This window comes from Streptomyces sp. AK010 (assembly GCF_014207295.1).
Classification (GTDB): domain Bacteria; phylum Actinomycetota; class Actinomycetes; order Streptomycetales; family Streptomycetaceae; genus Streptomyces; species Streptomyces massasporeus.
Genome location: NZ_JACHCX010000012.1, coordinates 54,974 through 167,391 on the forward strand (window position 1 = coordinate 54,974; position 112,418 = coordinate 167,391).

Genomic DNA, 112,418 nt, shown 5'->3' on the forward strand with positions numbered 1-112,418 from the left:
CGGAGAGGGTGTCGTCGCCGCGCAGCAGCGTCCCGTCCAGGTCGGTGGCGATGAGTGAATATGCGATGGGTGCGGCCATGATCAGAGAATACGGACAGTGCGGCCTTTCGTTTCATCGCACGGTGGACGCCGATTGCCCGGTTGAAGGCCTCTGCACCAGTTGGCGACAACATGCTCCGCTACCTACCCGTGGGGCCGCGCAGAGCGGTACCTTCCAAGTGTCCAGGGGGGACTTGATCGGGGGGTCAGGTTGAGCAGTGGGCGCATTCGCGTGGCTGGGCCCGGGGAGCTCGGCGAAGGGGAGAGGGAGCGCTGGCGTGCGCTGCGCGCCGCCTCGGAGGCACCGCGCAACCCTTTCATGGAGCCGGAGTTCACCGAAGCCGTCGGCCGGGTCAGACCCGGGGCCCGGGTGGCCGTGGTGTACGACGGGCCGGAGCCGGCCGGTTTCCTGCCCTACGAGCGGGGCCGGTTGGGCCAGGGCCGGGCGATCGGGCTCGGCGTCTCGGACGCGCAGGGCGCGATCCTGCGGCCCGGCCTCGGCCTGGAGACGGACGAACTGCTGAGGGCCTGCTCGCTGTCGAGCTTCGCCTTCGACAATCTGGAGGCCGAGCAGCGGCTGTTCGTCCGGTACGCGGCCGAGGAGTACGCCACCTACGTCATCGACGTGGAGAAGGGCTACGAGACGTACGAGTCGGTGCTGCGCGCGCAGTCGCCGAAGTTCCTGAAGACCACGCTGGCCAAAGAGCGCAAGCTGGGACGGCAGGCGGGCGAGGTGCGGTTCGTGTTCGACGAACGCGATCCGGCCGCGCTGCGCACGCTCATGGAGTGGAAGTCCGCGCAGTACCGCAGGACCGGCCGCCGGGACCGGTTCGCCCAGGAGTGGATCACCCGGCTCGTCGGGCGGCTGGCCGGGACCCGGGCGCCGGAGTGCAGCGGCACGCTGTCCGTGCTGTACGCCGGTGAGCGGCCCGTCGCCGCGCACTTCGGGCTGCGTTCGGCCTCGGTGCTGGCCTGCTGGTTCCCGGCCTACGACCCGGAGTTCGCGAGGTTCTCGCCGGGTCTGGTGCTGCACCTGCGGATGGCCGAGGCGGCGGCCGCCGAAGGGATCGGCACGCTCGACCTGGGGAGGGGCGCGGCCGAGTACAAGGACGCGCTGAAGACGGGCGAACTGCCCGTGTACGAGGGTGCGGTGACCCGTCCGGGGGCGGGCGCGGCACTGCACTGGCTGAGCCGCGAACCGGCACGCCGCGCGCACAGCTTCGTCCGCGGCAGGCCCCGGCTCGCGTCGCTGGCCTCGCGGACGCTGAAGGGCGCGGCCCGGCTGCGCCGTACCTGACTTCACGAGGGGGGTGGGCGCATGGCCCGTTCGGCGCGTGCGCAGGAGGAGATACGGCGGTTCCTGGACATCGGGGCGGTGCAGGTCGCCGAGCTGGACCTCGATGGTGACGAGGCGGTGCTCAGACCCGGTCCGGGGAGTCCGCCCGTGACGCACGGAGAGGTGTTCGTCCTGGTCAGGAGGGGCGGCCGACCCGTGGGCACGCTGCTCGGGCGGGTAGCGGAGGGGGCGGATGCGAAGGCCGTGCTGGCGGAGCGGGCGCGGGCGGAGTGCGGGGCGGCCGTCTTCAGCGGAGCCGGTCAGGCGCCGTTCACGACCGTCGTCGTCGCGACCCGGGAGCGGGCCGGGCAGCTGGCCCGGGCGCTGGACTCGCTGCTGGCGCAGGACCATCCGCGGTTCGAGATCGTCGTCGTCGACAACGCGCCGGTCACGGACGAGACGCGGGAACTGGTCGAGCGGAAGTACGCCGAGCGCGTGCGGTACGTCTGTGAGCCCGTTCCGGGGCTCGCAGCCGCGCACAACGCCGGGCTGGACGCCGTGCGCGGCGAGGTCGTCGCCTTCACCGACGACGACGTGGTCGCCGACCCGCGCTGGCTGACCGAGCTGACCGCGCCCTTCGCAGCCGACGCCGGACTCGGGTGCAGCACCGGGCTGATCCTGCCGGCGCGGCTGACGACCCCGGCCCAGGTGCTGCTGGAGAGTCACGGCGGCTTCGCGAAGGGTTTCACTCCAAGGACGTACGACCCGGCGCACCCGCCGGGCGACGAGCCGCTGTTCCCGTTCACGGCCGGGCGGTTCGGATCGGGCGCGAACATGGCGTTCCGCACGGCCGTGCTGCGTTCCGTCGGCGGTTTCGACCCGGCCACCGGGGCCGGCACGGCGGCCCGGGGCGGCGACGACCTCTACGGCTTCGTCCGCGTCCTGGCCCAGGGCCACCGGCTGCACTACACGCCGTACGCCCTGGTGTGGCACCACCACCGGGAGACCTGGCGGGATCTGGAGACCCAGGCGTACGGCTACGGCGCCGGGCTCACGGCGTACCTCACCGCGGTGCTCGTGAACCGGCCCGCGCTGCTGCCGGCGTTCCTCGCGAGGCTGCCCCGCGGCCTCGCCCGCGCCCGCACCCTGACGGCCGTGCGCGACACGGACCAGGCGGACGGCACCGGCGCACCGGGCGACCACGACGAGCGGACGCACCCCTGGCCGCGGCGGCTGTCGCGGTTGCAGCGCCGGGGGATGGTCTACGGGCCCGTCGGCTATCTGCGGGCGCGGTACGCGCTGCGCGCGGCGGTTCGGGAGCAGACGGCTCAGCGGGCGAAGACCCCTCAGGGGGCGAGATGACGACGTCGGCACGAACCCGTGATGAGGGGCCCATATCGCCCTCGGGCACCCCGGCCATCCCCGTTTTCCTCTACCACGCGGTGATGGACGACCCGCCCGATTGGATCGCCGAGTTCACGGTCACACCACGGCAGTTCGCGGCGCATCTCGACGTCATCACCGGCAGTGGGCGTACGCCCGTCACGATCACTACGGTCGCCGATCATCTGGCCGGCCGGGCGCCCCTGCCGCCCCGGCCGGTGCTGCTCACCTTCGACGACGGGTTCGCCGATCTGCCCGGCCCCACCGCTGAGGTCCTGGCCGCACGCGGGCTGCCCGCCACCGCCTACCTCACCACCGGCGCCATCGCCCCGGGCGGCCGCAGTCTGCTGCCGCCCGCCCCGATGATGACCCTGGCCCGGGCGGCGGAGCTGGAACGTTCCGGCATGGAGATCGGCAGTCACACCGTCACGCACGCGCAGCTCGACACCCTGTCCGCCAAGGCCCTGGCGTACGAACTGCGCACCTCCAAATCCGTGCTGGAGGACGCCCTCGGGCACGAGATCCGGCACCTCGCCTATCCGCACGGCTACAACAGCCCCCGGGTGCGGGCCATGTCGGCCCGGGCGGGCTACGAGACGGCGACCGCGGTGCGGCACGCGCTCAGCTCCGATCGCGACGAGCGGTACCGCATCGCCCGGCTCATCGTCCGGCGCACCCACACCGTCGCCGACGTCGAGGGCTGGCTGGCGGGGGCGGGCGCGCGGGTCGCGCCGTACCGCGACGGGCCGAAGACGATCGCCTGGCGCTGGTACCGCCGGGCCCGTGCGGTGGTGCACGGGCCCGAGTTCGCGGGGTGAGCCCCGGCGGGGACTACCGCAGCGGCTGGTTGAGGTACGGGTCTGCGACCGCCTTGCGCAGGCTGTCCCAGGCCGCGTCGTTCGCCAGCGCCAGGTTGCAGTGCGGTCCGGGGTCGCGGTAGTTCCACTGGAGGGCGGCCTTGACGCCGTCCAGGTCCTTGAGCACCCCGGGCACCCGCGCGTACCACTCGGCCTGCCGCTGCGGGCGGTTCGCGTCCGCGGCGGTGCCGAACTCGGAGAGCATCAGCGGCTTGCCGTCGGAGATGTTCTCCCGGATCCAGTCGTGCGTGGCGGCTTGCGTCTGCGCGAAGGTCAGCCAGCCGGCGTCGTGGCAGCGGTAGTAGTTGTACTGGTTGTAGCCGACCCAGTCGACGTAGTCGTCGCCCGGGTACATCTTCTTGATCTCGTCCGCGTGGTCGAGGTACCCGGTGGTGATCCACGTCCACACCACGTTGTCCACGCCCAGTTCGCGGAACCGGTCGTGGATGTGCCGGTAGGCCTTCACATAGTCGGCGGGTGTGCCGCTGGCCGGGGTGCGGGTGTCCATCTCCAGGTCGAAGGAGAGGAACACCTTCTTGCCGTAGTCCTTGATGCGCCGGGCCTGGACGTCGATGACCTTGTCGTCCAGCTCGCCGGAGGCGATCTGCTTCCAGGTCGGCTGCTGCTGCCTGGTGCCGCCCCACCACTTGCTCTCCCAGGAGAGCAACAGCAGATGGTCCTCGCCGACGCGCTGTTCCTCGGGGGTGAGCAGCCGGCCCTCGCGGCGGGTGCCCGAGGCCAGGGACATGTCGTGGTACGTGTACACGATGTCGAGCTCGCGCCCCACGCGCTTCTCGTAGGCGCGCACCTTCTCCGGGAGGTCGTCCCGCTCGTGCGGCACGAACGCGCCGAACCAGGCGCCGCAGGGCGGTTCGAGGAGGGCCGTGGGGCGGCAGTCCGCCTTGGGGCCGGCGGCTCCCGAGTCCGGCCCCGATGCGTCCCGCAGGGCGAACGCGGCGACCAGGACGGCGCTGACGACCGTGGCGGAGGTGATCAGCAGTCGGCGCCGGCCCGATGCCGACGGGCCGGCGGACCTCTCCTCGTGTGGATCTTTTCGGTGCTGTCCTCCGGTCGTGCTCGGCGTGCGGCGAAAGGGACGGGGGGGACGGTTGAACCTCACTGAGCGGAACCCTTCGGTGTCCTCGGCCGCGGGGAGGCGCGCAGGGGCGGACAGAACGCGGCGAGTGTGGTCAGCAGCGTCAGCGTCAGCAGCACCCGCTGTGCGCTGAAGGTGTGCGTGGCGATCAGCACGGTCGCGACGAGCATCAACGCGCCGATGCTCAGGAACAGCGTCAGCATCAGCCGTTCCAGCAGGTCGGAGTGGCGGGCGAAGTCCGCCTCCCGGCGCTCCACGGGCCCTTCGGCGGGCCGCGCCCCCAGGGCGGGGGCGCAGACTCTGACCGCGGCCGCGCCCGGGCCCGCCGCCAGGAAGAGCACGACCGCCGCGCCCCGCAGCGGCGATCCGCCGGGCAGGGCGAGCGCGGCCAGCGCCAGCCAGCCGCCGAACGGGGGCAGCATCCGGACCACGAGTTCCTGCGGTGTCATCGCTCCGCTCCCCCTGACTGCTTCAGCACGTAGAGCCACCCGGCGCTGTTCTCCGCCACCAGCCGGAACCGCGGCGACGCGGCGACGGACCTCTGGATGCGGTTCAGCTGCGCCTTGTCGAGCTGCCCGTTCATCTCGGAGTTGGCCAGCTGCCCCTGGGTGAGCAGGAAGTAGGCCCGGCCCGGCCGCTCCACCCCGGCCATGTCCCGCGCGAGGGTGGCGGCGGGGCTCCTGACGATCCGGTCGACGTGACTGCGGGCGTCGTCGAGGAACCAGTAGTGGTCGACGCTCCAGTAGGAGGCGTACGCGTCCGGGTAGTTGCGGTTGGCGGCCACGACCAGCGAGCCGTCCGGTGCCTGGTCGAAGAGCTGCCGTACGAGGGCGACTTCCTGCGGCGGGAAGTAGTTGATCCGGTCCTTGCCCGAGTAGGCCGGGACGAACGCCAGGGTTCCGCCGAGCAGCGCGGCCAGCGGCACCCAGGTGCCGATCCCCCACCGGCGGGCCGTGGCGGGGCCGGGGGCCCGGCCTTTGCCGGTCTCCTGTGCGGCGGCGTCGGCGGCCAGCGTGCGGACCTTGGGCAGCAGCGCGGCGGCGGCGAAGAAGGCGGCGCCGGGCAGCATGAACAGCAGCACCCGGAAGACCATCTCGCTGCCGTAACTGCTCGCCGCGAACATCGGCAGCGGGGCCGCCGCGACCAGCAGCAGGGGCCACGCGCGGTGGCGCAGCACACGCTGGCGCAGCACGCCGACGGCCGCGAGCAGCAGCACGGAACCGGACAGCAGCCGGGCCGCCCAGGAGGTGGCGATCGCTCCGGTGCCGGTCGGGGTGGCGCCGTAGCCCGTCTCGACGTTGGCCCCGACGTCGCCGATGGAGCGGATCATGTCCGGCATCGCCGCGGACAGGAAGGGCAGCGCGGCCGTGAGGCACCAGACCAGGAAGATCACGACGGTCGTGACCACCGGGACCCAGTCGCGGTAGCGGCGGCTCAGGCACAGGGCGAGCAGGCAGACGACCAGCATGCCCGGGGTGAGCTGGTGGGAGATGACGATCGCCACGATCATGACGGTGATCACCACGGTCCACACGGCCTGCCGCGGCCGGCCCCGCCGCACCGCGGACCGGCCGAAGCGCCGCAGGACGACCGCGAGCACGCCCACGTGCAGCGCGTACGCCACCGACTGGGGAGAGAAGTAGTCCTGCCCCACCCAGTTGGCGACGTAGAAGAGCCAGACCGAGGTCCAGATCAGCCGCCGGTCCTCGGTGAAGGTGCGGTAGATCAGCAGCAGCGGGAGCAGCAGCATCAGACTGGAGGCCAGGGGCCACCAGGCCATGAACATCGCCGCCGAGTCCACGCCCAGCAGCCGCTGCAGGGCGGCCTGGGCGGCGAAGAAGCCCGGCCACTGGTCGTACACGGCCATGTCGCCGACCTGATCGGCCGTCTGCAGACCGCCGGCCGTGAGCAGATGGTCGATGACCGCCTCGTGCTTCCACGCCCAGGCGTACAGCGGGGTCGGGTAGAGCACCGCCTGCGTGGCCCGCTCCATCACCAGCAGACCGAGCACGTACGCCGCCGACCAGGCGGCCGCCCGGCGCGCGTCGCGGACCGTGAACCAGAAGCCGGTGGTGAGCACCGCGAGCCCCGCCCAGAAGGCCGGGTGCAGCGCGCTGACCAGACCGTAGTCGTCGAGCCGCGAGACGTCGGTGTGCCGCATGGCGTACGCCCACAGTGCGAGCGCGACGAGCAGCGGAACACCGGGCCAGGCCTGGGCGCCCCGCCCGGACCAGGCGGGGGGCAGGTCGGACAGATCCGTCACGGGCTCGTGGGCGGGGCTGGAGGACTCCGAGGAGGACGGGCTCGAGGACTGGCTGGCCGTCTCGGGGCCGCTGCCGGAGGTGTTCGCGCCGTCCCGTGCGGGTGTGGGTTCCGGCGTGGATCTCTCCCTCGGTGTGGTTGGCGGACGCACGGTGGTTCCCCCCTGGCGGTTGCTCTCTTCGGCTCTGTCTCGGCTCTGCTTCGGCTTGTCCGGCCCTGAGCCCGGATCGGTATCGGCTTCGGGTGTGATCAGTCGCGGGGCGGTCCGGTCGGTGGTCCGCCGGCCGTTCGGTCGGCTAGGGGGCCCGGTGAGGCCGTGGTGCGGGAGCGCGCCCACGCCGACGCGGCGCGATGGAGCGGCAGGAGCAGCGCGAGGGCGAGGAGCAGGGGCGGCGCGAGGGGTGCGAGCGCGTCGCGCCACGCCCAGCCGCCGACCGCGACGAGATACAGCACCCCCCAGCGCCCCGGCCACGTCAGCCGCCCGCCCGCCCTCGCGAGCAGCAGCCCCAGCGGTAGGAGACACAGCAGCTGGCAGGCCGGCGGCGCCCAGCGCAGCAGCGGCTCGGGCCCGTCGAGCCCGAGCGCGTCCGCCAGGAAGCCGGCCGTCTTCTCATAGAACGCCCCGTCCACCGGCCGCGGTTCCCGTCCGAGGGCGACCGGTGCGGCGTACAGGGCGAGCAGGGCGGCGGCCAGTGCGGTGCCGGGCAGCCACGGGTCGCGCCGGGTGCTCAGCGTGACGGCGGCGACGAACACCACGAGCAGCAGGCCGCCCGCGGTGAGCGACGGCGGGGGCAGGCCCTCCAGCAACTGACGTCCGCTCAGGACGGCCCGCGAGGCGCCGTCGAGCCACGGCAGGTCCCGCAGCGGAGCGAGGAAGAAGAGGCAGGCCACCGCGAGCAGGCTCCACAGGGCACCTCTCAGCCGCCGCTCCTGCGGCTCCTGCTCCGGTTCCCGGGGCCCGTGGGGCGGTTCGCTGGTCGGTCCCTCCGGTCGCACGATCAGCGCCAGCGTGTCCGCCTGGAGCGCCTCGCGTTCGTAGCCGGGGCGTCCGATGAACAGCGTGACCGTGTTCTGGTCGCCGTCCCTGGGCTGGTAGGCGGCCCGGCGGGCCCAGGTCGTGCCGTACCCGGCGGTGGCGTTGAGTTTCGCCCAGTGGGTGCCGTAGGCGGGGTCGGCGGGCGTACGGGCCGGGGGTGCGCTGTCGTCCTGGCGCAGGGCCGCGCGCAGACCGGCCATGGAGACGACGGCGATCAGCGTCATGCTCAGCAGCACCGCCCAGCCGGCCCCGGCGATCCCGGCCGGGGTGAACAGCACGGCGGCGCAGCCCAGCACCAGGGCGCACATGGTGCCTTGGAGCGCGGCCAGCACACCCGTGCGCCCCTGGACGCGCAGCACGCCGATGTACAGCTCCACCACCACCCGTGGCAGGGCGCCGAGGGCGAGCAGCCGCAGCACGGTCGAGCCGTGCTCGGCGTAGTCCGGGCTGAAGGGCGTGAGGATGTACGGGGCGAAGACGACCAGCACGGCCACGGCCGGGACCAGCAGCAGTGTCATGCGCCGCAGGGCGCCCCGGACGCCGTCGGCGAGCTGGCGCGGGTCGTGCGAGGCGTGCGCGGTGAGCGACGAGGCCATGTTGATGGCCATGAACTCCATCGTGCCGCCGACGGTGTAGGCCACGTAGAAGTAGCCGTTCTCGGCGGCGCTGAAGCGGACGGCGACCATCACCGGCAGCAGGTTGATCATCGCAAGGCTGAACAGGGCGCCCAGCGAGTCCCCGGCCAGGAAGCGGCCCATGTCCTTGATCTTCGGGGGTTCCTTGTCGCGGTCGGCCTCCGCCTGCCGCGGGATGAGCCGGCGGAAGATCAGCCAGCCCAGCGGCAGCGTGGAGAAGGCGATCGCCACCGCCCAGGAGACGAAGATGCCGAGCACGGGCAGCGTGCCGGCGAAGACGGCCAGGAGGGCCAGCTTCCCGACGGAGAACACCGCGTTCCCGGCGGGCACCCACTCCGCCTTGCGCAGTCCGGTGAGCACGCCGTCCTGGAGGGTGAGCAACGCCCAGGCCACACAGGCAGCGACGAACACCGCGCCCGCCATGGGCGTGCCCAGAGGGGCGTAGGACGCTCCCCAGGCGTCGAGCGTGAGCAGGAAGACGGCGGCGGCGAGCGCCACGACCAGCGAACTGGCCACGTACGTGCCCCACACCAGACGCCCGGTCTCCCGTCCCGCGCGCGGGACGAAGCGGACCACGGCGCCGATCATCGTCGTCGCGGTGATGCTGGCGAGCAGCCGCATCGCGGCGATCGCGGCCGAGCCCTGGCCGACGGCCTCCTCCGTGTAGTAGCGGGCGGCCACCAGCCAGAATCCCAGGCCCAGTACGGCGGAGACGCCGGTGCTGAGCATGAGGAAGTAGGCGTTCTTGAACAGGGAGTCGTGGGTGTGGTCGCTGCCGGCAGGCTTCGGTCCGCCGCCGTCGGTGCGCGCGGCGGCGGGCTCGTGCACCTGGATCTCAGCCACGGGACTGTCCCAGCCCTCCCGCTGCCGGCCTGTTCCCGGGCAGTTCTCCCGGCGCCCGGACGGGCTGCGCCCCGGAGCGCTCCAGCACCGCGGCGACCGTCCGCGCCCGCAGCGGGTCCACGGGCAGCGCGTGCCGCGCGAACCAGCGGGCCGCCTCGGGGGCCGGTGAGGGGTCGGTGAACTCCGCACCGGCGTAGTCGTCCAGGGGCGGGTCGTAGAGGTAGCCGACGACGATGCCCTGCCGGGCCAGCGCCGCGATGGCCGCGTCCCGGTCGGCCACGAACAGCGGGACGCGGAACAGCGGCTGCGTCCCGTGGCCCTCGCGCGGCTTGGCCCAGGGCGTGGACAGCAGCAGCTCCGTGCCCGCCCGGCAGGCGTCCAGCACCTCGTCCAGCCGGTCGAGCTTGTGGCCGATGCGCCGCAGCCGCAGCCGGCCGGGCTCCAGGCGGTAGTCGTGCATGTCGACGCGCACCCACGGGTGGTGGGTGTCGAGGCCGGGCGTCTCACGGGCGGCGAGGGCGAGTTCGTCCGGGCGCAGCGGCATCCGGATCTCCTCGCGGTCCGCCAGACCCAGCAGCCGGATCGCGGACCGGGCGGCGCGCCGCAGCCGCAGCCCGCGCACCGCCGCCTCCGCGTACGGCCGGACCAGGTAGGCGAGTTCGGCGCTCGTCCGGCGCGGCGCGAGCAGCCCCGCGCAGGTCTTCTCCACCGCCTCCCGTAACCCGGGGTCGGCGAGCGAGAGCATGCCTCCGGCCTTCGCACCGACATGCTTCGACAGGCTGAACACCGACGCCTCGCCCCACGCCCCGACCGGCCGGTCCCCCACCCGGCTGCCGATCGCGTGCGCCCCGTCCTCGAACAGCGGGATCCCCAGCGCGTCGCACTTCTGCCTGAGGCGCGGCGCCGGGTCCGGGTTGCCGTACAGATTCGTCGTGAGCACGGCCGATACCGAGCCCCACACCTCGTCCGGCACGGCATCGAAGTCGATGGACGCGTCGAGCGGGTTCAACGGCGCCTGCACCGGGCGCAGTCCGGCCGCGAGCACGACGAAGAAGATCACGTCGTCGTTGACCGGCGACATCAGCACGCGTCCGCCGGGCGGGCACCAGTGGCGCAGCGCCACGTACAGCCCGAAACGGCACGACGGTACGTACACACATTCCCGGCCGAGCCGGACGCGCATGGTCTCTTCCAGCCGCTTCGGCTGTGCACCATGCCGCGTCGAACCCGGACCGGCCTCCCCTATGGCCATCCGCCCCCCAGATGTGCCGTGGGAAAGCCCCCTCCCCGAGGCCTTCCGGCACCCGCCCAGAGTCGCCCCGTTCGCACCGCTCCGTCAAGATTGCGTCGCGTCCTGTGGATAACGTCCGGCACGTACGAATGCGGCGTCCCGTCCGGCCCGCCGGAGTCACCCCGTCCGGTCCCACCCGGGCCCACCTGCCCCGTTCGTCCCTGTCCACCTCCTCGGACTCTGCCCAGGACCGGTGTGTCACCCGTAACGTGTGGCACGACCACGAATACGTGGTGACGACATGGCGCACCCGAAAGCGAGGCAGCACCCGATGCCCCCCTTCGATGTCCCCGAGGGTGACCCCTTCGGCCCGCACAATCTGCCGTACGGCGTGTTCTCCCTGCCCGGCTCGTCCCACCGGACCGTGGGCGTCCGGCTCGGCGACCATGTGCTGGACGCGGGCGCCGCGGCCCACGCGCTCGGCTCGCCGTACGCCTCCCTGCTCGCCCGGCCGACCCTCAACCCGCTGCTGGCCGCGGGGCGCACGGCCTGGTCGGACGTGCGCCGGGCGCTGACCGCCTGGGTGACCGTGCCGTCCCACCGCGAGACCGTCGCGCCGCTGTTCCACCCCCTGTCGTCGGTGGATCTGCACCTGCCGTTCGAGGTGGCGGACTACGTCGACTTCTACGCCTCCGAGAACCACGCCCGGAACGTCGGGCAGATCTTCCGCCCCGACGCGGAGGACTCCCTCACCCCCAACTGGAAGCATCTGCCCATCGGCTACCACGGCCGCTCCGGCACGGTCGTCGTCTCCGGCACGGAGATCGCACGGCCGTCCGGCCAGCGCAAGGCCCCCACGGACACCGCTCCCGTCTTCGGCCCGTCCGTCCGCCTGGACATCGAGGCCGAGGTCGGTTTCGTCGTCGGTGTGCCGTCCCGGATGGGCGCGCCGGTGGCCCTCGGCGACTTCCGCGAGCACGTGTTCGGGCTGTGCCTCCTCAACGACTGGTCCGCCCGCGACGTCCAGGCCTGGGAGTACGTGCCCCTCGGCCCGTTCCTCGGCAAGTCCTTCGCCACGTCGGTGTCGGCGTGGATCACCCCGCTGGACGCCCTGGAGGAGGCCCTCGTGGCGCCCCCGGCCCGGACGCACGGGCTGCTGCCGTACCTGGACGACAGCGACGAGGAACCCGGCGGCTACGACCTGCGGATCAGCGTCGCGATCAACGGTCACGTCGTCTCCGAGCCGCCCTTCTCCACCATGTACTGGACGGCCGCCCAGCAGCTGGCCCATATGACCGTCAACGGCACCTCCCTGCGCACCGGCGACCTCTACGGCTCCGGCACGGTCAGCGGCCCGGCGGAAAACGAGCGCGGCTCCCTGCTGGAGCTGACCTGGAACGGCCGCGAGCCGCTCGAACTTCCCGACGGCAAGCGCACGTTCCTGGAGGACGGTGACGAGGTGACCCTCTCGGCCTGGGCCCCGGGGCCGCACGGCGTGCGGGTGGGGCTGGGCGAGGTGACCGGGCGAGTGGTCCAGGGCTGACGCAGGACGGCCGGGGGCCGGCCGACGGTCGCCCCTGCGCTCCCTTCCGTTGTCGTTCGACCCCTGACGCACACCGCCCGGCCCGTCATACTGGGCGCGGGGCGGTGTGCCCGCACGTACGTCACGCTCGTCGTGGCCATCGGCGCGCTCGGCGGCCGCCCTCCCCCGCACCACCCGTGTCCGCCCCTCTTCCGACGAGGAACCGGAGCCCGTGGCCATGACCGTCTGCCTGCTCCTGCTGAGCGTCGTCGCCGTGACGGCCGCCGCCCCCGTTCCCCGGGCGCTGACCCGGGCCGCGTGGCCCGAGCGGGAACCGGTGCTCGCGCTGTGGGTCTGGCAGTGTCTGGTCGCCACGGTCCTGCTGGCCTGCGTGACGGCGCTCTCCCTGGGCGCCGCAGCCGTCTTCGGCACGGTCCGCGCCCAGTTGTTCGCCCCGGCGCCGCCCGCGGTCACCGCGGCGTACGACCTGTCCACCGCCCCGCCGTGGGCCGCCGCCCTCACTCTGCTGCTGGCCTGCGGCGCCGCCTGGACGACGGCGATGCTCGCGCGGGAGCTCGTCGAGGCGCGCCGGCGGCATGCCCAGGCGCGCGCCCATCTGCGCGAGCGCGCCCCCGACCTGCCGGCCGGCCTGCCGGCGGCCCGGGGCCCGCTGCTGGTCCTGGAGGACGAGTACCCGGACGCCTGGTGGATGCCGGGGAGCCCGCCCCAGCTGATCGTCACCACGGGCGCCCTGCACCGCCTCACCGGCCACCAGCTCGACGCCGTCCTCGCCCACGAGCGCGGCCACGCCCGGGCCCGCCACGACTGGCTGCTCCACCTCTCCACCGCCCTGGCCACCGGCTTCCCCCGCATCCCGCTGTTCGCCCACTTCTGCGACCAGACGCACCGCCTGGTCGAGCTGGCCGCCGACGACACGGCCTCCCGCCGCTGCGGCCATCTGACGACCGCCCTGGCGCTGATCGAGCTCAACCAGCACCGCGGCGTCCTGTCCTGCGCCTCCAGCAACCGCCTGCTGGGCGAACGGGTCGACCGGCTCCTGGAACCGCCGCCCCGGCTGGACCGCCTGCACCGCACCCTCACCACCACGACGGCCGCGCTCGTACCGCTGCTGCCCCTGCTGATCGCGTTCGCCCCGGGGCTGACGGCGCTGTCGTAGCCGGGCGGGCTCGTGCCGTGGTGGCGGATCTCCCCGCAGGCCGTCCGAGGTCCGCACCATGGGCCCCGCCCCGGCGCCCGCCCCGGTCGCCGACCGCCTCCGGCTCGCGCCCGGCACCGACGCCCTCTGCATCGAACGCCTGCGCAGGCTCGGCGGGCTGCCCCTGTCCCTCGACCTCACCTACATCCCCCTCGGCATCGGCACCGAACTGCTCGGCGCCGACCTGGAGAACACCGACGTCTTCCGCCTCCTGGAAGCCGCCACCGGCCGGCACGTCGGCCGCGCCGAGATCACCCTGGAAGCGGTCAGCGCGGACACCCACTCGGCCGCCGTGCTCGCGGCCCCGCGCGGCGCCGCCGTCCTCATGCTGGAACGCCTCACCCACCTCGCGGACGGCCGCCCGGTCGACCTGGAGTTCATCCGTTTCCGCGGCGACCGCATCACCATGAGCGGCCTGCTGCACCGGACCCGGTAACCACTCCGCTCGCGCACACTCCTGGAGACAGCCATGGCAGGACTACGCCACCGGCGCCCCCATCACCGCCCAGATGACCGCGGGGAAGATCGACATCGGCTCGATGGGCGACTCTGCTCAGCAACGCGGCCCGCGGCAAGCAGCTGAACAGCCCCACCCGCCTGGTCTCGGTCACCGGCTACAACCTCCGCGCGGCGATCACGGCATCGCCACCTTCGACCCGGCCATCAAGCCCCAGCTCGTGACCGGCCCGGCTTCCGGAGCCGTCTGACCCGGCCGGAGCCCGGCCCTATATCCAGTCGTCGGGCTCCGGCTCCTCGTCCATCTCCGGCCAGTGGTCCGGCTCGCCCGCGTCCTGACCGGGGGTGTGAGCCGGAGCCTGGCCGGACGCTGTCGGGGCCGGGGACGAGTCGCCCGCGGGGGCGGAGCCCGCCGGCCCGCCCAGCGACGCGAGCACCTCCAGCACACCCTCCCCGTACGTGGTGAGCTTCTTCTCGCCGACGCCGCTGATCCCGCCGAGCTCCCCCGCCGACGTCGGCCACACCGTGGCGATCTCCCGCAGCGTGGCGTCGTGGAAGATCACGTACGCCGGGACGCCCTGCTCACGAGCCTGCTCGGCGCGCCAGGCACGCAGCGCCTCGAAGGCCGGCAGCAGCTCTTCGGGCAGCTCGGCGACGACGGCCTTGCCCTTGCGCTCGCCTCGCCCGGAACTCCCGGACGAAGAACCCGACCGGGAGGTGGCCGGCTTCTTGGGCTCCTTGCGCAGCGGCACGTCCCGCTCCCGCCGCAGTACCGCCCCGCTGGCCTCGGTCAGCACCAGCGTGCCGTATTCGCCCTCCACCGCGAGCAGCCCCTGGGCGAGCAACTGGCGGATGACGCCCCGCCATTCGGCCTCGGTGAGCTCCTCTCCGATGCCGAACACGGACAGCTGGTCGTGGTCGAACTGGATGACCTTGCCGGTCCGCTTCCCCAGCAGGATGTCGACGATCTGCACCGCGCCGAACTTCTGCCCGCGCTCCCGCTGCAGCCGGACCACCGTGGACAGGGCCTTCTGCGCGGCGACGGTGCCGTCCCAGGTCTCCGGCGGGGTCAGGCAGGTGTCGCAGTTGCCGCAGCCGGACGGGTCCGGGTCCTGGCCGAAGTAGGCGAGGAGCTGGCCCCGGCGGCACTGGGCCGTCTCGCACAGCGCCAGCATCGAGTCCAGGTGGGCCTGGGCCCGGCGCCGGAAAACCTCGTCCCCCTCACCTGACTGGATCAGCTTGCGCTGCTGTATGACGTCGTTCAGTCCGTAGGCCATCCACGCCGTCGACGGCAGCCCGTCGCGGCCGGCCCGGCCCGTCTCCTGGTAGTAGCCCTCGACCGACTTGGGCAGGTCGAGGTGGGCGACGAAACGGACGTCCGGCTTGTCGATGCCCATGCCGAAGGCGATGGTAGCCACCACGACCAGGCCGTCCTCCCGCAGGAAGCGGGACTGGTGGGCGGCGCGGGTGCCCGCGTCCAGGCCCGCGTGGTACGGCACCGCCTCGACGCCGTTGCGGCTGAGAAACTCGGCGGTCTTCTCCACCGAGTTGCGCGACAGGCAGTAGACGATGCCCGCGTCACCCGCGTGCTCCTCGCGCAGGAAGCTCAGCAGCTGCTTCTTCGGGTCGGCCTTGGGCACGATCCGGTACTGGATGTTGGGCCGGTCGAAGCTCGCCACGAAATGGCGGGCCGCCGGCATGTTCAGCCGCTCGGTGATCTCCTGGTGCGTCGCGTGCGTGGCCGTCGCCGTCAGGGCGATGCGCGGTACGTCCGGCCAGCGCTCACCGAGCAGGGACAGCGCCAGGTAGTCGGGCCGGAAGTCGTGGCCCCACTGGGAGACGCAGTGCGCCTCGTCGATCGCGAAGAGGGAGATCTTGCCGCGGGAGAGCAGGTCGAGCGTGCTCCCCACCCGCAGCCGCTCCGGGGCCAGGTACAGCAGGTCCAGCTCGCCGGCGAGGAACTCGGCCTCGACCATCCGCCGCTCGTCGAAGTCCTGCGTGGAGTTCATGAACCCGGCCCGCACGCCCAGCGCCCGCAGCGCGTCCACCTGGTCCTGCATCAGGGCGATGAGCGGGGACACGACCACACCCGTACCCGGCCTGACCAGGGACGGAATCTGGTAGCACAGCGACTTGCCGCCACCGGTGGGCATGAGCACGACGGCGTCACCGCCCGCCACCACATGCTCGATGACCGCTTCCTGCTCACCGCGGAAGGCCTCGTACCCGAAGACCCGGTGCAGCGCGGCCAGCGCCTCGCTCGCGTCGGCGCCGAGAGGCCCGGCGGGACCACTGCCCGCGCCGGCCCCGGCCCCGGTCACCCCGACTCCGGTCACCGCGTCCAGTTCCGTCATCACACCCGTCCCGCCCGTCGCGCCCATCGTTGCGTCCCCCGTGCGTCGCGCCTCGACCACTGCGTCCACCATAGGCGCCCGCACCGACAGCCCCGGAGTTATCCACAGGTCCCGCCGGCGAAGGCGATGCAGATCCATACGTTCGACATGGCGCGCCGCTGCGGCACCTCGCCCGGAAACGCCGTGGGGCCCGGCTCCCGAAGGAGACCGGACCCCACGCGGCCCTCCGCGGACGTCAGCGGACGAAGACGCCCGCCTGCCCCGCCAGATCCAGGAAGTACTGCGGCGCCACACCGAGCACCAGCGTGACCGCCACACCCACTCCGATCGCCGTCATCGTCAGCGGCGACGGCACGGCCACCGTCGGGCCCTCCGGCCGCGGCTCGCTGAAGAACATCAGCACGATGACGCGGATGTAGAAGAACGCAGCGATCGCCGACGAGATCACACCGATGACGACGAGCGGGGCCGCCCCGCCCTCCGCCGCCGCCTTGAACACGGCGAACTTCCCGGCGAAGCCGGACGTCAGCGGAATGCCCGCGAAGGCCAGCAGGAACACCGCGAACACGGCCGCCACCAGCGGGGACCTGCGCCCGAGCCCCGCCCACTTGGACAGATGCGTCGCCTCGCCCCCGGCGTCACGGACGAGCGTGACCACCGCGAAGGCGCCGATCGTCACGAACGAGTACGCCGCCAGGTAGAACAGCACCGACGAGACACCGTCGGGCGTGGTCGCGATGACACCCGCGAGGATGAACCCGGCGTGCGCGATCGACGAGTACGCCAGCAGCCGCTTGATGTCGGTCTGCGTGATCGCGACGATCGCACCGCCCAGCATCGTGACGATGGCCACGGCCCACATGACCGGCCGCCAGTCCCAGCGCAGGCCCGGCAGGACGACGTAGAGCAGCCGCAGCAGCGCGCCGAACGCCGCCACCTTCGTCGCCGCCGCCATGAAGCCGGTCACCGGCGTCGGCGCGCCCTGGTACACGTCCGGCGTCCACATGTGGAACGGCACCGCGCCCACCTTGAACAGCAGGCCCATGACCAGCAGCGCGGCGCCGATCAGCAGCAGCGCGTCGTTGCCCATGGTGTCGGCGAGCGCCGGGTTGACGTCCTGCACCGTGCCGTCGACGACCTGCGCGATCGTCGCGTACGACATCGAGCCCGCGTAGCCGTAGAGCAGGGCGATGCCGAACAGGGTGAACGCGGAGGCGAAGGCGCCGAGCAGGAAGTACTTGACCGCCGCCTCCTGCGACATGAGCCGCTTGCGGCGGGCCAGCGCGCACAGCAGGTACAGCGGCAGGGAGAGGACCTCCAGCGCCACGAACAGCGTCAGCAGGTCGTTGGCCGCGGGGAAGATCAGCATGCCGGCGACCGCGAACAGCAGCAGCGGGAACACCTCGGTGGTGGTGAACCCGGCCTTGATCGCGGCCTTCTCGCTCTCGCTGCCCGGCACGGACGCGGCCTGCGCGGCGAAGGAGTCGACGCGGTTGCCGTGCGCCTCCGGGTCCAGGCGCCGCTCGGCGAAGGTGAACAGGCCCACCAGGGCCGCCAGCAGGATCGTGCCCTGGAGGAACAGGGCCGGTCCGTCGACGGCGATCGCGCCCATCGCCGCGATGCGCGCCCTGGTCGTGCCGTACCCGTCGGCCGCGAGCGCCACGACCGCGGCGAAGGCCGCGGCGAGGGCGACGACGGACACGAACATCTGGGCGTAGTAGCGCGACTTCCGCGGGACGAACGCCTCGATCAGGATCCCGATGATCGCCGCGCCGACGACGATCAGGATCGGCGACAGCTGGCCGTACTCGAACTTCGGCGCGTCGATCTTGGAGATCGGGTCGGCCGCGGTTGTCCACAGGCTGTGGACGGCTGTTGCGCTCACTTGGCCGCCTCCACCTCGGGCTGGGGGTCCTTCTTCTGGACGTCGGACATGGTCTGCTTGACCGCCGGGTCGATGATCTGCGTGACGGGCTTCGGGTAGACGCCCAGGAAGATCAGCAGGGCGATCAGCGGGGCGACGACCGCGAGCTCACGGATCCTGAGGTCCGGCATCGCGGAGACGTCCGGCTTCACCGGGCCCGTCATCGTCCGCTGGTAGAGGACGAGGGTGTAGAGCGCGGCGAGGACGATGCCGAAGGTGGCGATGATGCCGATCACCGGGTAGCGCGTGAACGTGCCGACCAGGACCAGGAACTCGCTGACGAACGGCGCCAGGCCCGGCAGGGACAGGGTCGCGAGGCTGCCGATCAGGAACGTGCCGGCGAGCACCGGGGCGACCTTCTGCACTCCGCCGTAGTCGGCGATGAGCCGCGAGCCGCGCCGGGAGATCAGGAAGCCGGCCACCAGCATCAGCGCGGCCGTCGAGATGCCGTGGTTGATCATGTAGAGCGTCGCGCCGGACTGGCCCTGGCTGGTCATCGCGAAGATGCCCATGATGATGAAGCCGAAGTGGGAGATCGACGCGTACGCCACCAGCCGCTTGATGTCCCGCTGGCCGACCGCGAGCAGCGCCCCGTAGATGATGCTGATCAGGGCGAGGACGAGGATGGCGGGCGTGGCCCACTTGCTGGCCTCCGGGAACAGCTGGAGGCAGAAGCGGAGCATCGCGAACGTGCCGACCTTGTCGACGACCGCCGTGATGAGCACGGCGACCGGGGCGGTGGACTCCTGCATGGCGTTGGGCAGCCAGGTGTGCAGCGGCCACAGCGGCGCCTTCACCGCGAAGGCGAAGAAGAACCCGAGGAACAGCCAGCGTTCGGTGTGGGTCGCCATGTCGAGCGTGCCGTTGGCACGGGCCTCGGCGATCTCCTGGAGCGAGAAGTTCCCGGCGACCACGTACAGGCCGATCACCGCGGCCAGCATGATCAGACCGCCGACCAGGTTGTAGAGGAGGAACTTGACTGCCGCGTACGACCGTTGGGTCGCCGCCGCCTTCTCGCCGTGCTCGTGGGCACGGTCCCCGAAGCCGCCGATGAGGAAGTACATCGGGATCAGCATGGCTTCGAAGAAGATGTAGAAGAGGAAGACGTCGGTGGCTTCGAAGGAGAGGATCACCATCGCCTCGACGGCCAGGATCAGGGCGAAGAAGCCCTGCGTCGGCCGCCACCGGCTGCTGCCGGTCTCCAGGGGGTCGGCGTCGTGCCAGCCCGCGAGGATGATGAAGGGGATCAGCAGCGCCGTGAGCGCGACGAGCGCCACGCCGATGCCGTCCACACCCAGTTCGTAGCGGACGCCGAAGTCCGCGATCCAGGCATGGGATTCGGTGAGCTGGTAGCGGGCGCCGTCCGGGTCGAAGCGGACCAGGACGGTGATCGCCAGGACGAGCGTGGCGAGCGAGAAGAACAGCGCCAGCCACTTGGCCGCGGTGCGCTTCGCGGCCGGTACGGCGGCCGTGGCGATCGCCCCGACGGCCGGGAGCGCCGCTGTCACTGTCAGCAGAGGAAAGGACATCGGTATCAGACCGCCCTCATCAGCAGGGTCGCGGCGACGATGACCGCCGCACCCCCGAACATCGAGACCGCGTAGGAGCGGGCGAAGCCGTTCTGCAGCTTGCGCATCCGCCCGGAGAGGCCGCCGACCAAGGCCGCCGTGCCGTTGACGACGCCGTCGACCAGGGTGTGGTCGACGTAGACCAGGGACCGCGTGAGGTGCTCGCCGCCGCGCACCAGGACGACGTGGTTGAAGTCGTCCTGGAGGAGGTCGCGCCGGGCGGCCCGGGTGAGCAGCGAGCCGCGCGGGGCGACGGCCGGGACCGGGCGGCGGCCGTACTGGGCCCAGGCGATGGCGACGCCGATGACCATGCAGGCGACGGTCGCGCCGGTGACCACACCCGCGCTGATCGGCGGATTGCCGTGACTGTGCCCGGTGACGGGCTCCAGCCAGTGCATGAACCGGTCGCCGATGCTGAAGAACGCGCCAGTGGCCACGGACCCGATGGCCAGCACGATCATCGGGATCGTCATGATCTTGGGCGACTCGTGCGGGTGCGGCGGGCCCGCCGCGGCAGCGGCATGTCCGGACACCGCCTCGCCGCGGGTCTCGGCGGCGGGCTCCACGTCCGGCCGGGCCGGGGACGGCGTCGGGGCCTTGCGCCAGCGCTCCTCGCCGAAGAACGTCATCAGCATCACGCGCGTCATGTAGAACGCCGTGATGGCCGCGCCGAGCAGGGCACAGGCGCCGAGGATCCAGCCCTCGGTGCCGCCCTTGGCGAACGCCGCCTCGATGATCTTGTCCTTGGAGAAGAAGCCGGACAGGCCCGGGAAGCCGATGATGGCCAGGTAGCCGAGGCCGAAGGTGACGAAGGTGACGGGCATGTACTTCCGCAGTCCGCCGTAGCGGCGCATGTCGACCTCGTCGTTCATGCCGTGCATGACCGAACCGGCGCCGAGGAACAGCCCGGCCTTGAAGAAGCCGTGCGTCACCAGGTGCATGATCGCGAAGACGTAGCCGATGGGGCCGAGGCCGGCGGCGAGGATCATGTAGCCGATCTGCGACATGGTCGAGCCGGCCAGGGCCTTCTTGATGTCGTCCTTCGCGCAACCGACGATCGCACCGAACAGCAGTGTGACCGCTCCGACGATGGTGACGACCAGTTGCGCGTCCGGGGCGCCGTTGAAGACGGCCGCGGAGCGGACGATCAGGTAGACGCCCGCCGTCACCATGGTCGCGGCGTGGATGAGGGCCGAGACCGGGGTCGGGCCCTCCATCGCGTCCCCGAGCCAGGACTGCAGCGGCACCTGGGCGGACTTGCCGCAGGCGGCGAGGAGCAGCATCAGCGCGATCGCGGTCAGCTTGTCCTCACCGGCGGCACCGGCGAGCCCGGCCTCCGTGTGGGTGCCGAGCACCGGCCCGAAGGCGAAGGTGCCGAACCACAGGAACATCAGCATGATCGCGATGGACAGGCCCATGTCGCCGACGCGGTTGACCAGGAAGGCCTTCTTCGCGGCCGTGGCGGCGCTGGGCTTGTGCTGCCAGAAGCCGATCAGCAGGTAGGAGGCGAGACCGACGCCCTCCCAGCCGACGTACAGCAGCAGATAGTTGTCGGCGAGGACGAGGAGCAGCATCGCCGCGAGGAACAGGTTCAGATAGCCGAAGAAGCGGCGGCGCCGCTCGTCGTGCTCCATGTACCCGACGGAGTACAGGTGGATCAGCGATCCGACGCCCGTGATCAGCAGCACGAACGTCATGGACAGCTGGTCCAGCTGGAAGGCGACGTCCGCCTGGAAGCCCTCGACCGGGATCCAGCTGAACAGGTGCTGGGACATCTCGCGGTGTTCGGCGCTCTGCCCCAGCATGTCGGTGAACAGCACCAGGCCGAGCACGAAGGAGACGGCCGCGAACAGGGTGCCGAGCCAGTGGCCGACGGCGTCCAGCCGCCGGCCGCCGCACAGCAGGACCGCCGCTCCGAGCAGGGGCGCCGCCACCAGCAGCGCAATGAGGTTCTCCACGATTCTTCCGACCCCTTACAGCTTCATCAGGCTGGCGTCGTCGACCGAGGCCGAGTGGCGGGCACGGAACAGGGACACGATGATCGCGAGCCCGACCACGACCTCGGCGGCGGCGACGACCATCGTGAAGAAGGCGATGATCTGCCCGTCGAGGTTGCCGTGCATCCGGGAGAAGGCGACGAACGCGAGGTTGCAGGCGTTGAGCATGAGCTCGATGCACATGAACACGACGATCGCGTTGCGCCTGATGAGCACGCCGGTGGCGCCGATCGTGAACAACAGGGCCGCGAGGTAGAGGTAGTTGACGGGGTTCACTTCGACGCCTCCTCGGACCGCTGGAACTTCGCCGGCCCGACCGCCCTGCGCCCCAGACGCTCCTCGGACCGCTGCTCCAGGGCCTTGAGGTCGTTGAGCGCCTCCTGCGACACGTCACGGATCTGGCCGCGCTCACGCAGGGTCTTGCTGACGGTGAGGTCGGACGGGGTGCCGTCGGGCAGCAGGCCCGCGATGTCGACCGCGTTGTGCCGGGCGTACACACCCGGTGCCGGCAGGGGCGGCAGCTGCTTGCCCGACCGGACGCGCTCCACGGCGAGCTCCCGCTGCGTCTTGGCGCGTTCGGTGCGCTCGCGGTGGGTGAGCACCATGGCGCCGACGGCGGCCGTGATGAGCAGGGCGCCGGTGATCTCGAACGCGAAGACGTACTTGGTGAAGAGGAGGGCGGCGAGGCCCTCCACGTTGCCCCCGGCGTTCGCCTGGCCGATGCCGTTGAACTCCGTGAGGGACGCGTTGCCGATCCCGCCGATCAGCAGGACGCCGAAGCCGAGACCGCACAGCAGGGCCAACCAGCGCTGGCCCTTGATGGTCTCCTTCAGGGAGTCCGCCGCGGTGACGCCGACGAGCATCACCACGAACAGGAACAGCATCATGATCGCGCCGGTGTAGACGACGATCTGGACGACGCCCAGGAAGTAGGCGCCGTTGGCGAGGTAGAACACCGCCAGGATGATCATGGTGCCGGCGAGGCAGAGCGCGCTGTGCACGGCCCTCTTCATGAGGATGGTGCACAGGGCGCCGATCACCGCGACGGTTCCGAGGATCCAGAACTGGACGGCCTCTCCGGTGGAGGTGGAGTAGGCGGCGAGTTGGGCGGTCATCGGCCGATCACCTTCTTTGAGGCGGGTTCCGTCCCGCCGGAGGTCGAGTCGGCCTCCTGTACGACCTCGCCCTTGGAGTGGGCGACCTGCTGCTCGGTACCGGGCGCCGCCTCCGTCACCAGGCCCCGGTAGTAGTCCTGCTCGTCGGTGCCGGGGTAGATGGCGTGGGGCGAGTCGACCATGCCCTCCTCCAGACCGGCGAGCAGCTGCTCCTTGGTGTAGATGAGGTTGGCCCGGCTGGAGTCGGCCAGCTCGAACTCGTTGGTCATCGTGAGCGCGCGCGTGGGGCAGGCCTCGATGCACAGGCCGCACAGGATGCAGCGGGCGTAGTTGATCTGGTAGACGCGGCCATACCGCTCGCCCGGCGAGTAGCGCTCCTCGTCGGTGTTGTCCGCGCCCTCCACGTAGATCGCGTCGGCGGGGCAGGCCCAGGCGCACAGTTCACACCCGACGCACTTCTCCAGGCCGTCCGGATGGCGGTTGAGCTGGTGCCGTCCGTGGAAGCGCGGAGCCGTGGTCTTCTGCTGCTCCGGGTACTGCTCGGTCAGCCGCTTCTTGAACATGGCCTTGAAGGTCACGCCGAAGCCGGCCACGGGGTTCTGGAAACCGGGCTTGGTGTCCTTGGGTTCCTCGGCCTTCGAACGCTCGAGTTCCTCAGCCATCGGACGCCTCCTTTCCATCCGTAGATCCGCCCAGAGATCCGTCACTCTGAGTATCGGGCCCACCACTGACAATCAGCTCCCGCTCTCCCCCACGCTCGAACTCGCTCCCGCGGGGGGACCCCCAGCGCGAGCGGCGGCGCGGGACCGGCGGAAGTTCCTGTCCGGGCAGGGGCGGTACGGGGAATCCGCCCGCCATCGGGTCGAAGGCGGCCGGGGTCTCGGCCGGCTGGTCGGTCTTCTTGGCCTTCTCGCGGAACACGTCGACGACGAAGGAGAGCAGCAGCAGGGCGAGGACGCCGCCGCCCACGTACAGGGTGATGTCGGCGAAGTCGTAGCCCTCGTTGCGGAAGGCCCGCACGCTCGCGACGAGCATCAGCCACACCAGCGAGACCGGGATGAGGACCTTCCAGCCGAGCTTCATCAGCTGGTCGTAGCGGACGCGCGGGAGGGTGCCGCGGATCCAGATGAACATGAAGAGCAGCAACTGGACCTTGACCGTGAACCACAGGAGCGGCCACCAGCCGTGGTTGGCGCCCTCCCAGAAGGTGCTGACGGGCCAGGGGGCCCGCCAGCCGCCGAGGAACAGCGTGGTGGCGACGGCCGAGACGGTCACCATGTTGACGTACTCGGCGAGCATGAACATCGCGAACTTGATCGACGAGTACTCGGTGTTGAAGCCGCCGACCAGGTCGCCCTCGGACTCCGGCATGTCGAAGGGGGCGCGGTTGGTCTCGCCGACCATCGTGACGATGTAGATGACGAAGGAGACCGGCAGCAGCACGATGTACCAGCGGTCGGCCTGCTGCTCGACGATCGTCGAGGTCGACATGGACCCCGAGTAGAGGAAGACGGAGGCGAAGGCGGCGCCCATCGCGATCTCGTAGGAGATCATCTGCGCGCAGGAGCGCAAGCCCCCCAGCAGCGGGTACGTCGAGCCGGAGCTCCAGCCCGCCAGGACGATGCCGTAGATGCCGACCGAGGCGACCGCGAGGATGTAGAGCATCGCGATCGGCAGGTCGGTGAGCTGCATCGTGGTGCGCTGGCCGAAGATCGAGATCTCGTTGCCGGCCGGGCCGAAGGGGATCACCGCGATCGCCATGAAGGCCGGGATGGCCGCGATGACGGGCGCGAGGACGTAGATCGCCTTGTCCGCGCGCTTGACGATCACGTCTTCCTTCAGCATCAGCTTGATGCCGTCGGCGAGCGACTGGAGCATGCCCCAGGGGCCGTGCCGGTTGGGGCCGATGCGCAGCTGCATCCAGGCGACGACCTTGCGCTCCATGACGATGGAGACCAGCACGGTCACCATCAGGAAGGCGAAGCAGAACACCGCCTTGACGACGACCAGCCACCAGGGGTCGGTGCCGAACATCGAGAGGTCTTCAGCGGCGAGGTACGGGCTCATGCCTCCACCTCCTTGGGGGCCTCGCCGGCGAGCGTCGCCGGGCCGATGCGGACGAGGGAGCCGGGCCGCGCCCCGGTGTCGGAGGCGACGCCGCCGCCGGTGGAGTTCAGCGGCAGCCACACCACCCGGTCGGGCATGTCAGTGATCTGGAGCGGGAGTTCCGCGACCCCCTGGGGGCCGGTCACCGCGAGCAGGTCGCCGTCCTTGAGGCCCGCCTCGGCGGCCGTCGGGGCCGACACACGCGCGCGTGCCGCGTGCCGGGTTCCGGCGAGTGCCTCGTCGCCCTGCTGGAGGAGGCCCTGGTCGAGCAGCAGCCGGTGCCCCGCGAGGACGGCTTCCCCGGCGGCCGGCCGCGGCAGCGCGGCCGCGGTCTCCAGGGGCTCGCCTGCCCGCGGGCCGTCCCAGGCGCCGAGCCGGTCGATCTCGCCGCGCACGGTACGCAGATCCGGCAGTCCGAGGTGGACGTCCATGGCGTCGGCCAGCATCTGCAGCACGCGCGCGTCGGTGGGCGCGGAGCTGCGGGTCATCTGGTCCGGCTTGAGCGCCGCCTCGAAGAAGCGGATCCGGCCTTCCCAGTTGAGGAAGGTGCCGGCCTTCTCGGCGACCGCGGCGACGGGCAGGACGACATCGGCCTTGCGGCTGACCTCGCTCGGCCGCAGCTCCAGCGAGACCAGGAAGCCCACCTCGTCCAGCGCCGCACGCGCGCGTGCCGGGTCGGGCAGGTCGGCGATCTCCACGCCCGCCACCAGCAGGGCCTGGAGCTCGCCGGACGCGGCGGCCTCCACGATCTGGCCGGTGTCCCGGCCGTAGCGGTGCGGGAGACCGGCGACGCCCCAGACGCCGGCGACCTCGTCACGCGCGCGGGGGTCGGTGGCCGGGCGCCCGCCCGGCAGCAGCGACGGCAGCGCGCCCGCCTCGATCGCACCGCGTTCCCCGGCCCGGCGCGGGATCCACGCCAGCCGGGCGCCGGTGGCGGAGGCGGTGCGGGCGGCGGCGGTGAGCCCGCCGGCCACGGCGGCCAGCCGCTCGCCGACGACGATCACCGCACCCTCGGCGCGCAGCGCCTCGGCGGCGAGCGCACCGTCGTCCTCCAGGCCGGCGCCGCTCGCGAGCGCGTCCAGCCACTCGGTCTCGGTGCCGGGAGCCGCCGGCAGCAGCGTGCCACCGGCCTTCTCCAGACCGCGCGTGGCGTGCGTGGCCAGGGAGTAGACCTTCTGCCCGTGCCCCCGCCAGGCCTTGCGCAGCCGCAGGAAGACGCCGGGGGCCTCCTCCTCCGCCTCGAACCCGACCAGCAGGACGGCGGGGGCCTTCTCCAGCGCGGTGTACGTGACGCCCGTGCCGTCGAGGTCCCGGCCGCGCCCGGCGATCTGGGCGGCGAGGAAGTCGGCCTCCTCGCTGCTGTGCACGCGCGCGCGGAAGTCGATGTCGTTGGTGTCGAGCGCCACGCGCGCGAACTTGCTGTACGCGTAGGCGTCCTCGACGGTGAGGCGGCCGCCGGTCAGGACTGCGGTGCGGCCCCGGGAGGCCAGCAGCCCCTGGGCCGCGATCTGGAGCGCCTCCGGCCAGGAGGCCGGTTCCAGCTCGCCCTCGGCGTTGCGCACCAACGGCGTCTGGAGCCGGTCGCGCTGCTGCGCGTACCGGAAGCCGAACCGCCCCTTGTCGCAGATCCACTCCTCGTTGACCTCGGGGTCGTTCGCCGCGAGGCGCCGCATGACCTTGCCGCGCCGGTGGTCGGTGCGCGTGGCGCAGCCGCCGGAGCAGTGCTCGCACACCGACGGGGAGGAGACCAGGTCGAAGGGGCGGGAGCGGAATCGGTACGCCGCCGAGGTCAGCGCGCCGACCGGGCAGATCTGGATGGTGTTGCCGGAGAAGTACGACTCGAAGGGGTCGCCCTCGCCGGTGCCGACCTGCTGGAGCGCGCCGCGCTCGATCAGCTCGATCATCGGGTCGCCCGCGACCTGGTTGGAGAACCGGGTGCAGCGGGCGCACAGCACGCACCGCTCGCGGTCGAGCAGCACCTGGGTGGAGATCGGGACGGGCTTCTCATAGGTCCGCTTGCGGCCCTCGAAGCGGGAGTCGGACTCGCCGTGCGACATGGCCTGGTTCTGCAGCGGGCACTCGCCGCCCTTGTCGCAGACCGGGCAGTCCAGCGGGTGGTTGATGAGCAGGAGCTCCATCACACCCTTCTGGGCCTTCTCAGCGACCGGGGAGGTGAGGTGGGTCTTCACCACCATCCCGTCGGTGCAGGTGATGGTGCAGGACGCCATGGGCTTGCGCTGGCCCTCGACCTCGACGATGCACTGGCGGCAGGCGCCGGCCGGGTCGAGCAGGGGGTGGTCGCAGAACCGGGGGATCTCGATGCCGAGCTGCTCGGCGGCCCGGATGACCAGGGTGCCCTTGGGCACGCTGATCTCCGCGCCGTCGATCGTCAGCGACACGAGGTCCTCCGGCGGGACCGCCGCTTCTCCCCCGCCGGAGGGAGAGCTGGTGGTCACGGTCATGCGTTCACCTCCGTGCGGTCGGCCCAGGCCGTCGACTTGGCCGGGTCGAAGGGGCAGCCCCGGCCCGTGATGTGCTGCTCGTACTCCTCGCGGAAGTACTTGAGCGAGGAGAAGATCGGCGAGGCGGCGCCGTCGCCGAGGGCGCAGAACGACTTGCCGTTGATGTTGTCGGCGATGTCGTTCAGCTTGTCGAGGTCCGACATCTGTCCCTTGCCGGCCTCGATGTCGCGCAGCAGCTGCACGAGCCAGTAGGTCCCTTCGCGGCAGGGCGTGCACTTGCCGCAGGACTCGTGGGCGTAGAACTCCGTCCAGCGGGTGACGGCCCGGACCACGCAGGTCGTCTCGTCGAAGCACTGGAGGGCTTTGGTGCCGAGCATGGAACCCGCGGCGCCCACCCCCTCGTAGTCCAGGGGCACGTCGAGGTGCTCGTCGGTGAACATCGGGGTCGAGGAACCGCCCGGCGTCCAGAACTTGAGGCGGTGCCCGGGGCGCATCCCGCCGCTCATGTCGAGGAGCTGGCGGAGCGTGATCCCGAGCGGCGCCTCGTACTGGCCGGGGCCGGCGACATGGCCGGAAAGGGAGTAGAGCGTGAAGCCGGGCGACTTCTCACTCCCCATCGACCGGAACCATTCCTTGCCCCGCTGCATGATCGCGGGAACCGACGCGATCGATTCGACGTTGTTCACCACAGTCGGGCACGCATAGAGGCCCGCGACGGCAGGGAAGGGGGGACGAAGCCGCGGCTGGCCCCGGCGGCCTTCGAGCGAGTCGAGCAGTGCGGTCTCCTCACCGCAGATGTACGCGCCCGCGCCCGCGTGCACGGTGATGTCGAGGTCGAGTCCGCTGCCCTGGATGTTCTCGCCGAGGAAGCCGGCCTCGTACGCCTCGCGCACGGCCGAGTGCAACCGCCGCAGCACCGGGACGACTTCACCACGCAGATAGATGAAGGCATGCGACGACCTGATGGCGTAGCACGCGATGATCATGCCCTCGATGAGGCTGTGCGGGTTCGCGAAGAGGAGCGGGATGTCCTTGCACGTCCCCGGCTCCGACTCGTCGGCGTTGACAACGAGATAGTGCGGCTTGCCGTCCCCCTGCGGGATGAACTGCCACTTCATGCCGGTGGGAAAGCCCGCGCCGCCGCGTCCGCGCAGACCGGATTCCTTGACGTACGCGATCACGTCGTCCGGCGACATGGCGAGCGCCTTGCGCAGCCCTTCGTAGCCGTCGTGCGTGCGGTACACGTCCAGCGTCCAGGACTTGTCCTCGTCCCAGAAGGCCGACAGCACGGGTGCGAGCAGCTTCTCGGGGCTCGTGTCTTTCAGCTCGGGTGCCAAGGTCATCACTCCCCCTCCTCGGCGGTGGGCCCGGCCGGGTGGGCAGGGTCGGAGGCCGATGTGTCCTGCGGCGCGTCGTGCGAGCTCAGGTGCTCGGTCGGTGACGGCTCGTGCGGTGCCCCGGTCCGGGCCGCCTCGCCGCGCGGGTGCACCACGCGTGCGGGAGAGGCCTCCCCCTTGGCGAGCTTCAGACCGATCAGGGAGGCGGGTCCCGCGCTTCCGCCGGCTTCCACGGCACCCTCCCGCTCGTCGGGGAAGCCGGCCAGGATCCGGGCGGTCTCCTTGAAGGTGCACATGCGCGCGCCGCGGGTGGGCGTGACCGGCCGTCCCGCGCGCAGGTCGTCGACGAGGCTCTTGGCGCTGGCCGGGGTCTGGTTGTCGAAGAACTCCCAGTTGACCATCACGACCGGCGCGAAGTCGCAGGCCGCGTTGCATTCGATGTGCTCCAGGGTGACCTTGCCGTCGCCGGTGGTCTCGCCGTTGCCGACGCCGAGGTGCTCCTGGAGCTCCTCGAAGATCGCGTCCCCGCCCATGACGGCACACAGGGTGTTGGTGCACACCCCCACCTGGTAGTCGCCGCTCGGCCGGCGGCGGTACATGGTGTAGAAGGTGGCGACCGCGGTGACCTCGGCCGTGGTCAGGCCGAGCACGTCCGCGCAGAACCGCATGCCGGTGCGGGTGACGTGCCCCTCCTCCGCCTGTACGAGGTGCAGCAGCGGCAGCAGGGCGGACCGGGAGTCGGGGTAGCGGGCGATGACCTCGCGCGCGTCCGTCTCCAGACGGGCCCGGACGTCGTCCGGGTAGGCGGGGGCGGGCAGTTCGGGCATGCCCAGGCTGACGCCCCGCTCGGAAGACGATGTGGTCACCGGTCGACGCCTCCCATCACGGGGTCGATGGACGCGACGGCGACGATGACGTCGGCGACCTGGCCGCCCTCGCACATCGCCGCCATGGCCTGAAGGTTGGTGAAGGACGGGTCCCGGAAGTGGACCCGGTAGGGGCGGGTGCCGCCGTCGGAGACGACGTGCACCCCGAGTTCGCCCTTGGGCGACTCGACCGCCGCGTACGTCTGTCCCGGCGGGACGCGGAAGCCCTCGGTGACGAGCTTGAAGTGGTGGATCAGGGCCTCCATGGAGGTGCCCATGATCTTCTTGATGTGGTCGAGGGAGTTGCCGAGGCCGTCGGGGCCCAGGGCGAGCTGGGCCGGCCAGGCGATCTTCTTGTCGGCGACCATGACCGGGCCGGGCTGGAGCCGGTCCAGGCACTGCTCGACGATCCTCAGGGACTGGCGCATCTCCTCCAGCCGGATGAGGAAGCGGCCGTAGGAGTCGCAGGTGTCCGCGGTCGGGATGTCGAAGTCGTAGGTCTCGTAGCCGCAGTAGGGCTGCGCCTTGCGCAGGTCGTGCGGCAGGCCGGTGGAGCGCAGGATCGGGCCCGTCGCGCCGAGGGCCATGCAGCCGGCCAGGTCGAGATAGCCGACGTCCTGCATGCGGGCCTTGAAGATGGGGTTCCCGGTGGCGAGCTTGTCGTACTCCGGGAGGTTCTTCTTCATCTTCTTCACGAACTCGCGGATCTGGTCCACCGCGCCGGGCGGCAGGTCCTGGGCGAGTCCGCCCGGGCGGATGTACGCGTGGTTCATCCGCAGGCCGGTGATCAGCTCGTAGATATCGAGAATGAGTTCACGATCACGAAAGCCGTAGATCATGATCGTGGTCGCGCCGAGCTCCATGCCGCCGGTGGCGATGCACACCAGGTGCGAGGAGAGGCGGTTCAGCTCCATCAGGAGCACGCGGATGATCGAGGCGCGGTCCGGGATCTGGTCCTCGATGCCGAGGAGCTTCTCGACACCGAGGCAGTACGCCGTCTCGTTGAAGAACGGCGTCAGGTAGTCCATGCGCGTCACGAACGTGGTGCCCTGCGTCCACGTCCGGTACTCGAGGTTCTTCTCGATGCCGGTGTGCAGGTAACCGATTCCGCAGCGGGCCTCGGTGACGGTCTCGCCGTCGATCTCCAGGATCAGACGGAGCACACCGTGGGTGGACGGGTGCTGCGGGCCCATGTTGACGACGATGCGCTCGTCGTCGGCGCGGGCCGCGGACTGGACGACCTCGTCCCAGTCGCCGCCGGTGACCGTGTAGACGGTGCCCTCGGTGGTCTCCCGAGGGGAGGCGTGGGAAGTGCTCATGAGTACGACCTCCGCTGGTCCGGAGCCGGGATCTGGGCGCCCTTGTATTCGACGGGGATGCCGCCGAGGGGGTAGTCCTTGCGCTGCGGGAAGCCCTGCCAGTCGTCCGGCATCATGATCCGCGTCAGGGCCGGGTGACCGTCGAAGACGATTCCGAAGAAGTCGTACGTCTCGCGCTCGTGCCAGTCGTTCGTCGGATAGACCTCGAACAACGACGGGATGTGCGGGTCGCTGTCGGGGGCGCTGACCTCCAGGCGGATCACCCGGTTGTGGGTGATCGACCGCAGGTGGTAGACGGCGTGCAGCTCGCGGCCCTTGTCGTTCGGGTAGTGCACGCCGCTGACGCCGGTGCACAGCTCGAAGCGCAGGGCCGGGTCGTCGCGCAGGGTGCGGGCGACGCGTACGAGGTGCTCGCGCTCGATGTGGAAGGTCAGCTCGTCGCGGTCGACGACCGTCTTCTCGATGGCGTTGGCGGGGACCAGGTCCTGCTCCTCCAGGGCCCCCTCCAGCTCGTCGGCGACCTCGTCGAACCATCCGCCGTAGGGGCGGCTCGCCGGTCCCGGGAGCCGGACCGAGCGGACCAGGCCGCCGTAGCCGGAGGTGTCTCCGCCGTTGTCGGCGCCGAACATGCCGCGCTGGACGCGGATCTCCTCACCGCCCTGGCCGCGCTGGCCCGGGAGGTTCTCCGCGGAGAGGTCCTTCTCGGGGTTGACCCCGTTGCCGTTCGCCTCACTCACCGCAGCAGCCCCTTCATCTCGATGGTGGGCAGCGCCTTGAGCGCCGCTTCCTCCGCCTCGCGGGCCGCCTCCTCGGCGTTCACGCCGAGCTTGGAGCTCTGGATCTTCTGGTGGAGCTTGAGGATCGCGTCCATGAGCATCTCCGGCCGGGGCGGACAGCCGGGGAGGTAGATGTCGACCGGCACGATGTGGTCGACGCCCTGGACGATGGCGTAGTTGTTGAACATGCCGCCGGACGAGGCGCAGACCCCCATGGAGATCACCCACTTGGGGTTCGGCATCTGGTCGTAGACCTGCCGGAGCACCGGCGCCATCTTCTGGCTGACCCGGCCGGCGACGATCATCAGGTCCGCCTGGCGCGGCGAGCCCCGGAAGACCTCCATGCCGAAGCGCGCCAGGTCGTAGCGGCCGGCGCCGGTGGTCATCATCTCGATGGCACAGCAGGCGAGGCCGAACGTGGCGGGAAAGACGGACGACTTGCGCACCCAGCCCGCGGCCTGCTCGACGGTGGTCAGCAGGAAGCCGCTCGGCAGCTTTTCTTCGAGTCCCATGACGTGTGGCCCCTCAGTCCCATTCCAGGCCGCCGCGCCGCCATACGTACGCGTACGCGACGAAGACGGTGAGCACGAAGAGCAGCATCTCCACGAGCCCGAAGATCCCCAGGGCGTCGAAGGTGACGGCCCAGGGGTAGAGGAAGACGATCTCGATATCGAAAATGATGAAGAGCATCGCCGTCAGGTAGTACTTGATGGGGAAGCGCCCACCGCCGGCCGGCGTGGGGGTCGGCTCGATACCGCACTCGTAGGCCTCGAGCTTGGCCCGGTTGTACCGCTTGGGCCCGATCAACGTGGCCATGACCACGGAGAAGATCGCAAAGCCTGCCCCGAGGGCTCCCAGTACGAGGATGGGCGCATAAGCGTTCACCGCTCCTCGCTCCTCTCAGTCGGCACTGACTGCATGGGGGTCCCCCCTGGTCGAGCGAAGCCGAGACCTAGGGGGAGGTTTGCGTCGGGCTCACTTCCACCCCACCTGTCCCTCGAACCCCGCCCGCCCCGGCGAAGATCGGGAACATGTGAAGCAGGTCACAAGCCCAACCGCGTGCATCTTATGCCCGACGCTCTGTGATCTGCGACACGGGGTATTACTCAACCTTTGTGATCTCCACCACCTGACGATCGATCATGAAGTCGGATGAGCGGTGATCTTCACACGCGAAGCGTCCGAGTGATCACGAGAGGTGACATTTTGGCTCGTCAGTGCAGGCCGGAGGGGTCGTCTCAATATCAAGAGGGTTCCCTTGCATGCAAATTGGCGGAGGACTTGATCTCTTGGTAGAGGCGCGTTCACACATCAGGGGGCATGCGAGGCGGAGTGTGGACGCGTGCACGCGTTCACGATCTTCGCGAGGTCGTGACCCCGTCGTGATCTGCGCACCGGGACGCGACCGGCAGGGCAGCCGTTCCGTGACCTCCGTCACAAGCATGGGAGATCCATGAGAACGGGGCTTGGCCAATCAAACCAACCGATGGTAGGCGCGGGGCAATTCGGGCGTATTGATCAAACAGCGTGATCACAGGCCGATCACGAGCAGCCCGCAATGTCCGTTATGGCGTCAATAAAGGGGCTCACCGAGGGGTTTTGAGGCCCCGGATGAACAACTGTGGCGCAGCACACGTTTCTTGAAGATATGAAGGAGCCCCTGGTACCGGTTGTTCCCATGTCCCACACCGCTCACATACGCAGCCACCGGAAACCCCGCCGCAGCGCGACCTCTTCGATCGCCGTGCGTGCCGGAGTTGCCGGTGGCGTTCTCAGCATGGCAGCGGCGGGTGCGTCGGCCTCTGCGAGCGCCGCCGAGCCGGTGACGCAGACCATCGAACTGCCCACCCTGACGGCCGACCTGTCCGCTCAGGTCGCCCAGTCCGCGGCCGCTACCCAGCAGGCAGCCGCGAACTACGAACTGCGCGCCGAGCGTGACGCGGCCGCCGCCAAGGCCGCCGCGGAAGCCAAGAAGGACCTCGCCGCGGCGAAGAAGGCCGAGGCCAGGAAGAAGGCCGCCGAGGCCGCCCGCAAGGCCGCCGCCGAGCGCGCCACGCGCAGCGCCGAGCGCAGCACCCTCTCCGCCTCCGCGTCCACCTCGACCTCCGTGTCGGCGCCCGCCAGCGGCAGCGTCGCGACGGTCATCGCGTTCCTCAAGGCCCAGGTGGGTGACGCCTACGTCATGGGCGCCACCGGTCCCAACGCCTGGGACTGCTCCTCCCTCGTGCAGGCCGCGTACAAGCAGGTTGGTGTGGATCTGCCGCGCGTCTCGCAGGACCAGTCGATGGCCGGCACGGACGTGCCGCTGTCCAGCGTTCAGGTCGGCGACATCCTGTACTGGGGCGGCAAGGGCTCCGCGTACCACGTGGGTGTCTACATCGGGGACGGCCAGTACCTGGACGCGGCCAACCCGTCCAAGGGCGTCGTCATCCAGGACCTGTCGGGCTACCCGGCGTCGGGCGCGGTGCGCGTCCTGTGACGTCACGCGCCGTCTGACACATCCGTACGTTCGGGCTCGAGGGCCGTTGCCGCAGCGAGGCATCGGCCCTCCCGGCCTGTCCGGGGCCGTCCAGCCCCGTGACCCCCTCGGCCCGGCTCCGGGCCGCTCCAGGGGCCTTCAGGGCCCTTCTGGGGGCCACCCGGTATCGCGGCCCGCCTGTGCACTCCCGTCACTCCGGCATCTTGCGCCCGAATTGTCACGGCCTGGCCGGGTGTTGACGTCGCGCCGATCACCGCGCCGGACAGCCCTGTCCGGACCGCCTCTCCGCACGGGAGCGCAAAGCCGTGCTGCGGCGCCGCAGCACGGCGGACCGGCGGGAGTCGGTGTACGCCCGCCCGGGAGTACCTCACCGAGGGCCTGGAGCAGGCGCACGACGGCGACGGACGGCACGGCGGCAGCGGCGGAGACCGTGCGGCGCAAGCGTCGGACGCTCGTCAACGCCGCGAACTGCGCCGTCGACCTGGGACCGCCGTCGTCGCGGTGCCGAACCCCCGGTCAGGCCTTCGGGGCCACCCTGCTCAGTCCGTTGATGATGCGGTCCATCGCGTCGCCGCCCGTCGGGTCGGTGAGGTTCGCGAGGAGCTTCAGGGTGAACTTCATCAGCATCGGGTGCGTGAGACCCCGCTGGGCCGCGATCTGCATGACCTTCGGGTTGCCGATGAGCTTCACGAAGGCGCGGCCGAGCGTGTAGTAGCCGCCGTAGGTGTCCTTCAGGACGCGCGGGTAGCGCTGAAGGGCCAGTTCGCGGCTCGCCGGGGTCGGCCGGGCGTGGGCCTGGACGATGACGTCGGCGGCGATCCGGCCGGACTCCATGGCGTAGGCGATGCCCTCGCCGTTGAAGGGGTTCACCAGGCCGCCGGCGTCGCCGACGAGCAGCAGGCCCTTGGTGTAGTGCGGCTGGCGGTTGAAGGCCATGGGAAGCGCGGCGCCGCGGATCGGGCCGGTCATGTTGTCGGGGGTGTAGCCCCAGTCCTCCGGCATGGACGCGCACCAGGCCTTCAGGACCTCGCGCCAGTCCAGCTCCTTGAAGGAGTCGGAGGTGTTGAGGACGCCGAGGCCGACGTTCGACGTGCCGTCGCCCATGCCGAAGATCCAGCCGTAGCCGGGCAGCAGGCGGTCCTCGGCGCCGCGGCGGTCCCACAGCTCCAGCCAGGACTCCAGGTAGTCGTCCTCGTGGCGCGGGCTGGTGAAGTACGTGCGCACGGCCACGCCCATCGGGCGGTCCTCGCGGCGGTGCAGGCCCATCGCCAGGGACAGCCGGGTGGAGTTGCCGTCGGCGGCCACGACGAGCGGCGCCCGGAAGGTGACCTCGCGCTTCTCCTCACCGAGCTTGGCGTGCACCCCGGTGATGCGGCCCGTGCGCTCGTCCAGGACCGGCGCGCCCACGTTGCACCGCTCGAAGAGCCGGGCACCGGCCTTCTGGGCGTTCCGGGCGAGCTGCTCGTCGAAGTCGTCGCGCTTGCGGACGAGGCCGTAGTCCGGGAAGGAGGCGAGATCCGGCCAGTCGAGCTGGAGCCGCACCCCGCCGCCGATGATGCGCAGGCCCTTGTTGCGCAGCCAGCCGGCCTCTTCCGAGATGTCGATGCCCATCGCCACCAGCTGCTTGACGGCACGCGGGGTGAGGCCGTCGCCGCAGACCTTCTCGCGGGGGAACTCGGTCTTCTCCAGCAGGAGGACGTCGAGTCCGGCCTTGGCGAGGTGGTAGGCGGTGGTGGAGCCGGCCGGCCCCGCGCCCACGACGATCACATCGGCGGTGTTCTCGGAGAGGGGCTCGGTCACGACGGTCACGGCGGGATCTCCCCAAGTTCGTCAATCTTGCGTGCCGACCGGCACTGGACATGGGCAGTCTATGCAGCAGCATTCATCACCCGGCTGAAGGGCTGCCTCCGTGAACCGAGTTCTCCCCGCTGTGCGGCTTCGCGTCCCCACCCACGAGGACGCGTTCGCCTGGCACCGGATCTTCGACGACCCGGACGTCATGGAGTACCAGGGCGGCAGGGCCGCGGAACTCTCGGTGTACGAGGAGCTCACCGCCCGCCAGCGCCGGCACGACGCGGAGCTCGGCTTCTGCCTGTGGACCGTGCTCGACGAGTCGGGGCAGGTCATCGGCTTCACCGGCGCCCAGCCGTGGGAGCGGTCCTGGGGCCCGGCCGGCGAGATCGAGATCGGCTGGCGGCTGGGCCGGGAGCACTGGGGCAAGGGCTACGTCACCGCGGCCGCGCGGCAGACGCTGGAGCGGATGCGGGCCAGTGGCGTCCCGGGCGTCGTCGCGATGGTCGACGCCCGCAACAGCCGGTCCATCGCGGTGACCCAGCGTCTTGGGATGCGCCTCGCCGAGACGTTCACGACCCCGGCCTCGCAGCGGGCGGGGCACTGCTACCGCCTCGATCTCCGGACGGTTTACGGAGAGTAGTCGACTGTCACAGACCGGCATCGGTCGCTTCCGGTCGGTACGGGGCGGGAGTTACCCTTCCTGTACCGCTGGGGGTGACATCGGTGCAGATATCCCGCAAGACACCCGAAGTGCGCGTACCGCGTCTGGTCGGCCTGATGGCCGTGGACGCGAGGGAGACGGCCCGGGCGCAGGGCCTCCTCCTCAACGCACCGGACCGGCCCGAGTTCCCTCTCGCCGTCGTCGACTACGTCGTACGCCAGTATCCGCAGCCCGGTGCCGAGGTGCCGCGGGACTCGATGGTCTACGTGTGGTTCGACTTCGGTCCCGGTGAGGGCGGCGGGGGCGTGCACGAACCGCGGATCCCGCGTCCGCCCAGGGGCGGTCTCCAGCGCGAGCTGGACGAGCCGGGCGACCCCTACATGGTCCTCAGCTCGCCCTAGGACCGAGTGGCCCCGGCCCGCGGCCGACGGGCCCCGGCCTCACTCGGCCTTGAAGCCCCGGTGCAGGGCGACGATGCCGCCGCTCAGGTTGCGCCAGGCCACCCGCGACCAGCCGGCCTTGCCCAGCCGCTCGGCGAGGGCGGGCTGGTCGGGCCAGGCGCGGATGGACTCGGCGAGGTAGACGTAGGCGTCGGGGCTGGAGGACACGGCCCGGGCGACCGGCGGCAGGGCGCGCATCAGGTACTCGGTGTACACCGTGCGCAACGGCGCCCACGTCGGGTGCGAGAACTCGCAGATCACGATCCGCCCGCCGGGCCGGGTCACCCGGAGCATCTCGCGCAGGCCCGCGTCCGTGTCCTGCACGTTGCGCAGGCCGAAGGAGATGGTGACGGCGTCGAAGGTGTCGTCCTTGAACGGGAGCCGCGTCGCGTCGCCGGCGGTGTACGGCAGCCAGGGCTGCCGCTGCTTGCCGACCTGGAGCATGCCCTGGGAGAAGTCGCAGGGGACGACGTAGGCGCCGGTGCGGGCGAAGGGCAGCGAGGAGGTGCCCGTGCCCGCCGCCAAGTCGAGGATCTTCTGGGCGGGGCGCGCGTCGACCGCCTTGGCGACCTCCTTGCGCCATCGCCGGTCCTGGCCGAGGGACAGCACGTCGTTGGTCAGGTCGTACCGTTCCGCCACGCCGTCGAACATCGAGGCGACTTCGTGCGGCTGCTTGTCCAGGGATGCGCGGGTCACGGGCCCATTCTTGCAGCACCCCCTCCGGGCAGGAGCCGCGGCTGCTCGCGAGCCGCCACGTCCTCGACCCAGGCGCACAGCAGCACGAACACCGCGATCGGCACCCAGCCCACGCCGAGCATGAACCACTGGCTGTCCAGCGGAAGGTACGCCTCGAAGGCGGGCACGTCCCAGAAGCGGTCGATCAGCGGTACGGCGGGGACAAGCGCGATCTCGTGCCAGAGGCAGATCGTCACGGCCCGCGCGTTGAAGACGGTCACGAGCCGGTCCAGCCGCCGCAGAGAGCCCCATGAGAAACGACGGAAGCCGTCCCTTCTCTGAGAGTTCTCGGGAATGCCCGCGGAACTCGCCGCGCGCAACCGACATCGTGAGACGTTTGCTGCCTGGAAACGTACTTCCTGTCCCACCCCCTGTCCTCACGAGAACGGGAGCGCACGTCATGAGGAGTTACCGGAAACCGGCGGCGGCCGGGCTGGGCTGTCTGTTCGCCCTCGCCACCGCCGCATGCTCCGGGCAGGGCGACGCGGCCCCTCCGGCCTCCGAGGCCCCCACGTCCGCCACGTCTCCCCCGTCTCCCGCAGTGCCGGCCGCGGCCGGCACCTCGTACGCCCCGTACCTCAGTGCCACCGAGGCCGCCGGCACCGACACCGCCGGCTCCCCCACGACGTACAACCTGGCGTTCGTCATAGCCGACGGCGACGACTGCACCCCGCGCTGGAACGGCACGCACGCGCTCGGCGACGCGACGGTCACGTCCCGGATCACGAAGCTCAAGGCGGACGGCGGCCGGGTCCGGGTCTCCTTCGGCGGCGCCTCCGGCAAGGAACTCGCGGCGAATTGCGACAGTGCCGCGGATTTGGCGAAGGCGTACGGCAAGGCCCTGGACGCGGCCGGCACCACCCTCGCCGACTTCGACATCGAGGGCGACGAGCTCTCCGACTCCGCCTCCGTCGCCCTGCGTTCGAAGGCGCTCGCGCGGTTGCAGAGGGAACGGACCGGCCTGGAGGTCTCGTTCACGCTGCCGGTGATGCCCTCGGGCCTGGACAAGGACGGCCTGGCGCTGCTCGGCTCCGCCAACGACAACGGCGTGCAGGTCTCCACCGTCAACCTCATGACGATGAACTACGGCTCCTCTTACGACGGTGACATGGGCGGCTACGCCCTCACGTCCGCCGAGGCCGCGCACTCCCAGCTGAAGAAGGTCTTCGGCACCTCGGACGCGACCGCTTGGCAGGGCATGGCGCTCACCTCGATGATCGGCGTCAACGACGTCGAGAACGAGACCTTCACGCTCGGGGACGCCGCCGAGGTGCGGGCGTTCGCCGAGGAGAAGGGCATCGCCTGGGTGTCGATGTGGTCGACGGCCCGGGACCGGCAGTGCGCGGACGGCTCCAAGCCGACGGAGGCGGCGACGGATTGCAGCGGGGTGACGCAGGGGCCGGGGGCCTTCGGGAAGGCCTTCGCGGGCTGACGCGAGGGGTGTTCGGCAAGAGGCTCGCGGGGGGGGTAGGGGGCTCGCGGCTGACGCCGGGGGGGGGCAAAGGAGGCGGGGCTGACGCCGGGGGGCAAAGGAGGCGGGGCTGACGCCGGGGGGCAAAGGAGGCGGGGCTGACACCGGGGGGCAAAGGAGGCAGGGCACGCCGGGGGGCAAGGGAGGCGGGGCTGACGCGGGAGGGGCGGCAAGGGCCTCGCGGCCGACCCGAGCGCCCGGGGTCAGCGGGCCCGGTACACCAGCCGGCCGGCCAGCACGGTCGCCACACAGGTCCCCGCGCCGCGCTCACGCAGGGCCGCCTCGTCGGGCACGTCGAACACGGCCAGGTCGGCCCGGCCGCCGATGGTCAGCGGGCCGTGGACCGTGCCGGGGAGGTCGTACCCCTCCGCGAACGGGTCGAGGTCGGGCCGCTCGCCGAGCAGCGTGCCGGGAGCTCCTGTGGTCCCCACGACGGTCAGCCCGGAGCGGGCGACGGCCGTGGCCACCAGCGGATCGCGGAAGCGGGCGCCGGGTGAGGCGACCGCGGTCGTGCCGTAGCGCAGCATCCGCTGCACACCGCGCCGCACGCTGCCTGACCAGCGGGTCTCGGTGAGGCCGCCCAGGGCGGCCAGCCGCTCGCCCCACAGGGGCTGTTCGCCCAGCTCATCGGCTTCACGCGGGTCCGGGTGGTAGCAGTGGCGCAGCAGCCACAGCGGGTGCCACTGGCGCAGCCCCGGGGTGAGCACGCCGGGCCAGCGCCGCACCCGCGCGCCGGGCGCGTCCTCGGCGGCCTCGTCGTAGGGCCCCACGGCCGTGATCCGGTCGCCGTCGACCACGACGGCGCCGTCCACGACGGGTGCGTCCGTGCCGGATGCCGCACCCGCCGGGAGGACCAGCGGGGCGGCGTGAATCGTCAGCACGGTCGGGTCAGTTGGGCGCCAGCAGCTTCAGCTCGGGGTGAGCCGTGCCGCCCTCGATGGCCGTGGAGGAGATGTGCGAGACGACGCGGTCGTCGACCGGGTCGTTCGCGGGGTCGTCGTGGACGACGAGGTGCTCGTAGGTGGTCGCGCGCTGGGCGGGCACCCGGCCCGCCTTCCGGATCAGATCGATGATCTCCATCCGGTTGGACCGGTGCTTGGCACCGGCCGACGACACCACGTTCTCCTCCAGCATGATCGAGCCGAGGTCGTCGGCGCCGTAGTGCAGGGAGAGCTGCCCGACCTCCTTGCCCGTGGTCAGCCACGAGCCCTGGATGTGGGCGATGTTGTCCATGAACAGCCGCGCGATGGCGATCATCCGCAGGTACTCGAAGAGCGTCGCCTGCGTGCGGCCCTTCAGGTGGTTGTTCTCGGGCTGGTAGGTGTACGGGATGAAGGCGCGGAAGCCGCCCGTGCGGTCCTGGACGTCCCGGATCATCCGCAGGTGCTCGATGCGCTCGGCGTTGGTCTCGCCGGTGCCCATCAGCATGGTGGAGGTGGATTCCACGCCCAGGTTGTGCGCGATCTCCATGATCTCCAGCCAGCGCTCGCCGGACTCCTTCAGCGGGGCGATGGCCTTGCGGGGCCGCTCGGGCAGCAGCTCGGCACCGGCACCGGCGAAGGAGTCGAGGCCGGCGGTGTGGATGCGCTGGATGGCCTCCTCCACGCCCACCTGGGAGATGCGGGCCATGTGCGCGACCTCGGAGGCGCCCAGCGAGTGGATCACCAGCTGGGGGAAGGCGTCCTTGATCGCCTTGAAGTGCTTCTCGTAGTACTCGACGCCGTAGTCCGGGTGGTGCCCGCCCTGGAACATGATCTGCGTGCCGCCCAGCTCGACGGTCTCCGCGCAGCGGCGCAGGATGTCGTCCAGGTCACGCGTCCAGCCCTTGTCCGTGGCCTTCGGCGGGGCGTAGAACGCGCAGAACTTGCACGCCGTGACGCACACGTTCGTGTAGTTGATGTTGCGCTCGATGATGTACGTCGCGATGTGCTCGGTCCCGGCGTACCGGCGGCGGCGTACGGCGTCGGCGGCGGCGCCCAGCGCGTGCAGCGGGGCGTCCCGGTACAGCACGAGTGCCTCGTCCGGGGTGATCCGCCCACCGGCGGCTGCGCGGTCGAGGATGGGCTGAAGGTCGGCCTTCTCGGTCACCGGGCGTCCCTTTCGTAAGGGTTGTGGACGGACCAGCCCAGCGTACGCCAGGGGTTCGGCGGGCTGGACGTCAGGCCGTGCGGGCGGGGCCGGGGTGGTCGGGGTGCGCAGGGTGGTCGGGGTGCGCAGGGTGGTCGGGGTGCGCGGGCTGTCCGGGGCGTCCGGGATGGTCGGGGCGTCCGGGATGGTCGGGGTGTCCGGAGTACGGGGTGGGCGGCGGCGCCGGGGACGACAGGCGCTGCGGCTTGTGACGCCGGGCGAGCCACAGCACGAGCGCGGCGTAGAGCAGGTCGGTGACCACGGCGGCGAGGGCCAGCGGCCAGGGGGCGTCGGCCGCGGTCTCGTCCGACGACAGTCCGTCGACGACCGCGGCGGAGACGCCGAAGGCCAGCAGATTGTTCAGGACGTGCAGCGCGATCGCCGCTTCCAGCCCGCCGGTGCGGATCGTGAGCAGCCCCGCCACCAGGCCGTTCACGAGCAGTCCGAGGAAGCCCCACCGGGTGCCCCAGCCGTGGGCGGCGGCGAACAGCACGGCCTGCGGGAGCACGGCGAACCACGGGGAGCGCACGAACGCCCCGACCGCCTGGAGCAGCCAGCCCCGGAACACGTACTCCTCGGCCGCGGCCTGCAGCGGCACGAGGACGGCCAGCACGGCCAGGGCCGCGAGGAAGGAGCTCCACCCCACCCAGGTGTCGGACTCGCCCGAGTCGCCCGGCAGGAAGAAGGCGATCACCGTGAGCAGGAGGATGGGCGGCAGCCCGGCCAGCAGACACCATCCGAGCCAGCCGGTCCGCAGCCGTCCGGCGACCGACGTGACGGTCCCGGCGGCCCGTCTCGCCGGCCACAGCGTGGCCAGCAGCACCAGGGGCAGGGCTATCGCGAGGGACACCAGATCCATCGCCGTGTTCCCGAGCGGCCCTAAGTCGACACCTCCGTCGGGCAGTTCCGGCGCGCCGAGCACCGTTCCCAGACCGTAGGTGACGGCCAGCAGCACGAGCAGGAGCACGACGTAGGCGAGACTCATCAGCACGGTGCCGACCAGCGGCCGCCACCAGCGGTGACGTCCTGTGGTGCGGTCCAGGCGGTGGTACGGGTGAGGGGTGGGGTCGGGGGGCGGGGCCGCGGGGAACGGGGACGGGGCGGTGGGGTACGGAGGCATGTTTGTCATGATCACAAGCATGACGGGCCCCGGGTCAGGCCGTGTAGGAACCCACCAGTAGCCCCAGGAACGCGCCTGCGATCAGGAACGGGCCGAAGGGGATCGCTGTCTTGCGGGTGGCTCGTCGGGTGACGACCAGGGCGGCGCCGTACAGGGCGCCCAGGAGGAAGCCGGCGAAGGTGCCGAGCATGACCGTCGGCCAGCCGTACCAGCCGAGGGCCGCGCCGGTGCCGAGGGCGAGTTTGACGTCGCCGAAGCCCATGCCCGCGGGGTTGACGAGGAACAGGACGAAGTAGCCGCCGCCCAGCGCGAGGGAGCCGAGCAGGGCGGTCGTCCAGACGCCCGCGTGTTCGGGGACCAGGGCGGTGAGGCCGAGCAGGGCCAGGGCGGCACCGGCGAAGGGGAGGGTGAGCGGGTCGGGCAGGCGCCGGACGCGGAAGTCGACGACCGTGAGCAGCACGCCGACCGGGGCGAGCAGCAGCCAGACGCCGAGCTCGGGGCGGGTGCCGGTCGCGGCGGCGAGGACGGCGCAGACCAGGGCGGTGGCGATCACCAGGGAGGCCGTACCCGGCCCGTATCCGCGCTCCGCGCACTGCGGGCACGCCGCGCGCCCCAGCCAGCCCCTGAGGGCGTGCCCGCCGGGGCACTCCGCTCGCCACGCCTCACCCGAGGGAACCGAGAACCGGTAGGCCGCCCGCGGCAGCAGCGCTCCCGCCGCCGCGCCCCACAGCGCGGCGGCGACGACCAGCACCCGGACGCTCATCCCGTCGCGGCGATCGCGTCACGCCACGTCGGCAGCAGCTCGTCGAGCAGTGCCTCGGTGCGCGGCGGCAGCCCGCGGGCCCCGCTGCGGCCGATGAGGTCGGTGGCGAGTTCGGTCAGCCGCTCCGAGTCGCCGGTGGAGTGGGTCGCGCGCAGCAGCTCGTGCCACAGGCGCTCGTCGGCCGGAGCGGTACGCAGGGCCGCGTTCAGCGCCTCGATGGCCTTCTCCGCACGGTCCCGCTCCATGTGGAACTCGCACAGCGCGAGGCCCGTGTCCGCGACGAGCAGCGGCAGCTGGGCGTCGACGATCTCGTGGGTGAGCCACCGGTAGCGCCCTTCGGGCCGGTCGGCGAGCAGCGGCCCGCGCACCAGCACGAGCGCGTCGGTGAGCAGCCGCCCGCGCACGGCCCGGCTGCCGACACCCTTGCCCTGTGTGGCCTCGTGGTAGAGGGAGCGCAGCACGTCCAGGTCGGAGACGACGCTCTTGGCGAGGGTGAGCCGCCCGCTCGCGTCCCTGCCGAGGCGGGGCGTGCCGTCGGGGTCGGTGCCGAGCCAGATCCGCAGCCGGTCGAGCAGCGCGCTGCGCACGTCGTCGGTGACGCCGCGCGGCCACAGCGCGGAGGACAGCACCCGCGGGTGGACGCCCTCGCGGTGCAGGAGCAGGAGGGCGAGCGCCTCGTGCAGCAGCGCGCTGCGCTCCCCGTCCGGGGTGTCCAGGCCGATGATCTCGTACGGTCCGACCAGCCGCGCGTACACGGCCGGACGCCCCTGCTCGCTGATGTCGACGAGGAACGGCGGCGTGGTCGCGGGCCCGTCGTTCCCGCGCTCCGGGTCGGCCTCGACGAACAGCTCGACCACGGCCCGCCGCTGGGCCACCGGCAGCAACTGCGCGTCGAGTTCGAGCCCGAGGAGCGGCGCGAGCAGCTTGCCCTCGCCGGTGATCTCCATCTCCCAGGCGGCGCCCGGCAGATCGCCGGTCTCGGTGCCGACGAGGTAGCCGATGCCGAGCCGGCTCGCGTCGGCGGCCAGTTCGGCGAGGGTGACGGCGTCCTCGGCGGACGGCTGGGCGGCGAGCAGGACGAGGTGCGGGGCCCAACGGGTGTGCTGGGCGGGCCCGGTGCGCCCGGTGAGGACCGAGTCGTGCCCGGCGGCGCCCAGCGCTCCGCGCCGCTGCCGCGTCTCGGCCTCCATGGTCTCGACGAGCGCCTCGATGTCCTCGAGGTGCCGGATCCGGTTCGGGGCGAGCGGGGTGAGGTCCTCGCCGAACCCGACGAGCGTGATGGTCATGCGGTCGGACCAGCCGTTGGTCGCCAACTCGGCGGCGACGGACGCGAAGACGGCGGCCCGGTCGGCCTCCCGGCCGCTCAGCGACACGATGCCGGGCACGGCCTCCAGGTTGAGCAGCAGCCGCGAGTCGCCCATCGTGCCGAGGCTGACGAGACCCGGGTAGGGCGCGGCGGTGGCGACGTCCTCGTAGCGCTCGGCGTCGGTCCGGGACAGCATCCAGAACGTCTGGTCCTGGCCCTGCTGCCAGGGGGCCGGGGGCTTCCCGGCGGGCTGGGCGAGCTGGAGATGCAGGTCGCCGTTGCTGAGCCAGGCCGCGTAGACGACCGGCAGCGCGCGCGACTCCTCGGCGAGGGAGGCGGCGAGAGAGCGCAGGCCGCGGTCGAGCAGCCGTACGCCCTCGGGGTCGGCGCCGACGAGCAGCGCGTCCTGGACGTCCTGCGCGTCACCGCTCGGCGTGGGCGGCTCCATGCCGCGCCGCCCGCCGACGGCCCCGAAGGCCGACTGCCACAGCGCCTGTCGGCGCCGCCGCCCCAGGGCGCCGAGGAGACCGGCGGCGAGGAGGGGAGCGGTGAGGAGGGCTTCGGGGAGGCCGAAGGAGCTGTCGGACTCGGCGCCGACGGCGGTGGCCTGCTGGTGGCCGGTGTCGTGGGCGGGCCGCTGCTGGCCGGGGACGGACACCTGGGTGGCGCCGCCACCGGCGTGCTCGTGTCCGCCGCCCTGGGCACCGGAGCCGCCTCCGCCCCCAGCGCCGGAGCCGCCTCCGCCCTGGGCGTGGTCGCCGGTCTGGGCATAGTCGCCGATCTGCTGTTGCACGTCCGGCGGGACGTTGGGCGCCTCGTCGGGCATCTCCACGAGGTCGCCGCCGCGGGCGTCGCCCGGCATCTCCATGATCCAGCCGGGCCGGATGAGGCTGGCCTCGGAGAGCTTGGACCCGTCCGGCTGCACGCGGTCCTTGTTGAGCTCGAAGATCTCCTTGTAGCGGCGCCCGTCACCGAGGTGGCGTTGGGCTATCTCCCAGAGGGAGTCGTGGTGACGCCCCTCGGGCGGCTGGATCCGGTAGTACTTCGTGTCGCCCTGCTTGGCGGTGCTGCCGCCGGCGTCGGAGTGGGCGGCGGCGTGCGAGGCCTGCTCGGCGAGGGCCGCGGCGGCGCCGGAGGCCTGCTCCTGCTGCTGGGCGAAGATGCCCGGGGTGGCCTGGGCGGCCGCGACGGTCGGCTTCTGGTTGGCGTCGTAGCTGTTCCCGAGCTGCGACAGGCCGGGCGTGAAGCTGGCGGCGGTCGCGCCGACGAGCAGCAGCGCGGCGACGAGCTGGCGCGCCAGCAACTGACTCGGCCCCGCACCCGGCACCCGGCCCGGCACGCCGACGCCCGACAGCGCGGCCTTCATCTCCACGAGCACGCACGCCGTGAACTGCGCCCACGCCAGCCACACGATGACGGTGAGGATGTTCAGGAACGTGTGAACGGTGATCTCTTGCTGCAGCCAGTCGAAACTGGGCACCCCGTCCGGCAGCGGCCACCCGATCTGCGTGGCCAGCGCGCCCGGCACACCGACGAGCAGCACGGCCAGGGCGACGAAGGCGAAGAACGCCTTCACGAAGTCCCCGAACGACCGCCTGCGGATCCGCACGGGCTGCGGGGTCCGGTTCCGCGGGGCGGCCGTGGTCCCCGTCGTACTTCCCGACGTACTTCCCGTCGAGCTTGACGAGCTTGAGGTGCGGCGTCGCGGCATGGCGGGTGTCCTGGGGTCGAGTGTGGAGTGAGTCGAGTGAGGTGAGCCCGAGCTGTGACGTGAGGGGTGTGCTGAGCCTACAGAGATCTTATGGACTCTTATCGGGGTCGTCGAAGGGCGGATCGACGGATCCTCGTTGGCGTCCGATTTGCCCCTGCAGCCGGGAGCGCTTGCTGCTGCGACCGGTCGATCGGGAGCTCCTCCTTCGCAACTGCCACGCAGGCTCGTCACGTTCCCCACACAACCCCTCAAGGTCGTTCAGGGGGCACCACGGGCCACTGATAGCTTCGTTCTCTGTTGCACACACCGAACTTCGGGGGAGAAGCCGTGGCCCGCCGCGCACTGACCACCACAGCCGCCGTGCTCGCCACGACGGCGGCACTTCTGCTCACTGCGTGTGGCGGGGGCGACGACACGTCGTCGGACGACATCAAGGGAGCGGACGCGGGGTCGGGTCCGTCGGCTTCGGCCTCCGCATCGACGCCGTCCGGCGTCAAGCGCCCCGAGGTCACCCTCCCGAGCAGCTTCCGGTTGACCTTCGAGAACTGGACGAGCAGCGACCCGGACAAGCAGGCCGTACTCGACGACGGCAAGGAACAGCTCCGAGCCGGCTACGCGGCGATCATCGCGAACGAGCCCGACGGCGGTGACGCCCTCGCCTTCTACGACACGAAGGCCGGGCTCTCCGCGGACCGTGAGTGGATCAAGTCCTACACGGGCAAGAACGTCACCGTCATCGGCGAGCTCCCCGTCTTCGATCCCGAGGCCACCCTCTTCGCGGAGAAGACCAAGGCCCAGCTCAGGTACTGCACGGACGAGAGCAAGGCGCAGACCAGGAACCGCAAGTCGGGCGAGGTCACCGGAACTCCCTCGGGGACCGACCCCCATGTCGCCTACGTCGTCACGATGCAGAAGAACGAGCAGGGCGTGTGGCAGACCGTGTCCACGAACTCCGACAGGGGCGGTTGCTCCTGATGCCCCGGCACAACCGGATCCTGAGCAGCCTCACCGCCACGGCCCTGACGGTCGTTCTCTCCACCACGTCGGCTCATGCCATCGGCGTGGGAAACGACAAGAAGCCGTCCAGCGGGGACGACGCGACAGGAAACACGAGCAAGGACGGAACCCTGTCGGCGTCCGTCTCCAACATCCGGGTGACCTACCCGAGCGGTGGGGACGGAGGCGGCAAGAAGGGCAACCTCGGTACCGTCGACGCCGACTGGAAACCACCCGCCTGCTGGTACGAACCGGCCTTCACCGCCGGGCAACTCAAGAAGTTCGTGGACACGGACGGCGGCGGAGACGTCGGCATCCACGAATCCTGGATCGGCAAGGGCCTGTGGACCGACCACTACCGGGACGGCAAGCCGGCGGACAACTTCGATCTGCACTCGCCCGAGAACAGCGTCGCCGAGGGCTACAAGGACTACAACCTCGGCAAGGACGGCTACTTCTGGCGTGGCGTCGCCCCCAACCCCAGTGACGAGAGGTCCTGGGACTGCGGGCGCATCATGTTCTGGGTGGATGCGGGCGAGGTCCCGAACGACCCGAACTTCCCCACCCCGCAGACACTCGCCGAGTACGCCTACAACAAGGTCAAGGTCCCGGACACCGAGGTCGAACTGAAGCCGGCCGCGAAGTCCACGGTGAACCTTCCGACCTGGGTCTGGCTCGACAAAGGCACCTTCAAGGACGTCAAGGTCCGGGCCGCGTTGCCGAACACGGGTCTGTGGGCGGAGACCACGGCCAAGCCGGTCGCCCTGCACCTGGACCCCGGCACCGAGGACGCCGAGGTCTTCCCCGCCTCCGGCGACTGCGAGATCGACGACGACGGCTCCATCGGCACCCCGTACACCAAGGGCAACGCCGACAGGACGCCCCCGTGCGGCATCCGCTACCTCCGCGCGACCGACGGCACCCCCTACCAGCTCTCTGCCAGCGTCACCTGGCAGATCACCTGGGAAGGCTCCGACGGCACCGACGGCGACCTGCCCGACGGCACCTTCGAGACCACCCAGGACATGAACGTCCAGGAAATCCAGTCGATCAACCGCTGAGTGACCGAGGGAAATCAGCTGTGGCCCGCCGCGCACTGACCACCACTGCCGCAGCGTTCGCCACGACGGCGGCACTGCTTCTGACCGCCTGCGGCGGGGGCGGCGACTCGCCGTCGGACGACATCAAGGGCGCGGGCAACAGCTCCAGCAGCCCGTCGGCACCGACTTCGCCCTCCGCGGGGGCCGACGTCAAGCGCCCGGTGATCAAGCTCCCGAGCAGCTTCCAGCTGACCTTCGAGAACTGGACGAGCAGTGATCCGGTCGGGCAGGCGGTGCTGAACGACGCGAAGGAAGAAGTCCGGGCCGGCTACGCGGCGATCATCGCCGACGACCCGGACAGTGAAGCCGTCGCCTTCTACGACGCCGAGGGCGTCCGGCGGCAGACCAAGCAGTGGATCAAGTCCTACACGGACAAGGACCTCACCGGCATCGGCAAGCTGCCCGCCCTCGACCCCGAGGTCGTCATGGCCGAGAACGGCAGGGGTGCGGCCCTCACCTATTGCACGGACGAGACCGACGCGAAGACCAAGAACCGCGAGACCAGCAAGGTCGAGGGGAACCCGGCGGGCACAAACCCCTACGTGCGCTGCTCGCTCTCCCTGATGAAGAGCGAGCAGGGCGTGTGGCAGAACACCTCGGTGCGGGGTGAACGAGGGAAGTGCTCCAGGTGAGGGCGTCGCACCGAGCGATACCCCTGATCGCCACGTCACTGGTCGTGGCACTTCTGAGCTCGTCTCCGGCCGGTGCGTTCGGAGGCATGGGAAGCGGTGTGCGAGGCGGCGCCGACGACGGCGGTCAACTGACCGCCTCCGCCCAGCACTCCCGGATCAGGGTCACCCAGACGAGCGGCCCGACCGGCGGATAGCAGGGCACGCTCGCGTCGACGGACGTCAACTGGAAGCAGCCGTCGTGCTGGTACGAGCCCGTCTTCACTCCACGAGGAACCGCGGGACCGGCGAGATACGGGGAAGCCCGGGCACGGACCCCGAGGCCCTCTACGTGATCTCCATGGGCAAGAACGCCCAGGGTGTGTGGCAGGCAGTGTCCGCCCAGTCGGAGAGGGGTGGCTTCTGAGGGTGACGCCGGTGGGCGGCGCCGTAGTCGGTCACCCAACTGACGAGCTACTCGTTCGGCTCGACCTGACGTGCGATAAATTCGACCTCCGCTCTCATACGGACGTTGCGGGTGTTACGGGGGAACACGCGTGTCACACAGGCCGACCGACTGGCACATACTCGACCTGGACGGGGACCCCACCCCGGGCGATCCCCAGCGCGTCCGCAAACTCGCAGGAACGCTGCACGACTTCGCCGACGATGTCACCGACGCACTGCGCGATCTGAAGGGCATCGCCACAGAGGACGAGATCCTCTCCTGGGCGGGCAAGACGGCGGATGTGTTCGCGGAGGAGTTCGCGGACGCACCGAAGAAGCTGCGGAAGCTGAAGAAGTCCTATGACCTGGCCGGCGACGCCCTGGCCTCCTTCTGGCCCGACCTGGAGACCGCGCAGGACAAGGCCGACAAGGCGCTGCGGGACGGCCGGAAGGCACGCGCGGAACTCACCACGGCGCAGACGGCCCTGTCCGGTGCCAATGACTGGGTCAGGACAGCGACCGAGAAGACCGACTCGTACGACCCGTCGAAGAGCGGCGGCAAGGACGTCCCGAAGCCGGACGAGTCCGAGGTCCGCCGGGCCACCCGCAACGCGCAGCACGCCAGGGCCCGCCAGAGCGCGGCCGAACAGGACGTGCAGGCCGCCCAAAGTGCCCTCGACGCAGCCAAGAAGCTCGCCGGACAGGCGCGGCGGATGCGCGAGGAGGCCGCCCGTCGGACGGTCACGAAGCTGGAGGAGGCGTCCGACGCCGGGATCCCCAACCGTCACTGGTGGGAGGAGATCGGCGACTGGGTCACCGACCACTGGGACGAGATCGTCACGGTCTGCAAATGGGTCGTGACGGTCGTCGGCATCATCGTGATGATCATCGGCGGCCCGCTCGGCTGGCTCGTCTTCGCGGCGGCTCTGGTGGTGCTCGCCGACACGTTGAGAAGAGTCCTCAAAGGTCAAGCGGGCTGAGGTGATCTCCTATGGGCGGCCTTGGACTGCATACCTGCCACAAAGGGCTTCACAAGTCTCGCCAAGCTCGGGAAACTGTGGAAGGCCGGAGGCCTGAAGGCACTCGGCGCCGGCTTCATGGGTGGCATCGGCGGCGGATTGAAGAATCTCGGCAACAGCGTCCGCGCCCTGAAAGATGTCCGATACCTGACGTTCAGCATGATGGGAAAGAGCCGTTGGTGGAAGGCCGACTCCCCTCACGTGAGTCCCCCTACCAGGACGGCGGACGACGCGCTCCCATCCGACATTCCCGTGTACCACAAGGAGGGGGCGACTGCCATCGGGTACGATCCCGCCACCCTCAGGAACTTTGATGTCGCCGAGCGGCTTCCCGGCTATCAGGACGTCATTATTCACGGAACCAGGGACGGCCGCATGCTCGCGGGCGAGGCGAATCGGGCGGGCCTGCGGGCGGGTGGCCACACAGTCAACCCGAATCACGTCCTTGATACAATCAACCGAATACCGGGCTACAACGGTGAGCCGATCAGGATGCTCACCTGCCATTCCGGAGCTGCGCAGCCGCATGTGATCCAGGACATGGCGAACTCCCTGGGGGTCCCCGTCAAGGCTCCTACCAACGCAGTCGGTGTGCCCAGCTTCGGCGAGGGCCCTTTCACACCGCACATCAGGGACGAGGGTGTGTGGCTCACTTTTCTTCCCATGGCCTGAAGTCGGCGGCACAAGAAGGAGTTCCAATGATTCGCCCCGTAGGGTTTTTCTCTGAGCTCTCTCCCGGCTGGGGGCTGACGGAGACCGGTTCGATCAAGGATGCGGTCAGGCCCTCGGGCGAGCCGGACGAAAACAGCATCCTCGGCTACCTCAGAAATGGCACAGGGCTCTGGAGTGAAATGAGCGCGGGCCCGGATGTCCTGGATCCGAACGCACCCGAAATAACCGGCATCGGCTCCCTGTACACAGACGGCACGTGGCTCTGGCGTGAAGATCTCCCCTACTACGTGGCCAAGTATCACCTTGCTCTGCCCGACGAGTTCGTCAAGCACATCAGGGCTCTGGAACACAAGGCGCCCGCAGTGCCGGAGAGCAGGCTGGTCGACATCGCAAGAAACGACCTCGGGATCAGCATGTGACTGAAGTGGACCGGAAGAGACAGGTTGCATCGATGCCCAGTTTCTCGCTGGCGGTTCCGGAGTCCTGGTGGGAGTTCGACATCCGTCCTGAAGGTCGTGACACCACGATCAGGACCCTTGTGGACGATCGGGTCAGGGAGACTCCCGAGCTCGCTCCCTTTCGGGCTGACATGAACTCCATGCTCCGCAAGATGGCCAAGGACGCGCACGATTCCGGCGCGTTGTACATGGGCTGCATGGCCGAGAACTTCGACGGTATCCCGCTCTCCGCGACCGTGACCGTCTCCGTTCTCGGGGCGAAGAACAAGCAGGGCGTGGCCCTGTCCACGGAACCCAGGGCCATCGCCGAGAGCTTGCGCACCATCACGCCCCGCCGCGAAGGCGACGCCTGGCGCACGGTGACCACCGTCGAGATTCCGGAGGTGGGCCCCGCCGCCCGCACGTACGGCGTGGAGGACGTGCCCGTCACCGAGGGCGACACCCGAACCCTGCGAATGGTGCTGACCCAGACGTACGTGCCCGTGCCGGGGACCACCGACCAGGTCGTACTCATCTCCGGAGCCAGCCCCGTGCTGGACCTGGCCGATGCCTTCCATGACATCTTCGACGCTGTGACGAGTACCTTCCGCTTCGTCTGACCGTCCGACCTGCTGGGGGAATCCGAATGGGCAAGGGCAAGAGCGACCTCGCGCTCCCGCTGACCGAGCTGGAGAGCTACGGGCGTCGGCTGCGGTCCATCAAGACGCGTCTGAATCACACCAAGAAGCTCTTCGAGTCGTACAAGGACGACATCGGCGACGGCAGCGTCAATGACGCGCTCGGCGATTTCGAGTCCAACTGGGAAGACGGACGCGAGGACATAACGCAGCAGCTCGATGCGCTGGCGAGTATGTCCGATGCCGTCGTGCGCGAGTTCAAGAAGCTGGATGACGAACTCGCCAAGAAGGTGAACGACGCCATGAAGACCGAGGACAAGCGGGGCGGAAAGGGCGGCACGGGCGGTAAGGGCGGTAAGGGGGATGACGGGGGGAAGTAGAACCGCCGCCGAGAGACGTGAAAGGGCCCCGGATCCTGGGATCCCGGGGCCCTTTCCTGCGCGTGCGTCAGGAAGCGACGGCCGCGTTGAGGTGCAGGTCCGCCGCAATGCCCTGCGGCGAGACGGCGAGGCCCAGGCCGCCGCCGCCGGCGGCGGTGAGGCCGGCGGCCGTGGTCTCGACGTAGAGACCGGCGGCGGCGCCGGCACCCGCGGCAACACCGCCCGCCTGGCCGCCGGCGATGGAGTCCAGCTCGGCGTCGGACATCTGGGCGGTCTGGATCTGCGGGGTGAAGGCCATGGGAGGCGGTTCCCTTCGTTCAACAATTCGAAGTGCTCGAGCGCGACCGATCAAAGCACGTCGGAAGAAGCGGCGGCCAGTCCGTGCCCGGTCTGTGGATATGAATGTGCGTGGATTTCCGGGCGCGCATTCATGAATGTGACCATTTGGCCACCCGAGGCCCCGCCCTCTTCACACTTTCTGCCACTTCCCGGGGCGGAAGTGCGTTCCACCGGGCGGGAAATGAGCCGGCCTCGGTTTCTGCCCCACGCCGTCCCGACCTCACGGTGAACGGTGTGCAGATTCGCTGAATGTTCCGGACCGGCTCAGCCGACCTCGTTCTGCGCCACCGCTTCGCCGTGGACCACCACGTCGCCGCCGTAGAACATGCCGGTGAAGACCGGGGAGTACGTGAGCTGGACCTCGACCTGTACCTGCTCGGCGTTCGCCGCCACGCAGTGGGTCGCGCCGATGTCCGCGCCCGTCATGTCCATCTCGCGGGCGAAGGCCTTCACGCGGGCGTCGCAGTTCTCGAAGTTGATCGGCGCCGGGCCACCCTCGTTCTCGTAGAGGGCGTCGCGGTCGATGTCCTGGGCCGCGTAACGAGCCGCCTGTTCGGCGATGTCGGCGGCGCGTTCCCGCTTGGAGATGGACAGGCCGCCGTCGATGACGAACGCGGAGAGGGAGAGGAAGACGAGCGTGAAGATGATGACCGCGCCGGCGCCGGAGCCGCGGTCGTCCAGACGCGCGGCACGGGCCGCCCACCAAACCGGCCCGAAGGACCGAAGGCGTCTCACACCGACCTCCGGAACGGGTCGAGCGGGGAGCTGAAGCTCGCCGACAGGGTCGTCGGGACGTCGAGGCCGAGCATGGCGAGACCCCGCACCTGGCAGCTCACCTCGACCGTGAAGATGGTGTCCGGTTCGAAGCCCTGGCTGGTCTGCGTGACGGTCACGGGGCCCGAGCAGACATCCGCCAGGTTCGCCTCGGCGGCCTTCCTGGCCTCGGCCATGGCCGAGGCGTGGTCCTTCTGGATCGACCCCGCGCGGGCCGCGTCCCGGGCCGCTCCGTCGAGTGCTCCGCGGCCGTCCACGAGCTGACCGAAGGCCACCAGGACCAGGATGAAGAGGATCATCACCGGCGCGAGGATCACGACCTCGACGGTGGACAGGCCGCTGTCGTCCGCGCACCGGCGGACCTCGGGAAGGGACGGGACGGACATTCAGTTCCCCTCGTCCTGCACGAACCGCTCGACCGGCCCCGCCGACTGCGCGTGCACCGTCAGGTCCAGCCCGGGAAACACCGTCGGTACCCGGGCCGTGATCTCCACGCCCACCGTGTTCTGCGCCGGCTGCAGCATCGTCACGTCCGGCGACAGCACCAGCTGCGGGCCCAACTGCTGGATGTAGCTGTCCACCACGTCCCGCGCCTCGCCCCGCCACGCGCCCGGCTGTTCGTCGGCCGTGGCGCGGGCCTTGCGGGCCCCGGCCTGGGCCGCCGCCTGGGCGACGTGGTCCGCGAAGAAGTACAGGGCGAACTGCACGGTCGCGAAGATCATGAAGAAGAGGACCGGGGTGAGCAGCACGAACTCGATCGCGGTCATGCCTGAGTCGCCACGGGTGGCCGCCCGTTTCCGTGCGGCCCGCACCCAGCGGCGTACCCGTCTGCTCACGTCTGCCGGCATCCCCGTGAACCCCGTTGTCCTTGCGGCTGTTTCTCGGAGGATCAGCAGGTCTTGCCCGCGTCCGCACCCTTGATGCAGTCGCCGACCTTGTTGGCGCCCTCGCTGAGCGCGGCGTTGATGATGGCGGCCACGACACCGACGATCGCCACGACGACCGCGGAGATGATGACCCACTCGACCGCGGAGGCACCGCGGTCCAGCTCGCCGGAGCGGGCCCGCTCGGTGCGGGCCTGGAGGAAGGTGACGAGGAAGTCCACGGCGGGGATGCCGGTGTGGAAGGTGCGTCCGTTCATGACGTCTTGTCCTTTCGAAATCGGTTCACGGAGGTTCTGGAGTTGTGAAGGTCGCTGCAAGGCTCACGCACGGCTCACTGCACCTGGAACACCCGCATCGCCGCCGGAAAGATCAGGAACACCAGGAACCCGGCGCACAGCAGCAGCTGTGCCACGAGCATCGACTGGGACTTCTCACCCGCACTGCCCTCGATCTCGGCGAGTTCGCGGTGCCGCATGGTCTCGGCGCGGGAGGCCAGGGACTCGCGGACCTTGGCACCGTCGTCCGCGACGAGGGCCAGCGAGGCGGAGAGGTCCTTGAGTTCCTCGACGCCGATCTCCTCGCCGAGCGCGCCGAGTGCCTGCCACTGGCTGACGCCGGTGATGCGGGCGTCGGACAGGGCGTTGCGGATGCGCTGGTTGGCCCAGCCGTCGGAGATCTCGGCCGCCGCCATCAGGGCCTCGGGCAGGCCGCGTCCGCCGGCGAGGCTCATCGACACCAGGTCGAGGTAGGCGCCGATCACACGCCGCAGGTCGCGCCGCTTCTCGGCGGCGTCGCGCCGTACTTCGAGGTCGGGCAGGAAGAAGAAGATCACGCCGAAGAGCAGGGCCAGCCAGACCGGGATGATCGGGCTGCGGCCGAAGCCCAGCGTGTAGACGATGGCGAACAGGAACGGGCCGAAGAACAGGCCGGCCACGCCCAGCAGCACCTTCGTCGCCAGGAACTTCTCCCAGCTGCGGTCCAGCACCGCCAGGTCCGCGCGCAGCGAGCGCTGCTCCCAGCCCTGCTGGAGGTAGAACTCCGAGACGCGCAGCCCTACTTCGGCCCGCAGTGCGCCCAGGCGTCCCTTCTCCCGCTCCACGCGGGCCGACTCGTAGGCCGAGCCGCGGGCCCGCATCGCGTCGATCCGCGCGACCTGTGAGATGGCGCTGCGCTTGCTGGGCATGAGGGCGCGGACGAGGGCGTAGATGCCCAGGCCGATGACGGCGCCGACGACGAGCGGCATCGTGAGGTCCATCAGCGCGCCCCCTCTTCCTGCGGCAGCCGCTGCTGGGACTGCGCGTGCGACGGCGTCCTGGGGCGGACGAACTGGACGGATGCCTCGTCGCGGACGAGGAAGCGCTCGGGCGTCTCGATGGTGGACAGCTTGCGCAGCCACCAGAAGCCGAGCGCGAACAGGCCGCAGACGCAGGCCAGGACGAGCTGGCCGACGGCCGTCCCGTACGGCGCGACGAAGTCCCGGTTGAAGATCGACAGCCCGAGGACGAAGGCGACGGACACCGCGACGACGATCTGCACGGACCTGCGGGTCGACGCGCGCTGGGCCATGACCCGCTGGCGCATGTCGACCTCCTCGCGGGCCGACTTGGCCAGGGCGCCGAGGACTTGGCGCAGACCCGGGCCGCGCAGGCGGGCGTTGAGGATGAGGGCCGCGACGATGATGTCGGCGGAGGCGTCGTCGATCTCGTCGGCGAGCTGCTGGAGCGCCTCGGGCAGCGGGGTGCGGGCGCGCAGCCGGTCGACGAGGGCGTCGAGGTGGGGCCGCAGGACGGGGGCCGCGGCGCGGGCGGAGGCCGGGATGGCCTGCTCCAGGCCCACCGCACCGGCGATGGTGTCGCGCAGGGACTCCGTCCAGGAGGCCAGGGCTTCCACGCGGCGCATGGCGGCCCGCTCCTCACTGGCGCCGCCGAAGAGGCGGTCCCAGAAGAAGACGAGGACACCGGCCGCGATGCCCGCGACCGCCCAGCGGGTGAGGACGAGGACGACCAGGCCGACGATGGCGGCGAGCGAGCCGCGCCGGCCGGCGAAGCGGATCAGTTCGCTCGCCCGCTCGGCGGCCTTCTGCTTCTCGTGGTCGGGCTTGGCGGGCAGCCCGCGTACGGCGATGAGGAGGAGGGCGAGGCCGCCGCCGACGGCGACGCCGCTCCCTATCGAGTACAGGACGGTGGTGGAGAACAGGCCGCCCATGGAGCCGAGCGAGCCGAGTGCCGCGAGGTTCGTGGTCATTCCCGGCTCACCCCCAGGTCCCGGTCGGCCGGTAGCCGTGTGCCATCAGTTCCTCCAGGCAGGCTATGGGGGCGTGCGGGACGATCCGGCCGTCGGGGGCCTCCGCGAACACCTCGCTGGACAGCACGCGTCCGTCGACGCCGTTGACCTCGCGGACGGAGGTGACCATGCGCTGGAGGCGGCCGCCGCTGCCGTAGTTGTTGCGCCGCTGGATGAAGACGACGAAGTTGACCGCGCCCGCGATCAGCATCTGGCTGGCCTCGATGGGCAGCCGTTCCGTGGCCTGCAGCGCGTAGGTGGAAATACGGTTGAAGACCTCGTGCGAGCTGTTGGCGTGGATCGTGGACAGGGAGCCGTCGTTGCCCTGCGACATGGCGTTGAGCATGGTGACGATCTCGTCGCCGAGGACCTCACCGACGATGACGCGGGAGGGGTTCATACGCAGCGAGCGTCGCACCAGTTCCGCCATCGAAATGGTGCCCTGGCCCTCGGAGTTGGGCAGGCGCTCCTCGAAGGCGACGACGTTGGGGTGCAGGTCGGGGAAGGTGTCGAGGCCGAGCTCCAGGGCCCGTTCGACGGTGATGAGGCGCTCGTGCGGCGGGATCTCGTTGGCGAGGGCGCGCAGGAGCGTGGTCTTGCCGGCGTTGGTGGCGCCGGCGATCATGATGTTCTTGCGGGCGCGGACCGCGCAGGCCATGAAGTGGGCGACCTCGGGCGACAGCGTGCCGTTGCCGACGAGGTCGGAGATGAACACCTTGCCCATGCGCGCCCGGCGGATGGACAGCGCGGGGCGCCGGGTGACGTCCATGACGGCCGACAGACGCGAACCGTCGGGCAGGCGCAGGTCGAGCTGCGGGTTGGCCGAGTCGAAGGGCCGGGAGGACAGACCGGAGTACGCGCCGAGCACCTGGATGAGCTCGATGAGCTCCTCGTCGGTCTCGGCGACGGGGTCGCCCTGCACCTCACGGCCGTCGGCGTATCCGACGAACACCTGGTCGCAGCCGTTGATGTCGATGTTCTCGACCTCGGGGTTGTCCAGCAGCGGCTGGAGCCGGCCGACGCCGAACAGCGCGGCGTGCACGGCTGCCGCGTACTGCTCCTCGGTCTCGGCGTCCAGCGGCGTACGGCCCGCGTTGATCTCGGTGCGGGCGTACTCCTCCAGGATCTGGGCTATGACGGCCCGGGCGTACTGCCGTTCGTCCTCGGTGGACATCGGGGTGACGCCCGCGACCTGGTCCTGCCGGCGCTGCTCGGCGATGCGGTCACCGGCGTCCTGGCGGAACCGCTTGACCAACTGGTGGTCGACAGCGGTCATGCGCCGGCCCCCGCGTGGCCCTGCATCTGGCCCGGGGCGTGCGGGGCGTGGTGGGCCTGGGGCGCCTGGTTGGCCTGGGCGGAGGCGGCCCAGGCGGCGCCGTGCTGCTGGTAGATGTCGGCGGCGACCTTGCGGGCCGAGCGGATCAGCAGCGACTTGTCGAGGCGGCCGCGCTTGCGGCCGGCCAGCTGGTCGGCGCCGGCCGGGTCGTCGGCGATGGTGCCGACCACGCGGGCGCCGGTCTGGGCGTGCACGAGCATGTCGTTGACCTGCGAGGCGAGCTTGCCGGCCGTGCCGGTGTCGGCGATCAGGACGACACCGATCATCGGGGTACCCAGGCTCGCGGCGCCCCGCGATCCACCGTGCAGCTTGCCCGCGAGGGCGGCGGCGCGGTCACGGACGCGGGCGATGGCCTCGGGCTCGGTGCGCGAGACCAGCAGCACGAGCGCGGCGTGCGGGAACATCTCCACGGCCGGGGTGTCGCCGCTGATGCGGCCGCAGTCGGCGATGACGTCGGCGGCGGCGTGCGGGGAGTCGGCGAGGGAGTTGAAGGCGTGCCCGAGGGTGGGCCACAACCCGGCGAGTCCGGCGGCCTGTTCGGCGATCCCGAGCCCGACGAGGACCTCCAGCCCACCGCTCAGCGGCTGTACGTGGTCCCAGAGCTGGTCGGGCACGAGGCCGCGGCGCGCGGTGGCGGCGATGGACAGCATGCCGGTGTTGGGGTTGAGCGGTCCGCCGTGCGCGGCGGCACTGCGGTAGACGAGGTCACCGCCCGCCGGGTCCGCCTCGGCGAGCAGGACACGCCGCGGCCAGACCGCCGAGAGCGCGACGGCCGCGGTGGTGACGCCGGGGGAACCCTTGTCGGCGGCGAGAGCGATGAGCGCCATGGGTCGAGTGCCGCCTTCTAGTTGCCGGAGTTACCGGGGACCTTGACGAGAGCGACCTCGCCGTTGGAGGCGGCCTGGGCCAGGTCGGCGGCCTTGTCGCTGTCGACGGTCAGGGTCACCGCCAGGTTGGTGCTGCCGACGATTTCGTCGCCGCTGTCCTTCGGGTCCGGGACGTAGCTGACGCGGGCGCTGTCGGCGATGACGGAGTTGCTGGACGCCGACGACGAGGAGTTGCTGTTGCCCGAGCCGGTGGCGGAGCTGACGCGGTAGGCCGCGACGGTGTCGCCCTGCTTGATGCCGGTCGGGTACTGGCCGGCCTTGAGGGACAGGCCCACGGTCGCCTTTCCGGCGGCGACCCCCGCTTCGCTGCCGAACATCTCGCCGACCGCGACGACTCCGGCGGGGATCGCGTTGACGGCTTTCAGCTTCTTCAGGTCGTTCAGCTGGGTCCACTCGACGTAGTGGATGCTGTCGTCCTTGGCGACCATGACGGAGGTCGTGTTCGACTTGCTGACCGAGCCGCCCGCGGGGATCGGCGCCGTCACCTTGACGACCTCGATCCGGTCCCCGGCCTGGAGCACGAGCATGGTCGCGCCCAGCGCACCCACCAGGATCAACAGCACCGCGAGCGCGGCGAGTGCCGGTTTGCGCTCGCGAGGCGGGGTGGGAAGCCGGTCGCCGACCGACGGCTGAGCCGGAGCGGCGGATCGACCGACGCCCGCCCCCGTACGCTCTTGGATCTTCACGCAACCGCTCCCCGCACATCCAAGAAGATGTCTGTCATGTGGCTTCAAATTCGGACACTTCACCCGTGTCGACCCGCACGGAGAAGTACGGAACGGGCCGGACGTACCCGCCCGACCTGGGCGAATAGCCAGCACTGGGGGTGAGTGTCAAGCCATCGCACCGTATCAGCCGCACATAAGCCCCTCAAGGCGCGTCCGGCCCACGGGCCGCAGGGTGCGGCGTGTTATCCATCTGCAACGTCCCACCCGCCCAACCCGGCCGGGACCAGCCCCGAATGCCAACACGACCTGTGCGCCAGTGAATCGCCACCGACTCCAACGGCCCCTTCCGAGCGGCCGGTTCGTCACCTGTCGGCCATCATGCCTGCACGATTCACTCACGAAGCGGGGTGGCGGCTCGGCGCGGTCATGCCCTCGTGAGGGTGACGTCCCGGGCCTCCGCCCGGTGGGCGCGCAACCAGTCCTTCAGGTCGGCGGCGCGATGTCCCGATGTCCACAAGGCGCACGTGGAATCTCCAGCACTCCGGCCCGACGGGACCGAGCGGAGGTGTCTCCAGCCACATGCCGCGTCACCCGCTTCCTGGCTGAGCTCTTACCGACGCCCGCCCCCAACCGCCCGACGCCTGCCGAGCCGCAACCGGGCGACCTGTAGCACTCGCGAACGGCCGAGTAGAGTGCCGCGCGGACATCGATCGGACCGCGGGAGCTGTCACGACGAACAACGCCTGCACAGCGCGGCTACGGACAACGAGCAGCAGCCACACCCGCGTTCTCGGACTGTTCCTCGCCCTGGGTGCGCTGACGGCTCTCTTCGCAAGCGCCACACCTTCCGTCGCAGCGAACGCCCCCACCCGGGCCGCCTACCTTGCCGACCGCCCGCCCGGCGGCCGGTCCTCGCGCAGGGCGTCGAACAGGGCGCGGGCCCGGCGGTCGTCCCACTTCACCGCGCTGCCCTTGGAGGTGCGCAGGTCCGGGTCGGCCACGGGCACGTTGAGCCGCCGTCCTCCGCCGCCCGTGGCCTTCCGCAGGGCATCGAACAGCCCCATGAGATCCGGCAGTTCGGTGCCTTCGTCGACGATGAGCGTGTCGAGTCCCGCGCCCAGGGTCGGGAACGACTTCGACGGGTCGGCGAGGGTGGACGGGGTGGCGGCCTTCCGGGCGAGGGCGGCGAGGAACCTCTGCTGGTTGCGGGTACGGCCCAGGTCCCCCTGGGCCTCCTGCTTGCGCTGCCGTACGAAGGCCAGCGCGCTCCGCGGGCTGCCGTCTCCACATTCTGGGCGTGGAACACGCTATTGGCCACGGCTGCCGTATTCGCGCTGATGCTGCGGGAGTTACGCATGGAGCGCGACTGTAGTTTCGGAGGTGTCGTCGTATGGATGGAACGGGGAGCTTCACATATTGAACACGCTTCGCGCGCACTAGCGAATCGCAGCCCCTGAACACCATGTCGCCGGACTCCGGCGGCACACAACGCCGTCGCCTGTCCGGGCACGATCAGGACACAACCGGCTTTCCGAGAGCCCCGTACGCCCCACATTGCCCGTGTTCTCGCGGAAGTTCGCGCTGGTGAAACCGGAAACCTCACCGGTACCGTCAGGGCACCAACTGAACTTCTGTCTCTCACGGGGAGTCACTGTGAAGCGCCGCTCATTGCCCGTTGCTGTCGCGTTGACTGTGACGGCAGCACTGCTGTTGACGGCCTGCGGTAGCGGGGACGACAAGTCCGGCGGCAACGACAAGATCGCCGGCGCGGGTCAGGGGGCAGAGACGCCGAAGGAGTCGGCACCCGCCTCGGGAGCACCGGCAGGGGACAAGCCGGACGGCGTGGACTTGTCCCTGCCGAAGGACATGAACCTGGTCTTCGACTGGGACAAGCCGAAGGACAAGAACGAGGCTGCGGCGATGGATGACGCCGCGAACTACCTCCGCGCGATCTATCGGGGCGTCGACAAGCGCACGACGAAGGATGCGGCCGTGACGGCTTACTCCACCGGTGATGGGCTGCACTACGCGCAGGTACAGATCAACGAGTGGATCAAGGGGGGCTGGACCGCGGAGGGCACCCGCCGCCACTACGACGCCACCACCCGGTCCGCCCCGAACGGCAAGTCCGTTGAGATCGCCTTCTGCGCAGACACCAGCAAGTTCTACGGCAAAGAGGTCAAGACAGGAAAGGTCCTGAAGACCAAGCCGAGCCTCAAGGACTTCGGTTACTACAAGATCGTCATGGTCAAGTTCCCGACAGGCGACGGCCTGTGGCAGGCATCCAAGGTTTTGGTCGAGACTGAGGCGGAGAAGTGCCGGTGAGTCACTCGCATCGCAGAGTCCTCGGCAACAGCACTGCTGCCATGGCCCTTGCGGTCAGCGCCATCATCCTCACGGCGCCCAACGCCGCGGCGGAACCGGTGGACTTCGGCAAGGGAAGCGACAAGAAGGAGACGGGCGGCAGCAGCGCAACCGGCATCTACGCCGCCGCCCGCATCCAGTACTCCGGATCCGTAGCGAAAGGCGGCGGCGCCGGAAACGTGACGTCCTCCGACGTCAACTGGACGCCTCCGCCCTGTTGGTACGCCCCGTACCTCGGCGCCAAGGACTTCAAGAAGGAGATGTCGAAGCACATCGACAGCCAGCTGAAGGCACCCGGCATGGGCGGAACCGCAGGGGCGGCCATCGGCGAGACGCAGCGCCACTACGAGGACGGGTACGGCTGGGGCGACACCCCCGGCTACAAGGACTACAACGTCGAGAACGACGGCAAGGGAATGTTCTGGGCCGGCGTCGAGAACCCCGACGAGCCGGACTACCTCAAGCGGTCCTCCTGCACCGACCTTCCCTTCTGGGTGGAGAACGGCGATGCGCCACCACCCCAGTACGAAGAGGCCATCTCACCCGAGATACTCGCCGCTCTCGCCTACCAGCACATGGAGCTTCCCGACACGAAGGTCACCCTCGCCCCCGAGGCCACGACCAAGGTGAACCTGCCGACCTGGGCCTGGCTCGACAAGGCCGTCTTCGACGAGGTCCAGGCCACCGCGGCCCTCAACGTCCCCGGCTTCAACATCCAGGCCACCACCACCGCCAGGCCGGTGTCCCTCAAGCTGGAGCCGGGCACCAAGGACGCCGTGACCTATCCGGCCTCGGGCGAGTGCGTCATGAACGCCGACGACTCCATCGGCGAGCCCTACGCCAAGGGCAAGGCCGACGAGACCCCGCCGTGCGGCATCAGGTACCTCCGCTCCTCCGGCGACGGCACGTACAAGCTCCGGGCCACCATCACGTGGGAAATCAACTGGACCGGCACCGGTGGCGCCGGCGGCGACCTCCCGAACGGCGCCTTCGGCAACGACCAGAACGTGACCGTCCAGGAGATCCAGTCCGTCAACAGGTGACCTGGCGAAGAGGGGGACAGCGAGGGTGCGAGGTGCGGGGAGCACCGTTTCGACAGGGATAAGTACCCTTCACTCGCTCACTCCCCCACATGCTCCCGATCCCACCGACTCTGCCGCACACCACCCCACGTCCCCATCCCTACCGCGAGCACGAACAGGACGGCGAGGAGCCCGGCCTCAGAGCCGGTCTCCTCGTCGGTGGCCGGCCTGGCAACGCCTTCGGGGTCATACCGGACCCGCAGCTTGGAGCCCGCCGTCACCCACTCCCCGCATCCCTCGCCTTCCGAGAGCGCGGGCGAGATCTCGCGCCCGTCGGCTGTGCGCAGGTCGCAGAAGTCGGTCTTCCCGCTGTCGTCCTTCCGTACGACCACGGCGTCGCTCCATGTGCCCCGCTCTGCCAGGGCGGCCTGGTCACCGGCCTCCCTGCCGAACACTCCCAGCGCAACCCCGGCGACAACGGGGAAGAGGAACTGCCAGGCGACCTTCCGCCGCTTGCGCGGAACCCTCCGCAGCACCAGAACCGGCACGAGAGCCGCAGCGAGCGGCAGCACGATCCAGGCGAGGAGCAGAGCCACCCCGCCCACTGGCCTCGGCAACGGCACGACGGGCCCGAGCCAGGCGAGTCCGAGCGAACCGCCGGCACATGCGACGCTCAACGCCGCCCACCGCACCAAGTCGGAGCACTACCAGGCCCCTTGACCGCACCGCGATACCTGCACCGCGGTCTCAGACATGGTCTCCGCCGGTCGAACGGTTTACTGCCTGGGCTTCCTTGACCGTCACATCTTGCTCGAACGTGGACAGCCCGTCCGGCAGCCCCGGTTGCCGCGCTGGACCGTCCGGGTCGGCCGAGTCGGTCCAGGTCACCGTCCAGGTGATCGACACCTTGAAAGGGTAAGTACCGTTGCCGGACGCCCGGAGATACGTGACGTTGCAGCCGACACCCTCACTGTCGGCCGTGTAGCGGCCCTTGCCCTTGACCAGGTCATACGTGCAGCTCTGCGGGTCCGCGTCGGTGGTACCCGCTTCGACCTTGAGCGCCACCGGCGTGGCCACGGTGGTGGCGGCGAGCTGGACACCCTTGTAGTCGAGGCTGGCGGTCGTCCACACGCGGTCGAGATCGCCCTTGAACGCGACCCGCGTACCGAGGTTCACGAGCAGCCGGTCCGCGCGGGGCTGCAACTCCACCGGCGGACTGGGCAACTTGGTCGAATTGAAGGCCAGTTCGGAGAGCATCTCGGGGGTCACCTTGTTCGGGTCCGGCTGCGGGTCGGCGGGCGGGACCCAGATCTCCCAGTTGTCCGTGGTGACACGGCAGGCCTTGCTGAAATTGTCGTCGCGGAACTGGACCTGCCACCACAGGCCCTTGTCGCCCTTGTGGTACTTCTCCTTGCCCCGCTTACGCGCGTAACTCGCGGCAGGTTCCCCCGCGCCTCCATAGGCGTCCTTGATGAACGTCTCGTACTCCTCCGGCGTGTACATGGGCTCGTACCAGCACACGGGCGGTGCCCCGTTGGCATCGGCGGAGGTGGCGGACGCGGTGGCGCTTCTCGAGGCCAGGGTGCTCTGGTTGATGCGGATGTGGGCACCGATGGAACCCTTGCCGGACTTGGCGCCGGCATCGGTGCCGACGCCCGACTCGGCACCCGGCTGGGCGGTCTCAGTGGTGCCGCTGTCACCGCTGACCTGGCCGTCACCCGCGTACGCAGGGGAGCCGAGGCACAACGTCACCAGGAGCCCCGTGGCGGCGGCCGCGCGGAGAAGCGGACGACGATCCTGCCGAGCCGCCCGTACCCCTACCCCTGAACGCACGACGCGCCCCCCTTCTTCCAGCTCTGCTTCTGTACCTGCCAGTCACCCCGCGAGTCCCTGGCGGCCTGAAGGGTGTACAGGATGAAGTCCTTGTCGCTCGGCTGGGTACGCAGCACCTTCTTCGTGCTGATCTCCTTGCTATACCCCTTGCTCTGGTCCTCGCAGTAACGGACCGCTGTGGTCCTGCCGTTCGTCACGTCCGTGACCTCGAAGCCAAAGTATCGATAGTCACCACTGACGGTGAGCCCGTCCTCCTTGACCGCCGCGATCCGATCGGTCCAGTAGGTAAGGGCCGAGGCCGCAAAATAGCGGTTCATGTTCGCCGTCCGACCACTGCCCTTACCGAAGGCCTCCAGGCGTGCCTGAGCCGAGTACGCCACGTCTCGCAGGATCGCGTCCTTCGTAGCATCTCCGGTCTGCTCGTTCTCGACCGCAGCCTTGACATCCGACGGGAAGTCGAACGTCGGCGCGCCTTCCTCCGGCGCAACGGATGCGGACGACGACGATGATCCCTTACCTCCCCCACCGGCTCCTGCGATCTCGTCGCTACTCGATCCGTCATCCGAATCGCTGCTGCAACCAGCCGCAGAGAAAGTGACAGCAGCAAGGAGGCAGGCCGCAGCCACCCTCCGGCGGGTAGTCAGCATGGCGCTCGTCCTCAGAGGTAGATGGTCGGCGTGACAACGGATGATCCCATGGGGCGCAGCCGTTCACCGAAACGCCTATCAGGACCGGTACGGTCGTGTGATCCATGTGGAGACCCCTTCACATGGAGGATCGCCCGCGTCTACGAACCTTCACCAGCTTCACGTCTCGAAGAAGATGACGCGCCGCCTATGCACACCCCCAACTCCACCCGCGAGCACAGGAATCACCCCCTTCACCGAGAGGCTCTGCCCGACAGACCGCGGAACCCAACAGATACCGTCGGCGTACCTGGCACACCGTTCTCGCTCTCGGGGTGAGTCACTTGATACGCCGTCTGCAGTTCCGCCCGCCGCCGCGTCCGCCACAGGCTCTCCGTTACGGCTCACGCCACGGACCGTTCGGCCAGACGCTCGGCGCCACCGCCTGGGCGTGCACGACCGCCGACCGCTGACCGGTTACAGGCGCGGTCCGCCACTGGCAGGTCACGGACCTGCGACGACCGGTGTCGGCCGTGACCGGCGGCGGTGCTGCCCGATCCGGCCCCGCACATCATTGGGTGCCCACATTCACGAGCAAGGCCCAGGGACTGCGCCCTGACGAGCGGGGAGGCGTTTGCGGTGACCGTGCCAGCGGGTTGAACCCGCACAAGAGTATTTTTGACGACGCACGTACAGATGGAGGGACCCATGGGGGAGCACGACCGCCTGGTGGTCGACTACAAACTTCTGGAGTCTTCGAAGACAAATCTCAAAGACATCAAAAGAGCCCTCAAAGGCATCGATAAGCATCGTTCCGACATTCATGACATCTGGGGCCATGAGAGCATCTCCGGAAAGATGGACGAGTTCGTCAGCAACTGGGACAACTATCGACGTGAACTCCTCGAAAACGTCGAGGACTTGGGCAAGCAGGTAGAGACCTCACTCAAGAGCTTCGAAAAGCTGGACCTCGACCTCAAGAAGGCGAGCGAGAAAAAGCACAGCCAGAACGGGGGAAACTGACCGATGGGCACAGGTAAGGGAAAACGCCGACCGGTCGACTGGCATCCGCTGGCGGAGAAGGACCCGATCCCCGGCGATCCGGAGGACATCCGAGACGAGGTCCGCAGAATGAAGGACCTCGCCTCGACCCTCCGCGACCAGGCCGGCATCCTACGCAAGGCCGCTGACGGCGACGCCCTGCAGGGCAAGTACGCCGACAAGATCCGCGAGAAGTCCGGCGACCTCGAGAAGCGCTTCCGCGAGACAGCGGGTCGTTACGAACGCGTGGTGGGCGACCTCGGCAGTTGGGCCAACGAGCTGGAGGGCTTCCAGGAGCGGGCCGACGGCGTCCTCCGAGCCGCGAAGCAGGCTGACGAGGAACACGCTGCCGAGGTGAAGAAGAAGGAGGCCGAGGCCAAGAAGGACGGCAAAGACGGCGACAACAAGTCGTCGGAGGAGCCCGATCCCAACAGCCACCTGGCGTCGTACCACAAGCAGCTCAACCAGGTCATCTCCGACCGCAACTCCCGTGCCCAGTACTACGCCAAGAACATCGGCGCTGACATCTCGGATGTCATCAAGGACAGCAAGTGGGAGAACTTCAAGGACTGGGTGCACGAGCACGCGGATACCATCAAGAGCGTCATCGAAGTACTGAGTTGGGCCGCGACCATCATCGGGGTCATCGCCCTCCTCTTCACACCGGTCGGCTGGCTGGCGACTCTCATCACGGTAACCACCCTAAGCCTCACGGCACTTGTCGGCGTCGGGCACACGTTGCTGGCCCTCTCCGGTGACGGGAACTGGGCGGACGTCGCCATGGACGTCTTCGCGCTGGCGACGCTGGGATTCGGCAGCATCGCGATGAAGGGTGTGAAGGCGGCAGCGACGACACTCAAGACCGCCAGTAGGGCGGGGCGGTTCCAGCGCTATGCGAATCTGCGCAAGCTGCTCGACAAGAACGTCATGCGATACGGTGCCGACTCGGCCCGCGGCGCGAAAGCAGTGCGCGCGAAGGATGCGCTGCGCCAGATCGGGGCGAAGGAAACGCGACCCGGCACGACCCGGCTGGACCGCCTGCTGAGCGGCGAGGGGGAGGTCGCCAGCGCCTCCAAGTTCGCCAAGGCGATGCGGGCCGAGTTCGGCGGGAATCCCGATGTGGTGAAGGCTGCCAATGCGATGGACAAGGCTGCGCTGAAGTTCAAGCTGAACTATGGCGCTGCCACCACGGTGGACGTAGGTGACAAACTCGGAGAAAAGGGCCCCTATGCGAACCAGTACGGTGACGCCAAAGACGTTCTGACGCGTGAAGTCGGGAGCCGCTGGTGACCACGACTCAGAAGTTAGAATCTGCTGACATGAGCCGGGTGTGGCGAAACCCAAAACAAGGACTAGAGGAGTAGAGATCGTGGCGACAGTTCCGGCGAAGAGCCCTCAGGAATCGCGGGCCATGAGATTCCTTGCTGCGTGCACACTGGTACCTATTCTCTGTTTCGCCTTCCAGGACCTCGGTAGCAAGTACGGCGGAATGGAATGGCTCACCTACGATTATGCGGCATGGCCGTTGATGATTGCGCCCATACTGATGCTGATCCTGTTCTTCAGGAGCCGAGACCTCATCCGCAACCCTCGGATGGGTTCCAACTTCTCCCAGACGATCAAAATCGTTGCCGCCATGTACTTGATCTGGAACATCATCGGGGCCCTCGGCTACAGCTGGCTGGCCGTGATCTCGGTACTCTCCTCCCTCACGATCCTGGTGGCCGACCGGCAGCTCAAGAAGCAGGCAGGCGCGTGAGTACGTCCGATCTGGAGCAACAGCCATCCCCCGTCAAGCTGGCCGCTCCCCGCGGCTATGAGCTCGTCCTGCCGCCCGGTTGGGTGCGCATCCCCCTGCGCGAGGGCACCAAGGAAGCGCTCGAGAATGTCCTCTTCTCACACATGGGGCAAGTCCCGGAAGGCATTCCCCGGGACGAGGCGATGCGCTTCCGACTGGACATGCGTCGCCAGATGGAGAAGCAGGCCCGCGCAGCCAGGAGAAACGGCGGCCTTGACCTCTACCTTCCGGTGCTCCCACGCGGGGGGATCTTCCTGATGGCCTCTTTCATCGTTGCCGAGATGCCGATCGGTCAAGACCATGCGGTTCCTCCACAGGCAGTGATCGCTCAACTTGCCGACGAAGGCGTCCCCGACGGAACGGCGACGGAGGTCGAGGTGGCAGGGGCTCCCGCGCTCCGCCGCGCCTACCGTTCCGCCCCTGCCGAGGAGGAGCTGAGTTCCGCCCCCGAAGCCGTACGGCAGACCGCCCTGCCGACGCGGCGGGTCGAGTATGTGCTCCCCGTGGCCGACGGTCCCGGTCGCTGGATCAGCATCAACTTCTCCACACCAGGTGACGGCGATCTGGAAAGTGAGTTCACCGGCGTACTGGTCGAGTTGTTCGACGCGGTGGTCGGCACGTTCAGATGGAGTTATGAGTGAGCTGGCTCAACGTCAAGCACGCCATGGATCTGGCCCCCTGGATCCGCATCCCGCTCATGTGGCCGGAGCCTGGCCTTGAGGACGTCGAGGAGGCACAGACGCCTGAAGCGTGGGCACGCTACTTCGCCGAGGGCCTCTGGGCGGATTTTGCGTCGGAGAAGCCAGAGCCGGGCGAAGTCGACCTGCTGACCAACATCCTGTTGATGTACGCCCTCAGGGCCCCCGCGGCCTTTCCGGACTTCGAGGTCTTCCTCCATCTCCCGCACCCTCGGGAGATCCCGCTTCCGGCGTATGTCGATCTGGTGCAGATCGAGGAGGGCGAAGACCGGGAAACGGCATTGCGGGAGCTCACCCATGCCGATGCGAGTTACACCGTGGAGCCCCCCATCGTCGAGGACTTCGACTCTCCGCACCTGGGAGCCGGCTTGCGGGTGCTGCGCTACTACCAGGACGACGACAGCAACGAGGTGCACGTCGGACTCCGTTACGCCTGGCGCTACGAGAAGGGCGAGGAAGCCGCGGACGTCCTGATCATCCTGGCCGATCCCGACGCCGGCAGGATCCTCCGGGCTCTCGACGATGTCGACGAATTCGCCCGCACCATCCGGATCAGCCCGGATGAGGAAGCCGATACCTGGAAGTCCTCATGACCTCCGCGTGCCAGGCGGATCCCACCCGAGACGCCGGGGGCGCGGCGCAGCCCTCCGCCGCCCCTGGCGCGGTGACAGCACCGAGGACTCCACCGAATGCCCCAGGTCCTGCGGACAGCTCCACGGGCGTCGGGACGGTCCCGCGACGAACCGCTTCCACAGGCCCATGAGCAGCAGGACCACGCCCGCGCCGACCACCAGGCAGAGACTCACTCCGGCGATTCCAAAGCGGTCGCGCCCCGGCGTCCTCCCGAAGTCTGCGGGCGGCCCCTTACGTCACTCCACCCACCGCAACGACCCCGCGATCGCGTCGCACAAACGCTCCATCGGACCGGCCATCCCCATGACCGGAGACGAGAAGGAGAGTGTCAGGTAGCCGACCCCGCCGGGCATCAGGACGTGGACGTTCAGCGTCGTGGCACCGAGGACGCGGACAGCCGGCCCCGCCGTCAGCTCCACCACCGACACGTGTCGCCGCCCCGCACCTTCTGGCTCTCGCAGTTCGAGCCACGCCGCGTACTTCTCCGGGTCGGCGGGGGTATCGCCCAGCGGCACCAGGGACACCAGGAGCGAGGCGGGGAGGCCGCCGTCCCGGGAGATCGTCAGGAGGAAGAACTCCATGGCCCCGCGCGCCCGCCCGGCCTCCGCGGTGTTGCGCAAGGCGGTCCATACGTCCCGCTTGAGTTCCGCGGAGACGTTCCGACCTTCCGACTGGCGGTCGACGAACGTCTTCAGTTGGGAGCGCCAGCGGTCCCGCATGAGGTCGACCCGGAACCACTCGCGCGGCACCAGCAGTTCGTAGTCCCTGGGCGCCTCCATCGTCGGCGGGGTATCGCCTGCTGCCGCTTCCTTCACCCCGGCATCACCAGCGGAGCTCCGTCCGTGTCGAAGAAGCGGACGCTCTTCACGATGCCGGCGAACATGGCAGAGAAGACGTCCCACCCTTCTACGGTCGGCGTGCCCATCTCCAGTACGAGCACGGTCCCGTTGTTCAGGGGTATCTGGACCTGTATGAACGACGTCCAGATCGGTTCGTCCCGGCCCGACTGGGTCAGACTGCCGTCGATGCTGGATGACCGGTTGCCGACGCATGTCACGGCCGGGCCGCAGGGCAGCTGCACATCGCCGATCTCTCCGAGCTCCAGGTGCCGCATCGTGGTCGCGATGAAGCCCGCCGGATTGGCGCCGGCTCGCTCGTCGAGGTCCAGGAGGCTGACGTTCACGGTGGCCGTGCAGCGGACACCGTCAACCTCCGTGGTGACGAAGCCCGCGTACTGTACGCCCGCTTCGATGAACTCGTCGTAGTGCGCCACACACATCGCGGCGTACTGCACCTGCACTTCCTCGTCGGCGCCGGGCAACGCCTGCTTGGCCAACTCGATCAGCTGCTCGGCCAGTTCATCCAGGTCGTCCGCCTCGAAGGGCAGCTCGAGGAAGCCCTCCGGCATGATCCAGCGGACCTCTATGCCGTCGCTTCCCTCGAGGCTGCGCCGGGCTTCCTCAACGGTGTCCGTGGTCATCTGCGCCTTCGCTCTCGGACTTCTCGCGGTCGTCCACCTCGGGACGGAATGTCGCCGCGAAGGGGTAGGGCCCGTAGTGCGGATAGTGGGCGGGGATGTCCGCCCCTCCCCCTCGGGCGATGTGGGCGATCTTCCGGTACGCCACCGCCCGGGCCCGCAGGTTCTGCCGGGCCGGATCGCCCCATTGTGAAATCGCGCTTCGCACGAAGAAGAAGACCTCAAGCGCCAGGACGGCTCCGGCGACCGCCAGGTAGGCGTTGCGGGCTGCTGCGGTCTCCCAGTACTGAGCCACGCCGGCCCAATAGGTCACGGCCCCGAAGCCGAGGAGCGCCAGCGGCACTCCGTGCTTGAACCCTGCGTTGAACATGTCCTCTTCATCGACATGACGCCGGCGCAGCAGTTCGAGCACCACTCGGTCGTCCAGGAAGTCGAACCGAAGCTCTCGCCGAGCTTCCTCCGCGGCCCGCTTGGCCTCGGGCACGGAAGCGATCACCGAGCTCTCGACCAACGTAGCCACGTCACCCCCCCGCCGGCCGATGAACTCCCGCGGCCCGAGGTTCCGCTTGTCCTCGCCCATGGTTTCTGTCCTCCTTGAACGGATTTTCAAGCCTTAAGCCGCCAAGGCCGCATTGAACGGCTTCGGCGAAACGTTCGGAGCGGGACCGGGCGAAGGCGACGGCGCAGGTGTCGGAGTAGGGGTGGGTGTACTGGCGGCAGGCTCCTGGTAACCGGTCCTCTCACCGTTCTCGCCGCTGAGCATCCTGTGCAGGGCGCTGCCGAGACCGGCCCCCTTGATCACTCCCGTGATCTTCCTGCCCTCTATCGCGCTGCGGCCTGCCTTGCCCAGAAACCAGTTGACGCCCTTGACGGCGATCCCGTTCATGAAGTTGTCTCCCACACCGCGGAGTGCGGCGGAGCCTCCCACCTTGAGCTTTGCCAGTCCCTTGACACCCTTGAGCGCCTTGATCCCCTTCAGGGCGCCAAGTCCGGGGAACACTCCCAGCGCATCGGCTCCCAGCTTCATCCAGTCGACCTTCCCGCCACGCACTGTCATGTCGTATGCATGGCCGGCGAGCGCAGCCGCGCTGGTCACCACCGCAAGGGCCGCGAAGACGGGGGCCAGGAACTGAAGGGGTGGGACGAAGGCGCAGATCACCGCAAGCACGGATAGAACGGCCGATATGTTCGACAACATGTCCGCCCAGTCCGCCAGGAGGTTCATGAATCCGCCCGGGTCCCTGACCGCATCATGGTGCACGACGTTCCTGATGTGCCGGGCTGCCTTGTCTCCCGCGTCGTCGTAGATTTCTCTTGCGTCCTTCACCGCCTTGCGGGCAGACCCGATGTCACGCAGGGCCTCGTCGCGCTTCTTGACCCAGCGCTCGTACTCTTCCTTCTCCGCGGCCGGAATGTTGTTCATGGGGTACTTCTCGGTGAATTTCTTCACCTCGTCGTCCGCGAGGTCGTGGTCGGCCTTGGCCGCACGATAGTCGGCAAGCGCCTTGTCCGCCTTGCGTTGCGCTCGGCGCATTTCGCTGGCGAACTCGTCCGAGCTCCCTTCGCGCACATCCTCCCCGACGGCCTTGGCCGCTTCGTCGTAGCGCTCGAATGACTTCTTCAGCTTGTCGGCCGTGCCACCGGCGATCTCGTGGAAGCCCTTTCCGGCCTCACTGTCCCAACCCTCGACCGAGGCCAGGGACTTGATGACCCGGGACTGCTCGTCGATCATGTCGGCCATCTTGCGCAGCTTGCGCCCGAGTTCGGCCACTTCCTCCGGATCGCCCGGCGTCGGGTCGTCATGCCACAGAGGCGGCCAGTCGGAGTCCGTCCTGCTCACTTCTTCCCCTTGCTCTGCGCCTTGGCATCCCGGATGGCTTGTGCCAGCTTCTGGTCGACTTCGTCGTACGTCTTGGCAGCGGTGCGGGTGAACTCGGCCAACTGCTCGAGTTCCTTCATCAGTTTCTTACGGGTCTTCTTCCAGGTGTCCCCGAAGTCCGAGAAGGCGTCTTTGAGGCCGCCATGACCTACCGCCTGGCCGTACTCGTCCGCAGGGTTTCCGTGCCGCTCGAACTCACCGTGAATCTTGGTCAGATCGCGTGAACACTTTTTTATGGCGGCGAGGTCCGCCTTGATATGATCCCCCATGGGCAATACCTCTCTGCGTCTCTCTTACTTTTCTCGGTGAAATCCTGCGGGCGTGAGCACGGCTGCGGACTCCCTCACTCCTCATGGCGTCCCATACGAGCTACGCTCTCGACATACCGATCCTGTTCCGCGTCGGCGAGGAGAGTCTTGACGTGACACCCACGGACACCCAGCGGGCGGCGATGGACCGCCTCGGCATCCAGGCCGAAGCGGGAGACTGGTGCTGGATCGGCAAGATCCCGCAGCCCCCTGCCGACGTACTCCAGGCCGCAGGCAACCCCCGTCTCCGCCCTGCCAGGCTGCCTCCACTGAGCATGATCGGCATGGTGCTCGGCGCACCGTTCATACCTCTCCTCATACTGTTGCGCCTTCTGTCCGCTGCGGAAGAAGCCGTCAAGCGATCCCTCGACAGGAAGGAAGAGAAGGAGCAGCGGCGCGCCAAAGAGGAAGAGGAAAAGCGCCGGGACGCCGCCATCGCCCAACAAGATCTCGACAACGTCTTCGACGGCAACTGGCACGGCGACGCCGGGCAGTTCCTGCTGCGTTGGTACAGCTACTCCACCCACCACGAGCGCATGCTGCTTGCGACCCGGGAGGGGATCGTCCTGGCGGCTCCACCGCGGCGCGTAAGCGTGGGGCGGGAGAAGCGCATGCAGGTCGTCGCCCGCCTGCCTGCCTCCGAAGCAATCCTCGTCGACCCCTTTTCCGGCGAATTCGAGACGAGCATCCTGCTCATACGTTTCCGCGACGGATCCTGGCTGCGCGTCGACACGGAAGAAGTCCGCAGCGACCTGCACACCTACCTGCTCCGGCAGCCCCTCCCCGACAACTGACGAACCCCGTCCGGCCGACCCGGCCGGGTGCCGGCAGCATCTCGCTCCCGGCACCCGACAAGCCCCTGAGCCCACTGTGCTCCGAAGCCCTGAGCCCTGAGCCCTACTTGCTCCGAGCCTGCTTGGCCAGCTCGTCGTCGATCTGCTCGAACTTGTCCGCGGCCATGGTCAGGTAGTCACCCATGCCGTCGAGACCGTCCAGCGTGTCCTTCATGCCGCGCACGAACTCGTCGAAGTTCTCGTCGAACGCCTTCGACGAGCTCTTCGTGACGTAACCGCCCTGCACAAGGTTGTTGATGTACTTCTTGAGGCCCTCGAGTTTCTCCTGGAGCTTTTCCTTCTCCTTCACGACATGCTTGGCTGCATCCCGCATGTCCTGATATGTGACATCAAGGTCCTTGGCCATGAAGCCGCTCCCTCTCACAACGCCGCAGGGCCAACCCCCGTGGCTTCCCTGTTTGCGGACTCTTCGGCCCGGAAGCCGAGTTGCACTCACCGCCGGCAACCGGTGTGATCGTCCGCTCTTGCGTCAGCAGCTTACGGGTGTGGCCTGTGGTGCCCCATACCCGCCTTGTGAACGAGCCGTCATGAAAGCGTGTACGCCGTTGCCATCGGGAACGTCACGGCGCCTCCCCATTGCCCCGCCGTCGTACCGAACGGATATCGTCCCTGTACCGCTGTGACCCGCGTGGCCGAAGAGCACGAAGAGCACGAAGAGCACGAAGAAGGCCAACAGCACAGCGGTACCAGCGACAGACACCACGCGGCCGTACCGGCCCGGTGGCACGGGGAGGACAAGTCGTGCGCCTGACTCTGACCGTCGTCGACCCGTACGGCGGCGGCACCGCCGACGTGGTGCTCGATGCCGATCCTGAGTCCACCGTCGGGGACATCGCGCAGGAGCTGGCCAAGCAGGTGGGGCACAGCGGGGCGCAGGTCATCCCGCTCGGGCAGCACCGGCACGCGCCGGCCAACAACGCGCCCCTCGTGTACGTGGACGGGTACGCCGTCGATCCAAGCGCCACCGTCGTCGGGTCGCCCCTGCGCGAGGGCGCCGTCGTCAGTCTTCAGGATCCGTCCGGGTGTCTGCCGGGTGAGCCGACCGGGCTCGTCGAGCTGCGCGTCGTCGGCGGGCCCGCCGCGGGGTTCGTGCACCGGCTCGGCGTCGGGCGCTACGACATCGGCAGCGGCGCGGCGTCGTACATCCGCCTCGACGACCCCGAGGTCGACGCCCGGGCCCTCACCCTCTCCGTCGCCGCCGACGGCACCTGCCAGGTCGCCGTGCACTCGGACAGGGAGCACGTCACCCTCGACGGCACCTGTCTCGCGGAGGACGAGGACAAGAAGAAGGACGAGCCCAGCGGCAAGAAGCGCGGCAAGAAGAAGGACCAGGAGAAGACGGAAGAGAAGAAGACCGGGCCCGTCGAGTGGCCCCTCGGCGCTCAGATCGGGGTCGGCAACACCCTTCTCGAACTCACCCGGTACACACCGCCGAACGCCGCCCTCAAGTGGTCCGACGACGGCGTCGGCCTCGACTACAACCGCCCCCCGCGGCTGCGTCCGCCCGAGCGGCAGACCAGCTTCCGGCTGCCGTCGCCGCCCCGTGAGTACGAGGCCAGACCGCTGCCCTGGCTGATGGCGCTGACGCCGCTGGTCGGTGCCGTCGTGTCGGTGATGATCTTCCAGCGCTGGTACTACCTGATCATGGCGGCCCTCAGCCCGATCCTGCTCTTCGCCAACTACTACAACGACAAGAAGCACGGGCGTAAGTCGCACGCCAAGCAGGTCGAGGAGTACGAGGAGCAGAAGGAGCGGATCGAGAAGGACGCCCAGGACGCGCTCGTCGCCGAGCGGAACGACCGGCGGCACGCCATACCCGACCCGGCGACCGTGCTCGCCCTCGGGACCGGACCCCGTACCCGTCTGTGGGAGCGGCGGCGCACCGACCGCGACCACCTGCTGGTCCGTTTCGGGACCGGGCAGCTGCCCTCCGAGGTGGTGCTCGACGACCCCGAGCAGGACGACCACCGTCGCCAGGTGACCTGGAAGATCGAGGACGCCCCGGTCGCGCTGCACCTGCGCACCCTCGGTGTCGTCGGCATGGCCGGGCCCGGGGATTCCGCCCGTGCCCTCGGGCGCTGGGCCGTCGCGCAGACCGCGGCCCTGCACAGCCCGATGGACGTGCAGTTCTACGTGCTGAGCGACAACGCCGCGCAGGAGTCCTGGGACTGGGTGCGCTGGCTGCCGCACGCCCGGCCGTCCGGCGGTCAGGATGTCAACGCGCTCATCGGGACGGACGCCGAGACGGTCGGCGCGCGGATCGGGGAGCTGACGCAGATCCTCGACGCGCGCAAGAAGGCCGCCGAGGCAAACAAGTCGCGGGGCAATTCGAGCTTCGGCGACCCCGACATCGTGGTGGTGTGGGACGGGTCGCGGCGGCTGCGGTCCCTTCCCGGCGTCGTACGGCTGCTGCGCGAAGGGCCGGCCGTGTCGATGTTCGCCATCTGCCTGGACGCCGAGGAACGATTCCTGCCCGGCGAGTGCCAGGCATACGTGGTGGCAGAGCCGAAGGCCGCGGAGTACGCGCCGGCCCAGCAGACCCAGCAGCAGCCCCAGCAGGCCGCCGGCGGTTTCCCCTCCTTCCAGGCCTGGCACACCAACGACCGCCGGCCCGAACAGGCCGACCGGACCGAGCAGTTGCGGCTGCGTGTCGAGGAGGCCGGTGCGGAACGCCTGAAGGACGTACGGCCCGACTTCGTCTCCGCGGCCTGGTGTCTGCGCCTGGCGCGGTCGCTGTCGCCGCTGCGGGACATCAGCGGCGAGACCGAGGACTCGGCGCTGCCCGGGTCGAGCCGGCTGCTGGACGTGCTCCAGCTGGAGCCGCCGACCAGTGACGCGATCGTGGCGCGCTGGCGGATGGGCGGGCAGTCGACGCTGGCCGTGATCGGCGAGTCGTACGACGGGCCGTTCGGGCTCGACATCCGCAAGGACGGGCCGCACGGTCTGATCGCCGGTACGACCGGTTCGGGTAAGTCGGAGCTGCTGCAGACCATCGTGGCGGCGCTGGCGGTGGCGAACACGCCTGAGAACATGACGTTCGTGCTGGTCGACTACAAGGGTGGCGCGGCGTTCAAGGACTGTGTGCATCTGCCGCACACGGTCGGCATGGTGACCGACCTCGACGCCCACCTGGTGGAGCGGGCGCTGGAGTCGCTGGGTGCGGAGCTGCACCGGCGCGAGCACATCCTGGCCGCCGCCGACGCCAAGGACATCGAGGACTACCAGGACCTGGTGCGCCGGGATCCCTCGCACCAGCCGGTGCCCCGACTGCTCATCGTCATCGACGAGTTCGCCTCGATGGTGCGCGACCTGCCCGACTTCGTCACGGGGCTCGTGAACATCGCCCAGCGTGGTCGTTCCCTCGGCATCCACCTGCTGCTGGCGACGCAGCGGCCGTCCGGTGTCGTGTCTCCCGAGATCCGCGCCAACACCAACCTCCGTATCGCGCTGCGGGTGACGGACGGCGGCGAGTCGTCGGACGTCATCGACTCGCCCGAGGCCGGGCACATCTCCAAGAACACCCCGGGTCGCGCCTACGCCCGGCTCGGGCACGCCTCGCTGGTGCCGTTCCAGTCCGGCCGTGTCGGTGGCCGCCGGCCCGGTGCGGCCGACCCGGCCGTGCTGATGCCCTGGGTGGGCCGGCTGGCCTGGGAGGACCTGGGCCGGGCGGCGCTGGTCAAGCCGAAGGCCGAGTCCCGTGAGGACGAGGAGATCACCGACCTGAAGGTCCTCGTGGACACCATCCGCGACGCCAACAGCTCCCTCGGCATCCCGCCGCAGCACAGCCCGTGGCTGCCCGCCCTGGACGAGACGCTGCTGCTTACCGACGTGGAGCTGCCCGCGTTCGCGGGTGGCCCCGGCAAGCTGCCACCGGCGCCGTACGGCATCGAGGACCTGCCCGCGAGCCAGGCCCGCCGCCCGGTCGCCGTGGACTTCTCCTCCTTCGGCCACCTCATGATCGGCGGCGCCCCGCGCAGCGGCCGCTCCCAGGTGCTGCGCACCCTCGCGGGCTCCATCGCCCGCACGCACTCCATCGCCGACGTACATCTCTACGGCATCGACTGCGGCAACGGCGCTCTCAACGCCCTGACGCGGCTGCCGCACTGCGGTGCGGTCGTGAGCCGCAACCAGACCGAGCGGGTCGTGCGGCTGGTCAACCGGCTCAAGGGCGAGATGGGCCGCCGCCAGGACGTGCTGGCGGAGAAGGGCTTCGCGGACATCGGCGAGCAGCGGGCGTCGGTCGCCGAGGACGAGCGGCTGCCGCACATCGTGGTGCTGCTGGACCGCTGGGAGGGCTGGGTGCCCACCCTCGGAGAGGTCGACCACGGGTCGCTGACCGACGAGTTGCAGACGATGATGCGCGAGGGCGCCAGCGTAGGCATCCACCTGGTGCTGACGGGCGACCGCACCCTCCTGGTGGGCCGGATCGCGACGCTCACCGAGGACAAGTACGGTCTGCGGCTCGCCGACCGCAGCGACTTCTCCGCGCTCGGCATCCCGGCGCGCAAGGTGCCGGAGGAGATTCCGCCGGGCCGCGCGTTCCGCAACGAGTTCGGTACGGAGACGCAGTTCGCGCTGCTCGCCGCGGACACCACCGGTCAGGGCCAGGCCGCGGCGCTGGCGGCGATCGGCGAGGCGGCCGCGGCCCGCGACGCCGACGTCCCCCGCTCGCGGCGGCCGTTCCGCGTCGACAGCCTGCCCAGCCGCATCTCCTTCCCGGAGGCGTGGGAGCTGCGCGACCCGGACGCGTCCCGCTCGCGGCTGTTCGGTCTGGTCGGCATCGGCGGCGACGAGATCGTCGGCTTCGGCCCCGATCTGGCCGAGGGCGTACCGGCGTTCGTCGTCGCGGGCCCGGCCAAGTCGGGCCGCTCGACGGTCATGCTGAACTTCGCCCACTCGTTCCTGTCCCAGGGCACCCGCCTGGTCATCGCGGCCCCGCGCCAGTCCCCGCTCCGCGGGCTCGACGGCACGGACGGCGTCCTGAAGGTCTTCACCGGCGACGACATCGACGAGGACGAGTTCGAGGAGCTCGTCGACCAGGCGTCCCTGGAGGAGCCGATCGCCGTCCTCGTCGACGACGGCGAGCTCCTGGAGGACTGCGACGCCGAGAGCCAGATGAAGAAGCTGGTCTCCCGCGGCGCCGAACGCGGGCTCGCGCTCGTCATCGCCGGTGACGAGGAGGACGTGTGCAGCGGCTTCTCGGGCTGGCAGGTCGACGCGAAGAAGGCCCGCCGCGGCATCCTGCTGTCCCCGCAGGAGTCCTCCAGCGGCGACCTCGTCGGCGTCCGCCTCAACCGCGGCATGGTCGGCGGCCAGGTCGTCCCGGGCAAGGGCATGCTCCACCTCGGCGACGGAGAGCTGCGGACGGTGGTCATCCCGGGGTGAGGCGTTGAGCGGGGGGCGGCGAGGCCGATGCGGAGGAAGGCGGCGGGGTCGGCGCTGCGGTACGAGCACCGGCCGGGCAGCCCGTCAGTCTCCGAGCCGGAGAAGCAGGGCTGGGGTTGTCTGTGGGCCTGCGTGGCGCTTCCCGGCTTCGTCGCGTGCTCATGCCGATCGTCCTGTTCGACATGTACTGGGGCCACGAGCTCTGGGGCGACTTCGCTCCGGCTGGCCTGGCCCGGCGGTGCGTACGCCTTCGCCGGCACGGTCGGCGCCCTGGTGCCGGTGGTCTTCTTCGCCTGGGTGGCGCCGCTGACCCGGATGAGCTGGAAGAGGAGCAAGCGGCGTTCGCTGGCCTTAGGGGTCCTTTCACTATGCCCGTCCGGGTCGCGCGGCCTGGCACCGCACCTCGCCGCGTTGCCGAAAAGCCCTAGTAGCTCCGCTACGAGGGCTTCCCGGCGCCTTGCGACGCACGGCACCAGACCACGCGCCCTGATCGGACGCTCACAGTGAAAGGACCCCTTAGTGGCAGCGTCCCTGCCCGGGTTGGGCGCCTGCTACCTGGTCGCCGGAGTGATCGCCACGACCGCACGGCCCAAGCGGCGCCGCAACTGGGACGCCGACTGCTATAGCCACGGCGGGCCGTGCTGGGTGCACGTGCACTACCCGTGGCTCTGGGCTGTCGGCCTGGTCGCCACCCTCGCGGCGGCCGCGCTGCTGATCACCTCGCTCGTCAGACTCAGCCGCAAGGCGCGCCCTACCGAACCTTCGACATCCGAGCCTGCGGGCGCCCCGACTCCTCGCTCTCCGACCGGTATTGCAGGTCGTCGCCCACCGGCTTGAGGTGGACGGTGGTCTTCGCCGGGTTGCAGCCGCTGTGGTTGGTCTTCGCGCCGACCGACGTCGCGACGAGCTCCCTCTTCGTGACCTGCTTCAGGGTGAGTACGTCGACGCAGACGCCGCCGATCGCATCGGTCTGGCGGAGCTTGCCCAACTCCTTTCCGACGGCGGCCCGTTCGACCGTGATGCGGAACGTGCCGAGGGGCAGTCTGCCGTCGAGGGCGACGCCCTGGCCTTCCCAGGTGCCGAGGTAGGCGGCGGGCACGGCACCGGCGGAGGGGGCGGAGCTCGCGGTCGCCGCCGGGGGCGAGTCGGAACCGCTGGACGAGTCGGCGTCGTCCTGGCCGCCGCGCCCTGGCAGCAGGTCGAACACGAACACCGACCCGATCGTCACGGCCGCCATCGCCCCCGCGACCGCCAGCGCCACGGAGCAGCTCAGCCTGCGCACCCGCCCGCCACCCTCGCCCTCCGACGTGGACGTCGCCGCGACGGAGACGGTGACTCTGCCGGGCCGCCGGCCGGAGGGCGGGGCGGTGTCCTGCGGACCGCCGCCGTCCCGCACTTCGGATACCGCCCCCTGCGGACCGCCGCCGTCCCGCACTTCGGATACCGCCCCCTGCGGACGGCCGTCGGCCCGCGGTTCGGGTACGGCGGCGATGGCGGGTGTCTGCGCCCCTGTCCCAGGCGATGGCATCACCGGCGGCGGTCCGAACACTCCGAGCCCCTGCTCCTCGCCCCAGGCCGTTTCCGGCGCCGCCCCCACCGAAGGGCTGCTGAAACCGACCGGCCCCGAAGGCCCACCGGCCCCCACACCCGCTCCCGCCCCCGTCGCCTCCAGGTTCAGCAGCTGCACCGCGCTGCGGCTCACCTGCTCCACCAGCGTCCCCGGCAGCCAGCCGCCCGCCATGAGCCGGGCCGCCCCCTCGGGGGCCAGGCGGCGGGCCAGCTCGGCCGGGGCGGGCCGCGCCGTCGGGTCCTTGGCGAGGCACTCCGCCGTGAGGCCCCGCAACTCGCCGTCCAGCAGGCCGAGTTCCGGTTCCTCGTGGACGACCTTGTAGAGGAGGGCGGCGGAGGAGTCGCCGGGGAAGGGCTGCTGCCCGGTCGCCGCGTACGCCAGGACCGCGCCCAGCGAGAAGACGTCGGCCGCGCCCGTGACGCCCTTGCCGAGGATCTGCTCGGGCGACATGTAGCCGGGCGAGCCGATGGACACGCCGGTGGAAGTGAGGGACGCCGTGCCGTCGGTGGCCCGGGCGATACCGAAGTCGATCAGCAGCGGGCCGTCGAGGGTCAGCAGGACGTTCGACGGCTTCACGTCCCGGTGCACCAGGCCCAGCTCGTGCACCGCCGCCAGCGCCTCGGCGAGTCCCGCGCCCAGGGCCCGTACGGTGTGGGCCGGCAGGGGCCCGCCGTCGGTGACCGCGGCCGACAGGGACGGACCGGCGGCGTACGCGGTGGCCACCCAGGGCACCCGTGCCCCCGGGTCGGCGTCCAGGACGGGAGCCGTCCAGGCGCCGCCCACCCGGCGCGCGGCCTCGACCTCACGCCGGAAACGCGCCCGGAACTCCTCGTCCAGCGCGAAGTGCGGATGCACGATCTTCACGGCGACCGTGCGGCCACCGGCGCTGCGGCCCAGGTAGACCCGGCCCATGCCGCCGGAGCCCAGCCGGCCGAGCAGCCGGTAGGGCCCCACGACGGTGGGTTCGTCGACGTCGAGCGGCCGCATGGGCGTCACCCCTCCCCCGTGGGCAGACGGGGACGGCTCCGGTCCCGGTACGCCTGCACCACCAGCAGAGTAGTGCGGGAGCACCGTCCGGCTCACGGCTGGAGCAGGTCCACCTTCACGTCCGCGGGGAAGCCGGTCGTCGGGCCGACCCGCCGGGCGAACTCGGCGACCGCCGCCAGCTGCGGGCCGCCGAAGCGGAAGTCGAGGGTCGTGAAGTAGCGGGCGAGGGTCTCCTCGTCGAAGGCCTCCCAGCGGGCGGCCTGCTCGGCGACCTTGCCGACCTCCTCCAGGGAGAGGTTGCGGGAGTCGAGGAAGGCCTCGTGCACCCGGCGCGTGATGACCGGCTCGCGCTCCAGGTAGTCGCGGCGGGCCGCCCAGACCGCGAAGACGAACGGCAGGCCCGTCCACTCCTTCCACAGCGCGCCCAGGTCGTGCACGGCCAGGCCGAAGCGCGGCCCGTCGAGCATGTTGGCGCGCAGCGCGGCGTCGCCGATGAGGACGGCGGCGTCGGCCTCCTGCATCATCAGGCTCAGGTCGGGCGGGCAGGTGTAGTAGTCCGGCTGGACGCCGTACCGCTCGGCGAGGAGCAGCTGGGCGAGGCGCACGGAGGTGCGGGACGTCGACCCGAGGGCGACGCGGGCGCCGTCCAGCCGGTCCAGGGGGACCTGCGAGACGATCACGCAGGACATGACCGGGCCGTCGCAGCCGACGGCGATGTCGGGGAAGGCGACCAGGTCGTCGGCGTGCCGGAGGAACTCGACGAGGGTGATCGGACCGATGTCGAGATCGCCCTGCACCAGCTTCTCGCTGAGCTTCTCCGGGGTGTCCTTGGAGAGCTCGAAGTCGAGGAGCGTGCCCGTTCTCGCGAGCCCCCAGTACAGGGGCAGGCAGTTCAGGAACTGGATGTGGCCGACGCGCGGCCGGGTGCGAGGATTGTCCACATCGTGAGGCTAGCCCTCACGGCGTACGGACCGGCGCGCGACCCCGCCATCGGGGTGTGGGCGCCGCGCGGGCGCCCGCTCCGCCAGTCGGCCGGAGGATGTTCAAACATTCGGGTGACGTGATCTTGACCCCTATTGCATTCCGCGGCCTGCGTGCTAGGCTCGTCGCAAGTTGCAGTTTGGTTTCCCTTGCAGTACAGAGCCTGCGGAGCATGTGACCGCGGGCTCTCGTCATTCTCAGACATATGCACTTGTGCGGAATTCATCTTCACACTTGCTGGTTCTGGAGCAGGGCAACCCTTTTGGGCCCAAGGAGGGCTTATGGCTACCGGAACCGTTAAGTGGTTCAACGCCGAAAAGGGCTTTGGTTTCATCGCCCAGGAGGGCGGCGGCCCCGACGTCTTCGTCCACTACTCCGCGATCAATGCGACCGGATTCCGGTCCCTCGAGGAGAACCAGCAGGTGTCTTTCGACGTCACGCAGGGCCCGAAGGGCCCGCAGGCTGAGAACGTCACGCCGGTCTGATTTGTAGTACCCAAGGAGCCCCGCGCCGCCAGGCGACGGGGCTCCTGCCCTTATCCAGGCCCTTCTGTCCGGTGAATTCCCGGTGAATTCCGGCCGTGGGACGATGAGCGGATGCGGGAAGATCAGGAGAACTGCGGGGAGGTCGACGGTACACCCGCCGACAAGCCCCTGGCCATGGGCCTGTCGGTCGGCCTGTCCCTCGGCGCGGCGATAGGCCTCGTGCTCGGTATGACCGTCTTCGACGATCTCGCGCTGGGCCTGGCCCTGGGCCTCGGCTTCGGCACGGCGATCGGAGCGTGCGTGGGTATCGGCGCGGGGCGGGCCTCGCAGGTCCAGGGGGACGGGGAACAGCAGGGCGACAGGCAGAAGCAGGGCGGCGACGGGGCGAAGCGGGGAGACGGGGAGGAGCAGGGAGGCGGGGAGAACCCGGGCCTTGGGGACCATGGCCGGAAGCCGTCGGAAGGCCGGCCCGACGAGGGCCGGGACGACGGCGACTCGCGCTAGGGTCTCCGGCCATGACCGACGCCCCTGACCGCGTGAGCGACCCCCCTGACCGCGTGACCGACGCCGCTGACCGCGTGACCGACGCCGCTGACCACGTGACCGACGCCGCTGACCACGTGAACCACACCCCAGGCCTCGCTGGCGACAGCCCGGCCCTCGCAGCCGACAGCCCTGACCGTGTGGCCGACAGCCCTGACCTCGCAGCCGACAGCCCTGACCTCGCAGCCGTCAGCCCTGACCTCGCAGCCGACAGCCCTGACCTCGCAGCCGACAGCCCTGACCTCGCGGCCGACAGCCCTGACCTCGCAGCCGACAGCCCTGACCATGTGGCCGACAGCCCTGACCTCGCAGCCGACCCGCCCGGCTTCGTGTCCGAGACCCGCCTGTTCTACGACACCGTCGCCGAGGAGTACGCCGTCCAGTTCGGTGACCTGCGCCCGGGGACGCCGCTGGACCGTGGCGTGCTGCACGGGTTCGCGGAGCTCGTGGGCAAGGGGGGCGAGGTCGCCGACCTGGGGTGCGGGCCCGGGCGGGTGACGGCGTACCTGGCGTCCCAGGGGCTGTCGGTGTTCGGGCTGGACGTGTCGGAGTCGATGCTCGCGATCGCCCGCCGCGAGAACCCGGGGCTTCGGTTCGTACGGGGTTCCATGCTGGAGCTCGACCTGCCGGACTCCTCGCTCGACGGTGTCGTGGCCTGGTACTCGATCATCCACACTCCCGAGGAGTACCTGCCCGCCCTCTTCGCCGGTTTCCACCGCGTCCTGCGCCCCGGCGGCCATCTGCTGCTCGGCTTCCAGTGCGGGGACGAGCCGCGCCGCTACGAGGGGGCCTTCGGCCACCAGGTGTCCCTGACCTTCCGCCGGGGCCGGCCGGAGCGCATCGGTGCCCTGCTGAGCGACGCCGGCTTCACCGTCCGCGCCACGACCGTACGAGAGCCCGACGAGACGCGGGGCGAGCCGGTCGCCCAGGCGAGCCTCGTGGCGCGCAAGCCCGGGGCCTGAACCGCCCGGGGCATCGCCCCAGCCCCACGCGCGACGCCCCGGGTGGTGCCGTGACCGGCCGCGGATGCCCCCAGGCGCACCACGACCGGTTCACGCTCGAGCCCTCCGGAGACCCCCGGCCCCCAGCCCAGCCCCGTCCCGTCCCGCCCCGCCCGCTACAGCGCCCCCGCGATGTCCCGCGCCGCGACGTACCCGAACGTCATCGCCGGGCCGATCGTCGAGCCCGCGCCCGCGTAGCTGTGGCCCATCACGGCCGCGCTGGCGTTCCCCGCCGCGTACAGGCCAGGGATCACCGAGCCGTCCTCGCGCAGCACCCGGGCCCGGGCGTCCGTGCGGAGGCCGCCCTTGGTGCCGAGGTCGCCGGGGACGATGCGGAAGGCGTGGAACGGGGGCAGCCAGAGGGGGGCCAGACAGGAGTTGGGGAGGACCGAGGGGTCCGTGTAGTAGTGGTCGTAGGCGCTGTCGCCGCGGTGGAAGTCGAGGTCCTCGCCCCGCCGCGCCTGGGCGTTGAAGCGGTTCACGCTGCTGCGCAGGGCCGCCGCGGGCACACCGATGGAGGCCGCCAGGGCGTCCAGGGTCCACTCCTTGTGCGCGGCCCCGGAGTCGTACCAGGCGTCGGGGAAGGGCAGGGTCGGCAGGACGTCCTTGAAGAGGTACCGGTTGCGGTAGTTCTGGTCGACGATCAGCCAGCAGGGGATGGCCGGGTCGGTGTCGTGGACGTCGTACATGGTGTGCACGACGTCGCTGTAGGGCGCGGCCTCGTTGACGAAGCGGCGGCCCGCGCCGTTCACCAGCAGCCCGCCGGGCAGGGTGCGTTCGGCGAGGCAGAAGTAGGGCCGGCCGGGGATCGGGATCGCCGGGCCCCACCAGGCGTCCTCCATCAGGTCGAGCGCCGCGCCCAGCCGCTCCCCCGCCCGGATGCCGTCGCCGGTGTTCTCCTTGGCCCCGACGGTCCAGTCCGTGCCGATGGGCTGGCGCTGGAAGCGTTCCCGCATCTCGGCGTTGTGCTCGAAGCCGCCCGAGCCGACGATCACGCCCCGGCGGGCGCGGACCAGGCCGGGTGCGCCGTCGCGGGTGACGACGGCTCCGGTCACCGTGCCGTTCTCGACGTGCAGGTCGGTCAGGGGTGTGTTCAGCCAGACCGGGACCCCGGCCGATCGCAGGCCCGCGCGCAGGCCCGCCGCCAGCGCCTGGCCCATCGTCAGGGGCTTCTGGCCGAGCGTCGCCGCCTTCACGCCGCGGGCGAGGCACTGGGCGGCGACGGCTGCGCCCCGGGCGTTCACGGCGGCCAGGGCGACCCACTTGTAGTCGGCGCTGAAGACGACCATGCCGGCGGGGACGTCCATGTACGGCGGGTTCAGATGGGCCAGCTCGGCGCCCAGGAGGTTGCCGTCGAACTGGTCCGGCTCGATGGAGCGGCCGTTCGGAAGGCCGCCGGGAAGCTCGGGGTAGTAGTCGCTGTAGCCCTCCATCCAACGGAACCGGAGGGGGCTGTTCGCCATGACGAAGGAGATCGTCGCCGGGCCGTGGGTGAGGAAGGCGCGCTGCCGGTCGGCGGGGACGTCCGGGCCGACGACCGCGGCGAGGTAGGCGGCGGCCTTCGCGGGGGTGTCCGGGACGCCGGCCGCGAGGATCACGGAGTTGTTGGGGGTCCAGATCCCGGCGCCGGAGCGGGCGGCCGAGCCGCCGAAGGTCGGTGCCTTCTCCACGACGACGCAAGCGAGGCCCTGCCGCGCGGCCGTCAGCGCGGCAGTCATGCCGGCGGCCCCGGAGCCGATGACGACGACGTCGTACGTGCCGAGCGGGGGTAAGTCGGCTGCCCGGGCGCCCTGTCGGACGCCCGTGGCGACGGCGAGCCCGGCACCGGCGGCCCCTGCCAGCAGTCGTCTTCGGGTCGGGGCTGTGGCAGTGCCCGCGGTGTCCGCGACGCCCGCGGCGCCCGCGACGCCCGCGACGCCCGCGACGCCCGCGACGCCCGCGACGCCCGCGACGCCCGCGACGCCCGCGACGCCCGCGACGTCCGCGGTGTCCGCGGCGCCCGCGGCGCCCGCGGCGTCCGTTCGTGTGGTCATGGCCGCTCCAGCCCGACGAGTACGCGAAAGGGGTGGGGAATGTCGCGCGGGGGCCTTGCGAAGTCAAGACTCGTGCGGCAACGCCCTTCTCAGGGGCGGGGGGAACTGCGCGCTCAGCCTCCGACAGCCCGCAGCCGCCGACACAGAAAAGGCCCCCGCCCCCGGACGGCAACCACCCCCGGGGCGCTACTCCAGCCCGATGGCCGCGCAGTCCGCCTTGTACTTGGAGGTGCAGATGTCCTTCACGGTGTACACGCCGTCCGTGATCACCGTGTCCTTGATGTTGTCCCGGGTGAGGGCGACCACCGGCACCAGCATCGCCGGGATGCTCTTCTTCGTGGGGCTGTCGACGGTCTCCCGGGTCAGTGCCGCGAACTCGATGTCGCGGTCCTGCACCTTCGCCACGGCGATCTTCGCGGCGTTGGTCGCCTCCAGCAGGAAGGACTTGTACACGGTCATGTACTGCTCGCCGGAGACGACCCGCTGCACCGCGTCGAGGTTGGCGTCCTGCCCGGTCACCGGCGGCATCCTGGTGGCCCCGGCCTCCTTGAGCGCCTCGATGACGGCGCCGGCCATGCCGTCGTTGGCCGAGTAGACGGCGGCGATGTTGTTCAGCCCGACGGACTGGATCGCCTTCTTCATGTTGGCCTTGGCGATCGCGGGCTTCCACTCCTTGGTGTCGTACTCCTCGACGATGTCCACCTGGCCCCGGAGCTCGCTCAGCGCGCCGTCCTTGAAGCGGGCGGTGTTCGGGTCGCCGGGGTCGCCGTTCATCATGACGACCTTGCTCTTCTCGGCCTTGTCGCCGAGCTCCCCGACGATGGCGCGGCCCTGGACCTGTCCGACGAGTTCGTTGTCGTGGGAGACGTAGGCGTCGATCGGGCCCTCGGCGAGCCGGTCGTAGGCGATGACCGGGATGCCGGCGTCCTTGGCCTTCTGGACGTCCGTGGCGATGGTCTTGGAGTTGAGGGCGTCGACGAGGATGACGTCCACCTTGTCGGCGATCATCTTCTGGAACTGCTCGCTCTGTCTGGTGACGCTGGCCTCGGCGTTGGCGTAGCGGACCGTGCCCTTGTTCTCGGTGAGGGACGCGACCTCCTGCTTGATCAGCGGGTAGTCGAACTTCTCGAAGCGTGCCGTGTCCCGGTCGGGCAGCAGCAGGCCCACCGTGATGTCGTTGCCCTTCCTCGCGGCGGAGTCGTCACTCCCGCCGTCGCCACAGGCGGCGAGGGACAGGGCCGATACGGAGACCGCCAGGGCCACGGAGATTCGCCACACGGCGGCCTGACGGGGGTTGCGCGCTATCACTGGTGGAGCCTTCCGATGGGGGGAGCATCGTGACGAGGTGGTCGAAAGCCAACGGGCAGACGCCGTGCGTCGTCAAGAACCACGTGTGAAGAGATCGCAAAGGTGACTCACCGGGTGTACAGACCTTCCACTTCTGTGGCGAACGTACGCAGCACGGCCTCCCGGCGGAGCTTCATCGACGGAGTCAGGAGACCCGCCTCCTCCGTGAAGTCCTCGGCCAGGATGGCGAAGCGGCGGATGGACTCCGGGCGGGAGACCATCTTGTTGGCCTCGTCGACCGCGCGTTGCAGGACGGCGCGCAGTTCCTCGTCGTCGACGAGGAGCGCGGCCGGCACGGGGTGTTTGCCGTTCATCTGGCGCCAGTGGGTGATGCCGTCCGCGTCGAGGGTGATCAGCGCCGAGACGAAGGGGCGGCCGTCGCCCAGGACGAGGCACTGGGAGATCAGCGGGTGCGAGCGCAGCCAGTTCTCCAGCGGGGCCGGGGCGACGGACTTGCCGCCCGCGGTGATGAGCAGTTCCTTCTTGCGGCCGGTGATCGTCAGATAGCCCTCGTCGTCGAGTGCGCCGAGGTCGCCGGTGGCGAGCCAGCCGTCGGGGGCGGCGGGGACGACGCCCCCGGCCTGCGGGTCCCAGTAGCCGCGCAGCACGTGGTCGCCGCCGACCAGGATCTCGCCGTCGGCGGCGATGCGGACGCGGGTGCCGGGCAGCGGCCAGCCGACGGTGCCCAGGCGGGGTTTGAGGGGCGGGGTGACGGTGCTCGCGCCGGTGGTCTCCGTCAGGCCGTAGCCCTCGAAGATCTCGATGCCGGCACCGGCGTAGAACGCGGCGAGGCGGCGGCCGAGCGGGGAGCCGCCGCAGATGGCGTAGCGGACCCTGCCGCCCATGGCGTTGCGGATGCGGCGGTAGACCAGGGGGTCGTAGAAGGCGCGGGCGGTCTTCAGGGCGCGGGAGGGGCCGGGGCCGGTGCCGGTCTGCCGGGCCTCCAGGGCCTCTCCGTAGCGCTGCGCGACCGACACCGCGCGGTCGAACGAGGAGACCCGGCCGCCCGACTCGGCTTTGGCGCGGGCCGAGTTGAAGACCTTCTCCAGCATGTACGGGATGGCCAGCAGACAGGTCGGCCGGAAGCCGGCGAGGTCGGGCAGCAGGTACTCGGCCTTGATGCTGGGCGCGTGGCCCAGGCGGACGCAGGCCCGGACGCAGGCGATCGCCACCATGCGGCCGAAGACATGGGACATCGGCAGGAACAGCAGGACGGAGGCCTCTTCGCTGGTCTTGGCCCGGAAGACGGGGTAGAGCAGCTCGATGGCGTTGTCGACCTCGGCGAAGAAGTTGCCGTGGCTGAGGGCGCAGCCCTTGGGGCGGCCCGTGGTGCCCGAGGTGTACACGAGGGTGGCGAGGGTGTCGGGGCCGAGCATGCCGCGCCGCACCTCGACCTCCTGGTCGGGCAGGTGCGCCCCGGCCTCGGCGAGCCGGTCCACGTGGCCCTTCTCGACGATCCACATGTGCTGGAGGTCGGGCAGCCGCTCGCGTTCCGGGCCGAGGGCGGCGGCCTGTGCGGCGGTCTCGGTGACCAGGGCGACCGCGCCGGAGTCCTGGAGGATCCAGCGGACCTGGAAGACGGAGGAGGTGGGGTAGACGGGGACGGTGACCAGTCCGGCCGCCCAGGCGGCGAAGTCCAGAACGGTCCACTCGTAGATGGTGCGGGCCATCACGGCGATCCGGTCGCCCGGCATCAGGCCCTCGGCGATCAGTCCCTTGGCCACGGCCCGCACCTGGTCGGCGAACTGCGCCGCCGTGATGTCGATCCAGCGGCCATCGGCGTCCTTGCGGCTGAGGGCCGCGGCGCCCGGGTTCGCGCTCGCGTTGTCGAACGGCAGGTCGGCGAGCGAGCCGTGGGTCCACGGCGGGGCCAGCGGCGGTACGGATGCCTCCCGTACCGCCCCGTCCAGCCGCCGCACCTCGGGCTCGACGAGCACCGGCCCTCCGTAAGCGTCGCCGTAGGCGGAGGAGGGGTACGCAGTGGACACGGGCGGCTCCTGGGGCGTGCAGCGAAGGACTGCTTGCTGCATGACGTACGTGCCTCGCACGCCGAGGCGCTCAACCGGCTCAATCCCCCCTGAGAGGTCCTTAGGGGTCCTTTCACTATGCCCGTCCGGGTCGCGCGGTCTGGCACCGCACCTCGCCGCGTTGCCGGGAAGCCCTGGTAGCTCCGCTACGAGGGCTTCCCGGCGCCTTGCGACACACGGCACCAGACCACGCGCCCTGATCGGACGCTCATAGTGAAAGGACCCCTTAAGGGGTTACTGACGGTAGGAACGGGATCGTACGGCGCTCACGTGGCGGGTTTGTGCGGGTTCGGGGATGGTCCGGAGCAAGGCCTGTGCAATCTCGGGGGTTACGTGAGGGTCTTTCAGGTTCCGCACGGTCCTCCCTCTCAGACGCGCTCCAGGATGGCCGTCACCCCCTGTCCGCCCGCCACGCAGACGGAGATCAGGCCGCGGGCGGGGGCGTCCCGTCGCGGGGGACGCCCCGGGCGCGGGCGGTGACGGCGGCTTGTTCGCCCATGGACAGGCCGGTGCGCGGCTCGGCGTTGCGCGGGATGTCGGGGACGAGGTGGCCCGGGCGCGCCTTCGCGAGGACCTTGAGACGGGCGCCCGCCGACGTCGCCCGGCGGGCTTCGAGGAGGATGCGGCGCGGGGAGTCGTCGACGCCGAGGGGCGCGTCGCTGGCGGTGTCGGCGCCGCCCGCGACGGCCGATCCGGTCTGACCGAGGGCGATCTTGTCGGCGGCGGCGATGACGGCCTGGAGGCCGGTGCCGCAGACCTGCTGGATGTCGTAGGCGGGAGTGCGCGGGTGGAGTTTCGAGCCGACGGTCTCGCGGGCGAGGTTGAAGTCGCGGCTGTGCTTGAGCACGGCACCGGCGACGAACTCGCCGACCGCGCCCGGCTCCTGGAGTCCGTACCGCTCGACGAGGCCGTCCAGGGCGGCGGTGAGCATCTGCTGGTTGGAGGCTGTGGCGTAGGGGCCGTCGGAGCGGGCGAAGGGGATGCGCGCTCCGCCGACGACCGCCACGCGCCGCACCGACTGCGACCACTGCCGGGGGCTCATCCCGACCAGCTCATCTCGACCTGCTCGTTCCGCTGCCCGCTCCCGAACTGCCAGCTCATCTCGACCTGCTCCTCGCCCATGACGTAGCCTTACCTCCGGTAACCTTACTCCAGAGTAAGCAGGAGTGGGGCTTCGGTGAGCCGTCCTCGGGAACTGGGAGTCGTCCATGGCCGACCGCTATCTGCGCTTGACCGGCACCGCGCCCGGCCGCTTCCTCACGCGCCGGCTGGGTCTGCCGCAGCCCGCGGCGCTGACCCGCTGGTCCGCCGAGCGGCCCGCCCTGGACGGCGGCCTGCTGCACCTCACGGCGGGCCGGTCCGCCCTCCACCTGGCTCCGGTCCTCGCCCGTACCGGGATCGGCCCGGCCGGCTCCGGTCGCACGGCCGCCGTCGTCCTGGACGCGACCGGCGTGCGGGACGTCGAGGCCCTGGCCGAGGTGCATGCCGCCCTGCATCCGGTCGTACGGTCGGTCGCCTCCAGTGGGCGCGTCGTGGTGCTCGGCGCGCCGCTCGACCCCGCCGACCACCACCAGGCCGCGGCCCAGCAGGCCCTGGAGGGCTTCACGCGCTCCCTCGGCAAGGAGACCGGCCGGGGCAGGACGGTGAATCTGGTCCGGCTCACGGACGCCGCCGCCGCGGAGTCGACCCTGCGCTTCCTGCTGTCGCCCAAGTCGGCCTATGTGAGCGGGCAGGTGATCGAGGTCGGAGCCGACCCGGAACCGACCGCCGCCGACCGGGAGCCGGCCTCCGCCGACCCCGACCGCCCCCTGTCCGGCCGCACCGCCCTCGTCACCGGCGCCGCCCGGGGCATCGGCGAGGCGGTCGCCGAGACCCTCGCACGGGACGGTGCCCGGGTCGTCGTGCTCGACGTGCCGCAGGCGGAGCAGGACGCCCGGCGGGTCGCCGAGCGGCTCGGGGGCACCGCGCTGCTGCTCGACATGACGTCCGCCGACGCGGGCGCCCGGATCGCCGAGGCGCTGCCCGACGGCCTGGACCTGCTGATCCACAACGCGGGCATCACCCGCGACCGGCGCCTGGTGAACATGCCCGCCGAACGCTGGATCTCCGTCCTGGAGGTGAACCTGGCGAGCGTGCTGCGCACCACGGACGCCCTGCTGAAGGACGGCACGCTGAGGCGCGGCGGCCGGATCGTCGCCACCGCCTCGATCGCGGGGATCGCCGGCAACGCCGGCCAGACCAACTACGCCGCGAGCAAGGCGGGCGTGGTCGGCCTGGTCCGCTCCCTCGCGCCGCGCGCGCTCGACGAGCACGGCGTGACGGTCAACGCGGTCGCGCCCGGCTTCATCGAGACGAGGATGACGGCCGCCGTCCCGCTGTTCATCCGCGAGGCGGGCCGGCGCATGAACTCCCTCGCGCAGGGCGGCCTCCCGGCCGACGTGGCCGAGACCACCGCCTGGCTGGCGCACCCGGCCTCGGGCGCGGTCAACCGCCAGGTCGTCCGCGTCTGCGGCCAGAGCCTGCTGGGGGCGTGATGGCCGACTCCGCCGCCCCTCTCGTCCTCACCCAGTCCCCCTCCCTCGCGCCGCTCCTCGCCCGGGGCGCCCTGCTGTCGCCCTTCAAACGCCCCGGCCCCGACGCGGAGTTCCCCCGCACCCGGCTCGTCCTGCCCGGCCTGCGCGTCGACCTCGCGCGGCTCGCGGCGTACGAGCGGGTCTGCGGGTTCCCGACCGGGGAGGACGCACTGCCGGTGACGTATCCACACGTGCTCGGATTCCCCCTGGCCATGCGGCTGATGAGCGGCCGGGGCTTCCCGCTGCCGCTGCTCGGCCTCGTCCACACGTCGATCACCGTCACCCGGCACGCGCGGATGCCGGCGAGCGGCACGTACGAACTCTCCGTGCACATCGAGGGGCTGGCCCCCCACCGGCGCGGCACGCAGGCCACGGTCGTCACCGAGGTGCGCGGCGGCGGGAACCTCGTGTGGGAGTCCAGGAGCACCTATCTGGCCCGGCACCGCACGCAGGGGCCGGTCGCCGCTCCCCGGGAGGCGGAGACCCGCAAGCCGCTGCCCGAGGCCGCGCGGTGGCGGCTCGCCGGGGATGTCGGACGCCGCTACGGGGCCGCCTCCGGGGACCGCAACCCGATCCACCTGCACCCGCTCACCGCCCGGCTGTTCGGCTTCCCCCGGGCCATCGCCCACGGCATGTGGACCGTGGCCCGCTGCCTCGCCGCGCACGGCGTCCCGGAGTCCTGCCATCTGCGCGCGGAGTTCCGGGCACCGGTCCTGCTGCCCGGAGAAGTGACGTACGCGGAGCGGGACAACCGGTTCGAGCTGCGCGGCGGGGAGGACCGGATCCATGTGACGGGGGACGTCTACCCGGTGTGAGGGCCCGGCTGCTCCTCCCGGGGTGCCCAGGGCCGTCCCGCCATGAGGTCGCCGAGCCCGGCCCAGGCGAAGTTCATCAGCGTGGCCGCGGCCTGGCGGGCCGTGACGCCCGGCGTGGCGTTGGCCCAGGCGGCGAGCGACTCGGCGGCGCCGACCAGGGCCTCGGCGAGCCCTGCGACCTCACGCTCGGGCAGGTCCGGGTCGCGGTGGACCTCGCGGGCGCCGGCGAGGATCAGCTGCGTCACGAAGGCGACGATCTCCTCGCGCATCGCGGTGACCTCGGCGGCGAACGGTTCGCCGTGCGTACGCGCCTGGAGGTGCAGGACCGACCAGGCGTCCGGGTTCTCGCCGGTGTGCGTGAAGAAGGCGCCGAGGCCCTCCCACAGTTGCCGGTCGGCGGGCAGGTCGCGGCGGACCCCGGCCCGTACCGCCTCCACGAGGGCGCCCGCCTCGCGGCGGATGCAGGCGGTGAAGAGGTCTTCCTTCGAGTTGAGGTACAGGTAGACCAACGGCTTGGACACACCGGCCAGTTCGGCGATCTCGTCCATCGACGCGGCCATATAGCCCCGTTGGCCGAAGATGCGCACGGCGGCGTCCAGCATCTGCTGCTCACGGACCGCGCGCGGCATCCGCTTCGTCTTCACGGCACCCATACCGCTTAGCGTACGGGCCCCGCGGGCCGCCGCCCCCGGGCGTGCCCTGACAGACCAGGGGTGATGCCGGAATACGGCCAAGGGGCACCGCCTGCTCCTTGGCGAGTTGCCTCGGTAGCAGGGGCGCCCCCTGGGGGTGCCTTCAGGCCGGAGTGCCGTCAGACCGGAGTGCCGTCAGGCCGGAGTGCCGTCAGGCCGGAGTGCCATCAGGCCGGAGTGCCATCAGGCCGGAGTGCCGTCAGGCAGTCGCACCGACCGGCTCGGTCCGGTCGCGCGGCTCGTCACGCGGCTCGTCACGCGGCTCGTCGAACGGGTCGTCCAGGGAGGAGCCGTCGGCCGTGGCGTAGGCGTCACGGTCGAGCAGGTTCTCGCGGGCGGAGACCAGGACCGGGATCAGCGCCTGCCCGGCGACGTTGGTCGCGGTGCGGATCATGTCCAGGATCGGGTCGATCGCGAGGAGCAGGCCCACACCCTCCATCGGCAGGCCGAGGGTGGAGAGGGTCAGGGTCAGCATGACCGTCGCGCCGGTCAGGCCGGCCGTGGCGGCGGAGCCGACCACCGAGACGAACGCGATCAGCAGGTAGTCGCCGACGCCCAGCTGGATGTCGAAGATCTGGGCGACGAAGATCGCGGCGATGGCCGGGTAGATCGCGGCGCAGCCGTCCATCTTGGTCGTCGCGCCGAACGGCACCGCGAAGGACGCGTACTCCTTCGGCACGCCGAGCCGCTCGGTGACCTTCTGCGTCAGCGGCATGGTGCCGACCGAGGAGCGGGAGACGAAGGCCAGCTGGATCGCGGGCCAGGCGCCCTTGAAGAACTGGACCGGGTTGACCTTGGCGACGGTCGCGAGCAGCGTCGGGTAGACGCCGAACAGCACGAGGAGGCAGCCGACGTAGATGTCGGCGGTGAACGTCGCGTACTTGCCGATCAGGTCCCAGCCGTAGGTGGCGATGGCGTAGCCGATGAGGCCGATCGTGCCGATCGGGGCGAGCCGGATGACCCACCACAGCGCCTTCTGGAGCAGGCTGAGGACGGACTCGCTGAGGGTGAGGATCGGCTGGGCCTTCTCACCGAGCTGGAGCGCGGCGATACCGGCGACGGCGGCCATGAACACGATCTGCAGCACGTTCAGCTCGGTGAACGGCGTGATGACGTCGGTCGGGATGATGCCGGTCAGGAAGTCGATCCAGGAGCCGGTGCTCTTGGGCTTCGCGCCGTCCTTCGGCGTGAGGCCGGTGCCGGCGCCGGGGTTGGTGACCAGGCCGATGATCAGGCCGATACTGACCGCGATCAGCGACGTGATCATGAACCAGAGGAGGGTGCGCGAGGCCAGCCGGGCCGCGTTGTTGACCTTCCGGAGATTGGTGATCGAGACCAGGATCGCGAAGAAGACGAGCGGGGCGACCGCGAGCTTCAGCAGCCCGATGAAGGTGTCGCCGACCTTCTCCAGTGTCGTGACCAGCCAGGACACGTCCTGGTTGCGGGCGACCCAGCCGAGCAGCACACCCAGGAGGAGACCGGCGAGTATCTGGACCCAGAAGGGCACCTTGAAGGACTTCGTGTGTGAGGACACGGACTGACTCCGTTGGGGGACGCGAGGGGGGGAACTGACGTGGGAGACGACGGGGGGTTGCGTTACGTCAGGGACGACAGAAAGCGGACGCGCACCGACAGAGATCCACGTGCAGCCGCGCCACGAGCGGAGCGCTCAGGGGCGAGTGGGGCGCGACTGCTGACTTCATACAACGACCTTAACACCTGAACTTTGGGGACCTCAAAGCCTAGCTTTGACAGGTGATGACGCACACACACCCACACAACGCAAAGCGCCCCGTTTTTTCCGAGCATGTACGGAAACGGGGCGCTGCGAACGCGTGCGGGGACGTTACGAGGTCTGCCCCTGGGCCCGGGCGCCGTCGTCGGCCACGTCCTCCTGGCTGCGGTTGGCGTCCAGGTTGGCCTTCATCCGGTCGACGCGCCGGGCGACCTGGACCGACGCCCGGTCCCGCTCCTTGCGCAGCACGACGAAGCTGATCGGCGCGGAGATCAGCAGGGCGAGCAGCACGACCCACAGGCCGTTGCTGTTGCCGAGACCGCGCGGGGCGATGCCGGAGTAGACGGCGCCCCAGACGACCACGAGGCAGCCCACGAAGACTCCGAGGCGCATCAGCGTGTAGCGGAGCATCTCAATCCACTCTTCCGGTTCGAACGGTCGGAACGCACCCAAAGGGGCACCGCCCAGTGAAGCACGCCGAACGGCCGATCTTGCAGGGGGGTCGGACCGGGGTCAGGCCAGGGGCAGCAGCATGATGACGTCGTCGCGGTCGTCCCCCGGCGCCACCCGGATCGCCCCGGGGATGCGCCCGACCTCCTTGTAGCCGCAGGACTCGTAGAACCGTTCAAGGCCGAGTCCGCCCCGGCAGGTCAGCCGGATCGCCTCGATGCCGTCCATGCGCCGGACCGCGTCGGCGGCGGCACCGAGCAGGTCCCGGCCGTAGCCCTTGCCCTGGTGCCGCGGGTGCACCATCACCGTGTACAGCCACAGCCAGTGCGTCATCAGGTGGTGCGTGTTGTAGGTCAGGAACGCGGTGGCCGCGACCCGCCCCTCCTCGTCATGCCCGACGAGGAGTTTGACCCGCCCCTCGGCCATCGACGCGAAGTGCTGCACCAGCGCGGGGCGGATCTCCTCACGCGTCACCGGCGGCACGTACCCGACGGCTCCGCCGGCGTTGGAGACATCGGTCCACAGATCGAGCAGGCCGTCACGCAGCTCGGGGGTGACGGCGGGGTCGAGCGTGAAGGTAAGGGGCATGCATGGATTCTAGCTATTACGACAGTGCGTCCGCGGCCAAATTCAGGTCCGGCACCAGCCCCCGGTACGCGGCCTCCCGGTCGTCGGACCGCAGCACGGACGACGGTGCACGGTGGGCACCAGCCGCTCGGCCTGCGTGAACTTGAAGTGCTTCACGGCGTTGGTGGCACAGGCCTCGACCGTCGCGGCCTTCCGCAGAGCGGGAAGCCCGCCGCGCCCGGGCAGGAAGGGCTCAGCGGTGTAAGCATCCTCAGACGCCTCGGTGGCGCCCACGCCCTCCGGGTACCCGAGTTGGGGGCGCGGGGAACTGCGCAACCAGCCCCCACGCACCTGAAGCCGCCATCACACCCGCATCGGCTGAGGCGACTCGCGACGCTCCGGGTCAGGACCCTCGTACTCCCGAATGATCTCGTACCGGGTGTTCCGCTCCACCGGCCGGAACCCGGCATCCCGAATCAGATCGAGCAGATCCTCACGCGTCAGCTTGTTCGGCGTCCCGTAGTTGTCCGCGTCATGAGTGATCTTGTACTCGACGACAGACCCGTCCATGTCGTCCGCCCCGTGCTGAAGCGCCAGCTGAGCCGTCTGCACCCCGTGCATGACCCAGAACACCTTCACGTGCGGCACGTTGTCGAACAGCAGCCGCGACACCGCGAAGGTCTTCAGCGCCTCCGCCCCCGTCGCCATCTGCGTACGTGCCTGGAGGCGGTTGCGGACCTTGCCGTCCTTCATGTCGACGAAGTCGTGCTGGTACCGCAGCGGGATGAAGACCTGGAAGCCGCCGGTCTCGTCCTGCAGCTCACGCAGCCGCAGCACGTGGTCGACGCGGTGACGCGGCTCCTCGATGTGCCCGTACAGCATCGTGCACGGGGTCTTCAGACCCTTCTCGTGCGCGAGCCGGTGGATCCGGGACCAGTCCTCCCAGTGGGTCCGGTGGTCCACGATGTGCTGGCGGACCTCCCAGTCGAAGATCTCGGCACCACCACCGGTGAGGGACTCCAGCCCGGCATCGATCAGCTCGTCGAGGATCTCCGACGCGCTCATCCCCGAGATGGTCTCGAAGTGGTGGATCTCCGTGGCCGTGAACGCCTTCAGCGAGACGTGCGGCAGTGCGGCCTTCAGCTCGCGCAGCGACCGCGGGTAGTACCGCCACGGCAGGTTCGGGTGCAGCCCGTTGACGATGTGCAGCTCGGTGAGGTTCTCCGACTCCATCGCCTTCGCGAGCTTGACGGCCTCCTCGATGCGCATCGTGTACGCGTCCTTCTCCCCCGGCTTGCGCTGGAAGGAGCAGTACGCGCAGGAGGCCGTGCACACGTTCGTCATGTTGAGGTGCCGGTTGACGTTGAAGTGCACGACGTCGCCGTTCCTGCGGGTGCGCACCTCGTGCGCCAGGCCGCCGAGCCAGGCCAGGTCGTCCGACTCGTACAGCGCGATGCCGTCCTCACGGGTCAGCCGGACACCCGCCCTGACCTTCTCCTCCAGCTCGCGCTTGAGCCCGAGATCCATGCCCACACCTTTCTACGACGACGTCCCAACCGTACGACTATGGGTCTACTCCTCTTCGGGCAGCTCCCCGACCCGGTTCTCCCACTTCGTGGAGAGCACGATCGTCGTACGGGTCCGGGAGACGCCCTCGATCCCGCTGAGCCGCCGGATCATCTTCTCCAGGCCGTCCACGTCGGCCGCGCGCACCTTGAGCATGTACGAGTCGTCGCCGGCGATGAACCAGCAGTCCTCGATCTCCGAGAGGTCCTTCAGCCGCTGCGCCACGTCCTCGTGGTCGGTGGCGTCGGAGAGCGAGATGCCGACCAGGGCGGTGACGCCGAGGCCGAGCGAGGCGGCGTCGACGGTGGCCCGGTAGCCGGTGATGACTCCGGCCGCCTCCAGCCGGTTGATGCGGTCGGTGACACTGGGTCCCGACAGTCCGACGAGGCGTCCCAGCTCCGCGTAGGAGGCCCGGCCGTTCTCCCTCAGGGCCTGGATGAGCTGCCTGTCCACCGCGTCCATTGCGATCGAAGCCTTCCGCTGAAGTTGTAGTTGAGTCCGATGGGGTTCGGGTGCTGCTCAGCCGTCGCGGTGCGCACCGCCGCCGAGTTCACCTTGCCAACGGCGGTAGAGCCCGTGCGGCACGCCCGCCGCGTCGAGTACGCGTCCGGCGACGAAGTCCACCAGGTCCTGGATGTGCGTCGCGCCCGCGTAGAAGGCGGGTGAGGCGGGCACGACCGTCGCGCCCGCGTCGTCGAGGGTGACCAGATGCCGCAGGGTCTGGCCGTTCAACGGGGTCTCGCGCACGGCCACGATCAGCTTGCGGCCCTCTTTGAGGGTCACACTCGCCGCCCGTTGCAGCAGGTCCTTCGACAGACCGAGCGCGACCCCCGCCACGCTCGCCGTCGAGGCGGGCACGATGAGCATGCCCTTGGCGCGGTACGACCCCGAGGAGGGCCCGGCGGCCAGGTCGCCGGCGCTCCAGTGCCGTACGGCGTCGATGTCGACGGAGAAGGTGTCCGGCTTGCCGTCGGCCCCCCGCGACAGCCATTCCCGCAGGTCGGCCTGCCAGTGGGCGTCCCGGAAGGAGATCCCGGTCTCGTCCAGCAGGGTGAGCCGGGAGGCCCGGGACACCACGAGATCGACGCTCTCGCCGGCGACAAGAAGCGCCCTCAGCACGGCAGCGGCATACGGGGTGCCGGAGGCCCCGGACACCCCTACGATCCAAGGCGTACGCGGCGTCTCGCCTGGCTTGACTGGGTTCACAACACCGAGCCTATCCGGCGTCCCAGGGTGGGAACCGGCCAAGGGGTGCGGGCCGTTGCACGGAGGGGACGAGCGAGCACTGGGGGTCGCCATGTCGGATCCGCACACCGGGTGGTCACAGGGCGACCGTGCGCTGGCCGCGGGCAAGCTGATGCTGGCCTGGGTGGCGCTGCTGTGGCTGCTGGAAGTGGTGGACGTGGCCACGGGCCATGCGCTGGACGGCTTCGGTGTCACCCCGCGCGCCCCTTCCGAGCTGGTCGATGTCGTCCCCTCGTCCTTCATCCACTTCGGCTTCGCCCATCTGGCGGCGAACACCGTGCCACTGCTGGTCCTCGGCTTCCTCGCCGCGCTCGCGGGGCTGCGCCGGTTCCTGCTCGTCTGCGCGCTGATCATCGTCGTGGACGGCCTGGGCGTCTGGCTGATCGCCCCGGCCGACACCAACACCGCGGGCGCCTCCGGCGTGATCTTCGGCCTGTTCGGGTTCCTCCTGGTCACCGGTTTCGTCGAGCGCCGCCCCCTGGGCGTCCTGGCCGGGGTCCTGATCGCGGCGATCTGGGGCGGCTCCATCCTCACGGGCCTGGCCCCCACGCAGACGGGCGTCAGCTGGCAGGGCCACCTGATAGGCCTGCTCGCGGGCGTGGCGGCGGCGTTCCTGTTCCGCCGCCCGGAGCGGGAGCCCGGCCGCGTGCCCGGCGCACCCTGATCAGACGGTCAGACCGCGCACCAGCAGGTCCATCAGCGCGCACCCGAACAGCGCGATCCCGATGAAGCCGTTGACGCTGAAGAAGGCGCGGTTCACTCGGGAGAGGTCGTGGGGGCGGACGATCGAGTGCTCGTAGAGGAACGCGGCGGCGACGATCAGCAGGCCCAGCCAGAAGAAGACGCCGGCGCCGGTGGCCAGGGCGTACCAGACGAACAGGGCCGTCGTCAGGGCGTGACAGACCCGCGCGCCCCAGATCGCCGACGGGATGCCGAAGCGGGCCGGGACGGACATGACGCCGATCTCGCGGTCGGTCTCCACGTCCTGGCAGGCGTAGATCAGGTCGAAGCCGCCGATCCAGATGCCCACGGCGAGGCCGAGGACCACCGCATCCCAGGACCACTCCCCCGAGATCGCCAGCCAGCCGCCGATCGGGCCCATCGCCTGCGCGAGGCCGAGGATGGCCTGCGGGAAGTTCGTGAACCGCTTGCCGTACGGGTAGACCACCATCGGGATCACCGCGATGGGGGCCAGCGCCAGGCACAGGGGGTTCAGCAGGGCGGCCGCGGTCAGGAACACGGCCAGGGCGATCAGCGCGCCCGTCCAGGCGTGCTTCACCGATATCGTGCCCGTCACCAGCTCGCGTTGCGCCGTGCGCGGGTTCCGCGCGTCGATCTCCCGGTCGATGATCCGGTTGACCGCCATCGCGAAGGTGCGCAGGCCCACCATGCAGATGGTGACCATCAGCAGCCGGCCCCAGTGGATGTTCTTGTCCCACTGGAACATCGCGGTGAGCGCGGCGATGTAGGCGAAGGGCAGCGCGAAGACCGAGTGCTCGATCATCACCAGCCGGAGGAAGGCCTTGGTGCGTCCCGGCTGCGGGATCGCGGCGGAAGCGGAACTCACAGGCCGTACTCCTTCCAGCGACGGTCCACCTTCGCCGCCGTCTCAGGGTCGGACTCCACCATGTCGGGCCAGCCGCCGTCGCGGGTGTAGCCCTCCTCGGGCCACTTCTTCGTCGCGTCGATGCCGGCCTTGCCGCCCCAGAACTGCTGGTAGGAGGCGTGGTCGAGGTGGTCGACCGGGCCCTCGACGATCGACAGGTCGCGGGCGTAGTCGGTGTTGCCCAGGGCCCGCCAGGCGACCTCGTGCAGGTCGTGCACGTCGCAGTCGGAGTCGACGACCACGATCAGCTTGGTCAGCGACATCATGTGCGCGCCCCAGATCGCGTGCATGACCTTCTGCGCGTGCTTCGGGTACTTCTTGTCGATCGAGACGATCGCGCAGTTGTGGAAGCCGCCCGCCTCCGGCAGGTGGTAGTCCACGATGTCCGGCACGATGATCTTCAGCAGCGGCAGGAAGAAGCGTTCCGTCGCCCGGCCCAGCGGCCCGTCCTCCGTCGGAGGCCTGCCCACGACGATCGACTGGAGCAGCGGCCGCTTCCGCATCGTGACGCAGTCGATCGTCAGCGCGGGGAAGGGCTCCTGCGGTGTGTAGAAGCCGGTGTGGTCGCCGAACGGCCCCTCGGGCAGCATCTCGCCCGGCTCCAGCCAGCCCTCGATCACGACCTCGGCCTGCGCCGGCACCTGGAGCGGCACGGTCTTGCAGTCGACCATCTCGATCCGCTTGCCCGCGAGGAACCCGGCGAACAGGTACTCGTCGATGTCCCCCGGCAGCGGAGCCGTGGACGCGTACGTCACGGCGGGCGGGCACCCGAAGGCGATGGCGACGGGCAGCCGCTCACCCCGGCGCGCGGCCACCTGGTAGTGGTTCCGGCTGTCCTTGTGGATCTGCCAGTGCATGCCGATGGTGCGCTTGTCGTGGCGCTGGAGCCGGTACAGCCCGAGGTTGCGGACGCCGCTCTCCGGGTCCTTGGTGTGGGTCAGCCCCAGGTTGAAGAACGACCCGCCGTCCTTCGGCCAGGTGAAGAGGGCCGGGAGCTGGTCCAGGTCGACGTCGTCCCCGGTCAGGACGACCTCCTGCACGGGGCCGTCCTTCACCTTCTTCGGCGGCACGTGCGTCATCGCGCCGAGTTTGCCGAAGGCCTCGCGCACACCGACGAAGCCGTGCGGCAGCTCGGGCTTCAGCAGCCCGCCGATCCGCTCGGTGATCTCGGCGTACGACTTCAGGCCCAGGGACTTCAGCAGCCGCCGGTCCGTGCCGAACACGTTCATCGCGAGCGGCATGCTCGACCCGCGCACGTTCTCGAAGAGCAGGGCGGGACCGCCGGACTTCTGCACCCGGTCGACGATCTCCCCGACCTCCAGGTACGGGTCCACCTCGGCCTTGATGCGCTTGAGGTCGCCCTCGCGCTCCAGCGCCCTGAGCAGGGAGCGAAGATCGTCGTAAGCCATGGGGTCCAGTATCCCCGAGCCGCTACCCTGGCCTGGAACCACCCACCGCTTTCGCTGAGAGGCCGCATGCTCCGGGTACTGATGTTCCTCGTGCCGCTGGCGCTCAGCGTGTACGCGTTCATCGACTGCATCAGCACGAAGGACGACGAGATCCGCCACATGCCCAAGCCGCTGTGGGCACTCCTCGTCCTGGTGTTCCCGCTCGTCGGGTCGATCTCCTGGCTGATCGCCGGCAAGAAGCGGGTGCCCGCGGCGGAGCGTCCGCGGCAGTGGGTCGCGCCGGACGACAATCCGGACTTCCTGAAGTCCCTCGACGAGGACAAGAACAAGGACGACGACCCGAGGCGCGACGAGTCCTGAGGGGCCCTGAGGAGCTTCCGGGAAACGGGTTGCCCTCGGATGCACGCATGGTCGTCAATGGTGTTCACACTGTGACCACCGGCCTTCAGAAGGACGCCATGGAGATCCAGCAGCCACCGGGGCAGTGGGACGTGCCGCCCCCGCCCTCCACGCCACCGCGCGCCATGACCGACGTAGAACTCCGCGTCCACAAGCGACTGTTATGGGTCGGTGGCGCGGCCTACCCCCTGCGCAACATCGCCCGGGGTACACGTTCACCCTGCGCCCCAAGCGCAAGGAGGCGGTCTTCCGCTTCCTGAAACGCGCCGGGATCATCCTGGCCGTGGCCATCGGCCTGTCGATCGTCGGCGGTCTGATCTCTTTCGCCAGCAGTTCCAGCGGCCCTTACGACAGTGACCAGTCCGGCGGCGGCGGACTGATCGTCTTCGTGTGGATCTGCTCCGGTGCGGCGCTGATCTACTTCTTCGTGGAGATGCTCTCCGTCGTCACGGCCCCTTCGCATTACGTCCTCGCAGTCGAGACGGCCGGCCCCTCCACCGCGATGGTGACCAGCCCCGACCCGCAGCACCTGGACCGGCTCGTGGGGTATGTCTCGGGGGCACTGGAGAACCCGGACACCGAGTTCCAGGTGACGGTGGAGCGCCTGACGATCAACTCACCCACGAACTACCACTTCGGTGACAGCGTGAACATGTACGGCGGCAGCGGAAACGTGGGGATCGCGGCATGAGCGGCAACAGCTACTACTACGGCGACAACGTCAACATGCACGGCGGCAGCGGCAACACGGGCATCGTGAAGAACGGGGCCACGGGCGACACGGACCCCGCGCTGCGGCTGGCCCTCGCCGAACTGATCCGCGAGGTGAGGGAGTTGCGCGATCAGTTGCCGCAGCCGAGCGCGCAGCTCATCGACGAGTCCCTGCCGGTGCTGGCCGCGGACGCCGCGCCCGCGCAGGAGCGGCACCGGGCTCTGATGGCTGTCGCCGCGATCGCCGCGGCCGTCGGGGCGGTGGGCCAGCCGGTCGCGGAGGCGGCCAACCGGATCCTGCAGATGGTGAGCGGGCAGTAGGTCGTCCTGCCCCGGCGGTCAGCATTCCCGCTTTCCGGTGAGCAGGAACCGCACGTCACGGCAGAACTTGTCGAACGAGGGCGCCGCAGCGCGAGCCGCGTCGAGGTCGAAGAGCGTGGCGAACGACGGCTGGTGAGCGGTCTCCTGGTACGTGGAGCCGCGCGGCATCCGCCGGGAGAGCCACTCCTTGGCACCACGGATCGACTCCGGCTCGGGTGGCGGCGCCAGGTCCTCGGGCAGGCCCGCCTTCCCGGCGAGCCCGGCGGCACCGGCGAGGAACCACGCTTCGAACTCCCGGACAGCGGCAACCGCCACGACCGGCACGTGCGCGTGAGTGGCCTCCGCATGGCTGCGCACACGCTGTGCCACCTGCACGGCGCAGTCGTCGTCGGCGTCAAGCAGGACCACGATGCCCGTCGGTGGGGGCATGCGCGCCGTGACGATGGTCAGGGCGCTCTCCAGCACGTCACGCTGGAGCATCCGGTCCCTGGGGACGCGGAACGGGCGCTGGATCTCGGCGTACGCGCCGGGCACGAGGTGGGGCACGAGCCGGTGCAGCAGCCCTTGGAGGGCTCGTTCCTCACCGTGGCCTTCGACGATGGAGGCGATCACCGGGTACGGGGCGCTCACCGCTCGTCGGTCTCCTTCTCGCCGCCCGGTGCGGGCGCCGGTGCCGGGCGCAGTTCTCCGCTGCGCAGGAGTTCGGACAGCGTCAGCACACCGTCTGCCAGAAGTCGTCGCCCCGCCGCGTCGACCGGGCCGATCCGCGTGCCGGCGCCCTCGTCGCGGGCCACCAGCACATGGGCCGGATCGGCGGCGGCGTTGTCCAGCAGGTCCGCGCTCTGCGTCGTCACCATGACCTGGGTGTTGCGCGCGGCGGCGACCAGGGCGTCGTACAGCCCGCCGAGCATCGGCGGGTGCAGCGAGATCTCGGGTTCCTCGATGGCGACGAGAGGGATGTCGCCGGTGAGTGCGAGCGGCTGGAACAGGGCGGAGAGGACCCCGGCGAGACGCAGGGTCCCCTCGGACAGCCCGCGACGGTCCACTTTGGCCACCTGCCCGTCGGCGCCCAGGAAGCGCCCGACGACGAACGCCAGATCCGCTTCGCGGACCTCCACACCGTCCAGCCCTACCGCGTTGTCGATCATGCTGGCGACATAGCCGTCGAGAGTCTCCTTGACCCAGGGGTGCTTGCTGGACAGCGCGTCCAGCACTCGGGGCAGATGCTCCCCGTTCTCGCCGAGCGGGCCGCCACCTCTGCTTCGGGGCGTGTCGTCGACCGCGCGCAGAGCGGGTGTGTGGAGCTCGTAGAAGCGTGTGTGGACCAGGCCGGCGAAGACTTCCCGCCCCTCACGGTTGATCCGGCTCGCTCGCGGCAGCAGGATGTCGTCCCTCCAGGCGACCGGATGCTCACCTGCCAGTTCCGGGAGGAAGGAGTCCCCGCGCCGCACCCCGTCGACGAGCAGTTCTTCTCCGCGCAGCACCGGCGCGAAGTCGTCGCTGCACGGGCGCATGCCGACTTCCAGGCGATACGTGGCATGGAACGCGGGAATGGCGGAGGCCGGGACGCTGAGGCTCAGCTCGATACGGAAGAGGTCGGCCTGCCGACCCGAGACGTCCCGGTGCAGTACCTCCTCGAGACCGCCACGTGGCTCCAGAGCGCGTCCCGGCGAGGTGCGCAGGGCGTCACGAACGAACCGGATGGCGTCAAGGAAGTTCGACTTGCCCGCCGCATTCGGCCCGGCCAGGACGGTCAGCGGCCCGAGCCGCACATCGCAGGACGCGATGGAGCGGTAGTTCTCCACCCGCACACGGGTCAGGAACACCGGGCTGCGCTCCTGCTCATTGGTCATGCCCGAACCCTATCCAGCACGAGCGCCTCGTCAGCGGAGCGGAGCGCTCACAGGGCGGAGACGAACACCGACCAGGCGTGTCGGGTGACGAGGAGGACCGGTCCGTCAGGGTTCTTGCTGTCGCGGACGGGGACGGTTTCGGGGTGGGCGGGGGCTATTTCTATGCAGTTGCCGCCGTTGGCGTCGCTGTAGCTGCTCTTGATCCACTGCGCCGCGCTGAGTTCGGGCTTCTTCATGACGCTCGTACCTCTCCATCACGTCGCTGATCAGAGCAGCGGACCCGGGGGCTGACGGAGCGTCCGCCCTGAGCACATCATAGGAGTGGCTGTGGCGTGCGTAGAGGGCCGGATCGTCGTTGAAGTGGCCGCGATCCAGGGACTCCGAGTAGACCCACCGATGCCCGTCCGGCAGCTCGATCAGCGACATCGAGCCGCTGGGACGAAACAGGCCGAGGCGGTCCGCAGGGGCGACTTGGATACGGATGTTGGGTCGCCGCCCCACGTCGAGCAGGTGCGCGCACTGGTCCCTCATCAGGCCCGGGTTGCCGACGACGTTGCGTAGGCAGCTCTCGTCCAGGACGACGAGGTACAGCGGGCCCCCCGCCGCCAGGAAGCGTTGCTGACGGCTCAGTCGGGCTCGCACCCGCTCCTCCAACTCCTCGCCGCTCACCAGCCGCGAGAACAGCGCCCGGGCATAGTCAGCCGTCTGCAACAACCCCGGGATGACCCGCTCCTGGTACTCCCGAAGGGTCACGGCCACCTCGTCCATCTCGGCCCGCCGCCGGAACCAATCCGGATGCTCCACCTGCGGATACCAGTCGATCCGGCCCCACAGCCGAAGCAACACCCCACCCGTACCCAGAAGTTCGTCACAGGTCTTGGCGAACGTGTCCTGCGGAACCCTCGTACCGCCCTCGACCCGCGCCACATGCGAGCGGTCGCACGGGATCTGTCTGGCCAGACCCTCCTGCGTCAGCCCCGCAGCCTCGCGGAAATGCCGGAGCACCTCCCCGAACACGGCAGCCGTACTCGCCCCCGACTCCGCCCCGCCGTTCCGTCGGCTCACGGCTCCCCCCTCCGTGACAGTGCACCGGTGTCACACGCCAAGCATTGAACCGGACTGTTCCCGTGCGCAACGCTCGATACACCCAGAGTGACGGAGGTACGCGGAATGGAACCCGGAACGCTCGTCTACGACCCGCACACGCGCAAGGTCGGCGAGTACCAGGACAGAACCGGCCCGTACGTGATGCTGCGCCCGGTCAGCGGCGGCCGGGAATGGCAGGCGGACCCGGCGAGGATCCGGGAGGCCACCCTGGACGAGCGGCTCAGCGCGGGCGTACGCGCGCTCAACGACCGTTCCAGGGAGGGCTTGTCGGCCGATCCGACCCGGCCGCCCTCCCCGGTGCCCGGGTGCGCGACCTGTGAGGAGCTGGCGCTCCGGCGGGACAGGGCGCGGGCCGCGTTCGACGGCAGTGCCGTGACCGACGCGAACGTGCTGCTGCGCCAGCACCAACGCGACGAGCACGGTGGGGAGTCGACCGGCCGCCGGATCTTCCGGTACGTGCCGTACACGATCGTGCAGGACGCGTCGGCGCAGCCCGAGTACGAGGCGTACTGCGTCTCGGGCGAGGAGGAGGACTGCGGGGCGGGTTCGGGCCCGTGCCGGGCGCCCGGCGAGGTGGAGGAGTGGCAGCGCAGGCACACCCAGGAGACGAGGCACCTGCGCTACCGCCGCAGCTTCGCGGACTTCGCGGTGCTGGAGCGGCAGGGCTGACACCCCGGCCGGTGCCCGTCAGGAGCGTTCGGTCACCTTCCTCAGCTCCGGCGGGAGTTCCTTGACGGAGTCGGCGACGACGAGACGGTACACGCCGGGGCCCTCGGCCACCGCGACGGCGACGGCCGGGTCCACCCCCCGCACGGCGAACGCCGTCATCAGGGCCGGGCCCTCCCCCTCGTCGCCGTCGCCCGGAGTGTCGTCGCACGCCGGGCGGGTGGCGGCGCCGAGCGACTTCCCCACGGGGACGTCGGTCTCCTCCCTGCCCAGGTAGGTGCGGCCGTCGTACTCGACGACGTACGCGCAGGACGGCGCGGGCCGCGCGCCGTCGGTGTCGTCCGGTGACGACGCCGACGTGCAGCCCACGGACAACGAGGCCAGGGCCGCCGCCAGGAGAAGTGACGCCTTCATCGGTGGGCCTCCTTCGGGAGCCTGGGCTCCGGTGCGGTGGATACGCAACGAAGACGTCCGGGGGGGCAGGATCGGTTCAGTTCCCCGGCGCCCCCTGCGCCACCAGCCGACCCCCGCCCGCGCCGCCTTCCGGTCCCAGGTCGATCAGCCAGTCCGAGGCGCGGACGACGTCGAGGTTGTGCTCGATGGTGACGACCGAGTGCCCGGCGTCGACGAGGCGTTGCAGGACGTCGAGGAGGCGGGCGGTGTCGGCGGAGTGCAGGCCCGTCGTCGGTTCGTCCAGCAGGTACAGGGCGCGTCCGGTCGTCCGCCGCCCCAGTTCCTTGGCGAGCTTCAGACGCTGGGCCTCGCCGCCGGAGAGGGTGGTGGCGGGCTGGCCGAGGGGGAGGTAGCCGAGGCCGACGTCGGCCATGCGCCGGAGCCGGGTGGCGACCGGCGGGACGTCCCCGAACACCGTCAGGGCCTCGTCCACCGTCGCCCCGAGTACTTCGGCGATGTCATGGCCCTCGTGCCGGACCGTCAGCACCTCCGGCCGGAAGCGGCGACCCTTGCAGGTCGGGCAGCGCACCTCCACCGCCGGGAGGAAGTGCATGTGGACGGTGAGGACGCCCGCGCCCTCGCAGCGTTCGCAACGTCCCCCGGGCACGTTGAAGGAGAAGTGGCCGGCGGTCAGGCGGCCTCGGCTGCGGGCGGCGAAGACCTCCCGGATCGGTGTGAAGACGTCCGAGTAGGTCGCCGCGTTGGAGCGCGGGACGCGGCTGATCGGCTGCTGGTCGATGAGGACGGCCTTGGACAGGTGCTCCCAGCCGTCGATGCCGTCGTGCTCGGCGGGCAGCTCCCCCGCCCCGTGGAAGTGGCGGCGGGCGGCCCGGCCGAGGATGTCCAGCAGCAGCGTCGACTTGCCGGAGCCGGACGGACCCGTGACAGTGACCAGGCGGCGCAGCGGGATCCGTACGGTCAGGTCCCGGAGGTTGTGGGCCCGGGCCCCGCGGATCACGACGGCCGCCTCGCCGTCTCCGCGTCCCCGTGACGGCGGCGCGGACAGCAGGCCGGACAGGTACGCGCCGGTGACCGAGCCCTCGGTCCGGGTCACCTCCTGCGGCGTGCCCGCGGCGACGATCCGCCCGCCGTCCCGGCCCGCCCCCGGGCCGACGTCCACCACGTGGTCCGCCGCCCGCAGCACCTCCAGGTCGTGCTCGATGACCAGCACCGTGTTGCCCAGGTCGCGCAGGCGGCGCAGCACGCCGATCAGGCGGGCGGTGTCCGAGGGGTGCAGGCCGATGGTCGGTTCGTCCAGGACGTAGAGGACGCCGGTCAGGCCGGAGCCGAGCAGGGCGGCCAGGCGCAGCCGCTGGGTCTCGCCCGCGGAGAGGCTGGGGGTGGCCTGGCCCAGGGTGAGGTAGCCGACGCCGACGTCCAGCAGGCGGCGGATCCGCTCCTCCAGGTCGACGACGACCGGCTCCACGAGCGGCCACTCGTCCTCGGCGGAGCGTTCGCGCAGGCCGCCCAGCCAGTCGGCCAGGCCGGTCAGCGGAAGCCGGGTGGCCTCGACGACGGTGAGGCCGTGCACGGTCACCGCCCGGGCGGCACCGCTCAGCCGCGTTCCGTCGCACTCCCCGCAGGGCTGCTTCACCAGGCCCTGCCGCTCGGACCGTTCCCGGTACTCGGGGTCGTCGGCGCGGTCGTTGTAGCGGCGCAGCAGGGCCGTCGCGACCCCTTCGAAGCGGCCCGCCGCGACGGTCGCCGGAGGGTCGGTGTCAGGGAAGTGCCGCCGGAACTCGGGGCTTTCGACACCGTGGAGCAGCAGGTCCCGCTGCCTGTCTCCGAGTTCGCCGCACGGCGTGTCCACGTCGAAGGTGAAGCCGTAGTGGCCGGCGGCGGCCCGTAGCACGGGGACGCTCCAGTCGGTGAACTTGGCGTTCCAGCCGTGCACCGCCCCTTGCGCGACCGACTTGTCGTCGTCGACCAGGCGCCGTACGTCGGGCCGGATCACCTCGCCCAGGCCGGTGCAGGCCGGGCAGGCGCCGGCGGGCTTGTTGAAGGAGAAGGAGCCCATGACCAGTTCGGGCACGGGGGTGGAGCAGTGCGGGCAGGGCCGCTGCCCGGGTTCGGCGTCCTCGTCGGCCTCGGCGGCGTCGGCGTAAGAGGGCGGGATGTCCTTGCCGCAGCCGGGGCAGGGCCGGACCCCGATGCGCGACCACAGCAGCCGCAGGTAGGTGAAGACCTCGGTGACCGTGCCGACCGTGGAGCGGGGGCTGCGGTTGGTGAGGTGCTGGTCGACGCTGATGGACGGGGACAGGCCGCTGATCGAGTCGACGGCGGGCTTGCTGACGAAGCCGGTGACCATGCCCAGCGACTCCAGGTACTGCCGCTGGCCCTCCCGGTGGAGGGTGTCGAAGGCGAGGGTGGACTTGCCGGAGCCGGACAGGCCGGTCAGGACGACCAGCTTGTTCTTCGGCAGGGAGAGGGAGACGTTCCTGAGGTTGTGGAGGCGGGCACCGGTGACGCGGATGAAGTCGTCCATTCCTTCAAGTCTTCCATTGAAGTGCGGTGTTGAGACTTGAGAGAGATCCCGGGCGGTATGTGCTGCCTGCTCCCTGCCGTAACCTTCAAATCGATGACGAACGACCGCCGCCTCCGCCCCGTCGACCTGGCCCGGTCGGCCGGTGTCTCGACGCAGCAGATCCGCAACTACGAGGACGCCGGTGTGCTCCCGCCCGCCGCGCGGACCGCGTCCGGCTACCGCGTCTTCGGGGAGCCGCATCGCGGCGCGCTGCTGGCGTACCGGACACTGATGCGCGGGTACGGGCCGGTGACCGCGACGGCGATCATGCGGGCCGTGCACGAGGGGGACGTCCCCGGCGCGCTCGCGCTGCTCGACGCCGCCCACGCCGCCCTGCACCAGGAGCGGGTGTCGCTGCGGGCGGCGAGCGAGGCCCTGGAACTGCTCGCGGCCGAACCGCCCGCCCCGCTGCCGCGGTCGGGCGGGCTGCGCATCGGCGAGGTGGCGGCACTCCTGGGCGTACGGACGTCCGCGCTGCGGGTGTGGGAGGGGGCCGGGCTGCTCGCTCCGGGCCGGGAGCGCGCGACGGGCTACCGGGTCTACGAGCCGGCCGATGTGCGCGACGCCCGGCTCGTGCACACCCTGCGCCGCAGCCACTACCTGTTCGACCAGATCAGGCCGGTGCTTCAGGGGCTGCGGCGGGAGGGCAGCAGTGCGGCGCTGCGGGCGGCCGTGGCGGCGCGCGGCGAGGCGCTGACGGCCCGCACCAGGGTCATGATCGAGGGCGCGGGGGCCCTGCACGCGTACCTCGACGCGGCGAAGACCGGGCCGGGTTACGAAAGGGCGGACCGGGGTCATGGATGAGGTCATGGACCAGGCACGGGCACGCTCATGGCTCACGACCGCCGTCGAGGAGGCCCGCTCCGGGCTCGCCGAGGGCGGCATCCCGATCGGTGCGGCGCTGTACGGCGCCGACGGCACCCTGCTGGGCCGCGGCCACAACCGCCGCGTCCAGGACGGCGATCCGTCCCTGCACGCGGAGACGGCGGCCTTCCGCGCGGCCGGGCGGCAACGCACCTACCGGGGCACGACGATGGTGACGACCCTGTCGCCCTGCTGGTACTGCTCCGGCCTGGTACGGCA

At 70.3% G+C, this 112,418-nt stretch carries 107 protein-coding genes and 6 pseudogenes (2 of these 113 running past the window's edge); 40 read left to right on the forward strand and 73 right to left on the reverse strand.

What is annotated here, in order from left to right:
• Positions 1-79, reverse strand: the beginning of a protein-coding gene (locus HDC93_RS22740; RefSeq protein ID WP_185012701.1) for an HAD family hydrolase. Its footprint begins 770 nt before the window's first position; the window shows 79 of its 849 coding nt (coding positions 1-79); its start codon is at positions 77-79; its stop codon lies off the left edge, out of view.
• 186 nt (positions 80-265) lie between these two features.
• Here HDC93_RS22740 and HDC93_RS22745 point away from each other — a divergent pair, with 186 nt between their 5' ends.
• From HDC93_RS22745 to HDC93_RS22755, 3 genes are all read left to right on the forward strand, one after another.
• Positions 266-1,336: a GNAT family N-acetyltransferase gene (locus HDC93_RS22745; RefSeq protein ID WP_398986147.1), complete on the forward strand. Its 1,071-nt coding sequence runs from the start codon at positions 266-268 to the stop codon at positions 1,334-1,336.
• Positions 1,337-1,357: 21 nt separating this feature from the next.
• Positions 1,358-2,677, forward strand: a complete 1,320-nt coding sequence (locus tag HDC93_RS22750) for a glycosyltransferase family 2 protein (protein WP_185012703.1) — start codon at positions 1,358-1,360, stop codon at positions 2,675-2,677.
• A gap of 83 nt (positions 2,678-2,760) precedes the next feature.
• Positions 2,761-3,516: a polysaccharide deacetylase family protein gene (locus HDC93_RS22755; protein WP_185012704.1), complete on the forward strand. Its 756-nt coding sequence runs from the start codon at positions 2,761-2,763 to the stop codon at positions 3,514-3,516.
• Positions 3,517-3,529: 13 nt separating this feature from the next.
• On the opposite strand, the gene HDC93_RS22760 is transcribed toward HDC93_RS22755, so the two are convergent.
• From HDC93_RS22760 to HDC93_RS22780, 5 genes are all read right to left on the reverse strand, one after another.
• Positions 3,530-4,675 (reverse strand): glycosyl hydrolase, encoded by a 1,146-nt coding sequence (locus HDC93_RS22760; RefSeq protein ID WP_311774599.1) that lies wholly within the window; start codon positions 4,673-4,675, stop codon positions 3,530-3,532.
• Positions 4,672-5,100 carry a hypothetical protein gene (locus tag HDC93_RS22765; RefSeq protein WP_185012705.1) on the reverse strand — a complete coding sequence of 143 codons (429 nt, stop codon included), beginning with the start codon at positions 5,098-5,100 and terminating at the stop codon, positions 4,672-4,674. Before HDC93_RS22765 ends, HDC93_RS22760 begins: the two co-directional genes overlap by 4 nt.
• Positions 5,097-6,914, reverse strand: coding sequence for a glycosyltransferase (locus tag HDC93_RS22770; protein ID WP_185012706.1), 1,818 nt, complete (start codon positions 6,912-6,914; stop codon positions 5,097-5,099). Before HDC93_RS22770 ends, HDC93_RS22765 begins: the two co-directional genes overlap by 4 nt.
• A gap of 248 nt (positions 6,915-7,162) precedes the next feature.
• Complete coding sequence (locus tag HDC93_RS22775; protein WP_311774600.1) at positions 7,163-9,427, reverse strand: lipopolysaccharide biosynthesis protein; 2,265 nt, start codon at positions 9,425-9,427, stop codon at positions 7,163-7,165.
• The gene (locus HDC93_RS22780; protein WP_185012707.1) at positions 9,420-10,679 is read right to left on the reverse strand and encodes a DegT/DnrJ/EryC1/StrS family aminotransferase; all 1,260 of its coding nucleotides are present in this window, start codon (positions 10,677-10,679) and stop codon (positions 9,420-9,422) included. The genes HDC93_RS22775 and HDC93_RS22780 overlap by 8 nt, the downstream gene beginning before the upstream one ends.
• Positions 10,680-10,989: 310 nt before the next feature.
• Here HDC93_RS22780 and fahA point away from each other — a divergent pair, with 310 nt between their 5' ends.
• From fahA to HDC93_RS38630, 4 genes and pseudogenes are all read left to right on the forward strand, one after another.
• Positions 10,990-12,201, forward strand: a complete 1,212-nt coding sequence (gene fahA, locus HDC93_RS22785; protein WP_185012708.1) for a fumarylacetoacetase — start codon at positions 10,990-10,992, stop codon at positions 12,199-12,201.
• A 217-nt stretch (positions 12,202-12,418) separates the two neighbouring features.
• Entirely contained in the window at positions 12,419-13,357 is a 939-nt protein-coding gene (locus HDC93_RS22790; RefSeq protein WP_185012848.1) for a M56 family metallopeptidase, read from the forward strand.
• A 43-nt stretch (positions 13,358-13,400) separates the two neighbouring features.
• Positions 13,401-13,832 (forward strand): annotated as a pseudogene (locus tag HDC93_RS22795) (GntR family transcriptional regulator); the annotation flags it as partial.
• A gap of 31 nt (positions 13,833-13,863) precedes the next feature.
• Positions 13,864-14,032 (forward strand): annotated as a pseudogene (locus tag HDC93_RS38630) (ABC transporter substrate-binding protein); the annotation flags it as partial.
• An 89-nt stretch (positions 14,033-14,121) separates the two neighbouring features.
• Here the strand turns inward: HDC93_RS38630 and recQ are convergent.
• From recQ to HDC93_RS22870, 15 genes are all read right to left on the reverse strand, one after another.
• Positions 14,122-16,206 carry a DNA helicase RecQ gene (gene recQ / locus HDC93_RS22800; RefSeq protein WP_398986041.1) on the reverse strand — a complete coding sequence of 695 codons (2,085 nt, stop codon included), beginning with the start codon at positions 16,204-16,206 and terminating at the stop codon, positions 14,122-14,124.
• Between the two features lie 235 nt (positions 16,207-16,441).
• On the reverse strand, positions 16,442-18,091 hold the full coding sequence (gene nuoN / locus HDC93_RS22805) for an NADH-quinone oxidoreductase subunit NuoN (protein WP_185012709.1): 1,650 nt from the start codon (positions 18,089-18,091) through the stop codon (positions 16,442-16,444).
• Complete coding sequence (locus HDC93_RS22810; RefSeq protein ID WP_185012710.1) at positions 18,088-19,659, reverse strand: NADH-quinone oxidoreductase subunit M; 1,572 nt, start codon at positions 19,657-19,659, stop codon at positions 18,088-18,090. Before HDC93_RS22810 ends, nuoN begins: the two co-directional genes overlap by 4 nt.
• Before the next feature lie 5 nt (positions 19,660-19,664).
• A complete protein-coding gene (nuoL, locus tag HDC93_RS22815; protein WP_185012711.1) occupies positions 19,665-21,656 on the reverse strand; it encodes an NADH-quinone oxidoreductase subunit L in 1,992 nt (663 codons plus the stop codon).
• 15 nt (positions 21,657-21,671) lie between these two features.
• A complete protein-coding gene (gene nuoK, locus HDC93_RS22820) occupies positions 21,672-21,971 on the reverse strand; it encodes an NADH-quinone oxidoreductase subunit NuoK (protein WP_003992252.1) in 300 nt (99 codons plus the stop codon).
• On the reverse strand, positions 21,968-22,810 hold the full coding sequence (locus tag HDC93_RS22825; protein WP_185012712.1) for an NADH-quinone oxidoreductase subunit J: 843 nt from the start codon (positions 22,808-22,810) through the stop codon (positions 21,968-21,970). The genes nuoK and HDC93_RS22825 overlap by 4 nt, the downstream gene beginning before the upstream one ends.
• On the reverse strand, positions 22,807-23,472 hold the full coding sequence (gene nuoI, locus HDC93_RS22830; RefSeq protein WP_185012713.1) for an NADH-quinone oxidoreductase subunit NuoI: 666 nt from the start codon (positions 23,470-23,472) through the stop codon (positions 22,807-22,809). The genes HDC93_RS22825 and nuoI overlap by 4 nt, the downstream gene beginning before the upstream one ends.
• Positions 23,465-24,877, reverse strand: a complete 1,413-nt coding sequence (gene nuoH, locus HDC93_RS22835; protein WP_185012714.1) for an NADH-quinone oxidoreductase subunit NuoH — start codon at positions 24,875-24,877, stop codon at positions 23,465-23,467. Before nuoH ends, nuoI begins: the two co-directional genes overlap by 8 nt.
• Positions 24,874-27,378 (reverse strand): NADH-quinone oxidoreductase subunit G, encoded by a 2,505-nt coding sequence (locus tag HDC93_RS22840; protein ID WP_185012715.1) that lies wholly within the window; start codon positions 27,376-27,378, stop codon positions 24,874-24,876. The genes nuoH and HDC93_RS22840 overlap by 4 nt, the downstream gene beginning before the upstream one ends.
• Positions 27,375-28,721 (reverse strand): NADH-quinone oxidoreductase subunit NuoF, encoded by a 1,347-nt coding sequence (nuoF, locus tag HDC93_RS22845; protein ID WP_221517028.1) that lies wholly within the window; start codon positions 28,719-28,721, stop codon positions 27,375-27,377. Before nuoF ends, HDC93_RS22840 begins: the two co-directional genes overlap by 4 nt.
• On the reverse strand, positions 28,721-29,581 hold the full coding sequence (nuoE, locus tag HDC93_RS22850) for an NADH-quinone oxidoreductase subunit NuoE (protein WP_185012717.1): 861 nt from the start codon (positions 29,579-29,581) through the stop codon (positions 28,721-28,723). The genes nuoF and nuoE overlap by 1 nt, the downstream gene beginning before the upstream one ends.
• Complete coding sequence (locus HDC93_RS22855; RefSeq protein ID WP_185012718.1) at positions 29,578-30,900, reverse strand: NADH-quinone oxidoreductase subunit D; 1,323 nt, start codon at positions 30,898-30,900, stop codon at positions 29,578-29,580. The genes nuoE and HDC93_RS22855 overlap by 4 nt, the downstream gene beginning before the upstream one ends.
• The gene (locus tag HDC93_RS22860) at positions 30,897-31,637 is read right to left on the reverse strand and encodes an NADH-quinone oxidoreductase subunit C (protein WP_185012719.1); all 741 of its coding nucleotides are present in this window, start codon (positions 31,635-31,637) and stop codon (positions 30,897-30,899) included. Before HDC93_RS22860 ends, HDC93_RS22855 begins: the two co-directional genes overlap by 4 nt.
• The gene (locus tag HDC93_RS22865; protein ID WP_018528252.1) at positions 31,634-32,188 is read right to left on the reverse strand and encodes an NADH-quinone oxidoreductase subunit B family protein; all 555 of its coding nucleotides are present in this window, start codon (positions 32,186-32,188) and stop codon (positions 31,634-31,636) included. Before HDC93_RS22865 ends, HDC93_RS22860 begins: the two co-directional genes overlap by 4 nt.
• Positions 32,189-32,201: 13 nt before the next feature.
• Positions 32,202-32,561, reverse strand: coding sequence for an NADH-quinone oxidoreductase subunit A (locus HDC93_RS22870; RefSeq protein WP_003974383.1), 360 nt, complete (start codon positions 32,559-32,561; stop codon positions 32,202-32,204).
• Positions 32,562-33,324: 763 nt separating this feature from the next.
• On the opposite strand from HDC93_RS22870, the gene HDC93_RS22875 reads away from it, so the two are divergent.
• On the forward strand, positions 33,325-34,155 hold the full coding sequence (locus HDC93_RS22875; RefSeq protein ID WP_185012720.1) for a C40 family peptidase: 831 nt from the start codon (positions 33,325-33,327) through the stop codon (positions 34,153-34,155).
• Positions 34,156-34,671: 516 nt separating this feature from the next.
• On the opposite strand, the gene HDC93_RS22880 is transcribed toward HDC93_RS22875, so the two are convergent.
• The gene (locus HDC93_RS22880) at positions 34,672-35,964 is read right to left on the reverse strand and encodes a geranylgeranyl reductase family protein (protein WP_185012721.1); all 1,293 of its coding nucleotides are present in this window, start codon (positions 35,962-35,964) and stop codon (positions 34,672-34,674) included.
• 100 nt (positions 35,965-36,064) lie between these two features.
• Here HDC93_RS22880 and HDC93_RS22885 point away from each other — a divergent pair, with 100 nt between their 5' ends.
• Both HDC93_RS22885 and HDC93_RS22890 read left to right on the forward strand, forming a co-directional pair.
• Positions 36,065-36,589, forward strand: a complete 525-nt coding sequence (locus HDC93_RS22885; RefSeq protein ID WP_185012722.1) for a GNAT family N-acetyltransferase — start codon at positions 36,065-36,067, stop codon at positions 36,587-36,589.
• Positions 36,590-36,699: 110 nt separating this feature from the next.
• On the forward strand, positions 36,700-37,011 hold the full coding sequence (locus tag HDC93_RS22890; RefSeq protein ID WP_185012850.1) for a PASTA domain-containing protein: 312 nt from the start codon (positions 36,700-36,702) through the stop codon (positions 37,009-37,011).
• A gap of 39 nt (positions 37,012-37,050) precedes the next feature.
• Here HDC93_RS22890 and HDC93_RS22895 read toward each other — a convergent pair whose 3' ends face one another.
• Complete coding sequence (locus tag HDC93_RS22895) at positions 37,051-37,746, reverse strand: demethylmenaquinone methyltransferase (protein WP_185012723.1); 696 nt, start codon at positions 37,744-37,746, stop codon at positions 37,051-37,053.
• Positions 37,743-38,024 (reverse strand): annotated as a pseudogene (locus tag HDC93_RS22900) (acyltransferase); the annotation flags it as partial. The gene HDC93_RS22895 and the pseudogene HDC93_RS22900, both read right to left, overlap by 4 nt.
• A 161-nt stretch (positions 38,025-38,185) precedes the next feature.
• Here HDC93_RS22900 and HDC93_RS22905 point away from each other — a divergent pair.
• Positions 38,186-39,217 carry a chitinase gene (locus tag HDC93_RS22905; protein WP_185012724.1) on the forward strand — a complete coding sequence of 344 codons (1,032 nt, stop codon included), beginning with the start codon at positions 38,186-38,188 and terminating at the stop codon, positions 39,215-39,217.
• 242 nt (positions 39,218-39,459) lie between these two features.
• Here HDC93_RS22905 and HDC93_RS22910 read toward each other — a convergent pair whose 3' ends face one another.
• The 5 genes from HDC93_RS22910 to HDC93_RS22930 all read right to left on the reverse strand — a co-directional run bounded on the left by HDC93_RS22910 (position 39,460) and on the right by HDC93_RS22930 (position 46,181).
• Positions 39,460-40,137 (reverse strand): imidazolonepropionase-like domain-containing protein, encoded by a 678-nt coding sequence (locus HDC93_RS22910; RefSeq protein WP_185012725.1) that lies wholly within the window; start codon positions 40,135-40,137, stop codon positions 39,460-39,462.
• A gap of 7 nt (positions 40,138-40,144) precedes the next feature.
• Complete coding sequence (gene mqnC, locus HDC93_RS22915) at positions 40,145-41,344, reverse strand: cyclic dehypoxanthinyl futalosine synthase (protein ID WP_185012726.1); 1,200 nt, start codon at positions 41,342-41,344, stop codon at positions 40,145-40,147.
• A gap of 70 nt (positions 41,345-41,414) precedes the next feature.
• On the reverse strand, positions 41,415-42,512 hold the full coding sequence (locus HDC93_RS22920) for a CPBP family intramembrane glutamic endopeptidase (RefSeq protein ID WP_260419710.1): 1,098 nt from the start codon (positions 42,510-42,512) through the stop codon (positions 41,415-41,417).
• 25 nt (positions 42,513-42,537) lie between these two features.
• The gene (locus HDC93_RS22925) at positions 42,538-43,266 is read right to left on the reverse strand and encodes an A24 family peptidase (protein WP_185012727.1); all 729 of its coding nucleotides are present in this window, start codon (positions 43,264-43,266) and stop codon (positions 42,538-42,540) included.
• Positions 43,263-46,181 carry a BTAD domain-containing putative transcriptional regulator gene (locus tag HDC93_RS22930; protein ID WP_398986056.1) on the reverse strand — a complete coding sequence of 973 codons (2,919 nt, stop codon included), beginning with the start codon at positions 46,179-46,181 and terminating at the stop codon, positions 43,263-43,265. Before HDC93_RS22930 ends, HDC93_RS22925 begins: the two co-directional genes overlap by 4 nt.
• 429 nt (positions 46,182-46,610) lie before the next feature.
• Between HDC93_RS22930 and HDC93_RS22935 the strand changes: the two genes are divergently transcribed.
• The 3 genes from HDC93_RS22935 to HDC93_RS22945 are packed head-to-tail and all read left to right on the forward strand — an operon-like array spanning position 46,611 to position 49,011.
• On the forward strand, positions 46,611-47,258 hold the full coding sequence (locus HDC93_RS22935; RefSeq protein ID WP_185012729.1) for a hypothetical protein: 648 nt from the start codon (positions 46,611-46,613) through the stop codon (positions 47,256-47,258).
• Positions 47,258-48,340: a hypothetical protein gene (locus HDC93_RS22940; RefSeq protein ID WP_185012852.1), complete on the forward strand. Its 1,083-nt coding sequence runs from the start codon at positions 47,258-47,260 to the stop codon at positions 48,338-48,340. Before HDC93_RS22935 ends, HDC93_RS22940 begins: the two co-directional genes overlap by 1 nt.
• Before the next feature lie 20 nt (positions 48,341-48,360).
• Entirely contained in the window at positions 48,361-49,011 is a 651-nt protein-coding gene (locus HDC93_RS22945; RefSeq protein WP_185012730.1) for a hypothetical protein, read from the forward strand.
• Positions 49,012-49,135: 124 nt separating this feature from the next.
• On the opposite strand, the gene HDC93_RS22950 is transcribed toward HDC93_RS22945, so the two are convergent.
• Positions 49,136-49,273, reverse strand: coding sequence for a hypothetical protein (locus HDC93_RS22950; protein WP_185012731.1), 138 nt, complete (start codon positions 49,271-49,273; stop codon positions 49,136-49,138).
• Positions 49,274-49,544: 271 nt separating this feature from the next.
• On the opposite strand from HDC93_RS22950, the gene HDC93_RS39355 reads away from it, so the two are divergent.
• The 5 genes from HDC93_RS39355 to HDC93_RS22970 are packed head-to-tail and all read left to right on the forward strand — an operon-like array spanning position 49,545 to position 52,580.
• Complete coding sequence (locus tag HDC93_RS39355) at positions 49,545-50,414, forward strand: putative T7SS-secreted protein (protein WP_311774601.1); 870 nt, start codon at positions 49,545-49,547, stop codon at positions 50,412-50,414.
• 21 nt (positions 50,415-50,435) lie between these two features.
• Positions 50,436-51,125 (forward strand): hypothetical protein, encoded by a 690-nt coding sequence (locus tag HDC93_RS39360; RefSeq protein WP_311774602.1) that lies wholly within the window; start codon positions 50,436-50,438, stop codon positions 51,123-51,125.
• A 26-nt stretch (positions 51,126-51,151) separates the two neighbouring features.
• Positions 51,152-51,544 (forward strand): hypothetical protein, encoded by a 393-nt coding sequence (locus HDC93_RS38635; RefSeq protein WP_260419711.1) that lies wholly within the window; start codon positions 51,152-51,154, stop codon positions 51,542-51,544.
• A 32-nt stretch (positions 51,545-51,576) separates the two neighbouring features.
• Positions 51,577-52,182 (forward strand): hypothetical protein, encoded by a 606-nt coding sequence (locus HDC93_RS22965; RefSeq protein ID WP_185012732.1) that lies wholly within the window; start codon positions 51,577-51,579, stop codon positions 52,180-52,182.
• A 26-nt stretch (positions 52,183-52,208) separates the two neighbouring features.
• Entirely contained in the window at positions 52,209-52,580 is a 372-nt protein-coding gene (locus tag HDC93_RS22970; protein WP_185012733.1) for a hypothetical protein, read from the forward strand.
• Between the two features lie 67 nt (positions 52,581-52,647).
• Here the strand turns inward: HDC93_RS22970 and HDC93_RS22975 are convergent, their stop codons facing one another.
• From HDC93_RS22975 to HDC93_RS39725, 12 genes and pseudogenes are all read right to left on the reverse strand, one after another.
• Positions 52,648-52,878, reverse strand: a complete 231-nt coding sequence (locus tag HDC93_RS22975) for a hypothetical protein (RefSeq protein ID WP_185012734.1) — start codon at positions 52,876-52,878, stop codon at positions 52,648-52,650.
• A gap of 305 nt (positions 52,879-53,183) precedes the next feature.
• A complete protein-coding gene (locus HDC93_RS22980; protein WP_185012735.1) occupies positions 53,184-53,654 on the reverse strand; it encodes a pilus assembly protein TadG-related protein in 471 nt (156 codons plus the stop codon).
• Positions 53,651-54,079, reverse strand: a complete 429-nt coding sequence (locus tag HDC93_RS22985; RefSeq protein ID WP_185012736.1) for a TadE/TadG family type IV pilus assembly protein — start codon at positions 54,077-54,079, stop codon at positions 53,651-53,653. The genes HDC93_RS22980 and HDC93_RS22985 overlap by 4 nt, the downstream gene beginning before the upstream one ends.
• On the reverse strand, positions 54,080-54,541 hold the full coding sequence (locus HDC93_RS22990; protein WP_185012737.1) for a TadE family protein: 462 nt from the start codon (positions 54,539-54,541) through the stop codon (positions 54,080-54,082).
• 41 nt (positions 54,542-54,582) lie between these two features.
• A complete protein-coding gene (locus tag HDC93_RS22995) occupies positions 54,583-54,834 on the reverse strand; it encodes a hypothetical protein (protein ID WP_031107180.1) in 252 nt (83 codons plus the stop codon).
• A 74-nt stretch (positions 54,835-54,908) separates the two neighbouring features.
• Entirely contained in the window at positions 54,909-55,832 is a 924-nt protein-coding gene (locus HDC93_RS23000) for a type II secretion system F family protein (protein ID WP_185012738.1), read from the reverse strand.
• Positions 55,832-56,782: a type II secretion system F family protein gene (locus HDC93_RS23005; protein ID WP_185012854.1), complete on the reverse strand. Its 951-nt coding sequence runs from the start codon at positions 56,780-56,782 to the stop codon at positions 55,832-55,834. Before HDC93_RS23005 ends, HDC93_RS23000 begins: the two co-directional genes overlap by 1 nt.
• 46 nt (positions 56,783-56,828) lie before the next feature.
• The gene (locus HDC93_RS23010) at positions 56,829-58,136 is read right to left on the reverse strand and encodes a CpaF family protein (protein ID WP_185012739.1); all 1,308 of its coding nucleotides are present in this window, start codon (positions 58,134-58,136) and stop codon (positions 56,829-56,831) included.
• Entirely contained in the window at positions 58,133-59,023 is an 891-nt protein-coding gene (locus HDC93_RS23015; protein WP_185012740.1) for a hypothetical protein, read from the reverse strand. The genes HDC93_RS23010 and HDC93_RS23015 overlap by 4 nt, the downstream gene beginning before the upstream one ends.
• Positions 59,024-59,040: 17 nt before the next feature.
• A complete protein-coding gene (locus HDC93_RS23020; protein WP_185012741.1) occupies positions 59,041-59,769 on the reverse strand; it encodes a hypothetical protein in 729 nt (242 codons plus the stop codon).
• Positions 59,770-60,629: 860 nt separating this feature from the next.
• Complete coding sequence (locus tag HDC93_RS39720; protein WP_398768422.1) at positions 60,630-60,815, reverse strand: hypothetical protein; 186 nt, start codon at positions 60,813-60,815, stop codon at positions 60,630-60,632.
• 111 nt (positions 60,816-60,926) lie between these two features.
• Positions 60,927-61,013: pseudogene (locus tag HDC93_RS39725) on the reverse strand (LCP family protein); the annotation flags it as partial.
• A 391-nt stretch (positions 61,014-61,404) separates the two neighbouring features.
• Here HDC93_RS39725 and HDC93_RS23030 point away from each other — a divergent pair.
• Both HDC93_RS23030 and HDC93_RS23035 read left to right on the forward strand, forming a co-directional pair.
• Positions 61,405-62,076: a hypothetical protein gene (locus HDC93_RS23030; protein WP_185012742.1), complete on the forward strand. Its 672-nt coding sequence runs from the start codon at positions 61,405-61,407 to the stop codon at positions 62,074-62,076.
• A gap of 41 nt (positions 62,077-62,117) precedes the next feature.
• The gene (locus HDC93_RS23035) at positions 62,118-63,158 is read left to right on the forward strand and encodes a hypothetical protein (RefSeq protein WP_185012855.1); all 1,041 of its coding nucleotides are present in this window, start codon (positions 62,118-62,120) and stop codon (positions 63,156-63,158) included.
• Between the two features lie 77 nt (positions 63,159-63,235).
• On the opposite strand, the gene HDC93_RS23040 is transcribed toward HDC93_RS23035, so the two are convergent.
• The 3 genes from HDC93_RS23040 to HDC93_RS23050 form a co-directional block, all read right to left on the reverse strand.
• On the reverse strand, positions 63,236-63,814 hold the full coding sequence (locus HDC93_RS23040; protein WP_260419712.1) for a hypothetical protein: 579 nt from the start codon (positions 63,812-63,814) through the stop codon (positions 63,236-63,238).
• Between the two features lie 70 nt (positions 63,815-63,884).
• The gene (locus HDC93_RS23045) at positions 63,885-64,889 is read right to left on the reverse strand and encodes a hypothetical protein (protein WP_185012744.1); all 1,005 of its coding nucleotides are present in this window, start codon (positions 64,887-64,889) and stop codon (positions 63,885-63,887) included.
• Between the two features lie 65 nt (positions 64,890-64,954).
• Positions 64,955-65,617 (reverse strand): hypothetical protein, encoded by a 663-nt coding sequence (locus HDC93_RS23050; RefSeq protein ID WP_185012745.1) that lies wholly within the window; start codon positions 65,615-65,617, stop codon positions 64,955-64,957.
• Positions 65,618-66,304: 687 nt separating this feature from the next.
• On the opposite strand from HDC93_RS23050, the gene HDC93_RS23055 reads away from it, so the two are divergent.
• From HDC93_RS23055 to HDC93_RS23075, 5 genes are all read left to right on the forward strand, one after another.
• Positions 66,305-66,619: a hypothetical protein gene (locus HDC93_RS23055; RefSeq protein ID WP_185012746.1), complete on the forward strand. Its 315-nt coding sequence runs from the start codon at positions 66,305-66,307 to the stop codon at positions 66,617-66,619.
• A 3-nt stretch (positions 66,620-66,622) separates the two neighbouring features.
• Positions 66,623-67,927: a putative T7SS-secreted protein gene (locus tag HDC93_RS23060; RefSeq protein ID WP_185012747.1), complete on the forward strand. Its 1,305-nt coding sequence runs from the start codon at positions 66,623-66,625 to the stop codon at positions 67,925-67,927.
• A gap of 79 nt (positions 67,928-68,006) precedes the next feature.
• Positions 68,007-68,396 (forward strand): hypothetical protein, encoded by a 390-nt coding sequence (locus HDC93_RS23065; protein ID WP_185012748.1) that lies wholly within the window; start codon positions 68,007-68,009, stop codon positions 68,394-68,396.
• A complete protein-coding gene (locus tag HDC93_RS23070) occupies positions 68,393-69,076 on the forward strand; it encodes a hypothetical protein (protein ID WP_185012749.1) in 684 nt (227 codons plus the stop codon). Before HDC93_RS23065 ends, HDC93_RS23070 begins: the two co-directional genes overlap by 4 nt.
• Positions 69,073-69,726, forward strand: coding sequence for a hypothetical protein (locus HDC93_RS23075; protein ID WP_185012750.1), 654 nt, complete (start codon positions 69,073-69,075; stop codon positions 69,724-69,726). The genes HDC93_RS23070 and HDC93_RS23075 overlap by 4 nt, the downstream gene beginning before the upstream one ends.
• A gap of 276 nt (positions 69,727-70,002) precedes the next feature.
• On the opposite strand, the gene HDC93_RS23080 is transcribed toward HDC93_RS23075, so the two are convergent.
• The 5 genes from HDC93_RS23080 to HDC93_RS23100 are packed head-to-tail and all read right to left on the reverse strand — an operon-like array spanning position 70,003 to position 73,391.
• Positions 70,003-70,545 (reverse strand): hypothetical protein, encoded by a 543-nt coding sequence (locus HDC93_RS23080; RefSeq protein WP_185012751.1) that lies wholly within the window; start codon positions 70,543-70,545, stop codon positions 70,003-70,005.
• A 32-nt stretch (positions 70,546-70,577) separates the two neighbouring features.
• Positions 70,578-71,246 carry a hypothetical protein gene (locus HDC93_RS23085; RefSeq protein ID WP_185012752.1) on the reverse strand — a complete coding sequence of 223 codons (669 nt, stop codon included), beginning with the start codon at positions 71,244-71,246 and terminating at the stop codon, positions 70,578-70,580.
• Positions 71,227-71,823, reverse strand: coding sequence for a hypothetical protein (locus HDC93_RS23090; RefSeq protein WP_185012753.1), 597 nt, complete (start codon positions 71,821-71,823; stop codon positions 71,227-71,229). The genes HDC93_RS23085 and HDC93_RS23090 overlap by 20 nt, the downstream gene beginning before the upstream one ends.
• A 33-nt stretch (positions 71,824-71,856) precedes the next feature.
• Positions 71,857-73,083, reverse strand: a complete 1,227-nt coding sequence (locus tag HDC93_RS23095; RefSeq protein WP_185012754.1) for a putative T7SS-secreted protein — start codon at positions 73,081-73,083, stop codon at positions 71,857-71,859.
• The gene (locus HDC93_RS23100; RefSeq protein WP_185012755.1) at positions 73,080-73,391 is read right to left on the reverse strand and encodes a WXG100 family type VII secretion target; all 312 of its coding nucleotides are present in this window, start codon (positions 73,389-73,391) and stop codon (positions 73,080-73,082) included. The genes HDC93_RS23095 and HDC93_RS23100 overlap by 4 nt, the downstream gene beginning before the upstream one ends.
• Positions 73,392-73,543: 152 nt before the next feature.
• Here HDC93_RS23100 and HDC93_RS23105 point away from each other — a divergent pair, with 152 nt between their 5' ends.
• A complete protein-coding gene (locus HDC93_RS23105; RefSeq protein WP_311774603.1) occupies positions 73,544-74,224 on the forward strand; it encodes a hypothetical protein in 681 nt (226 codons plus the stop codon).
• 103 nt (positions 74,225-74,327) lie between these two features.
• On the opposite strand, the gene HDC93_RS23110 is transcribed toward HDC93_RS23105, so the two are convergent.
• Complete coding sequence (locus tag HDC93_RS23110) at positions 74,328-74,630, reverse strand: WXG100 family type VII secretion target (RefSeq protein WP_030840100.1); 303 nt, start codon at positions 74,628-74,630, stop codon at positions 74,328-74,330.
• Positions 74,631-75,025: 395 nt separating this feature from the next.
• On the opposite strand from HDC93_RS23110, the gene HDC93_RS23115 reads away from it, so the two are divergent.
• The gene (locus tag HDC93_RS23115) at positions 75,026-79,669 is read left to right on the forward strand and encodes an FtsK/SpoIIIE domain-containing protein (RefSeq protein WP_185012756.1); all 4,644 of its coding nucleotides are present in this window, start codon (positions 75,026-75,028) and stop codon (positions 79,667-79,669) included.
• Between the two features lie 751 nt (positions 79,670-80,420).
• Here HDC93_RS23115 and HDC93_RS23120 read toward each other — a convergent pair.
• Together HDC93_RS23120 and HDC93_RS23125 are read right to left on the reverse strand one after the other, a co-directional pair.
• Positions 80,421-82,226 carry a serine/threonine-protein kinase gene (locus HDC93_RS23120; RefSeq protein ID WP_185012757.1) on the reverse strand — a complete coding sequence of 602 codons (1,806 nt, stop codon included), beginning with the start codon at positions 82,224-82,226 and terminating at the stop codon, positions 80,421-80,423.
• A 92-nt stretch (positions 82,227-82,318) separates the two neighbouring features.
• Positions 82,319-83,167 (reverse strand): menaquinone biosynthetic enzyme MqnA/MqnD family protein, encoded by an 849-nt coding sequence (locus HDC93_RS23125; protein ID WP_062928472.1) that lies wholly within the window; start codon positions 83,165-83,167, stop codon positions 82,319-82,321.
• A 321-nt stretch (positions 83,168-83,488) separates the two neighbouring features.
• Here HDC93_RS23125 and HDC93_RS23130 point away from each other — a divergent pair, with 321 nt between their 5' ends.
• From HDC93_RS23130 to HDC93_RS23140, 3 genes are all read left to right on the forward strand, one after another.
• On the forward strand, positions 83,489-83,692 hold the full coding sequence (locus tag HDC93_RS23130) for a cold-shock protein (RefSeq protein WP_004984723.1): 204 nt from the start codon (positions 83,489-83,491) through the stop codon (positions 83,690-83,692).
• Positions 83,693-83,803: 111 nt separating this feature from the next.
• Positions 83,804-84,196: a hypothetical protein gene (locus tag HDC93_RS23135; protein WP_185012758.1), complete on the forward strand. Its 393-nt coding sequence runs from the start codon at positions 83,804-83,806 to the stop codon at positions 84,194-84,196.
• Positions 84,197-84,522: 326 nt separating this feature from the next.
• On the forward strand, positions 84,523-85,197 hold the full coding sequence (locus HDC93_RS23140) for a class I SAM-dependent methyltransferase (protein ID WP_185012759.1): 675 nt from the start codon (positions 84,523-84,525) through the stop codon (positions 85,195-85,197).
• Positions 85,198-85,352: 155 nt separating this feature from the next.
• Here the strand turns inward: HDC93_RS23140 and kstD are convergent, their stop codons facing one another.
• The 4 genes and pseudogenes from kstD to HDC93_RS23160 form a co-directional block, all read right to left on the reverse strand.
• Positions 85,353-87,080, reverse strand: coding sequence for a 3-oxosteroid 1-dehydrogenase (gene kstD / locus HDC93_RS23145; RefSeq protein ID WP_185012857.1), 1,728 nt, complete (start codon positions 87,078-87,080; stop codon positions 85,353-85,355).
• Between the two features lie 375 nt (positions 87,081-87,455).
• A complete protein-coding gene (locus HDC93_RS23150; protein ID WP_185012760.1) occupies positions 87,456-88,577 on the reverse strand; it encodes a sugar ABC transporter substrate-binding protein in 1,122 nt (373 codons plus the stop codon).
• Between the two features lie 107 nt (positions 88,578-88,684).
• A complete protein-coding gene (locus HDC93_RS23155; RefSeq protein ID WP_185012761.1) occupies positions 88,685-90,604 on the reverse strand; it encodes an AMP-binding protein in 1,920 nt (639 codons plus the stop codon).
• Between the two features lie 487 nt (positions 90,605-91,091).
• Positions 91,092-91,685, reverse strand: a pseudogene (locus HDC93_RS23160) (acetyl-CoA C-acyltransferase); the annotation flags it as partial.
• Between the two features lie 166 nt (positions 91,686-91,851).
• Between HDC93_RS23160 and HDC93_RS23165 the strand changes: the two are divergent.
• On the forward strand, positions 91,852-93,177 hold the full coding sequence (locus HDC93_RS23165; RefSeq protein ID WP_185012762.1) for a 3-oxoacyl-ACP reductase: 1,326 nt from the start codon (positions 91,852-91,854) through the stop codon (positions 93,175-93,177).
• Positions 93,177-94,031, forward strand: coding sequence for a MaoC family dehydratase (locus HDC93_RS23170; RefSeq protein WP_185012763.1), 855 nt, complete (start codon positions 93,177-93,179; stop codon positions 94,029-94,031). The genes HDC93_RS23165 and HDC93_RS23170 overlap by 1 nt, the downstream gene beginning before the upstream one ends.
• Here the strand turns inward: HDC93_RS23170 and HDC93_RS23175 are convergent.
• The 8 genes and pseudogenes from HDC93_RS23175 to HDC93_RS23205 form a co-directional block, all read right to left on the reverse strand.
• Positions 94,019-94,684, reverse strand: coding sequence for a TetR/AcrR family transcriptional regulator (locus HDC93_RS23175; RefSeq protein WP_185012764.1), 666 nt, complete (start codon positions 94,682-94,684; stop codon positions 94,019-94,021). The genes HDC93_RS23170 and HDC93_RS23175 overlap by 13 nt on opposite strands.
• Before the next feature lie 238 nt (positions 94,685-94,922).
• Complete coding sequence (locus tag HDC93_RS23180; RefSeq protein ID WP_185012765.1) at positions 94,923-96,257, reverse strand: dicarboxylate/amino acid:cation symporter; 1,335 nt, start codon at positions 96,255-96,257, stop codon at positions 94,923-94,925.
• Positions 96,258-96,324: 67 nt separating this feature from the next.
• Positions 96,325-96,384: pseudogene (locus HDC93_RS39730) on the reverse strand (putative leader peptide); the annotation flags it as partial.
• A 185-nt stretch (positions 96,385-96,569) separates the two neighbouring features.
• On the reverse strand, positions 96,570-96,869 hold the full coding sequence (locus tag HDC93_RS23185) for a DUF4229 domain-containing protein (RefSeq protein WP_185012766.1): 300 nt from the start codon (positions 96,867-96,869) through the stop codon (positions 96,570-96,572).
• Positions 96,870-96,971: 102 nt separating this feature from the next.
• Positions 96,972-97,496 (reverse strand): GNAT family N-acetyltransferase, encoded by a 525-nt coding sequence (locus HDC93_RS23190; protein ID WP_185012767.1) that lies wholly within the window; start codon positions 97,494-97,496, stop codon positions 96,972-96,974.
• A 342-nt stretch (positions 97,497-97,838) separates the two neighbouring features.
• Positions 97,839-99,002, reverse strand: coding sequence for an aminofutalosine synthase MqnE (gene mqnE, locus HDC93_RS23195; RefSeq protein WP_185012768.1), 1,164 nt, complete (start codon positions 99,000-99,002; stop codon positions 97,839-97,841).
• A 45-nt stretch (positions 99,003-99,047) separates the two neighbouring features.
• Positions 99,048-99,503 (reverse strand): Lrp/AsnC family transcriptional regulator, encoded by a 456-nt coding sequence (locus HDC93_RS23200; RefSeq protein ID WP_185012769.1) that lies wholly within the window; start codon positions 99,501-99,503, stop codon positions 99,048-99,050.
• A gap of 57 nt (positions 99,504-99,560) precedes the next feature.
• Positions 99,561-100,247 (reverse strand): UbiX family flavin prenyltransferase, encoded by a 687-nt coding sequence (locus HDC93_RS23205; protein WP_185012770.1) that lies wholly within the window; start codon positions 100,245-100,247, stop codon positions 99,561-99,563.
• 91 nt (positions 100,248-100,338) lie between these two features.
• On the opposite strand from HDC93_RS23205, the gene HDC93_RS23210 reads away from it, so the two are divergent.
• On the forward strand, positions 100,339-100,950 hold the full coding sequence (locus tag HDC93_RS23210) for a rhomboid family intramembrane serine protease (RefSeq protein ID WP_185012771.1): 612 nt from the start codon (positions 100,339-100,341) through the stop codon (positions 100,948-100,950).
• On the opposite strand, the gene mqnP is transcribed toward HDC93_RS23210, so the two are convergent.
• Together mqnP and HDC93_RS23220 are read right to left on the reverse strand one after the other, a co-directional pair.
• Positions 100,951-101,853, reverse strand: a complete 903-nt coding sequence (gene mqnP / locus HDC93_RS23215) for a menaquinone biosynthesis prenyltransferase MqnP (RefSeq protein ID WP_185012772.1) — start codon at positions 101,851-101,853, stop codon at positions 100,951-100,953.
• Positions 101,850-103,301: a menaquinone biosynthesis decarboxylase gene (locus HDC93_RS23220; protein ID WP_185012773.1), complete on the reverse strand. Its 1,452-nt coding sequence runs from the start codon at positions 103,299-103,301 to the stop codon at positions 101,850-101,852. The genes mqnP and HDC93_RS23220 overlap by 4 nt, the downstream gene beginning before the upstream one ends.
• A gap of 66 nt (positions 103,302-103,367) precedes the next feature.
• Here HDC93_RS23220 and HDC93_RS23225 point away from each other — a divergent pair, with 66 nt between their 5' ends.
• The 3 genes from HDC93_RS23225 (at position 103,368) to HDC93_RS23235 (ending at position 104,732) form a co-directional block, all read left to right on the forward strand.
• Positions 103,368-103,661 carry a PLD nuclease N-terminal domain-containing protein gene (locus HDC93_RS23225; RefSeq protein WP_030840172.1) on the forward strand — a complete coding sequence of 98 codons (294 nt, stop codon included), beginning with the start codon at positions 103,368-103,370 and terminating at the stop codon, positions 103,659-103,661.
• 202 nt (positions 103,662-103,863) lie between these two features.
• Positions 103,864-104,391 (forward strand): DUF6232 family protein, encoded by a 528-nt coding sequence (locus HDC93_RS23230; RefSeq protein WP_311774605.1) that lies wholly within the window; start codon positions 103,864-103,866, stop codon positions 104,389-104,391.
• Positions 104,388-104,732, forward strand: a complete 345-nt coding sequence (locus HDC93_RS23235; RefSeq protein ID WP_185012774.1) for a hypothetical protein — start codon at positions 104,388-104,390, stop codon at positions 104,730-104,732. The genes HDC93_RS23230 and HDC93_RS23235 overlap by 4 nt, the downstream gene beginning before the upstream one ends.
• A gap of 18 nt (positions 104,733-104,750) precedes the next feature.
• Here the strand turns inward: HDC93_RS23235 and HDC93_RS23240 are convergent, their stop codons facing one another.
• Genes HDC93_RS23240 through HDC93_RS23250 form a run of 4 tightly spaced genes read right to left on the reverse strand, consistent with a single transcriptional unit; the run spans position 104,751 to position 107,650 of the window.
• Complete coding sequence (locus HDC93_RS23240) at positions 104,751-105,362, reverse strand: DUF4276 family protein (protein WP_185012775.1); 612 nt, start codon at positions 105,360-105,362, stop codon at positions 104,751-104,753.
• On the reverse strand, positions 105,359-106,585 hold the full coding sequence (locus tag HDC93_RS23245; RefSeq protein WP_185012776.1) for an AAA family ATPase: 1,227 nt from the start codon (positions 106,583-106,585) through the stop codon (positions 105,359-105,361). Before HDC93_RS23245 ends, HDC93_RS23240 begins: the two co-directional genes overlap by 4 nt.
• Before the next feature lie 47 nt (positions 106,586-106,632).
• The gene (locus tag HDC93_RS39370) at positions 106,633-106,743 is read right to left on the reverse strand and encodes a DUF397 domain-containing protein (protein WP_311774610.1); all 111 of its coding nucleotides are present in this window, start codon (positions 106,741-106,743) and stop codon (positions 106,633-106,635) included.
• Positions 106,691-107,650 (reverse strand): helix-turn-helix transcriptional regulator, encoded by a 960-nt coding sequence (locus HDC93_RS23250; RefSeq protein WP_185012777.1) that lies wholly within the window; start codon positions 107,648-107,650, stop codon positions 106,691-106,693. Before HDC93_RS23250 ends, HDC93_RS39370 begins: the two co-directional genes overlap by 53 nt.
• A 105-nt stretch (positions 107,651-107,755) precedes the next feature.
• Here HDC93_RS23250 and HDC93_RS39375 point away from each other — a divergent pair, with 105 nt between their 5' ends.
• The gene (locus tag HDC93_RS39375; protein ID WP_185012778.1) at positions 107,756-108,361 is read left to right on the forward strand and encodes a hypothetical protein; all 606 of its coding nucleotides are present in this window, start codon (positions 107,756-107,758) and stop codon (positions 108,359-108,361) included.
• Between the two features lie 18 nt (positions 108,362-108,379).
• Here HDC93_RS39375 and HDC93_RS23260 read toward each other — a convergent pair whose 3' ends face one another.
• Both HDC93_RS23260 and uvrA read right to left on the reverse strand, forming a co-directional pair.
• The gene (locus HDC93_RS23260) at positions 108,380-108,772 is read right to left on the reverse strand and encodes a DUF6281 family protein (protein ID WP_185012779.1); all 393 of its coding nucleotides are present in this window, start codon (positions 108,770-108,772) and stop codon (positions 108,380-108,382) included.
• A 76-nt stretch (positions 108,773-108,848) separates the two neighbouring features.
• Positions 108,849-111,296, reverse strand: coding sequence for an excinuclease ABC subunit UvrA (uvrA, locus tag HDC93_RS23265; protein WP_185012780.1), 2,448 nt, complete (start codon positions 111,294-111,296; stop codon positions 108,849-108,851).
• A 93-nt stretch (positions 111,297-111,389) separates the two neighbouring features.
• Between uvrA and HDC93_RS23270 the strand changes: the two genes are divergently transcribed.
• Both HDC93_RS23270 and HDC93_RS23275 read left to right on the forward strand, forming a co-directional pair.
• Positions 111,390-112,139, forward strand: a complete 750-nt coding sequence (locus tag HDC93_RS23270) for a MerR family transcriptional regulator (protein ID WP_185012781.1) — start codon at positions 111,390-111,392, stop codon at positions 112,137-112,139.
• A gap of 4 nt (positions 112,140-112,143) precedes the next feature.
• Positions 112,144-112,418 carry the 5' portion of a nucleoside deaminase gene (locus HDC93_RS23275; protein ID WP_185012782.1) on the forward strand. The gene runs 178 nt beyond the window's last position, so the window shows 275 of its 453 coding nt (coding positions 1-275); the start codon lies at positions 112,144-112,146; its stop codon lies off the right edge, out of view.

Excerpts from the sequence above, each read along its gene's own strand:
- HDC93_RS39720 (WP_398768422.1), bottom strand. The coding sequence starts at position 60,815 with ATGGGGCTGTTCGATGCCCTGCGGAAGGCCACGGGCGGCGGAGGACGG.
- HDC93_RS23210 (WP_185012771.1), top strand. The coding sequence starts at position 100,339 with ATGTCGGATCCGCACACCGGGTGGTCACAGGGCGACCGTGCGCTGGCC.
- recQ (WP_398986041.1), bottom strand. The coding sequence starts at position 16,206 with ATGACGGAACTGGACGCGGTGACCGGAGTCGGGGTGACCGGGGCCGGG.
- HDC93_RS22985 (WP_185012736.1), bottom strand. The coding sequence starts at position 54,079 with ATGTCCGTCCCGTCCCTTCCCGAGGTCCGCCGGTGCGCGGACGACAGC.
- HDC93_RS22780 (WP_185012707.1), bottom strand. The coding sequence starts at position 10,679 with ATGGCCATAGGGGAGGCCGGTCCGGGTTCGACGCGGCATGGTGCACAG.
- HDC93_RS23135 (WP_185012758.1), top strand. The coding sequence starts at position 83,804 with ATGCGGGAAGATCAGGAGAACTGCGGGGAGGTCGACGGTACACCCGCC.
- HDC93_RS23200 (WP_185012769.1), bottom strand. The coding sequence starts at position 99,503 with ATGGACGCGGTGGACAGGCAGCTCATCCAGGCCCTGAGGGAGAACGGC.
- HDC93_RS22840 (WP_185012715.1), bottom strand. The coding sequence starts at position 27,378 with ATGACCGTGACCACCAGCTCTCCCTCCGGCGGGGGAGAAGCGGCGGTC.
- HDC93_RS22970 (WP_185012733.1), top strand. The coding sequence starts at position 52,209 with ATGGGCAAGGGCAAGAGCGACCTCGCGCTCCCGCTGACCGAGCTGGAG.
- HDC93_RS23085 (WP_185012752.1), bottom strand. The coding sequence starts at position 71,246 with ATGACCACGGACACCGTTGAGGAAGCCCGGCGCAGCCTCGAGGGAAGC.
- HDC93_RS23015 (WP_185012740.1), bottom strand. The coding sequence starts at position 59,023 with ATGGCGCTCATCGCTCTCGCCGCCGACAAGGGTTCCCCCGGCGTCACC.
- HDC93_RS23055 (WP_185012746.1), top strand. The coding sequence starts at position 66,305 with ATGGGGGAGCACGACCGCCTGGTGGTCGACTACAAACTTCTGGAGTCT.
- HDC93_RS22925 (WP_185012727.1), bottom strand. The coding sequence starts at position 43,266 with ATGAGCGTCCGGGTGCTGGTCGTCGCCGCCGCGCTGTGGGGCGCGGCG.
- HDC93_RS23035 (WP_185012855.1), top strand. The coding sequence starts at position 62,118 with ATGGCCCTTGCGGTCAGCGCCATCATCCTCACGGCGCCCAACGCCGCG.
- HDC93_RS23130 (WP_004984723.1), top strand. The coding sequence starts at position 83,489 with ATGGCTACCGGAACCGTTAAGTGGTTCAACGCCGAAAAGGGCTTTGGT.
- nuoF (WP_221517028.1), bottom strand. The coding sequence starts at position 28,721 with ATGACCTTGGCACCCGAGCTGAAAGACACGAGCCCCGAGAAGCTGCTC.
- HDC93_RS22790 (WP_185012848.1), top strand. The coding sequence starts at position 12,419 with ATGACCGTCTGCCTGCTCCTGCTGAGCGTCGTCGCCGTGACGGCCGCC.
- HDC93_RS23120 (WP_185012757.1), bottom strand. The coding sequence starts at position 82,226 with ATGCGGCCGCTCGACGTCGACGAACCCACCGTCGTGGGGCCCTACCGG.
- HDC93_RS23220 (WP_185012773.1), bottom strand. The coding sequence starts at position 103,301 with ATGGCTTACGACGATCTTCGCTCCCTGCTCAGGGCGCTGGAGCGCGAG.
- HDC93_RS23230 (WP_311774605.1), top strand. The coding sequence starts at position 103,864 with ATGGGTCGGTGGCGCGGCCTACCCCCTGCGCAACATCGCCCGGGGTAC.
- HDC93_RS23080 (WP_185012751.1), bottom strand. The coding sequence starts at position 70,545 with ATGGAGGCGCCCAGGGACTACGAACTGCTGGTGCCGCGCGAGTGGTTC.
- HDC93_RS22975 (WP_185012734.1), bottom strand. The coding sequence starts at position 52,878 with ATGGCCTTCACCCCGCAGATCCAGACCGCCCAGATGTCCGACGCCGAG.
- nuoH (WP_185012714.1), bottom strand. The coding sequence starts at position 24,877 with ATGAGCCCGTACCTCGCCGCTGAAGACCTCTCGATGTTCGGCACCGAC.
- HDC93_RS23090 (WP_185012753.1), bottom strand. The coding sequence starts at position 71,823 with ATGGGCGAGGACAAGCGGAACCTCGGGCCGCGGGAGTTCATCGGCCGG.
- HDC93_RS22905 (WP_185012724.1), top strand. The coding sequence starts at position 38,186 with ATGAGGAGTTACCGGAAACCGGCGGCGGCCGGGCTGGGCTGTCTGTTC.
- HDC93_RS23165 (WP_185012762.1), top strand. The coding sequence starts at position 91,852 with ATGGCCGACCGCTATCTGCGCTTGACCGGCACCGCGCCCGGCCGCTTC.
- mqnE (WP_185012768.1), bottom strand. The coding sequence starts at position 99,002 with ATGGATCTCGGGCTCAAGCGCGAGCTGGAGGAGAAGGTCAGGGCGGGT.
- HDC93_RS22940 (WP_185012852.1), top strand. The coding sequence starts at position 47,258 with ATGCCCCGGCACAACCGGATCCTGAGCAGCCTCACCGCCACGGCCCTG.
- HDC93_RS22920 (WP_260419710.1), bottom strand. The coding sequence starts at position 42,512 with ATGACAAACATGCCTCCGTACCCCACCGCCCCGTCCCCGTTCCCCGCG.
- uvrA (WP_185012780.1), bottom strand. The coding sequence starts at position 111,296 with ATGGACGACTTCATCCGCGTCACCGGTGCCCGCCTCCACAACCTCAGG.
- fahA (WP_185012708.1), top strand. The coding sequence starts at position 10,990 with ATGCCCCCCTTCGATGTCCCCGAGGGTGACCCCTTCGGCCCGCACAAT.
- HDC93_RS23235 (WP_185012774.1), top strand. The coding sequence starts at position 104,388 with ATGAGCGGCAACAGCTACTACTACGGCGACAACGTCAACATGCACGGC.
- HDC93_RS23190 (WP_185012767.1), bottom strand. The coding sequence starts at position 97,496 with ATGCCCCTTACCTTCACGCTCGACCCCGCCGTCACCCCCGAGCTGCGT.
- HDC93_RS22855 (WP_185012718.1), bottom strand. The coding sequence starts at position 30,900 with ATGAGCACTTCCCACGCCTCCCCTCGGGAGACCACCGAGGGCACCGTC.
- HDC93_RS23185 (WP_185012766.1), bottom strand. The coding sequence starts at position 96,869 with ATGCTCCGCTACACGCTGATGCGCCTCGGAGTCTTCGTGGGCTGCCTC.
- HDC93_RS22995 (WP_031107180.1), bottom strand. The coding sequence starts at position 54,834 with ATGAACGGACGCACCTTCCACACCGGCATCCCCGCCGTGGACTTCCTC.
- HDC93_RS23225 (WP_030840172.1), top strand. The coding sequence starts at position 103,368 with ATGCTCCGGGTACTGATGTTCCTCGTGCCGCTGGCGCTCAGCGTGTAC.
- HDC93_RS23010 (WP_185012739.1), bottom strand. The coding sequence starts at position 58,136 with ATGACCGCTGTCGACCACCAGTTGGTCAAGCGGTTCCGCCAGGACGCC.
- HDC93_RS23060 (WP_185012747.1), top strand. The coding sequence starts at position 66,623 with ATGGGCACAGGTAAGGGAAAACGCCGACCGGTCGACTGGCATCCGCTG.
- HDC93_RS39375 (WP_185012778.1), top strand. The coding sequence starts at position 107,756 with ATGGAACCCGGAACGCTCGTCTACGACCCGCACACGCGCAAGGTCGGC.
- HDC93_RS38635 (WP_260419711.1), top strand. The coding sequence starts at position 51,152 with ATGATTCGCCCCGTAGGGTTTTTCTCTGAGCTCTCTCCCGGCTGGGGG.
- HDC93_RS23170 (WP_185012763.1), top strand. The coding sequence starts at position 93,177 with ATGGCCGACTCCGCCGCCCCTCTCGTCCTCACCCAGTCCCCCTCCCTC.
- HDC93_RS22875 (WP_185012720.1), top strand. The coding sequence starts at position 33,325 with ATGAAGGAGCCCCTGGTACCGGTTGTTCCCATGTCCCACACCGCTCAC.
- HDC93_RS23245 (WP_185012776.1), bottom strand. The coding sequence starts at position 106,585 with ATGACCAATGAGCAGGAGCGCAGCCCGGTGTTCCTGACCCGTGTGCGG.
- HDC93_RS22755 (WP_185012704.1), top strand. The coding sequence starts at position 2,761 with ATGGACGACCCGCCCGATTGGATCGCCGAGTTCACGGTCACACCACGG.
- HDC93_RS22965 (WP_185012732.1), top strand. The coding sequence starts at position 51,577 with ATGCCCAGTTTCTCGCTGGCGGTTCCGGAGTCCTGGTGGGAGTTCGAC.
- HDC93_RS23270 (WP_185012781.1), top strand. The coding sequence starts at position 111,390 with ATGACGAACGACCGCCGCCTCCGCCCCGTCGACCTGGCCCGGTCGGCC.
- HDC93_RS22990 (WP_185012737.1), bottom strand. The coding sequence starts at position 54,541 with ATGCCGGCAGACGTGAGCAGACGGGTACGCCGCTGGGTGCGGGCCGCA.
- HDC93_RS23000 (WP_185012738.1), bottom strand. The coding sequence starts at position 55,832 with ATGGACCTCACGATGCCGCTCGTCGTCGGCGCCGTCATCGGCCTGGGC.
- HDC93_RS23050 (WP_185012745.1), bottom strand. The coding sequence starts at position 65,617 with ATGCTGACTACCCGCCGGAGGGTGGCTGCGGCCTGCCTCCTTGCTGCT.
- HDC93_RS22865 (WP_018528252.1), bottom strand. The coding sequence starts at position 32,188 with ATGGGACTCGAAGAAAAGCTGCCGAGCGGCTTCCTGCTGACCACCGTC.
- HDC93_RS22765 (WP_185012705.1), bottom strand. The coding sequence starts at position 5,100 with ATGACACCGCAGGAACTCGTGGTCCGGATGCTGCCCCCGTTCGGCGGC.
- nuoI (WP_185012713.1), bottom strand. The coding sequence starts at position 23,472 with ATGGCTGAGGAACTCGAGCGTTCGAAGGCCGAGGAACCCAAGGACACC.
- HDC93_RS23260 (WP_185012779.1), bottom strand. The coding sequence starts at position 108,772 with ATGAAGGCGTCACTTCTCCTGGCGGCGGCCCTGGCCTCGTTGTCCGTG.
- HDC93_RS23110 (WP_030840100.1), bottom strand. The coding sequence starts at position 74,630 with ATGGCCAAGGACCTTGATGTCACATATCAGGACATGCGGGATGCAGCC.
- HDC93_RS23100 (WP_185012755.1), bottom strand. The coding sequence starts at position 73,391 with ATGGGGGATCATATCAAGGCGGACCTCGCCGCCATAAAAAAGTGTTCA.
- HDC93_RS22750 (WP_185012703.1), top strand. The coding sequence starts at position 1,358 with ATGGCCCGTTCGGCGCGTGCGCAGGAGGAGATACGGCGGTTCCTGGAC.
- HDC93_RS23175 (WP_185012764.1), bottom strand. The coding sequence starts at position 94,684 with ATGGGTGCCGTGAAGACGAAGCGGATGCCGCGCGCGGTCCGTGAGCAG.
- HDC93_RS23005 (WP_185012854.1), bottom strand. The coding sequence starts at position 56,782 with ATGGGCGGCCTGTTCTCCACCACCGTCCTGTACTCGATAGGGAGCGGC.
- HDC93_RS22825 (WP_185012712.1), bottom strand. The coding sequence starts at position 22,810 with ATGACCGCCCAACTCGCCGCCTACTCCACCTCCACCGGAGAGGCCGTC.
- HDC93_RS22810 (WP_185012710.1), bottom strand. The coding sequence starts at position 19,659 with ATGTCCTTTCCTCTGCTGACAGTGACAGCGGCGCTCCCGGCCGTCGGG.